Source organism: Kocuria dechangensis, assembly GCF_014636775.1.
Lineage (GTDB): Bacteria > Actinomycetota > Actinomycetes > Actinomycetales > Micrococcaceae > Kocuria > Kocuria dechangensis.
The window spans coordinates 57,672-173,014 of the sequence record NZ_BMEQ01000001.1 but is presented as its reverse complement, the minus strand read 5'-3'; the positions used below and the strand labels follow the sequence as shown (position 1 = coordinate 173,014).

Below are 115,343 nucleotides of genomic sequence, written 5' to 3'. Positions count from 1 at the left end.
CATGTACGGGTTGGGGTCCACCACGGTGACGACCCCGCCGGAGTCCTTGATCCGCTTCTGCAGTTCCTGCGCCACGGTGAATCCGACGTAACCGCCGCCCACGATCAGGAGGCGCGGCCGGTCCTTAGCCAGTTGATTGAAAGACATGCCCCCGAGTCTACTCAGAAAGCTGACGACGGCAGGACCCGAGGACGGGCCCGGGAACAGCGTGTTGCGGCGGGCCTCAGGGGGTCCGGCCGGCCTGATCCCGGACGATGTGGCGGATGTGCACCGCCGCCCCGGCGGTGAGTCCGAGCACGAGCAGGCCGAAGCCCGTGAGCACCACCACGGGGAGGAGCCCGGTGCTGTCGATGGGCGCCACGGGCTCGGGCGGCGCGATCTCCGCCTCGACCTCCTCCGTGACGGGGACGGCGCTCGCCGTGGCGGCCGGCGCGGGGCTCGCGGAGGCGCTCCGGCGGTGCACGCGCACCCACTCCCGCACGCTGCCCAGGGGGTTCGCCCCGACCTCCGGGACGTCGTCCGTGAGCGCGGCCTCGACGTCGAGCACCCCGTACCCGTAGAGGGGGTCCTTGCCCGGCTCGCCGGTGTCCCGCGCCGTCGAGACGAGGCGGTTGGCGACCTGGGCGGAGCTCATCTCCGGCCACTTGGCCTTGATCAGGGCCGCGGCGCCCGCGACGACGGGCGCGCTCGCCGAGGTCCCCGCCCAGGTGGCGTAGCGGTCGCCCGGGACGGCGCCGACCATGTCCTCGGACGGGCCGGCCACGGCGATGGAGATGCCCTGCGAGGAGGACTCCCAGCTGGCCTCGCCGCTGCGCCCGACGCCGCCGACCGTGAGGACGCCCGGAATGGTCGCGGGCGCGCCCACCTGCACGAGCCCCGACCCGCGGTTGCCGGCCGAGGCGACGACGAGCACGTCCTTCTCCTCGGCGTAGACGAAGGCCTCGTCCCAGCTCTCCGGCCAGGACGTGGAACTGGAGCCCACCGACATGTTGATGATGTCGGCGCCGTTGTCCACGGCCCACCGGACGGCGTCGGGGATCTGCTCGTCGACGCTGCGGACCTCCGGGGTCTCGTTGCCCAGCCAGGTGGACACCGCGAGGATCTCGGCGTCGGGGGCCACGCCCACGATGCCGGCGGGCCCGCCCGGGGCGTCGTCGTCCTTCCCGCCCTCGGGGACGTGGCCGCGGCCGGCGGCCACGGACGCCACGAGGGTGCCGTGCTCGGGCTCCGCCCCGAGGCCCTGCTGCCCGTCGGCGGCGCCGCCGCCGGAGACGTCGGTGCCGCCGACCACGGCGCCCGCCAGGTCCTGGTGGGCGCCGTCCACGCCGGTGTCGATGACGGCGATCCGCACGCCCTTGCCGGTTGACTGCTTCCAGGCGTCCCGGATCCGGTACTCGTCGAGCCAGTACTGCTGGGCGCGGATCCCGTCCGCCCCGATGCGGGAGGTGTCCGGGGCGGGGGTGGCCCCGTCCGGGGGCGTCGGGGCCACGGTGACGGGGTCGTCGACGGGGACGCTCGGCGCGGGGACCGGCGCCGCGGGGCGGGCCTCGGCGGGCTCCGCCGCAGGCAGGACCAGGGCGCCGCCGACCAGGACCGAGGCCGCGCCGAGCGCGCCCCACCGCCGCGGGGCGGCCGGGCGGGGGCGGGGACGGCGTGCGGCGGTGGAGGTCATGGGTCCTTCCGGGTGGGGGTGCCGGCCCGCGGAGCGGTCAGCAGAGCTGGGACAGCGCGATGCCGTCCAAAATATCGTGTTCGCTGGTGATCGCCGAGTGCACGCGTCCGCCGGTGGCCGCGCCCACGCGCTCGACGATCCGCCGCCACACCAGGGCGCCGCCGCCGATGACGTCCACGCGGCCCTCGTGCATGTAGGGCAGCGCGGCCCGCTCCGCGCGGGTCATGGCCGTGAGCTCCCGGCACGCCCGGTCGATCCGCTCGGCGGGCAGCTCCGTGCCGTTGATCACCTCCGGGTCGTAGCGGGGCAGGCCCAGGGCGTGCGCCGTGACCGTGGTGATGGTGCCGGCTACGCCCACGAGGCGGGTGGTCTCGGCCAGGGGCACGGTCTGCAGGACGGTGTCCACGGCGTGGTCGACGTCGCGGAGCACGGCCGCCTGCTGCTGCTCGGTGGGCGGGTTGGACCCGAGGTGGCGCTCGGTCAGGCGGACGCAGCCGATGTCCACGCTGCGCTCGGCGCACACGCCCTCGGCGGTGCCGAGCACGAACTCCGTGGAGCCGCCGCCGAGGTCGACCACGAGCAGGCGGTCCTCGGGCGAGCTCCCGCGCACGGCGGCGGAGGCCCCGAGGAAGGACAGGTCCGCCTCCTCGTCGCCGCTGATCACCTCGGGGGTCACGTCGAGCCGGCTCCGGATCCCCTCCAGGAAGACGTGCCGGTTGCCGGCGTCGCGGGTGGCGCTGGTGGCCGCGAAGCGCAGCTTCTTCACCTTGTGCTTCTTCAGCAGCCGGGCGTACTCCTCGGCGGCGGTGAAGGTGCGCTCGAGGGCGGCCTCCGCGAGCCAGCCGGTGGCGTCCACGCCCTGGCCGAGACGGACCACGCGCATCTCGCGCACGACGTCGTCGAGCGCCGTGCGCCCGTCCTCCTCACGGGTGTCGGCGATGAGCAGTCGGATGGAGTTGGTGCCGCAGTCGATGGCGCCTACGCGCATGGCAAGTCCTCGGGGAGACGGGATGGGGGGCAGGGGTCAGGCGTCGCGCCAGGCGGGGTCGCACGAGCAGGCGCCGGGCGTCCACCACTCGGCGATCGCGTCGAGCGTCTCGTCCCCGAGCGGGTTCACGCCGCGGCCGGCCGCGAGGGCGTGCCCGGCCAGCACGTGCAGGCACTTGACGCGCACGGGCATGCCGCCGGCGGAGATGCCCTCGATCTCGGGGACGAGGCCGGTGCCGGCCTTCGCGCCGATCCGGGCGCGCTCGGCGAGGTAGTCCTCGTGGGCGGCGCGGTACGCGGCCGCGAGGTCCTCGTCCGCGGCGAGCCGGTCGGTCATCTCGTACATCAGCCCGCCGGCCTCCAGCCGGGACACGGCGGAGGTGATGACGGGGTGGGCCAGGTAGAAGACCGTGGGGAACGGCGTGCCGCCGGCCAGCCGGGGCGCCGTGGCGGCGACGAGGGGGTTGCCGCACGTGCACCGGGCGGGGATCTCGACGACGTCGCGGACAGGGCGCCCGAGCTGGCGGGAGAGCACCTGCAGGTCCAGGGGGGTCGCCTCGACCGTCGCCGCCGTCACGCCGAGGCCCCGCGGGCCGCCGCCGTGCTCGTGCTCCTGCTGCTCGTGCTCCTGCTGCTCGTGTCCGTGCTGATCGTTCACGCCGTTCCTCACTCCGCGGCCGTGCCGCTGGTCTCCGTCGCCGCGTCCTGCGGCGCCTCGCCGGGGGTCTCGCTCCCCGTGCCGTTCCCGGTCTCCTCGGGCGCGCCAGTGCCGGCGGCGTCCTCGGGCCGGGGTGTGTCCTGGGGCTCCGTGCCGGTCTCCGGGACCGCGGTCTCCCCCGTGCCCGCGGCGCCGTCCGCGGGCTCCGCGTCCTGGTCGCCGGCCGCGCCGTCCGTGGCGCCGTCGGCCTCCCCCGGCTCCGCGTAGGCGGAGGCCACGACGGAGCCCCACAGGGCGTCGACCCACGCGGGCTTCTCGGCCTCGGCCTGGGCCGCCGAGGAGTCCACCACGGCGCCCTCCATCTCCTCCGCGCCCACCACGAGGTAGGACCGCTCCCCCGGCATGACGTACAGGAGCCGGTCGCGGGCCTGCTGCTTCACGTAGGTCTCGTCCGACCACTGCTCCACCTGGCGCTCCAGGGAGTCCTGCTCCGCCTGCATGTCCGCGATGGAGGACTCGAGCGCGGCGATCTCGGCTCGCTGCTCGAGGAAGATCTTGGTGGTGGGCGCCGCGAGGAACACGATGAGCACGGCCACCAGCGTCAGGGCCAGGAACCGGCCGCTGAAGGTCCGGGCCGGGGTGGGCTCGCCCGCTGCGGTGGACCCGCCGCCCCGGCGCAGGGCACGGTCCTCGCGGCTCCGCGCGTCGTCCCGGCCGCGCAGCAGGCGCGTGGTGCGGGGGCGGGGAGCGGGCATGGGGACCTCACGGCGCGGGAACGGGGACGGGCACCAGTGTAGCCCCAGCCCCCGGCCGGACCGGTCGCGGACCGGTCGTCCCGGGGAGGGCTTCGACGACGACGGCGGGGCCGGCGCGGGCCGGCCCCGCCGTGCGGCCCCGCCGTGCGGCCCGCCCCGGGTCACCCCCGGCGGACGGTGTCCTGCTGGATCACGTCGCCGCGGGGCGCCCCGCGCGGGACGCCCCGCAGTGGGTCACTTCGCGACGTAGCGGGGGAACGCGGCAGCCCCGGCGTAGCGGGCGGCGTCGCCGAGCTCCTCCTCGATGCGCAGCAGCTGGTTGTACTTGGCCACGCGCTCGGACCGGGCCGGGGCGCCGGTCTTGATCTGCCCCGCGTTGGTGGCCACCGCGATGTCGGCGATCGTGGTGTCCTCGGTCTCGCCCGAGCGGTGGGAGATCATGCAGAAGAACGTGTTGCGCTGGGCCAGGGAGATGGCGTCGAACGTCTCGGTGAGGGAGCCGATCTGGTTCACCTTCACGAGCAGCGCGTTGCCCGCGCCCTCCTTGATGCCGCGGGCCAGGCGCTCGGGGTTGGTGACGAACAGGTCGTCGCCCACGAGCTGGACCTTGGTGCCCACGGACGCGGTGAGCGCCTGCCAGCCCTCCCAGTCGTTCTCGTCCAGCGGGTCCTCGATGGACACGAGCGGGTAGTCCCGCACGAGCTCCTCGTAGTACGTGGCCATCTCGGCGGCGGTGCGGGAGCGGCCCTCGAACTGGTAGGCGCCGTTCTCGTGGAACTCGGAGGACGCGACGTCCAGGGCGAGCGCGACGTCGGTGCCCACGGCGTAGCCGGCGCGCTCGATGGCCTCGGAGATCAGGTCCAGGGCGGCGCGGTTGGACTCCAGGTTCGGCGCGAAACCGCCCTCGTCGCCCAGGCCGGTGGACAGCCCGCGCTCCTGCAGCACGGCCTTCAGGGAGTGGTAGACCTCCACCCCGGTGCGCAGCGCCTCGGAGAAGGTCGCCGCGCCGATGGGGGCGATCATGAACTCCTGGATGTCCACGTTGGAGTCGGCGTGGGAGCCGCCGTTGAGGATGTTCATCATGGGCACCGGCAGGACGTGGGCGTTGGGGCCGCCCAGGTACTTGTAGAGCTCCAGGTCGGAGGCGTTCGCGGCGGCGCGGGCCACGGCCAGGGACACCCCGAGGATCGCGTTGGCGCCCAGGTTGCCCTTGTTCTCCGTGCCGTCGAGGTCGAGCATCGTCTGGTCGACCAGGCGCTGGTCGGTCGCGTCCAGGCCGATCACGGCCTCGGCGATCTCCTCGTCGACGGCCTTCACGGCGTCGAGCACGCCCTTGCCGAGGTACACCTTCTTGTCGCCGTCGCGGCGCTCGACGGCCTCGAACTCACCGGTCGACGCGCCGGACGGGACGGCGGCCCGTCCGTAGCTGCCGTCCTCCAGCAGCACCTCGACCTCCACGGTCGGGTTGCCCCGGGAGTCGAGGATCTGGCGGGCGTGCACTGCGGTGATCATGGCCATGAATTGCTCCTGACGTGAGTGGTGGTGCGATCGGTGGAACACAGGGGTGGGCGCGTCACGGGTGCCGGGCCCACGGGATCCGGGGGACCCGGCCCGCCGCGACGGGGCCGGATGCGCCCGGCCGCTCCCAGCCTAGCGACTCGGCGGGCCGTTGCCGCGGTGGACGTCCGCCCGTGACGGGGTCAGGCCCCGTCGTGCTCGCGGACGTAGGCGCGGACGGCGCCCCGCAGCGCCCGCTCGGCGTCGAGCCCGCGGGCCGAACCGGCGCGCACGAGGGCGAACAGGGCCTCGCCCAGCTCCTCCTCGGTGCGGGGACCGCCGGGCGCGGCGGGCTCGGGCGCGGCGGGCTCGAGCCCGTTCTTCCGGGCCCGGGCCAGCGTCTTCTCCGCGAGCGCGAGGCCCGGCAGGTGGGGCGGGATGCCGTCGAACGGACCGGTGCGCTCGGGCTTCTCCGCCTGCTTGAGGTCCTCCCAGCGGGAGTGCAGCTGGTCGAGGGTCTGCTCCCCCGCCACGTCGCCGGAGGCGCCGGGGCCGAAGACCTGCGGGTGCCGCCGCACGAGCTTGGCGGTGATCGCCTCCAGCACGTCGGCGACGTCGAAGCCGCCCTCCTCCCGGGGGCGCTCCTGCGCCACCCGGGCGTGGAAGACGACCTGCAGCAGGACGTCCCCGAGCTCCTCGACCAGCAGGCCGGCGTGGGCGGCGGGCCCGCCGTCGGCCTCGACGGCCTCGACCACCTCGTAGGCCTCCTCCACGAGGTAGCGCACGAGCGACTCGTGGGTCTGCCGGGCGTCCCAGGCGCAGCCTCCCGGGGAGCGCAGGCGGTCCATGACGGCCACGAGCTCGGCGAACCGCTGCCCGGTGCGCTCCGGGACGCCGAGCGCGACCGGTCCGTCGTCGGTGCCGTGTCCCTGGCTCATGCGTACAGCCCCTCGAAGCCCTCGGTGATCAGCCCGTCGAGGGCGCTGCGGTCCTCGAGCGGCAGGAACGCGGCCTCGGCGGCGTTGCGCTGCAGCCGCTCCAGGTCCTCGAGGCCGTAGCCGAAGTGCACCACGAGCAGCGCGAGCTCGTCCGTGACCGTGGTTCCGCTCATCAGCCGGTTGTCCGGGGAGATCGTGACCGTGAAGCCGGTGCGGTAGAGCATGTCCACAGGGTGCTGGTCCGGGCGGTCGCCGAACGCGGCCACCGCCCCGGTCTGCAGGTTGGAGGTGGGGCACACCTCGAGGGCGATCCCCCGGTCGCGCACCCACTGGGCGGTGCGGCCGAGGTCGACGACGGCGACGTCGCCCGCGAGGTCGATGTCGATGTCCTCCGCGATCCGCACACCGTGGCCCAGCCGCAGGGCGCGGCCGGTGGCCAGCGCGTCCCGGATCGAGGCGACGCCCGCGGCCTCCCCCGCGTGCAGGGTGACGGGGATCAGCTCGTCCGCGAGCAGCTCCAGGGCGGCCCGGTGGCGGCTCGGCGGGAAGCCGTCCTCGGGGCCGGCGAGGTCGAAGGCCACCACGCCGCGGTCGCGGTTGTCCACGACCAGGCGGGCCACCTCGAGGGAGCGGTCCCCCTGGCGCATGGCGCACAGGATCTGGGTGACGGACACGATGTGCCCGGCGTCCTCCGCGGCGAGCACGCCCTCGGAGAGGCCGAGCCGCACGGCCTCGACGGCCTCGGCCATGGACAGGCCGCCGGCGGTGTGCTGCTCGGGCGCCCAGCGCACCTCGGCGTGCACCACGCCGTCGGCGACCAGGTCCTCGACGTACTCCCGGGCGCAGCGCACGAGGGCCTCCGGGGTCTGCATCACCGCGACGGTGTGCTCGAACGTCTCGAGGTAGCGCTCGAGCGAGCCGGAGCCGGCGCTCGTGCGCATCCACCGGCCCAGGGCCCCGGGCTCGTCCACGGGCAGGCGGTGCCCCGCGGCGGCAGCGAGCTCCACCACGGTGGCCGGGCGCAGGGCGCCGTCGAGGTGGTCGTGCAGGCACACCTTGGGCAGGTCGCGCAGCAGCCCGCGCGGGAGGCGGGCGGGCAGCTGCTCGGCGGGGGACAGCATCACGGCGTCGGCCTCTCCCGGCTCAGTAGTTCCAGTCCTGCAGGGCCTCGTTCATGTGCTGCGGGATGTTGGCGCCCGTGCGGGGGTACATCCGCAGCTCCTCGAGGTAGTTCTGGGCGGGCAGCCGCTCCTCGTAGCGCACGAAGGCCTCCTCGTCCGCGTAGTCGAAGGACACCTCCGGGGGGATGCCCGGGCGGAAGCGGAACATCATGGCGAGCGGGGCGCCTGCGCCCTCCACGTAGGACTCGTCCTTGAACTCCTGGACGTGCAGCAGCTCCTCGGGCACGAGGTCGAAGGTCCGGCGCTGGTCCCAGAAGCCGTTCTTGCGCACGTGCGTGAGGGCGTCGTAGTAGGTGCCGAGCGCGCGCACGCGCACCAGGACGGTGGAGACGTCCATCGCGGTGCCCTCCTGCCCGAACAGCCGCCGCTGGGCGTCCGCGAGCCGGCGCAGGACGTCGGCCTCCTTCAGCACGAGGTTGCCGTCGGCCAGCTTGTCCTGCGAGGGACGGTCGGCGAGCCCGGCGGGGGCGCGGTAGGAGGGCGACACGTCGGTGGACACCGCGGTCTCGGGGGCGGAGGAGTCGTGGTCGTCGCCCCCGGTGGTGCCGGCCGCGACCGCGGCGGCGGTCGCGGCGGCCGCGCCCGTGGGGGCGGGCGGCTCGACGTCCTCGTGCCACTCCTCGTGGTCGACGTGGTCGGGGACGCGCTGGCCCTCGGGCCCTGCGGTCTCCCGCTCACCGCGCGCCGGCTCAGCGGTCTCCGGGGCGGCGGGGACCTCGTCGGGCGCGGGGCCGGTCCCCGGGGCCGGGGTCGCCGCCCCGGCGGCCAGCGCCGAGGAGCCGTGCCCGCCGAAGCCCTGCCCCGCCCTGTCCTGCACCGGGGCGCCCTGCTCCGGGGCGCCCTGCTCGGGGGCGCCCTGCCCGGGAAGACCGTGCTCGTGCTCGGTCCGGCCGGCGGCGGCCTGCCCGGGGGTCCCCTCGACGCCGGTGAGCACCGGCGTCGAGGACGTCACGGTCCCGGGCCCCTCGCCGGCGGCGCGGTCCGGGAGCTCCTCCCCGGCGGTGTCGTGGGCGGTGTCGTGGGCGGTGTCCTGGGTGGTGTCGCGGGCGGGGCCGTGGGCCCCCGCGGCGGAGCCGGGGCGGCCCGACCGCCAGGTCTCCACGGCCTCCGTGCCGTCGGCGTAGCCGAAGGTCGTCACGACGGGACGGGCCCCGTCGTGCTCCGGGCCCACCTCGAGGCGCGCGGTGTGCCAGGCGCCCCGGGGGGACGTCATGGCCTGGCTGTAGAGGTCGGCCACCGGGTCGAAGAGCGGGGAGTCCTGGTCCACGGTGCCGGACTCGACGGCCGGGGCGGCGTCGCCCGAGGACTGCTCCGTCTGGTGGCTCATGGTGTTGCCGCGCTGCACGAGCGTGAGCACCGCCCGGTCGGCCCCCCGGGCGGTCAGGCGGTCCACGAGCGCGGCCAGCGGGCCCTCCGCCGGCAGCGGCCGGGGCTCTCCTGCCCCCTGCTCCGCGGAGCCGGCCGGCTGCTGCCCGGCCCGCCCCTCGACGTGCTGCCCGGCGGGCGGACCGGCCTGGTGCTCCGGCTCGCGCCCCGCTGCCTCCTCGGCCGTGTTCTTCCGGAAAAAGCCTCGCAGACCCACGTGGACCCACCCTTCTGAGCGCGTGCGATCGCCCTCGGTCGTCGTATCGGTTGATGCTTCCCGCAGTATAGGCGCGGCCCCGCGAGGGGCCGCCGCCGGTCAGCGGACGGTCTCCAGGACCACGCCGCGCCCTCCGGACGCCGGCTCCGGCCGGCCGCCGTGCTCCCGGGCGACGACGACGGCGCCCTCGAGCGCCTCGCGCGCCCGGGCGAAGCGCTCCGGGGTGTCGGTGAGCAGCGTGAGCAGCGGCGCGCCCGCGCGGACGCGGTCCCCCGGCTTGGCGTGCAGGACGACGCCGGCGCCCGCCTGGACGGGGTCCTCCTTGCGGGCGCGGCCCGCGCCGAGCCGCCACGACGCCAGGCCGACCCTGTAGGCGTCGAGCTCCGCGAGCACGCCGTCGGCCCCGGCCACGACGGTCTCGGACTCGCGGGCCCGCGGCAGCGGGGCGTCGGGGTCGCCGCCCTGGGCGGCGATCATGGCCCGCCACACGTCCATGGCCCGGCCGTCGCGCAGCGCGTCGGCGGGGTCGACGCCGGTGATCCCGGAGGCCTCGAGCATCTCCGCGGCCAGCGCGACCGTGAGCTCCACGACGTCGGCCGGACCGCCGCCGGCGAGGACGTCCACGGACTCCTGCACCTCGACCGCGTTGCCGACCGTGAGGCCCAGGGGCGTGGACATGTCCGTGAGCAGCGCGCTGGTGCGCACCCCGGCGTCCGCGCCGAGGTCGACCATGGTGCGGGCGAGCTCGCGGGCGGAGGCGAGGTCCTTCATGAACGCCCCCGAGCCCACCTTGACGTCCAGCACGAGGGACTGGGTGCCCTCGGCGATCTTCTTGGACATGATCGAGGACGCGATGAGCGGGATCGACTCCACCGTGCCGGTGACGTCCCGCAGCGCGTAGAGCTTCCGGTCCGCCGGTGCCAGGCCGGAGCCGGCCGCGCAGATCACCGCGCCCACGTCCCGCAGCTGGGCCAGCATCTCCTCGTTGGACAGCGCCGCGCGCCACCCGGGGATGGACTCGAGCTTGTCCAGGGTGCCCCCGGTGTGCCCCAGGCCGCGGCCGGACAGCTGCGGGACGGCCACGCCGTGGGCCGCCACGAGGGGGGCCAGCGGCAGGGTGATCTTGTCCCCCACGCCGCCGGTGGAGTGCTTGTCCGCGGTGGCCGAGCGCGCCCCGGAGCCGACGAGGGAGGAGAAGTCCATCCGCTCGCCCGAGGCGATCATGGCGTCCGTCCAGCGGGCGATCTCCTCGCGGCCCATGCCGCGCAGGAAGACCGCCATGGCCAGCGCGCTCATCTGCTCCTCCGCCACCGCCCCGCGGGTGTAGGCGTCCACGACCCACGCGATCTGCGCGGGCGAGAGCTCCCCGCCGTCGCGCTTGGTCCGGATGACGTCGACGGCGTCGAACTGCTCGGTCATGGGAGTCCTTTCGAGGGGCGGGGCGAGGAGGCGGGTCGGGTGGCCGGGTCGGGTGGCCGGGTCGGGTGGCCGGGGTGCCGCTGCCGGGCGTGGCTGCGACGCCGGAGGTTGTGGGCGGCGCTAGAGGTTGTGGGGGCCGAAGGCGTCGGGCAGCACCTCGGCCATGGTGCGCACCCCGGAGACCGTCAGCAGCCGCATGCCCGGGGCCCGGTGCTCGTGCAGCAGCTGGCGGCAGCGGCCGCAGGGCATGAGCACGTCCCCCTGGCCGTCCACGCACACGAACGCGACGAGCCGGCCCCCGCCGGACATGTGCAGGGTGGAGACGAGCGAGCACTCCGCGCACAGGGTCACGCCGTAGGAGGCGTTCTCCACGTTGCACCCGGAGACCACCCGGCCGTCCTCGGTCAGCGCCGCGGCGCCCACCGGGAAGCGGGAGTAGGGGGCGTAGGCGTGCTCCCGGGCGGCCACGGCCGCCTCCCGCAGCCGGTCCCAGTCGACGTCGCCGGGGGCAGGGGTCGGTGCTGCGCTCATGCGGGGCTCACTCCTTGGTGTAGGGCTGGCCGGAGGCCGCCGGGCCGCGGGAGGAGCCCACGAGGCCGGCGACGGCCAGGATGGTGACGACGTAGGGGAGCATGGCCAGGAACTGGCTGGGCACCGGGGTGCCAAGGAAGGACAGGATCGACTGCAGGTTGGACGCGAAGCCGAACAGCAGGGACGCGAGCAGCGCCCCGATCGGGTTCCACCGGCCGAAGATCAGGGCCGCGAGGGCGATGTAGCCCGCGCCGGAGGTCATGTCCCGGGTGAACGCGGAGACGGAGACCAGGGTGTAGAAGGCCCCGCCGAGGCCGGCGACGACGCCGCCGAGCAGCACGTTGCGGAAGCGCAGGGCGTTGACCTTCACCCCCAGGGTGTCGGCGGCCTTCGGGTGCTCCCCCACGGCGCGCGTGCGCAGGCCCCACCGGGTCCGGTAGAGGGCGAACCACACGAGCGCCACCACGGCGTACATGAGGTAGCCGATCACGGACTGGTCGAAGAGGATCGGGCCGAGCACCGGGATCTCCGAGAGCACCGGCACCGCGAAGCGGGGCAGCCGCGGCGGGGCGTTGAAGACGCTCGCGTTGGGCTCCAGGACGGTGGCGAAGAGGAACCCGGTCAGGCCGGAGACGAGCACGTTGAGCACCACGCCGACGATCACCTGGTTGACCTTGTAGGTGATCGAGAAGACCGCCAGCACGAGGGAGACCAGGGCGGCACCGACGACGGCGGCCAGCAGCCCCACCCAGGCGCTGCCGGAGAGGGAGCCCGCGACCGCGGCGGAGAACGCGCCGAACAGCAGCTGGCCCTCGATCGCGATGTTGACCACCCCGGAGCGCTCGCACAGCAGGCCGCCGAGCGAGCCGAAGATCAGCGGGATGGCCAGGGCCACGGACCCGGCCAGCAGCCCGGACAGGGACACGTCGGGGGTCCGGGAGCTGCCCACCACCCACACGAGGAAGCCCGAGACGAAGAAGAAGCCGAAGAGCAGCACCGCCCACCGGGGCAGGTGCGCGCCGGCCCGGGCGCGCAGGAGGGCGAGCGCCGTGACCGCCACGAGCACGGCGACGGTGAGCCAGCCCCAGACCACGCCGTGGACGGCGAGGTCGGGCACGCGGAAGAGGTCGCCCGCCTCCGAGACGCGGAAGCCCACCCTGTTGTCCGGGGCGTTGAACCCGAACAGGGCCAGGGCCACGAGGCTCAGCAGCGCGAGGACCACCGGGGTGCGCCAGCTGCGCACCCCCACCACCTCGTTGGCCGCGGCCGTGGAGAGCTCGTTCTCGAACGGCGGGGGCGCGACCCCGGCCGCTGTGCTGCCGGAGGCCCAGGGCGCCTGGTCGTGGCGCGGTGTCGGATGCTTCGAGCTCATGCCCGGACCCCCTCGGTGGCGGCGGAGCCCCGGCCGCGGCGGGAGCGGGCGCGGTCCCGCCCGGTCCTCAGCAGCGGCGGCAGGGCGATGAACAGGACGATGAGGGACTGCACAACCAGCACGATGTCGATGTTGGTGCCGGTCATGGACTGCATCGTGACGCCCCCGGCGCGGAACGCGCCATAGAGAAGACCCGCGAAGAACGTCCCCCACGGCTTGGAGCGGCCCAGCAGGGCCACGGTGATGGCGTCGAAGCCGAAGGACGCGGCGACGCCGGCGGTCAGCGCCCGCTCGGTGCCGGCGACCTGGGCCACGCCGGCGAGGCCGGCCAGGGCGCCCGCGAGGACCATGACCACGACGAAGCCGCGGGTCACCGAGATGCCGGCGGTCCGGGCGGCGCGGGGGTTGGCGCCGACGGCGCGCAGCTCGAAGCCCACGGTCGAGCGCTGGAGCAGCCACGCCACGAACACCGTGGCGAGCACCGCCAGGGCGAAGCCCCAGTGCAGCCGGAACTGCTCGCCCAGCAGCTTGGGGAACATCGCGGTCTCGGCGAGCTGGGGGCTGACGGGGTTCGAGGAGCCCGGCCGCAGGAACGCCGGGCGGGTCAGCAGGTAGGCGACGAGGTTCAGCGCGATGTAGTTGAGCATGATCGTCAGGATCACCTCGTGCGCGCCGGTGCGGGCCTTCAACAGGCCCACGACCGCTCCCCACAGCGCGCCGCCGAGGGCGCCCGCCACGATCACGGCGAGCAGGTGCACGCCCACGGGCAGCTCCCACGCGAAGCCGACGTACGCCGCCAGGGCGGCGCCGATGAGCAGCTGGCCCTGGGCGCCGATGTTGAACAGTCCCGCCTGGAAGGCCACGGCCACGCCGAGGCCGGCCAGGATCAGGGGGGTGGCCACCGTGAGGGTCTCCGTGAGCGGGTAGACCCGCTGCCCGAGCGTGTTGCCGTTCGGGTTGTACACGGCCCCGTAGAACATGGCCTCGTAGGCGGAGGAGGCGGCGGCCCACATGGCGGAGACCATGTCCCCGGGCCGGGCGAAGAAGTAGCCCGCGGTCTCGACGACGCGGTCGTCGGTCAGCGCGATGAGCAGCCCGCCGAGCACGAGCGCGGCGACGATCGCGAGCACGGACTGGAGCGCCGAGCCCGTCCAGGTGCGCCGGGCGGCGCCGGGCGTGGTGGCCGTGGGCGGCGGTGCCGCCTGCCGGCCGGGGGCCGCGGGGGCGGCGTCGGTGGCGCTCATGCCTGCTCCTTCGTGTCCTGCGGGTTCGGGTCCTGCGGGTTCGGGTCCTGCGGGTCGGTGGCGCCGTGGCCGGTCCCGTGGGGGTGCCCGTGCCGCTGGGCCCCTCCGAGCACCTCCTCGGCGGTGGCGCCGGCCATCATCTGGCCGAGCACGTCGCGCGGGGTGCCGGGGCCCACGACCCCCATGATGCGGCCGTGGAAGAACACCGCGATGCGGTCGGCGAGCGCGTAGACCTCGTCGAGCTCGGTGGAGACGATGAGGACCGGCACGCCCTTGTCCCGCTCGGCCACGATCTGCTCGTGGATGAACTCGATGGAGCCCACGTCCACTCCGCGGGTCGGCTGGGAGGCGACCAGCAGCTCCAGGGGGCGGGACAGCTCGCGGGCGATGACGACCTTCTGCTGGTTGCCGCCGGAGAGGGTCTGCACCGGGGCGTCGATCGACGGGGTGCGGACGTCGAACTGCTCCACGGCGCGGCGGGCGTTGGCCGCGATCTCGCCCCGCCGCAGGGACGGCCCGCGGGAGAAGCGGTCGTCGCCGTAGAGGTCCAGGACGAGGTTCTCGGACACGGTGAAGGGGCCGACGAGCCCGTCCGTGGAACGGTCCTCGGGGACGAAGCCGACCCCGGCGTCCAGCACCTGGCGCACGGACCGGCCGAGCAGCTCCTTCCCGGCGAGGCGCACCGAGCCGGTGGCCCGCTCCCGCAGGCCGAGGATCGCCTCGGCGAGCTCCGTCTGGCCGTTGCCCTGCACCCCGGCGACGGCGAGGATCTCGCCGCGGGCCACCTGGAAGGACACGTCGTCGAGCAGCTTCACGCCGTTGTCCCCGACCACGGTCAGCCCGGAGACGTCCAGGGCGCACTCCCCCGGCTCCGCCTCGTCCTTGGCGACCGTGAGGGACACGTCGCGCCCGACCATGAGGGCCGCGAGCTCGGAGGTCGACGCCTCCGGCGAGGTCTGCCCCACCACGCGGCCGCGGCGGATCACCGTGATGACGTCGGAGACCTCCTTGACCTCGCGCAGCTTGTGGGAGATGAAGAGGATGGACTTCCCGGACTCCCGCAGCTCGCGCATGATGCGCAGCAGCTCGTCGGTCTCCTTGGGGGTGAGCACCGCCGTGGGCTCGTCGAGGATGAGCACCTCCGCCTCCCGCACGAGGGCCTTGATGATCTCGACGCGCTGCTGGACGCCCACGGGCAGGTCCTCGACGACCGCGTCCGGGTCCACGTGGAAGCCGTAGCGGTGGGAGATCTCGCGGATCCGGCGCCGGGTGGTCTCGAGGTCCAGGGCGCCGCCGCGGGTGCTCTCCGCGCCGAGGGCCACGTTCTCCGCGACCGTGAACACGGGCACCAGCATGAAGTGCTGGTGGACCATGCCGATCCCGGCGGCCATGGCGTCCCCGGGGCCCTTGAAGGACACCTCGGAGCCGTCGACCAGGATGCGCCCCTCGGTGGGCCGGTAGAGCCCGTACAGGACGTTCATCAGGGTCGACTTGCCGGCCCCGTTCTCACCGAGCAGGCAGTGGATCTGCCCGGGCTCCACGACGAGGTCGATGTCCTCGTTGGCCGTGAAGGAGCCGAATCGCTTCGTGATGGACTGCAGTTCCAGTCTCATGGTCGGTGGGTCCTCCTCCTGGGCCGTGCGCCGGCTCCGGGCGGGCACGCCACCGCCGCCAGCGGCGGCCGGGGTCGTCGCTGGCGGCGGTGGGTGCGGTGGTCGCGGGCGTCCGGGATCAGGCCTGCGGCGAGTTCTCGGACTCGACGACGACCGTGCCGTCGATGATCTCCTGCCGGAGCTGCTCGACCTCTCCGGCGAGCTCCTCCCCCACGGCCTCCTCCTGGTCGTGGAACGGGGCGATGCCGACGCCGTCGTTCTCGAGGGTGCCGACGTACGGGGTGCTGTCGAACTCGCCCGCGGCGGCCGTCTCGACGACGTCCTGCACGGAGGTGCTCATCTGCTTGAGCACCGACGTCAGCTGGTACTCCTTGCCCTGGTCCAGGGTCTCGTAGCCGTCGGCGTCGACCCACACGAAGCGCACCTCGTTGCCGCCGTCGTTGGCGGCGACCACGGCGTCCAGGGTGCCGAGGGCGGCCTGGCCGGCGACCGGCATGACGATGTCCGCGCCCTCGTTGATGAAGTTCTGGGTGGTGGTCTTCGCGGCCGAGGTGTCGGTGAAGCTGTTGACGAAGGTGCCGTCCTGCGAGTCCTTGTTCCACCCGAGCAGCTCGACGTTCGCGCCCTTGACCTGGTTGTAGTGGTCGATGCCGTCGGCGAAGCCGTCCATGAACACGGTGACGGTGGGGATGTCCATGCCGCCGTAGGTGGCGACCTTCCCGGTCTCGGTGGCGCCGGCGGCCACGTAGCCGGCCAGGAACGCGGCCTCGGCCGTGTTGTAGACGAGCGGCTTGACGTTGTCGAGCTCGATGGAGGAGTCGTCGACGATGGCGAACCTGGCCTCCGGGTTGGCCTCGGCCACGGTCTTGGTGGCGTCGGCGAGCAGGAAGCCCACGGAGATGGTGAGGTCGCAGCCGGACTGGACCATGGAGTTGAGGTTGGGCTCGAAGTCCGTCTCGGCCTGGGACTCGGCCTGCTTGACCTCGATGCCGGTGCTCTCGGCGGCGGCCTGGAGGCCCTCGTAGGAGTTCTGGTTGAAGGACCGGTCCTGGAACCCGCCCGAGTCGGAGACGATGCACCCGGCGAAGTCGGTGGCCTCGGCGGTGGCTTCGCCGCCCTCCTCGGGGGCGGCGCCGCAGCCGGCGAGGACGAGGGTCGAGGCGCCGAGCAGCGCGGCGGCGGAGAGGGCGCGGGATCCGCGGGACGTCCGGGGTGCAAAGGTCATGGTTCCTCCAGTGACAGGCGTGACCCGGCGGCGGGCAACGGGTCCCGTCCACGCGGGGGCGTGCGACGTTGAGTCATTCTACCCACGGGTAGTCCGCGCGCCGGGGAACATCGGCGTCAATTCGCGCTCACGTCGGGGGCGTCCGTGGCGCTGGTCTCGCGGGCGTGCAGCCGGATGGCGCGCAGCGCCGTGGAGGCCATGACCTGCACGCCGCAGCCGATGGCCGCCTCGTCGGCGATGTAGTCCGACTGGTGCAGGTCGTAGGTGTGCCCCCCGCGGGTCCGCGTGCCCAGGCGCATCATGGCGCCCGGGACCTCCTGCAGGAACCACGCGAAGTCCTCCCCGCCCATCGACTGGTGGACCAGGACCACGGCGTCCTCGCCGAGCTCGGCGCGCGCGGCGTTCTCGATCAGGGTGGTCTCGACCTCGCCGTTGACCACCGGCGGCACGCCCCGGATGTGCTCGAGGGTCACGTCCACGTTGTAGGGCGCCGCGACCTGCTCCACGACCTCGTCGAGCAGCCGGCCCGAGCGGTGCCAGGCGTCGGCGTCGAGGCAGCGCATGGTCCCGGACATGTACCCGGTGGCGGGGATGGCGTTGGGGGCCACCCCGGCGTGCATCTGGCCCCAGACGACGGCCACGCCGGAGCGGACGTCGATCCGGCGGGAGAGCACGGCGGGGACGTTCACGGCGATCTGGGCCATGGCGTACACGAGGTCCTCGGTGAGGTGCGGGCGGGAGGTGTGCCCGCCGCGGCCGGCGAGCTCGATCCGCACGGTGTCCGAGGCCGAGGTGATGGCCCCGATGCGGGTGCCCACCTGCCCCACGTCCACCTTGGGCTCGCAGTGCAGGGCGAACATCCGCGGCACGCCCTCCAGCACGCCCTGGCGCAGCACCGTGAGGGCGCCGCCGGGCAGCTGCTCCTCGGCGGGCTGGAACACGATCCGCACCGTGCCCGCGATGTGGGCGGTGCGGTGCAGGTCGGCGAGCACCTTGGCGACGCCGACCATCACGGTGGTGTGGATGTCGTGGCCGCAGGCGTGCGCCACGCCGTCGTTGACGGAGGAGTAGTCCAGGCCGGTGTCCTCCTGGATGGGCAGGGCGTCGATGTCCGCCCGCAGGCCCACCGCGATCGGCCCGTGCCCGATGTCCACGTAGCACCCGGTGTCGGTGAGCCGCTTGGGGCTCAGGCCCATGTTCTCCAGCGCCGACACGATCCGGTCCGTGGTCCGGAACTCCTGGTAGGACAGCTCCGGGTGGCGGTGCAGGTCCCGGCGGAAGGAGACGAGATCCGGGAGGAACCGCTTGAGCAGGGGGCCGATGGCCGGCGGGAGACCCGCCTCCAGGGAGGCGGTGGCGGAGGGGGCGTCAGACATCTGCCCAGGATACTCCGGGGCCGGGGAGGCCCCGGACCGTCACAGGACGTCCGTGTCGCCGCTCAGCTTGAGGGAGTTCACGGCGTCCTTGACGCGCTGGGCGTGCTCGCGGGTCGTCACCAGCAGGGCGTCCGGGGTGTCGACGACGACGATGTCCTGCACGCCGATGAGGGCGATCAGCCGGCCCGTGTCGGACACGACGATGCCGGTGGAGCTGTCGGCGAGGACGCGGCTGTTCCGGCCCAGCACCGCGACGTCGGAGTCGCTCTCCGGGTCGACGCGGTTGAGCCGGCTGATCGCCGCGAAGTCCCCGACGTCGTCCCACGTGAAGGTCGCGGGCACCATGGCGACGTCCCCCGCCGCCGCGGCGGGCTCCGCCACCGCGTAGTCGATCGCCGTCTTGGGCAGGCCGGGCCAGACCCGGTCCACGACCTCGTCCTGGGCGAGGGTGCCCCAGGCCTCCACGATCTCGGTGAGGCCGGCGTACAGCTCCGGCTCGCTCGCGGCGAGGTGGCGCAGCATCAGGGACGCGGGGGCCACGAACATGCCGGCGTTCCACGTGTAGTCGCCGCCGGCCACGTAGGCGCGCGCGGTCTCCTCGTCGGGCTTCTCCACGAACTCCTCGACCTGCACCGCGTGCGGGGCGTCCGGGAGGCCCAGGGCGGCGCCGGCGCGGATGTAGCCGAAGCCGGTCGCCGGGGAGGTCGGGGGGATGCCGATGGTCACGATCCGGCCGGTCGCCGCCGCGGCGACCGCCTCCCGGACGACCTCCTGGAAGGCGCCGGCGGGCTCGATGACGTGGTCCGCGGCGAAGGAGCCGATGATCGCCTCGGGGTCCCGGCGCTGGATGAGCATGCATGCGAGCCCAATCGCGGCGGCGGAGTCCTTGGGCGAGGGCTCGAGCACCAGGTCCCGCCCGGAGAGCTCCGGCAGCTGGGCGCACACGGCGGCCGCGTGGGTCCGGCCGGTGACGACCATCACACCGGCGGCGCTGAGCCCGGCCAGCCGGTCGTAGGTCGCCCGCAGCAGGGAGGAGCCGGAGCCCGTGAGGTCCAGCAGGAACTTCGGGGCGTCGGCGCGGGACAGCGGCCACAGGCGGGAGCCGACCCCGCCGGCGGGGATGAAGGGGTGGAAGTGCTCGAGTGCGGAAGTCACAGGACTCCACAATACGGCCTCGGCCCCCGAGGGGCCCGGACCGCGTCCCCGGGGGCCGGAGGGAGGGGCTCCGCCCACGGCGGACATGCCGTTCCCCCCGGGGACAGCCTGTCAGCAAACTGCCCCCGCGCTGGTATCGTGGAAGCGAACTCGCGCATTATCCGACACAGAGCCATCAGGGCTCCGCTCCCGTCGTGCGCAGTGCGAATTCCGGGTTTTTCTGAAGCGCACGACGACGAGCGACTCAGGGAGGTTTTTCAGTGGCGAAGACATCCAAGGGCACCTTGTACCGCGGTCAGGCACACGGCCAATGGTCGTGGGTCGCCCACCGCATCACCGGTGTGGCCATCTTCTTCTTTCTTCTGGTCCACGTCCTGGACACCGCGCTCGTGCGGGTCTCGCCCGAGGCCTACAACGCGGTCATGGAGACCTACAAGAACCCGATCATGGGGCTCGGCGAGGCCGGCCTGGTGGCCGCCATCGTCTACCACGCCTTCAACGGCCTGCGCATCATCCTGGTCGACTTCTGGAAGCAGGGCACCCGGTACCAGAAGCAGCTGCTGTGGGGCGCGCTCGCCCTCTGGCTCGTGGTCATGATCCCGTTCCTCATCCGTCACCTCTCCAACGTTTTCGGGGGTTAATCAATGAGCACTCCGCTTAAGGCACGCATCTCGGTCCCCCGGAGCAAGGACCTGGAGGTCAACGGCGTCAAGTACAACCGCTCCTCCTCCCGCCGCAACAACTTCGAGATGTTCGCGTGGCTGTTCATGCGCCTGTCCGGCGTCGTCCTGCTCGTGCTGGTCTTCGTGCACCTCTACGTCAACCTCCTCGTCGAGGAGGGCGGCGTCCACGCCATCGACTTCGGCTTCGTGGGCGGCAAGTGGGCGAACCCGTTCTGGCAGGTCTGGGACCTGCTGCTGCTGTGGCTGGCGATGCTGCACGGCACCAACGGCCTGCGCGTGATCATCGACGACTACGCGGAGAAGGATCGGACCCGCTTCTGGCTGAAGGTCTTCCTCTTCGTCACGTCCGCCTTCGTGATCCTGCTGGGCACGCTGGTGATCTTCACCTTCGAGCCCTGCCCGGTCGGCGCGGACCCCGCCCTGCTGGCGTCCTTCTGCACCGCGGGCTGAGGCCCGGACCGAGGCGGCCCGTCACGCGGCGGGCCGCCCTCTGCCGTCCGGTCGACGACGACCGGGGCACCGAGAACTTCTCCTGAACAACGAACAGAAAGAACAACCGGTATGCAGGTTCACAAGTACGACGTGGTCATCATGGGTGCCGGTGGCGCCGGGATGCGCGCCGCCATCGAGGCCGGCCAGCGCTCCCGCACCGCCGTCCTGACCAAGCTGTACCCCACCCGCTCCCACACCGGCGCGGCGCAGGGCGGAATGTGCGCGGCGCTGGCCAATGTCGAAGAGGACAACTGGGAGTGGCACACGTTCGACACCATCAAGGGCGGTGACTACCTGGTCGACCAGGACGCCGCCGAGGTGATGGCCAAGGAGGCCATCGACGCCGTCCTCGACCTCGAGAAGATGGGCCTGCCCTTCAACCGCACCCCCGAGGGCAAGATCGACCAGCGCCGCTTCGGCGGCCACACCCGCGACCACGGCAAGGCCCCGGTCCGCCGGGCCTGCTACGCCGCGGACCGCACGGGCCACATGATCCTCCAGACCCTGTACCAGACGTGCATCAAGCACAACGTGGAGTTCTTCAACGAGTTCTACGTCCTGGACCTCATCATGACGGAGGTCGACGGCCAGCGGCGCGTGGCCGGCGTGGTCTCCTACGACCTCGCCACCGGCGAGCTGCACGTCTTCCAGGCCAAGTCCGTGATCTTCGCCTCCGGCGGGGCCGGCAAGGTCTTCAAGACCACCTCCAACGCCCACACCCTCACCGGTGACGGCATGGCGATCGCGTTCCGCAACGGCCTGCCCCTGGAGGACATGGAGTTCATCCAGTTCCACCCGACCGGCCTGGCCGGCCTGGGCATCCTCGTCTCCGAGGCGGCCCGCGGCGAGGGCGGGATCCTGCGCAACGCCGACGGCGAGCGCTTCATGGAGCGCTACGCCCCCACCATCAAGGACCTCGCCCCCCGCGACATCGTGGCCCGCTCCATGGCCAACGAGGTGCGCGAGGGCCGCGGCGCCGGGCCGAACAAGGACTACGTCCTGCTCGACCTCACGCACCTGGAGCCGGCGCACATCGACGCCAAGCTGCCGGACATCACCGAGTTCGCCCGCACCTACCTCGGCGTGGAGCCCTACACGGAGCCCGTCCCGGTGTTCCCGACCTGCCACTACGCCATGGGCGGGATCCCGACCAACATCAAGGCCGAGGTCCTCCAGGACAACGACACCGTGGTGCCGGGCCTGTACGCCGCCGGCGAGGTGGCGTGCGTGTCCGTGCACGGCTCGAACCGCCTCGGCACCAACTCGCTGCTGGACATCAACGTGTTCGGCAAGCGCGCCGGCATCTACGCGGCCGAGTACGCCCAGCGCGCCGAGTTCGTGCCCGTCCCGGACTCCGCCCTGGACAGCACCGTGGCGCTGCTGGACAACGCCCGCAACGGCACCGGCACCGAGAAGGTGGCCGCCATCCGCAAGGACCTGCAGGACACCATGGACCTCAACGTCCAGGTGTTCCGCACCGCCGAGACCCTGCAGACGGCGCTGGACGACATCGCCGCCCTCGAGGCCCGGTACGCGAACATCTCGATCCAGGACAAGGGCAAGCGCTTCAACCTGGACCTGCTGGAGGCCGTGGAGCTCGGCTTCCTGCTGCAGCTGGCCAAGGTCATGACCGTCGCGGCCCTGCACCGCGAGGAGTCGCGCGGCGGGCACTTCCGGGAGGACTTCCCGGACCGCGACGACGCCAACTTCATGAAGCACTCGATGGTCTACCTCGACCCGTCGTCCCCCACCGCGGGGATCCGGCAGGAGACGAAGCCCGTCATCTTCACCCGCTACGAGCCCATGGAGCGTAAGTACTGATGTCCACCGCACACACCCCCGACCGGCCGGAGAACGGCCGCAACGACGACCCGCAGGACCGTGCCCCCGAGCACGGCCACGCTCCGGGGCAGGGCCAGGACGAGCGCGCCGGCTATAAGACCGACGCCGACTCCCCGGCCGTCGACGCCCGGGACACCGCCTCGGGCGCCCAGGACCCGGCGGCCGCCAACGCGGAGGCCGAGGCCCCCTCGCGGGTGGAGCTGCCCGAGAAGCAGGGCAGCGCCGGCGCGATCCCGCAGTTCGACGTCACCCTGCAGATCCGCCGGTACAACCCGGAGGTCTCGGACGAGGTCCGCTGGGACGAGTACAAGCTGACCATGTACGGCACGGACCGCGTGCTCGACGCCCTGCACAAGGTCAAGTGGGAGATCGACGGCTCGCTGTCCTTCCGCCGCTCCTGCGCCCACGGCGTGTGCGGCTCGGACGCCATGCGGATCAACGGCCAGAACCGGCTCGCCTGCAAGGTGCTGCTCAAGGACCTGGACCTGGACAAGCCGATCACGGTCGAGCCCATCAAGGGCCTGCCGTGCGAGAAGGACCTGATCGTGGACATGGAGCCGTTCTTCCAGTCCTACCGCGAGATCATGCCCTTCCTGGTGGCCGGCGGCAACGAGCCGACCATGGAGCGCTACCAGTCCCCCGAGGACCGGGCCCGCTTCGACGACACCACCAAGTGCATCCTGTGCGCCGCGTGCACGTCGTCCTGCCCCGTGTTCTGGACCGACGGCCAGTACTTCGGCCCGGCCGCCATCGTCAACGCGCACCGCTTCATCTTCGACTCGCGCGACGACGCCGGGGACCTGCGCCTGGAGATCCTCAACGACAAGGAGGGCGTGTGGCGCTGCCGCACGACCTTCAACTGCACCGAGGCCTGCCCCCGCGGCATCCAGGTCACCAAGGCCATCGCCGAGGTCAAGAACGCGATCCTGAGCCGCTCCATGTGAGCGTCCTCCCGACGACGACGGCGGCCCGCCCCCAGCGCTGGGGGCGGGCCGCCGTCGTCGTCGGGAGGTCCGCCGGCGGCCCCCTCGGCAACGGTCCCCGGCGGTCCTCAGCGGTCCTCGGGGCGGAGGGGCAGGGAGGACGCCGGGACCACGGTGATCGCCACGGCCTCTCCTGCCGGGTGCACCTGTCCGTTGTGCTGGTCGGCCTGCACGACGGCCCCCAGGGCGGCGGAGAAGAGCAGGACCTGGCTGAACAGGTAGAACCAGACGAGCACGCCGACGATGATGGCCGCGGAGAGCAGGTAGGGGTTGGCGGTGGCGCCGGCGATGACCGTGCCGCCCACGTACCGGAGCAGGAAGTTGCCGGCGGCCGCGGCCAGGACCGTGACCGCCAGGGCCCGGCGCGTCAGGCGCAGACCGGCCACCCCGCGCACCAGCTCGAGCGCGAACAGGGCGTCCAGCACCACCACGAGCAGCGTGGACAGCGCCCAGGTGAGGCCCTCCCCCAGCCACGCCGGCCCGCCGCCCCACCCGGCGTCGGCGGCGAGGCCGAAGAGGAAGCCCAGCAGGCCGGAGGCGGCGCTGTTGGCGACCACGGACAGGGCCAGCAGCACGCCCAGCGTGCCCAGGGCCAGGAGGTCGCGCGGCACAGCCGCGATGGGCATGCCCCGCGCCGGCGGCACCTCGAAGAGCCGGCGGAAGGCCAGGCGGATGCCGGCCACCCACCGCCAGCCCGTGAGGACCAGCACGCCGGAGCCGATGGCGGTGGCCAGCGTGAACGGGCGGGTGTCCTCGAGCAGCTCGAGGGGCACCACTCCCCCGGCGCCGGTGTCCAGCAGGCCGGGCACGCGGGCGGTCACGGCTGCCACCACGGCGTCCCGGACGACGGGGTCGTTGCCGAGGAACACGCCGATCAGGGAGAAGCCCACCACGAGCAGCGCGGTGGAGGCGAAGATCAGGACGAAGGACAGCCCGGCCGCCATGAGCGGACCGCCGTGGAAGAGGTAGTGGTTGACCACGCGCACCGGCAGGCGGCGGAAGAGCTCGGACAGCGCCACCATCAGCAGCGATCCGGCGACGGCCGCCGGCCCCGCCCCCTCGTCGCGCCGCTGCCGCAGCAGCGCCCGCTGGCGCAGCGCCTCCCGGCGCAGCCCGTGCCGGTCCACCGCCCGCGGCGGCATCTCCGGGGCGGGCCCGGTGCGGGGGCGGGCGCTGGTGCTCATGGGGAGCGGCTCAGTTCCGCCCGCGGCCGCCCCCTTCGAAGGGGAACTCCTCGCGGATCTGCCACACGCCGTTGCCGTCGAGCTCGTACAGCCCGATCCGGTCGACGAGGAAGCCCGCCCGGTAGGTGCGCAGGAGGCTCTGCGCGCGGTCGAGGTCCTCCTCCGCCACCGACTGGGCGATGGTGACGTGGGGGTGGAAGTCGAAGGGGGACGCGGAGACGAGCCGCTCCTGGTGCAGGGCCTCGTGCAGGGCCCGGCACTGCTCCTCGCCCTGCTCGATCCGCAGGTACACCACGGGTGTGACGGGGCGGAAGGTGCCGGTGCCGTTGATCTCGAGCCGGAAGGGGGTCCAGTCGCGCGCCACCGAGCGGACGCGCTCCACGACCTCCGCCCAGCTCGCCTGCTGGGGGGCGATCATGAGGGTGATGTGCGCGGGGACGACGTAGGAGGCAGGGTCCCCGAAGGACGCGCGCCAGTCCTGCAGCTCCCGGCCCACGGGCTCGGGCAGCTCGATGACCACCCCTGCGTAGACCCGCCCGGGGCGGATGGTGGGGGACTGCTGGGTTCTGCTCACGTCGACTCCTCGTGGAACGGCCTCCAGCCTAGCCCAGCCCCCCGGCACGGCCCAGGAGCGGGAGGAAGCCCATGCGGTCGTAGACCGCGGCGAGGGTGCGGCGGGTGATCTCCCGCCCCTTCTCGGCGCCGCGGGCGAGGATGCGGTCGAGTTCCGCGGGATCGTCCAGCAGCTCCTGGGCGCGCTCCTGGATGGGGTCGAGCGTCTCGGTGACGACCTCGGCCAGGCCCACCTTGAGGTGCCCGTACATCTTCCCCTCGTACTCCGCCACGATGTCGTCGACCGTGCGGCCGGTGAGCGCGGAGTAGATGGTCAGCAGGTTGGAGATCCCGGGCTTGGCCTCCCGGTCGAAGCGGATCTCGGTGCCGTCGTCGGTGACGGCCGACTTGATCTTCTTCGCGTTCTTCCTGGCGGGGTCCAGCAGCCGGATCAGCCCGTTCTCTGAGGCCGAGGACTTGGACATCTTGGCCGTGGGCTGCTGCAGGTCGTAGACCTTGGCGGACTCCGCCAGGATCTTCGCGTCGGGGACCACGAAGGTGTCCCCGAAGCGGGCGTTGAAGCGCTGGGCCAGGTTGCGGGTCAGCTCGAGGTGCTGCCGCTGGTCCTCCCCCACCGGCACCTGGTGGGCCTGGTAGACCAGGATGTCCGCGGCCATCAGCACGGGATAGGTGAACAGTCCCACCGTGGCGTTCTCGGCGCCCTGCCGGGCGGACTTGTCCTTGAACTGGGTCATCCGCGAGGCCTCGCCGTAGCCCGTGATGCAGTTGAGCACCCACGCCAGCTGGGCGTGCTCCGGGACGTGGGACTGCACCAGCAGCGTGGAGCGCTCCGGGTCGATGCCCGCCGCGATGTACTGGGCCACGGTGGTCCGCGTCCGCTCCGCCAGCCGGGCGGGGTCCTGCTCGGCCGTGATGGCGTGCAGGTCGGCCACGAAGAACACGCACTCGTTGTCGTCCTGCAGGTCCACCCAGTTGCGCACCGCGCCCACGTAGTTGCCGAGGTGCAGGGAGTCCGCCGAGGGCTGCACGCCGGAGACCACCCGGGGCCTGCCGGAGGAGGTGGGGACGTCGAACGGTGCGGGGTCGGAAGTCACGGTCTCTGGGATCCTTCGGTCGGTCGTGCGCTCGGGACGGGCGGGTCAGAACTGGTAGTCGACCACCACGGGGGCGTGGTCGGAGAAGCGGGTGTCGTAGGTGGCGGCGCGGTCCACGACAGCGGTGAGCGCCCGCCCGGCCAGCCCGGGGGTGGCCATGTGGTAGTCGATGCGCCACCCGGCGTCGGTGTCGAAGGCCTTGCCACGGTAGGACCACCACGTGTAGGGGCCCGGCACCGGCCCGGCGAGCTCGCGGGCCACGTCCTTGTAGCCGTGCTCGCCGAAGAACCGGTCGAAGTACACCCGTTCCTCGGGGAGGAACCCGGCGTTCTTGACGTTGCCCTTCCAGTTCTTGATGTCGAGCTCGGTGTGGCCCACGTTGAGGTCGCCCACCACGAGCACGTGCTCGCTCGTCCGGGCGAGCTCGGGCAGCCGCTGCTCCATGACGCCGAGGAACCGGTACTTGTCGTCCTGGCGGGCCGTGCCGACCTCGCCGGAGTGCACGTACGCGGAGACGACGGTGAGGGAGCTGCCGTCGGGCAGGGCGTGGTCGGTCTCGGCCCACCGTCCGGAGGTGGTGAAGTGGTCGTGGCCGATGGAGTCGCGCCGGGCGACGGGCAGCAGGGCGCCGCCGTGGGCGTCGCGGCGGGTCGCCACGGCGACCCCCGCCCGGCCCTTGTCGGCGGCCTCGGCGTGGTGGACGTCCCACACCTGCTCGTCGAGCAGCCCGCGGACGACCGCGTCCGGGGCGCGCACCTCCTGCAGGCAGAGGATGTCGATGTCGCGCTGCGCGAGCCAGTCGGCCATGCCGCGCTTGTAGGCGGCGCGGATGCCGTTGACGTTGACGGTGGCGACGCGCAGGCAGTTCTGGGGGCGGGTCATGCGGGGGGCACCTTGTTCCGGGGAGGGGCGTACGGGGGACGTGCGGGGGCCTGCTCAGTCGACGACGGTGCCGCTGAGCGGCTCCTCGCGCAGCATGCTCATGCCGTTGCCCGCGGTGATGTCGATCGTGTCCAGGGCCCGGTCGATCGCCTCCCGGTCCACGCCGTCGGCGGGCAGGCCGGCGAGCTCCTGCTTGAGCACCCTGGACTGGACCAGCACGATCTGGAAGCTGTGGGAGAGCTTCTCGTCCCGCATCGAGCCGGCGGGCCCGCCCTGGGCGGCGGCGGGGGCGCGGCCGGCGCGCCGCTGGACCTCCTCGACCTGGCTGCGGCCGAAGCGGGCGGCCTTGCGCACCATGAGCACGACCCACACGGCGAGCATGAGCCAGCCCAGGGCGATGCCCGCGAGCACCCAGCCCAGCAGAGAGTTCGCGTTGGCGGCCTGCAGGAGGGCCACCACGAAGATGACCACGAGCACGGCCATGCCGATCACCGTGCCCCACAGGGGCGTGCGGCTGCCGGTCCCGGCGGCGGGGCGGGCTGAGGAGGTCGAGGATCCGATGGAGCGCATGGGGTCCATTGTCTCAAATCCGCGGCCGGGCCACGAACCGGCCCGGCCGCCGCCTCACCGCTGCACCTGCTCCACGGCGTCCCGCGCGCCGCTGCCCGCGTAGCCGCCCCACGGGTGCGGCTCCGTGGCGTCCGTGACGAACACGTGGTCCACGGCCCGGTGCGCCGCCGCGGCCGTCACCGTCCGCAGCTCCTCGGCGGTGCAGCTGTGCACCAGGTGCCAGCTGCCGCGCGTCCCGGACAGCGCCCGCTCCTCCCGCAGGTAGTCGCGACCGGTGCCCTCGAACTCGCACGTGACGTCCAGCGCCCGGGCGAGCTCGGGCACGGGGACGACCCCGGGGTTGCCCGCCACGGGACCGGAGCCCTCGGCGCGCAGTGCGGCGACCGCCCGCAGCGCGGCGGCCGCCGCGCCCCCGGGCTCGCGCCCCGAGGGGAAGCGGTCCAGCATCACGGCGTGGATCCCGTAGCGGCGCCGCCAGTGCGAGGCGTCCCGGAGCACGGCGGCCAGGTCCCGGCGGCCGTAGTCGAGGTCGACGTAGCCCAGCAGCAGCAGCCCGGGCGCGGCCGCCCGCAGGCGGGCCAGGGCCGGGCCGTAGTAGGGGTCGTCCTCGTCGCCCGGGCCGTCGTGGACGTTGACCACCACGAAGCCGTCGTCGATCCCGTCCGCCCCCGCGAGGTCCGCGGCCAGGCGCTCCCAGGCGGCCGGGTGCTCGGCCGGGTGGGCGTACCACGGGATGCCGGGCCGCGGCCGGGCGGGTCCGCTCACGAGAAGACCCGGGCGTCGGAGAACTGGTGGATGAGCAGGGCCAGGCCGGCGAGGCACGCCAGAGCGCTGATCAGGAGGATCGCCCCTCCGGCCAGGGAGGCGAACGCCAGCATCACGGCGAGGGCGAGGACCGCGGGGAACAGCCCCTCGGACTGGGCGCCGAAGGCGGTGAGCACGGAGGAGAGCGTGGCCAGCACGGAGAACACCACGGTGCCGACCAGGGTGGTGGTCAGCTGCTCCAGCTCCGCCCCCGTCACCTCCACGATGACGATCACCAGCGCGGCGGCCAGCATCGCGACCATCAGCACCGCCAGGGAGGCCATGCTCCAGGCGAAGCGGCGCGACCACAGCAGGGACGTGGAGCGGTGGGCGAACCACGACAGCCGGCCCCGGAGGGCCACGATCCCGGGATCGGTGCAGGCGACCACCAGGACGGCGGTGGCTACGAAGGCCGTGCCGTGGCTGTCGGGGACCGCGGAGAGGGCGACCACCAGCGCGGCCGCCAGGAGCACCGACTGCGCGACGGGGACGAAGACCCCCCGGAGGTCGGCCAGGTCCGGGCTGCCCGTCTCCTCGTGCGCCAGGACGCTGCGGACGGTGTAGACGGTGACCACGGTCACGGCGGCCAGCGCCGGCAGCACCGAGAGCCAGCCGGGGGCCGCGCCGGCCTGCGGCGCGATCAGCCAGGTGGTGAGCTGCAGGGCGACGGCGACCACCATCACGGTCAGCGGCACGGCGACCCGGTCCATCACGGTCAGCAGGGACACCGCGAGCGCGTAGGCGACCCAGCCGAGGATCAGGCCGACGCCGGCCGCCCCCAGCGCACCGGTGAGCAGGAGGGCTCCCACGCCCACGACGGCCGCTCCGGCGCAGACGAGGGCGACCACGCCGCCGTAGCGCGCGGCCCGTTCCTTCGCGTCGAAGCGCAGCCGGTACCAGGTGATGCCGGCGACGGCCTGGCCGAGGATCCAGCCCGAGCAGCCGGCGGCGATCATCTCGAAGGAGCCGGCGCCGAGCTGGGCCTGGACCAGGGCGGCGAGCACGGCGCCCATCACGAGCAGCGCCGCACGCAGCCACGCCTTGGTCAGGGAGTACGCGACCGGTGTCGCGACGACCTCGGCGCGGTGCCGGGGGCCGCTGGTGACGACGTCCCCGGCGAGGTCGAAGACCGAGTCGTAGCCGTACTTGCGGTGCACGGACCGGTCGCTGTAGCCGCGGGACTCGATCCGGGCGGCGGCGTCGAAGAGGTCGACGACCTGCCCCCCGTCGAGGTCGAACTCGCCCGGCACGGTGCGGGCCGCGAAGGGCCCGTCCTCCGGCCGGGGCAGCCTGCTGGTTTCCATCGTTGACTCCGTTCCTAGCCGACCCGGTCGAGGGCGCCGAGCTCGTCGGCCTCGAGGACCGGGGCGGTGGCCGCGGGCACCGCGGCCGGCTCGTCGACGTCGGTGAGCCCGCCGTCGGTGATCTGGGCGTCGAGGGCGGCGACGTCGACGGCCGGGACGTGCGCGGCCGGGACACCGGCGAACGCACCCTCGGCCGCGGACGCGACGACCCTCGTGTACTGGTTGCGGTAGTTGTCCAGGCAGACCTGCAGGTCGAACTTGGCCAGGCTGTGCTGCCGGGCGAGCCGGCCGGTGCGGCGGCGGAGCAGGTCGTCCGTGAGGAGCTCGACGCAGGCGTCGGCGAAGGCCCGGGGGTCCCGGGCGGGCACGAGGCGGCCGGTTCGCTGCTCCTCGTCGAGGCACTCCGAGACCCCGCCGACGTCGGTGTTCACCGTGGCGCGGCCGCACATCATCGCCTCGACGACGGTGAAGGGCAGGCCCTCCGAGATGCTGGACAGCGCCACGATGCTGCCCGCCTCGATGGCGGGGCGGCTGCCGGCGGACGGGCCCTCCCACGTGAGGCTGTCGCCGAGGCGGAGCTCGTCGGCGACCGCCTGCAGGTGCTGCTGGTAGGGGAGGTTGGACCGCTGCACCGGGCCGAAGAGCCGCAGCCGGGCCCCGGGCACCTCCTCCCGGACCAGGGCGAAGGCCCGGATCAGGGTCTCGAGGTCCTTGAGGGGGTCGATCCGGCCCACGAAGGAGATGGTGGGCACCGCCGGCTCGGACTCGACGGCCGTGAAGGTCGCGGGGTCCACCCCGTTGACGACGGTCTCGATCTGCGCCTCGGTGGCCCCGAGCAGCCTCTCCCAGCGGGCGTTGAAGCGGTTGACGGGCAGGATCCTGGGGTACTGCCGGTAGGCGAGCCGGCACAGGGCGGAGGTGAAGGCCATCACGGCCCGCCGCACGGCCCACGGCAGCGAGGACTTGCTCATGGCCAGGTAGCGCTCCCGCAGGTAGACGCCGTGCTCGGTGAGGACGCCCGGGGTGCCGGTGCGCCACATGTGGGCCAGGCCCACGAGGGCGGAGGGGCCGTTGCCGGTGGCGTGGACGACGTCCACGTCCCCGAGCCGCACGTCGAGCAGGGCCAGCATCCGGTCCACGAGGCCGCAGGCCAGCACGGCCTCGCCCACGTGCAGCGGACGGGCGCCGTCCGGCACCTGCTGCGCGGCCCACGCGGCCAGCAGCGCCGGGATCGAGCCCCTGGTGGCCAGCAGCCGGCCGATCGGCACGGTCGCGGAGATCTCGGCCAGGCCGCGGAGCGCCTCACCGAAGCGCTCGTGGTTCTCGGGGACGTCCTGTCCCAGCGCGGCGTCCCACATCGTGCCGAGCAGCCCCTCGGCCTTCCTGCGGCCCGCCGTGCGCAGCCGGAGCGGCTTCGGCCAGTCGGCCCACATCGGGACCCGGCGCACCGCCCGGAGGTTCGCAGGGGCGGTCCACACGACCGGCTCCCGGCCCGCGGCCACGATCGCCGTGACCTCGAACTCGTGCTCGTCCATGCCCGTCACGAGCTGGTCGCACCATGTGCTCACGCCCCCGGTGGTCACCGGATACGTGCCTTCCGTCACCATTGCAATCCGCATCTTCTGCTCCCCCTTAGCAGTGCGACCCCCCGCCCCCTCGGCGGTGGCCATGGGCGGTGGTGGTCGGCGCGCCCCCCAGCGCGCCGGCCACCACCGCGTGCCCGCGACTCCTAGCCCGCGGCGACGGCCGCCTCCTCGGGGGCGACCACCGGCTCCGGAGCGATCTCCGTGGTGGCCGGCCCGGTCGGGACGCTCGTGCCGCTGAAGGTGTTCGGAGCCGCGACCGTGGTGGCCGAGGTCGCGCCCCAGCCGAGCGTGCCCACGGAGTAGGTCACGGAGCCGCCGGCGGGCACGGTGACCCGGTCGGTGTCCTTGCCGGCGTAGGTCGCCGGCAGCGCCGCGCCGTTCTTGGTGGCGCCGTCCGGCAGCGACACCGGCACGGACGCGCCGTTGCCCGTGGCGGCGACCCGCACCTGGCCCTTCCAGTAGAACGCCGTGGCGTCCTGCTCGTTGCGCCAGGTGCTCTGCTCCAGCAGCTCGGAGCCGGCCTGGGTCATGGTCGGGTTGAGCACCGGGGTGCTGGCCGCGAAGGTGTTCCGGTACTGCGTCAGGATGTTCTGCAGCACCGGGTAGATGATCCGGTCCTGGGTCTGGTTGGACTGGTGCACGAAGTGCGGCCGCGGGTCGTTGCCCACCACGTGGCTGAGCGCGATCCGGGTCTCGATCGGCACGATGTAGTTCTGGAACCCGGTGGTCGTGGACAGCGGCGTGATGCAGGTGGTGGTCCCCGGGTTGTCCTCGCAGATGCCCGACCCGCCGTTGGCGCGGGACGTGTAGATCCAGTTGTACTCGTCGACCGCTTGCACCCGGGTGGCGGTGTTGTAGTAGATGTTCATCGGGTAGCGCGGCACGGTCAGCGCCGAGCCCACGGCCCGCTGCTCCTTCTCCCGCGAGGCGTCCGAGGCCGTCCACTTCACCGCCGTGGCGGAGAGGGCCGGGGCCAGGTTCGGGTTGTCCGTGGTGACCTGCGGGAGGGCCTTCAGGCCCGAGTGCTCGCCGGTGACCAGGGCGTTGGGCTCGTACTTCAGCCCGTGGGTGTTGCCGAAGGTCTTGTTGGTGGCGATCTCGTCGGTGATGGCCGCCTGGGAGACCCACTTGGGCGACCCGTCCGGGTTGGTGGCGCAGGTCCACGTCCCGAGGGAGCCGTAGACCTTCTCGCAGCCGAGGTTCAGGTGGGTGTAGGTGTGGTTGATCCAGCGGAAGGCGCTCGCGTTCTGCTTGTACGCGTTGAGCAGCGGGTCGGAGGTGGTGTTCTTCTCCTCCAGGTACTGGGCGGTGCCGGCGCCGTTGTAGGTGTTGTCGATCTTGAAGGCCCAGTTCTGCTCCCAGTTCCGCTGGTAGGTCACGTCACTGGGCACCATGCGGGCCGTGGTGCCCGGGGCGTCGGACGGGTACACGGTCTCGTCGCAGTCGTCGCCGTAGGTGCAGTTGCCCCCCGTGTTCCACAGGGCGTCGGCCATGAGGACGTCGTCGGAGTGGACCGAGAACCAGTTGGCGTACTCGCCCAGGCGCACCCCGCGGGTCAGCCACTCGATCTGGCCGTGGCTGAGCACCTGGAAGTGCTGCTGGTACTGGTTGGAGGCGTAGGTGTTGAACAGCTCCTCGCGGGAGCCGTCGTTGAAGACGCCGCTGAGCACGCCCTGGGTCGAGGTGCCCGGCGCGGTCGCCGTGACGAGCGGCGTGACGGTCACGCCCGGTGTGCTCGCCGGGGTGCCCAGGTAGCCGTAGGACTCGTCCACGTTCGGGTCGATGTTGTCGAGCTTCACCGTCCCCTTGAGGTAGCCGTGGCCGTTCTCCTTGGTCTTCGCGGCCGCGGTCACGGTCGCGCTCAGGCCGTCGACCTTGCCGGAGTAGGTGGGCGCGTTCATGCCGTGCTGGGCGCCGGGGTACACGTACGCGCTGATCTGCCGGACCCCGAACCGCGCCTGGTACTCGTGCAGCGCGGTGAGCTCGGCCGGGGTCATGCCCGCCGGAGCGGAGTTCGGCATGATCACGCCCTGGAACCTGGCGTGCGGCGCCTCGGCGTCGACCGTGGTCAGGTAGGCGTCGTTCACCGCGGGCCGGCCGGACTGCCTGAGGTCGAGCACCTGGAAGGGGATCCCCTCCCGGGTCAGGCGGTCCTGGTAGGCGGTGATCATCTCGGAGCCGTCGGAGACGACGAGCACGCGCAGGTCGATCTTCGGGTTCACCGCCTTGGCGACCGCGGCGTCCGCGGGCGCGGTCATCGTCTGCGCCACCGGCCCCGCGAGGAGCAGGGCGGCCGCGAGCGCGGTGACCCGCACCCACTTCCGGCTCTCCGCCGGAGAGCGGTGCGCGGTGGACCCTGCGCTGGACAGAATGCTGTGGTTCATGAAGTTCCCCCCGATTCGACGGCCTGCCCCCGCAGGCCCCCCGTGGTGCGATCACGGTGCCCGGAGTACGGGACCGCCGGTCGCACGGATCTCCTGCAGGATATGCAAAAGGGAACGCGGCCGACAATGCGCGTTTTCAGGGTTTTTCCCGCCAGGGGCGTTTCCAAGGGCAAACGTCCCCCCAAGAGACCACAGCCCGCGGGAGGTTTTGCACAAGATGACGGCGCGAGGCCGCGCGGGCCGCGGGAGCGGCCGGTTCAGCGCAGGAACAGGGCCCGCAGCCGTGCCGTGGTGACGGCGACCCCCACGGCCACCAGGACGGCGTAGTAGGCGGCGTGGCCGGCGGTCGCCGCACCCGGGGTGCCCGCCGCCAGGTCCCGCAGCAGCTCGACCCCGTGCCACAGGGGCAGCGCCTGCACCGCCCACCGGACGGGCTCGGGGTAGACGTCCAGCGGGTAGAACGTTCCCGAGAACAGGAACAGGGGCAGTGAGAGGAACGTGACCCAGTCCATCTGCTGGATCGTGCGCATCCAGCTCGTCACGGCCATCCCGAACGCCGCGAAGCCGAAGGCCACCAGCACCGCGCCGGGGACCATGAGCAGAGCCCACCAGGAACGGACGAGCCCCATGGCCGCCATGACCCCGGTGAAGCCCGTGGCGTAGACCCCGCCGCGCACCAGGGCGACGCCGATCTCGCCGAGGGCCACGTCCAGGGGGCCGAGGGACGTGTTGAGCATGCCCTCGTAGAGGCGGGCGTAGCGGAGCTTGAAGAACACGTTCCACGTCGAGTCGTACACGGCGCCGTTCATGGCCGAGACCGCGAGCAGCGCGGGGGCGATCCAGGCGGCGTAGGCGACCGGGGCGCCGTCGGGCCCGGCCACCTCCCCCACGACCGACCCGAGGCCCACGCCCAGGGCGAGCAGGTAGCCCACCGGCTCCACGAAGCCGGAGAGCATGACCGCCCAGTTGGTCCGCCACTGGGCGCGCATGCTCCGGGCGAAGACCGCGCGCGCGTTGCCGCTGTACAGGGCCCCGGGCCGCGGGACGCGCAGGAGGCCCTGGCCGTCGGGCAGGGGCCGGTCGGGGCTCACGCGTCCAGCCTCCTCGCGTAGGCGCGGCGCGCGAGCAGCCAGCCGGTGACGGCGAGCGCCGCCAGGCAGGCCACGTGGAGGACCGTGAGCCACGCCGGCTCGGCGAGGCCGTAGGCGAGCACCCGGCCCAGCTGGGTCGCGTGCCACAGGGGCGAGACCCACCCGAGCCACTGCAGGGCCGCCGGCAGGGCGGAGAGCGGGAAGAACGTCCCGGAGAACAGGAACAGCGGGACCACCACGAGGCGCTGGAGCAGGGCGAACTCGCCGCGGTCCTCCGTCAGCCGGGCCGCGAACGCCATGACCGGCAGGCCGAACGCGTTGCCGGCGAGCACGCCGAGAGGCACCAGCAGCCACCCCGTCGCAGGCTGCGGGACCGCCCCGAACAGCAGGAGCACCCCGTAGTACACGCCGGAGGTCAGGAGGTAGCGCGCGCTGGCGGCGAGGGTGTGGCCCGCGGCCAGCTGCCCGGCGGACAGCGGGGTGGCGCGGGCCGCCAGGTAGAGGCGCTGCCACTTGAAGCCGGCCATCACGGTGTAGCTGTTCTCCTCCGCGCCGGCCATCATGGCGGCGGAGACGAGCAGGGCGGGGGCCACGAAGTGCAGGTACGGCACGCCGAGGCCGGGCCCGGCGGCGTCGTCGACCAGCCCGGCCAGTCCGATGCCCATGGCGAGCAGGTACAGCACCGGCGTGCCCACGCCCACCCCGAGGACGGTGCCGGCGTAGGAGCGCAGCCTCCGCAGCTGGTGCTCCGCGAAGTACAGGGCGCCGCGGGCCTCCGCCCGCCGGGCGGCCTCCTCCGGGCCGAACGGTGGCCGCAGGGCGGATAGGTCGACGGCGCCTCCCCGGCCTCCGTGCGCGGGGGCGGCGGGCCGCTCAGTCAACGAGGGACCTCCCCGTGAGCCGGAGGAAGACGTCCTCCAGGGAGGAGCGGCGCACGAGCGACGTCACCGGGCGCAGACCGCGCCGGGAGATCTCCTCGAGGTCACGCTCCCCGTCGTCGGAGTAGACGAGGACGCGGTCGGGCAGGACCTCGAGCCGGGAGCCGATCCCGCCGAGCCGCTCCGCGGCGGCCGCGTTGCGGCCGGAGCCGAAGCGCAGCTCCAGCACCTCGCGGGTGGACCACCGGCGGATCAGCTCCGCCGGCGAGCCCTCGGCCATGATCCGCCCGTGGTCGACGACGACGAGCCGGTCGCACAGCTGCTCCGCCTCGTCCATGTAGTGGGTGGTCAGCACCAGGGTCACCCCCTGCTCCTTGAGCCGGAACAGCCGGTCCCACAGGGCGTGGCGCGCCTGCGGGTCCAGCCCGGTCGTGGGCTCGTCGAGCAGGAGGATGCGCGGGTCGGAGACGAGGGAGCGGGCGATCGTGAGCCGCCGCTTCATGCCGCCGGAGAGCTCCGAGACCAGGGCGCTCGCCTTCTCCGTCAGCTGCGCGAACTCGAGCAGCTGGTCGGCCTTGGGCCGCAGGTAGCTGTGCGGGAGCCCGAAGTACCGGCCGTAGACCACCAGGTTCTCCCGGACCGGCAGCTCCTCGTCCAGGTTGTCCTGCTGCGGGACCACGCCCAGGTGGGCGCGCACGCGGGGCCCCTGCTCGTCGGGGTCGAGACCGAGGATCTCGAGCCGGCCCCCGCTGCGGCGGGAGACGCCGCCGAGCATCCGCATGGTGGTGGACTTGCCGGCGCCGTTGGGCCCGAGCAGGCCGAAGGACTCCCCGCGGGAGACCTCGAAGCTGAGGCCGTCGACCGCGCGGACGCCGCCGTAGGACTTGACCAGGTCTGTGGCACGGATCACGGGCTCGGACACCCGGCCAGTGTAGTGGCGCCGGGAACGATCGCTCGTTCCCGGCGCCCCGCGGCGCAGGTCCTCGGCGGGCCCGGGGTGGGCTCGCGGCGGACCCGCGGTGGTGCCGGTCCGGGACCGGCGCGGCCTCAGCGCAGGCCGGCGTGCCGCTCCGCGGACTCGACGACGTTGAGCAGCAGCATGGCCCGGGTCATGGGACCCACTCCCCCGGGGTTCGGCGAGATCCAGGACGCCTTCTGCGCCGCGGCGGGGTCGATGTCCCCGGTGAGCCTCTTCTTCCCGGTCTCGGGGTCCTCCACGCGGGAGACGCCGACGTCGAGCAGCACGACCCCCTCCTTCAGGGACTCGGCCCCGATCATGTGCGGGCGGCCGGCGGCGGCCACGACGACGTCGGCCTGGGCCAGCAGCGCGTCGAGGTTCCGGGTGCCGGTGTGGGCGAGGGTCACCGTGGCGTTGATCTCCCGGCGGGTGAGCAGCAGCCCGATGGGCCGGCCGACCGTCACGCCGCGGCCGACGACCAGCACGTGCCGGCCGGCGAGGTCCACGCCGTTCCGGCGCAGCAGCTCCACGACGCCGTTGGGCGTGCACGGCAGGGGGGAGCTCATGGGCTCGGAGACGTTGAGCACCAGCCGGCCGAGGTTCGTGGGGTGCAGCCCGTCCGCGTCCTTGTCCGGGTCGATCCGCTCGAGGATGGCGTTGGTGTCGATGTGGCCGGGCAGCGGCAGCTGGACGATGTAGCCCGTGCACGCCGGATCCGCGTTGAGCTCGTCGATGGTCCGCTCGAGCTCCGCCTGCGAGACGTCGGCGGGGAGGTTGCGGCGGATGGAGGCGATGCCGACCTCGGCGCAGTCCTTGTGCTTGCCGCCCACGTAGGAGTGGGAGGCCGGGTCGTCGCCGACCAGGACCGTGCCGAGCCCGGGGACGACGCCCCGCTCGGCGAGGACGGCGACGCGCTCGGCGAGCTCGGCCTTGATGGCGGCGGACGCCGCCCGGCCGTCGAGGATCCGGGCGCTCACGCGCACCACTCCTCGAGGCCCTCGTAGAGCGGGAAGTCCGCGGCCAGCTTGTCCACGCGGGCGCGCAGGGCGGCGACGTCGGCCCCGGGCTTGAGCGCGGTCGCGATGACGTCGGCGACCTCCTCGAACTCCGTGGCGCCGAAGCCGCGGGTGGCCAGCGCCGGCGTGCCGATGCGCAGGCCGGAGGTGACCATCGGCGGGCGGGGGTCCCACGGGACGGCGTTGCGGTTGACCGTGATCCCGGCCTCGTGCAGGAGGTCCTCGGCCTGCTTGCCGTCCAGCTGGGAGTTGCGCAGGTCCACCAGGACCAGGTGCACGTCGGTCCCGCCGGTGAGCACGGAGACCCCGGCCTCGGTGACGTCCGGCGCGGAGAGCCGCTCGGCGAGGATGCGCGCCCCCTCGAGGGTGCGCTCCTGGCGGTCGCGGAACTCCTGGGAGGCCGCGATCTTGAAGGCCACGGCCTTGCCGGCGATGGCGTGCATGAGCGGGCCGCCCTGCTGGCCGGGGAAGACGGCGGAGTCGATCTTCTTCTTGAACTCCCCCGTGCTGAGGATCACGCCGGAGCGGGGGCCCGCCAGGGTCTTGTGCACGGTCGAGGTGACCACGTGGGAGTGCGGCACGGGGTTGGCGTGCAGGCCCGCGGCGACCAGGCCGGCGAAGTGGGCCATGTCGACCCACAGCTTGGCGTCGACCTCGTCGGCGATCGAGCGGAAGGCCTCGAAGTCCAGCTCGCGCGGGTACGCGGACCAGCCGGCCACGATCACCTGGGGCCGCTCGGCGAGGGCCTGCTCGCGGACCCGGTCCATGTCCACGGTGTAGCTCTCGGGGTCCACCTCGTAGGCGGCGATCTCGTAGAGCTTGCCGGAGACGTTGAGCTTCATCCCGTGGGTGAGGTGGCCTCCGTGGGCGAGGGACAGGCCCATCATCTTGTCCCCGGGCGTCATCAGCGCGGCCATCACGGCGGTGTTGGCCTGGGCGCCGGAGTGGGGCTGGACGTTGGCGTGCTCGGCGCCGAACAGCGCCGTGGCGCGGTCGCGGGCGAGGTTCTCGACGACGTCGACGAACTCGCAGCCGCCGTAGTAGCGGCGGCCGGGGTAGCCCTCGGCGTACTTGTTGGTCAGCACCGAGCCCTGCGCCTCGAGGACCGCGCGCGGGGCGAAGTTCTCCGAGGCGATCATCTCGAGGGTGCCGCGCTGGCGACCGAGCTCGTCGGCGATGGCCGCCGCGATCTCCGGGTCGACCTCGGCGAGGGGCTGGTTGGTGACGGACTGGCTCGTGGACATGCCGCTCCTCAGGTGGGGACCAGGGTGTTTCCCGTCCGAGTTTAGGCGATGCGCGGGGACTCCTCCGCCGGGCCGGGTCCCCGCCGCTTGCCCCCGTGGCATCCGGGCCGTTTAATGAAGCAGGTCAGGAACCTGACGACACGGACGGCCGCGCGCCGCTCCGGCGCCGTCCCGCAATGCCGCGCCCGGGGTCCGCAGCATGCCGTGTGCTGGTTTCTCCGTGCGGCTCCGGCGGGGCCCGGACGCCGCTCGCCACCCCGGAGGAACCCTCGTGAACGCAATCCCCACCGCACCGTTCACCGCGTCCTTGCCGCGCATCCGGCCGGCGGACGCTCCTCCGCAGCCCGTGGACCAGCTGCGCACCGACCACGAGGCCGTGATCTTCGACATGGACGGCGTGGTCACGGACACCGCCGCCGTGCACGCCGCGGCGTGGAAGACCCTCTTCGACGCGATCCTCGCCGACGACCGGCTGCAGCCGGCCACCGAGGGCACGACCGTCGACCGGCGTCCCTTCGACGCCGACGCCGACTACCGCCACTACGTGGACGGGCGGCGGCGCGAGGACGGGATCCGCTCCCTGCTCGCAGCGCGCGGGGCCTGCCTGCCCGAGGGCGACGAGACGCCGGGCGCGTGGACCGTCCAGGGCCAGGCCGCGCTGAAGAACACCTACTTCCAGGAGGTGCTGGAGGTCAAGGGCGTGCGCGTGTTCGACCGGACCGTGGACCTCATCGGGCGGCTCCGGACGGCGGGCGTCCCCGTGGGCCTCGTCACGGCGAGCCGCAACAGCGTCCCGGTGCTCGCCGCGGCCGGCCTGCAGGACGCGTTCGACATCATCGTGGACGGCCACTTCGCCGCCGAGCACGGCCTGCCCGGCAAGCCCGCCCCGGACACGTTCCTGACCTGCGCCAGGATGCTCGGGGTGGACCCCGCCCGCTCCGTGGTGGTCGAGGACGCCGTGGCCGGCGTGCAGGCGGCCGCCGCCGGCGGTTTCGGGATGGTCGTGGGCATCCGCCGGCACGGCGAGCGGAAGGACCTCTACGACGCCGGGGCCACCGTCGTGCTCAACGACGTGGGCGAGCTCGACCTCGGGGTCCGCCGCGAGGACCCCTGGAAGCTGGTCTTCGAGGGGTTCGACCCCTCGACCGAGGCCCGCCGCGAGTCCCTGCTGACCCTGGCGAACGGGTACATGGGGGTGCGCGGGTCCGCCTGCGAGTTCCCCGACAACGGCGTGCACTACCCCGGCAACTACCTCGCCGGGGTGTTCAACCGCGTGGTGAGCCACCTCAGCGGGCGCGACGTGGAGCACGAGTCCATGGTCAACGCCCCGAACTGGACGCACCTGGACCTGCGGGTCTCCGGTGGGGACTGGTGGTCCGAGGGCGGGCTGACCCCCTCCCATGAGCGCGTCGAGCTGGACCTGCGCCGCGGCCTGCTGGTCCGTTCCCTCACGCTCACCGACCTCAACGGCGACCTCGGCGACGACGGCTCCCACGCCCGCCTCGACATCGTCCAGCGCCGCCTGGTGTCCCTGCGCCACCGCCACCTGGGGGCGCAGGAGACCACGATCACCGCCCGCGGCTTCTCGGGCCGCCTGCACGTGCGCACGGGCATCGACCCCTCGGTGCGCAACAACGGGGTGGCGGAGTACAAGGACCTCAACGCCCACCACCTGGTGGACCTCGAGTCGACGTCCCTGCCCGACGACCACGAGACCCTGCTCTCCCACGTGCGCACCACCCAGTCAAAGATCGAGATCACCTCCGCGCAGCGCACCACGATCGAGGGCGGCCAGCACGTGCGCGAGCGCCGCGAGATCCGCCCCGGCGGGACCGAGTTCCGCCGCCACCAGCTGCACATCACCGAGGGCCGCTCCGTGATCGTCGACTCGACCACGGCCGTGGTCACCAGCCGCGACGCCGCGATCGGCTCCCCGCGCGAGGGCGCCCTGGCGGAGCTGGACCGCAACCCCAGCGGGGTGCGCGGGCTGCTGCCCTCCCACGAGGTCGAGTGGGCCCTGCTGTGGGACCGCTACGATGTGGACGTCTGCCCCGACCCCGAGCAGCGCAGCGACGAGCTCGCCCTGACGCAGCTGGCCCTGCGCGTGCACCTCTTCCACGTGGCGCAGACCCTGGCCCCCCACCTGTCCCTGCGGGACGCCGGCGTGCCGGCCCGCGGCCTGCACGGCGAGGGCTACCGGGGCCACATCTTCTGGGACGAGCTCTACATCCTGCCCGTCGTCAATCTGCGCCAGCCGCGCGTGACGCGCTCGCTGCTGTCCTACCGGTGGCGGCGCCTGGCCATGGCCAAGCACCGGGCCATGGAGTTCGGCCTGGAGGGCACGGCCTTCCCGTGGCAGTCCGGCTCGGACGGCCGGGAGGAGACCCCGCCGGAGCTGTTCAACCACCACTCCAACCGGTGGCTGCCGGACAACTCGTGGCGGCAGTTCCACGTGGGCCTCGCCATCGCGTACAACGCCTGGATCTACTACGAGGCCACCGGGGACATCGACTGGCTGGCGGGGCAGGGCTCCGAGCTGATCATCGGGATCACCCGCCTGTTCGCCTCCCTCACGGACTACGACCCCGCCGACGGCCGGTTCCACATCGCCGGCGTGATGGGGCCGGACGAGTACCACGACGGCCCCCGCGGCCAGCACGGCGGCGGGCTCAAGGACAACGCCTACACCAACGTCCTGGCCGCGTGGCTGTTCCGGCACAGCGCCCACATCTTCTCGGACATGGTGGAGCACCAGCGCCAGGAGCTCGCCGCCCGCTTCGGCCTCTCGGCCGAGGAGGTCGGGACGTGGCAGCGGATGTCCGAGCGGATGTTCGTGCCGTTCAACCGGGACGGGACGATCAGCCAGTTCGACGGCTACGACGACCTCGACGAGCTGGACTGGGAGTACTACCGGGCCAAGTACCGCAACATCGGCCGCCTCGACCTCCTGCTGGAGAACGAGGGCGACATGACCAACAACTACAAGCTCTCCAAGCAGGCGGACACCATCATGCTGGTCTACCTGCTCGGCCCGGAGGGCCTGGTCGAGGAGCTCGGCCGGATGGGCTACGAGGTCGACCACTCCGCGGTGGAGCGCACCGTGGACCACTACATCGCCCGCTCCTCGCACGGGTCCTCGCTCTCCCGCGTGGTCAACGCCTCGGTGCTCGCGTGGCTGCACCCGGACCGGTCGTGGTCCGCGTTCCAGGACGCGCTGCTCGTCGACCTCGACGACACGCAGGGCGGGACCACGGGCGAGGGCATCCACCTGGGCGCCATGGCCGGCTCCGTCGAGGTCGTGACCCGCGCCTACGCGGGCCTGCGCGTGCGCGGGGACTGGCTGGAGTTCGACCCTGCCCTGCCGTCCCAGCTGGACAAGGTGTCCTTCACCGTCCTGTACCGCGGCCAGGTGATCCGGGTGTGCATCGACCATCACGTCCTGGAGCTGGAGGGCTCCTCCCGCCGCGCCGAGAGCGTCACGATCCACGTGCACGGCGCGGAGTACGTGCTCAAGGGCGGCCAGAAGATCCGCGTGGCCATCCAGCAGCGCCACCCCCTGCCGGCGGCACGCCACGCGCAGGTCTGACCGGGGGCCGTGCCGTGCCGTCCGCGGCGGCCGGGTCGCCCCGTGCGGGCCCGGTGCCCGCCGCTAGGCTGGGCGGCATGGAACACAGAGCGGCCTCCGGCCTGGTCCTCCCGTACGCGGGGCGCACGCCCCGGATCCACCCCTCGGCGTTCGTCGCGCCGACCGCAACGGTGGTCGGCGACGTGGAGCTGGGGCCGAGCTCCGGGGTGTTCTACGGCGCGACGGTCCGCGGGGACCGCTCGCCCCTCCGGCTCGGCGAGGGCTCCAACCTGCAGGACAACGTCGTCGTCCACTCCGACCTCGAGCACCCCTGCACGATCGGGGCGGGCGTCAGCGTGGGCCACGGGGCGGTCCTGCACGGCTGCACCGTGGAGGACGACGTCCTCGTCGGGATGAACGCGACCGTCCTCAACGGCGCGGTGGTCGGCACCGGCTCGCTGGTGGCCGCGGGCGCGGTCGTGCTGGAAGGCACGGTCGTCCCGCCCCGCTCCCTCATCGCCGGGGTCCCCGCGAAGGTGCGCCGGGAGCTCACCGCGGAGGAGCAGGAGAAGGTCCGCGCCAACGCCCGGACCTACCTGCGGCTCTCCGCCGAGCACCGGGAGCTCAACGCCTGAGCCGCCCCGCCCCGGAGGGTCCTCCCGGGGGCGTCACTGCGCCACGAGCGTGCGGGCGTAGTCCAGGTAGGCGTCGTGGTCGAAGCCGGGCAGCAGGCAGGACTGGACCACGTAGCCCTGCAGCACGGACAGGATCGCCTGGGCGAACATCCCGATCCACTCCTGCGCCGGTCCTGCCCCGAGCCCCAGCTCCTCGACCGCCCAGCGGCCGTAGAGCTCCTCGATCCGGGCGCGCACCCGTTCCAAGTGCTCGCCGGCGAGCGCGCGCAGCCGGGGGTCCGTGGCCGCCTCGCCCCACGTGATGAGCAGCAGGCGGGTGGTGGCGGGATCCGCCGCCAGCCGCTCGAGCAGACCGGCCAGCCACTCGCCGGGGTCGAAGCCGGGCCCGGCGTCGGCGCCGGGGCCCTCCCCCGCCAGGACCCGATCCAGGGCCGCGCGCGCGCAGGCCGCCACCAGGTCCTGCTTGCTCGGGAAGTGGTTGTAGAGCGCTCCGGCGGACAGCCCCGTGGCGGCGATGATGCGGTGCATGGACGCCCCCGCGAAGCCGTGCTCCAGGAAGCACCCGCCGGCGGCCGCGACGATCTCACGGCGGCGCTCGTCCTTGTACTGCTGGCTGACCCGGGGCACGCACGCCAGTCTAGGCCACCGCGCCGAAGGCGAACGGTCCTTCGATCGCGGAAGAGCGCCCCAGGAGGGGGCTGAACGGCCGGGGCGGCCGCGCGGCCGAGCCCGCCCCCACGGGGACCGGACCCGGGCTCGGACCCCGGCCCCGGCTCGGGCCCCGTGGGAGGATGGTCGGGTGCAGCCAGAGACCCTTTCCCCCGCACCGTTCGCCCTCGCCGCCGTCGACGCCGCCCATCTCGACGACCCGCTGAGCCCCACGGGCCGCCCCCTCGGCTGGGGGGTGGTGGGCACGGGGCGCATCGCCGAGAAGGTGGTGCCGGACATCGCCGCGCTGCCGGACGCACGGCTGGTGGCGGTCTGCTCCCGGACCGCGGCCCGCGCCGAGGACTTCGCCCGCCGGCACGGCGTGGCGCGCGCCTACGGGGACGCCACGGGCACGACGGGCCTGGAGCGGCTCGCGGCCGACCCCGAGGTGGAGGTGGTCTACGTGGCCACGCCGCACGGCTACCACCACCGGGACGTGTCCGTGCTGCTGCGGGCCGGCAAGCACGTGGTCTGCGAGAAGGCCCTCGCCATGACCGCCGCGGAGGTCCGGGACCTCACGGCCCTGGCCCGCGAGCACGGCGTCTTCCTCATGGAGGGCGTGTGGACCCGGATGACCCCGGGCTTCCGCACCGCGGTGCGGTGGCTGCGCGACGGCCGGATCGGCCGGGTGCGCGCGGTTGACGCCGCCATCGGGATGCACGTCCCCGTGGACCCGGCCCACCGCCTCTTCCGCAACGAGGACGGCGGCGGCGTGCTCCTGGACATGATGGTCTACCCCCTCACCTGGACGTCGGCGGTCCTGGGCGCCCCGCACGACTGGAGGGTCCGCGCCGAGATCGGCCCCACCGCCGTCGACGTCGACCTGGCCCTCACCCTCGACTTCGGGCACGCCCGGGCCCACGTCACGGGCACCCTCGCGGGCGTCGTCCCCCACCACGTGACGATCAGCGGCACCGAGGGCTGGCTGCGGGTCGACGGGCGGATCAACTGCCCGTCCGCGCTGGTGCTGCAGACCGCCGAGCGGATCCGGCAGGGCGCCGACCCGCTCGTGGAGCAGGTCCCCGTCCTGGGCGCGGGCTTCGTCTACGAGATGCGCGAGGCCACCCGGTGCGTCCAGGAGGGGCTGCTGGAGTCGCCGCTCGTGCCCTGGGCGGACTCGCTGGAGCTCGTGGAGCTCTTCGACCGCGTGCGGGGGCAGATCGGCGTCGCCTACCCCAACGACCGGCGCTGAGCCGTCGTCCGCCCTCGGCGACACATACCGCAAGGTGTTGATCGTCACAGGAGCACGGGACTATCCTGTTCCACAGTTGAGTTCATCCGACTCAACTAAATGATGGACACACTGCTCATCTTGTCGAGGAGAGATTCGCCATGGCTACGATGTTCACCCCGTTCAACGACTTCGACCGTCTCGCCGCCTCCCTGCTCACCCGGTCCGGGCTGCGGGAGATGCCCATGGACCTCTACCGGGACGGCGACCGGTACATCCTGCGCGCCGACCTGCCCGGCATCGACCCCGACAGCGTGGACGTCGACGTCGACGGCCAGCTGCTCACCATCCGTGCCGAGCGCAAGCTGCCCGACGTGCAGAACGTCCAGTGGATCACCCGCGAGCGGCAGAACACCTCGTTCGTCCGCCAGCTGAACCTGGGCCAGGGCATCGACATCCAGAACATCACCGCGAGCTACGACAACGGCGTGCTCGACGTGACCATCCCGGTGTCGGCGCAGGCCAAGCCCCGGAAGATCCAGGTCGTCGCCGGCCAGGGCTCCCAGCAGGCCATCGGCGAGGGCCAGGGCGCCGGTGAGGGCAGGGACACCGGCGAGGACCGCGTGATCGGCGAGGGAGAGCTGGTCAACGGCGAGAAGTCGACCCAGCCCACCGAGGGCTGATCCGCCGCGTCGCGCCCCGCGCGGGCGGTCACGGCCACGGGCCCGCTCCCTCCGGGGAGCGGGCCCGCCGTCGTCCCCGGCCCGGCGCCCCGGGACGGGCCCTGCGAGCGGCAGGACGGGCGGGCGGACAGCGGGCGGGGCCCGGCCTCGGGTATCTTGGCACCAGGAAGCACAACCCCCGTCCGACGACATCCATGGGAGACTGCCCGCACATGGCAAAGATCATCTACACCCGCACCGACGAGGCGCCGCTGCTCGCCACCTACTCGCTCAAGCCGATCGTCGAGGCCTTCGCCTCGACCGCCGGCGTCGAGGTGGAGACCCGCGACATCTCGCTGGCCGGCCGCATCGTCGCGGCCTTCTCCGACCGCCTGCCCGAGGCGCAGCGGGTCGACGACGCCCTGGCCGAGCTGGGTGAGCTGGCCAAGAAGCCCGAGGCCAACATCATCAAGCTCCCCAACATCTCCGCCTCCAACCCGCAGCTGAAGGCCGCGGTCAAGGAGCTCCAGGAGCAGGGCTTCGACCTCCCCGACTACCCGGACGAGCCGGAGACGGAGGAGGAGAAGGAGATCCGCGCCCGCTACGACAAGATCAAGGGCTCCGCGGTCAACCCGGTGCTGCGCGAGGGCAACTCCGACCGCCGCGCCCCCGCGTCGGTGAAGAACTACGCCCGCAAGAACCCCCACCGCATGGGCGCGTGGACGGCGGAGTCGAAGACCAACGTCGCCACCATGGACCGCGACGACTTCCGGTCCAACGAGAAGTCCGTGGTGCTGGAGCAGGACGACACCGTCACGATCCAGCACGTGGGCGAGGACGGCACGACCACCGTGCTCAAGGAGGCCTTCCCCGTGCTCGCCGGCGAGGTCGTCGACGCCACGGTGATGCGCGCCGCCGCCCTGGACGCCTTCCTGGCCGAGCAGGTGCGGCGCGCCGAGCAGGAGGGCGTGCTCTTCTCCGTCCACCTCAAGGCCACCATGATGAAGGTCTCCGACCCGATCATCTTCGGCCACGTCATCAAGGCCTTCTTCCCCGAGGTCTTCGCGACCTACGGCACCCAGCTGGAGGAGGCCGGGCTGTCCCCGAACAACGGCCTCGCCGCGATCCTCAACGGCCTCGACGCACTGCCCGCCGACGTCCGCGACGCCGTCAGGGCCGCGATCGACAAGGGCATCGCCGAGGGCCCGGAGCTCGCCATGGTGAACTCCGACAAGGGCATCACGAACCTGCACGTGCCCTCCGACATCATCGTCGACGCCTCGATGCCCGCCATGATCCGCCAGTCCGGGCACATGTGGGGCCCCGACGGCCAGGAGGCCGACACCCTGGCGGTGCTGCCGGACAGCTCCTACGCCGGGATCTACCAGGTCGTCATCGACGACTGCCGCGCCCACGGCGCCTTCGACCCGCGCACCATGGGCTCCGTCCCCAACGTGGGACTCATGGCGATGAAGGCCGAGGAGTACGGCTCCCACGACAAGACCTTCGAGATCCCCTTCGCCGGGACCGTCCAGGTCGTCGACGGCTCCGGGACCGTCCTCATGGAGCACGAGGTGCAGCCGGGCGACATCTGGCGCGCCTGCCAGACCAAGGACGTCGCCATCCGCGACTGGGTCAAGCTCGCCGTGACCCGCGCCCGCGCCTCCGCGACCCCGGCCGTCTTCTGGCTCGACCGCACCCGCGCGCACGACACCAACCTGATCGCCAAGGTGGAGGAGTACCTGCAGGAGCACGACACCGAGGGCCTGCAGCTCGAGATCATGTCCCCCGAGGAGGCGACCGCGTTCTCCATCGAGCGGATCCGCCGCGGTGAGGACACCATCTCGGTCACCGGCAACGTGCTGCGCGACTACCTCACGGACCTGTTCCCGATCCTGGAGCTCGGCACGTCCGCCAAGATGCTCTCCGTGGTCCCCCTGATCAACGGCGGCGGCCTCTTCGAGACCGGCGCCGGAGGGTCCGCCCCGAAGCACGTCCAGCAGCTGCTCGAGGAGAACCACCTGCGCTGGGACAGCCTGGGCGAGTTCCTCGCCCTGGCCGCCAGCCTCGACCACCTCGGGTCCACGGCCGGCAACGACCGCGCCCGCATCCTGGGCGAGACCCTGGACCGCGCCACCGGGACCTTCCTCGACGAGAACAGGTCCCCGAGCCGGAAGGTCGGCGAGATCGACAACCGCGGCAGCCACTTCTACCTCGCCCTGTACTGGGCGCAGGAGCTGGCCCGCCAGGACGAGGACGCCGCGCTGGCGGCGGCCTTCGGCGACATCGCCCAGCGGCTCGCGGACAACGAGGAGACCATCAGCGCGGAGCTCCTCGCCGTGCAGGGCCACTCGGTGGACATCGGCGGCTACTACCGGCCCGACGACGCCCGGACCACCGAGGTGATGCGCCCCTCGCGCACCTTCAACGAGGTGCTCGCGACCCTGGCGAAGTGACCCGGGGGCGGCCGCACGGAGCGCGCCGCCGTCCGAGACCACGAGAGCGGCGCCCCGGGACTCCCCGGGGCGCCGCTCTTCTCCGTGCACAGGGCGCCAGGAGACCCCCGGACGACCGCTGACCCCCCGCCAGGGGCGGGGGGTCAGCGGTCAGGGACCGGCGGATCGGCGCCGGCGGATCCGGGTCAGTGGATCCGGGTCAGTGGAAGAAGTGCCGCGCCCCGGTGAAGTACATGGTCACGCCGGCGGCCTCGGCCGCGGCGACGACCTCCTCGTCGCGGATCGACCCGCCCGGCTGGACGACCGCGCGCACGCCCGCGTCCAGCAGCACCTGGAGGCCGTCCGCGAACGGGAAGAACGCGTCCGACGCCGCGACCGCGCCCCGGGCGCGCTCGGCGCCCTCCTCGCCCAGCGTGTTCGCCCGCTCGACGGAGAGCCGGCACGAGTCCACGCGGTTGACCTGGCCCATGCCGATGCCCACGGAGGCGCCGCCGTCGGCGAGCAGGATCGCGTTGGACTTCACCGGCCGCAGGGCCTTCCACGCGAAGGCGAGGTCGGCGAGCGTCTGCTCGTCCGCCGGGGCGCCCGCGGCCAGGGTCCAGGTGGCGGGGTCGTCCCCGGCGGCGTCGAGCCGGTCCGAGACCTGGAAGAGGGCCCCGCCGGAGATCTGGCGGTACTCCAGGGCGTCGCGGGCGAAGCCCTCCGGGAGCTCCAGCAGCCGGATGTTCTTCTTCGCCCGAAGGATCTCGAGGGCCTCGGGCTCGAAGCCGGGGGCCACTACGACTTCGGTGAAGATGTCCTGCACGGTCTCCGCCATGGCCCGGGTGATCGGGCGGTTGGCGGCGATCACGCCGCCGTAGGCCGAGAGCGGGTCGCACGCGTGGGCCTTGCGGTGGGCGTCGGCGATCGGGTCGGCGGCGCCGGGGGTGGCCACGGCGAGCCCGCAGGGGTTGTTGTGCTTGACGACGGCCACGGCCGGCTCGTCGAAGTCGTAGGCGGCGCGCAGGGCGGCGTCGGCGTCCACGTAGTTGTTGTAGGACATCTCCTTGCCGTGCAGCTGGTCCGCCTGGGCGATGCCGGGGGCCGCGGCCTCGTCGACGTACAGGGCGCCCTTCTGGTGCGGGTTCTCGCCGTAGCGCAGGGAGGCCGAGCGCTGGAAGGCGAGACCGGCGTAGGGCGGCCAGAAGTTCGCGTCCTCGTCCTGCTCGAACTGCTGCATGGTCCAGGTGGCCACCGCGGTGTCGTAGGCGGCGGTGTGGGCGAAGGCGGCGGCGGCCAGCCGGCGGCGGGCCCGGAGGTCGAAGCCCCCGGAGGACGCGGCCTCGACGACCTCGCCGTAGGCCGCGGGGTCCACGACGACCGAGACCGCGGCGTGGTTCTTCGCGGCGGCGCGGACCATGGACGGGCCGCCGATGTCGATCTGCTCGACGACCTCGTCCTGGGCGGCGCCCGAGCGGACGGTCTCCACGAACGGGTAGAGGTTGACCACGACGAGGTCGAACGGCTCGATGTCCAGCTCCGCGAGCTGGTCCATGTGGTCCTGCTTCCGCCGGTCCGCGAGGATGCCTGCGTGCACCCGCGGGTGGAGGGTCTTGACGCGGCCCTCCAGGCACTCCTGGAAGCCGGTCACCTCGGAGACCTCCGTGACCGGGACCCCGGCCTCGGCGATGCGGCGCGCCGTCGAACCGGTGGAGACGAGGGCCACGCCGGCCTCGTGCAGGCCGCGGGCCAGCTCCTCCAGCCCCGTCTTGTCGTAGACGGACACGAGGGCTCGTCGGATGGGCACGCGGTCGAGCTGGATGAGGCTCACGGGTTCTCCAAGCGTTCGGGGTGGTGGATGTCGGGCGGGAGTCCGCCGGGGACCATTTTACGGACCCCTCGGACCTCCCGGACCGCTCCGGCCCCGTTCAGCGGGCGTCGCGGAGAGCACCCTCCCGGGCCAGTGCCCCGAGCGTGTCCACGAGCAGGGCCCGCTCGGCGGTCTTGATCCGCTCGTGCAGCTCCTCCTCGGTGTCCCCGGGGAGGACCGGGACGGCGGCCTGGGCGAGGATCGGGCCCGCGTCGACGTCGGCGACGACCTCGTGGACGGTCACGCCGGTGACCTTCACGCCGTGCGCCAGGGCGTCCCGGACGGCGTGCGCGCCCGGGAAGGACGGCAGCAGCGAGGGGTGGGTGTTGATGATCCGCCCGCTGAACGCCTCGACGAACGCGGCGTCCACGATGCGCATGAACCCCGCGAACAGGACGCGGTCCGGCGCGTGCGCCGCCACGGCCCGCTCCAGTGCGCGGTTCCACCGCGCCCGGTCGGGGTGCTCGCGCGGCGCGACGACGAACGTCTCGATCCCGGCAGCCTCCGCCCGCTCGAGGCCCCGGCAGGGCTTGTCCGCCCCCACGGCCGCGATCTCGACGTCGATCCGGCCCTCCCGGACGGCGTCGAGGACCGCCTGGAGATTGGTGCCGGACCCGGAGACCATGACCACGATGCGCATGCCCGCCAGTCTATCGGGGCACCGGGGGCGTCCGGGCGGGTGCCCTAGAGTGAGGGGCATGACCCCTCCCCCACCGGCCCCCGACGACCCTGCGCGCAGCGCCCGGCGCACCACCGCGATCCGCACCGCCGGCGCGGGCCTGGTCTGCGGGGCGGTGGCCACGGTGCTCGTGGGGTCCGGGCTGTGGCTCACCGTGGCGGGGGCCGTGGCGGCCGCCGCGGCGGTCGGGCTGGGCATCACCGCGCTCGTCCGCTCGGGCGGGCTGTCCCCCCGCCGGAGCCTGGTCGCGGCGGGGAGCGCCGCACTGGTCCTGGGTGCCTTCGGCCTCGTGACCGGCGGGACCAGGCTCGCGCTGTGGCCGGTGGCCGAGGCCTACGAGCAGTGCGTGTCCAGCACGCTCACGCTCTCCGGCGGCGCCCAGTGCCGGGAGCAGCTGGAGGACGGGATCTGGTCCTACCTCGGGGGCTCCGGGAGCCCGTCGGCGGAGGACTCCGCCGGCGCCTCCGCGCCCGGCGCCCCCTCGGCGGCCACGGCCGCCCCCTGAGCCGCCGTGCGCGGCGGGGCGAACGCGGGCTCGTGCTCGAGCCACGGCCCCGCCGCGCAGCCGATGACGGCGCCCACCGCGACCTCGGCGCCGAACCACAGCAGCACCTGCAGCCCGTCGGGGCCGATGTCGACGAGCCGGCCGAGCCCGAGCGAGCCGTGGGCCAGCAGGCCCAGCAGCATGCCGAGCGCGCCGGCGACCGCGCCGATGAGGACGCCCGTGAGCAGCGTCGAGAGCGGGAGCGTGATCCACCGCGCGGGCAGGCGGATCGCCATCCAGTCGTCGAGGTGGTTCTCGCCCTCCCGCAGGAACCACCACCCGGCCAGCACCCCGGCCAGCAGGGGCAGCACCACGACGCCGAGGGCCCAGGGCGGGAGCTCCGCCGGGGGCAGCGCGGCGAGCGCGGGCAGCAGCGGGACCGGGCCGGGATCGGTGCCGAGGGGCGAGGTGTGGACCCCGCTCCCGACGTCGAACCCGGCGCCGGTGGCCCAGGCGAGGGCGTAGACCACGAGGTTGGGGAGGTAGCCGAGCTGCAGCGCGGTGAGGGCGGTGTCCCCCGGCGCGCCGGTGCCCAGCCGCTGGTAGACCGCGATGACGTCGTTCCAGTTCCAGATCAGGGCGGCGGCGAGCAGGGCCGCGCCCGCGCCCACCCCGGCGACGACGGCGACGAACCCGGCGCGCAGGACCGCCCACAGGTAGGAGCCGGTCCAGCGCGAGTACTGGCTGGTGCGCTCCACCCACGCGGCGGCGTTGACCCCGATCAGCCCCGGCAGGGAGCGGGAGGTCCGGTACGCGCCCACGAGGGCGCCGAGGGCCACGGGCACCAGCGGGAAGACCGCGGCCGCGAGCGGGCCGGCCGAGACCTCGTCCGTGCCGAACAGCAGCGCGGCCAGGGCGCCCAGCCCGGCGTAGGCGGCGAGGCCGCTGAGGTAGGGCTGCCAGAACTGCCCCTCCCAGCACGCGCGGGCCAGGCGGCGCCCGGCGATCCACGCGAGGCCGAAGGGGAGCAGGGTGAGCCCGAGCGGCACCAGGTTCAGCGTCCCGGTCGTGGCGGGCAGCCCCGCGCCGGGATCCAGCGCCACCTCGAGGGGCGTCAGGTGGGCGAGCAGCCACACCTGCCCGGAGAGCGCGAACCCGCCGGTCAGGCCGAGGTCGTCGAACCCGTCCGCGAGCCACACCATGAGCACGGTGAACAGGATCAGCAGGTAGGAGCCGAGGGCCACGGAGCCGAGCTCCACCGGGCCCTGCAGCCACAGGGGCATCGGCACACCGCGGCGGTCGGGGGAAGGAGAGCCGTTGGTGATCATCACCGCCCATCCTCCCATGCCCGCCCGCCGGCCACCGCAGCCGGAGCCGCCCGCGGGCGGTCCCGGGCGCACGGATGTTCACGGCCCCTTCACCGGTGGGCCACGCGGGAACGACCGCCCCGTCGCCTGCCGTGGCGAGGCTCGGGAGCGTGAGAGTCGCCGTGGTCGCCGAACAGTTCCTCCCCCACATGAACGGTGTCACCCACTCGGTCCTGCGAGTGGTCGAGCACCTGCGCACCCGCGGGCACGACGTCGTCGTCGTGGCCCCCTCCTACGCCCCCGCCCCCCGTGGCGGCGGCGTCGAGGACGTCGTCGAGGACCTCGACGGCGTGCCCGTGCACCGTCTGCCCTCCGTCCCCCTGACCGGCTACCCCGACGTGCGCGTGGCCGGCGGGACCGTCGCCCGCGTGCGCCGGCTGCTGGAGCGGTTCCGGCCCGACGTCGTGCACGCCGCCTCCCCGTTCGTCCTGGGGCGCCGCGCCGTCGTGGCCGCCCACCAGCTGGGCGTGCCGTGCGTGGCCGTCTACCAGACGGACGTGCCGGGCTACGCGGCGAAGTACGGGGCACCGTTCCTCGAGCCGTTCCTCTGGGCGCGCGTGCGCGCGATGCACAACCTGGCGACCCTCACCCTCGCCCCGTCCTCCGCGTCCGTCCGGCAGCTGACCAACCACGGGGTGCGGGACGTGCACGTGTGGCGGCGGGGCGTGGACACCGCCCGGTTCTCCCCCGCCCACCGGGACGAGCAGTGGCGCCGGGCAGTGGCCCCCGGCCGGCGGATCATCGGCTACGTGGGCCGGATCGCCCCGGAGAAGCAGGTCGAGGACCTCGCCGCGCTCGCCGGGCTGCCCGGCACCCGGCTCGTCGTCGTGGGCTCCGGTCCCGACGAGGCCGCCCTGCGGCGGCGGCTGCCGGACGCGCACTTCGCCGGCTTCCGGACGGGGTCCGACCTCGCCCGGCTCGTGGCGTCCTTCGACGTCTTCGTGCACCCGGGCGAGTTCGAGACCTTCTGCCAGACCATCCAGGAGGCCATGGCCTCCGGGGTGCCCGTGGTCGCGACGGGCCGGGGCGGGCCCCTCGACCTCGTCGACCAGTCGCGCACCGGGTGGCTGTACCCCCCGGGGGACCTGGCCGCGATGCGCGGGCACGTCGCGGACCTCGTGGGCGACGACGCCAAGCGGGCGGCGTTCGGGGCCGCCGCGCACGCGTCGGTGCAGGACCGCACCTGGGAGGCGCTGGGCAACCAGCTGCTGGAGCACTACGACCGGGCCGGGGAGCTGGCCCTCCGGACCCGCGGCCCGAGCCACCGCCGCACCGCCTGAGGGGCGTCCGGGCGGGTCACACCGACAGGACGGGCACCTCGATGCCGGCGTACCGGTGCGCCTCGGCGCTGAGCACGGTCAGCCCGTGCGCCAGGGCGGTCGCCGCCGTCAGCTCCGCGACCGGGTCCTTCGAGGGGGCGCCGAGCGCGCCCCAGACCCGGGCGACGGCCGCGTCCACGGGGAGCACCCGCTCGGGGAAGCGCAGCTCGAGCTGCTCCACCCACAGCTCCTCGGCCGGGCGGCCGGCCAGCAGCTCGCCCAGGACGGGGGCGGGCACGAACAGCCGCCGGTGCCCGTGCCGGCGCAGGGCGTCGGCGAGGCCCGGGCTGCGTCCGGGGGCGCGGATCCCCAGCAGCACGGAACGGTCCAGGAGCAGGTCCACGGCGGTCGAGGCGGCGGCGTCGGGCGGCTCAGGCCGCGACGGCGAGCCGGTCGCGGGCGGGGGCCAGCAGGAAGTCGACGAACGCCGTGCGGGACTGCACCACGCGCGCGTAGTCGTCGACGCTCATCGCGGTCGAGGCGAGCGAGCCGGCGGGGACGGTGCAGGGCACGGCGGCGGGATCGGGGATGTCGGGCATGACAGGGGTCCTTCTCGATGCTCTTGCTCGCACCGGGTGCCGCCGTGGCGGCGATGCGAGCCGCTTCCTCATCCGAACCACCCGTGAACATGGGGTTGGTGCCCGGTCAAGTCGGAGCTTGCCGACCGGGTCTCTTGAAGCTCCTCCCATTGAACCACACGCCCCGGGGGCCCCGCATGCTCTCGGGCGGGCGCGCGGAGGACGCCCCCGAACCGTCCCCGGACCGTCACCGCCCCGACACGTCCGTGACACATCGTCCGTGTTCACTGGTGGCACGACGACGCAGGAACGCAGGCGGGAGGCCGCGAGGAGGTTGCCGAGCATTACGCTCCCGGTGACACAAATCACGGTCGACTTGGTCCGGTGTCGGAGGAGCGCGGTAGCCTGGACGTGCTTCTCGAGATGTAGCTTCCACGGGCTCGAACGGGACGGACCGTCCCGCAGAGGGGCCGTGGAAAGGCTCCGACCAGCTGCGCGCCAACCCGCAGTTCACGGGTGGTTCGGATGACGAAGCGGCGGGCAACGGCATCGGATGCCCGCAAGAACGTCAGGAGAGAAAAAACATGACCATGTCCTATGAGAGAACTGCCACCACCGACCAGCGGGAGGAGTGGGTCGACGTCACCGTCACCGCTCTCCCCCATCTGCACCTCGTCCGGCTGACCGCCTCCGACGGCGACGTCCAGGAGTATCTGACCCCGGAGGCCGACGACCTCGCCGCCGCGGCGGAGCACACCGCGGGCACGGCGCAATGGTGCGCCAAGTACCGCCAGCTGCTTGTTCCCGGCGCCACGGCCGCCACCGGCCGCCACCCGTTCTTCAAGCTGCACCCGTCCTCCCTCCCGCTGTCGGCGTAGACGAGCGGAGAGGACACGACGAAGGCCGCGGCCCCCTCGGGGGTCGCGGCCTTCGTCGTGCCGGAGCAGTGGTGGTGGGTCGGCGGCGGCCGGAACCGCGGTGCCGGAGCCGTGGCGCCGGAACCGGGGTGCCGGAGCCGCGGCGCCGCGGCCACGACGGGCGCTCCGTCCGGGCCTTCGTCGCCGGCAGGGCCCGTGCTCGGGAAGCGCTCCCGGGAACGGCAGAACCGCCGCCGGGCGGGTGCCTGGCGACGGTTCTGCGGACGGGTCGGGCCCGGGGGCCCTGGGACCGGTCCTTAGGAGATGACGGTGATGTTCGCGGCCTGGGGGCCCTTGGGGCCGTCCTGGGTCTCGAACTCGACGCGGTCGTTCTCGTTCAGCGAGCGGAAGCCGCCGGAGTTGATCGCGGAGAAGTGGGCGAAGACGTCCTTGGAGCCGTCCTCGGGGGTGATGAAGCCGAAGCCCTTGTCAGCGTTGAACCACTTGACGATACCGGTAGTCATGGGGATACCTGATCTTTCGGAGATGAACGTTTCCCGGCCTTCGAGAAACAAGAGTTGTGATGCGTGGGAAACGTCTTCTCAGAAAAACTGCTGCACCCGAGCGGGCCGAACTGCTTGAAATACAAAAACGACAACCTCAACAACTTCGGAACACTGTACACGGATTTCCTCCTGCCGCACAGCCCGCCGCACAGCCCGGCGGCGGGCTGTGCGGCAGGAGAGCGCCTCAGCTCATGAGCTTGGCGAGCAGCACCTCGGCGAACTCCGGCGAGATGTCCCCGTAGTTGAGCGAGAAGTCCTCGTCCACCTTGGAGGGGAGCAGGCCGGAGCACAGGACCGCGGCGCGGGCGTAGAGCCCGGACAGCTCCGCCCCGATCGGCACGGACAGCAGCTGGAGGTCCGGGTCGTAGGACATGATCGGCACCCCCGCCTGCCGGGCCGCGAAGTGCTTGCCGATCCCGGAGGCCACGAGCCGGGCGTGGCCGGACTCGACGTCGGCCGGGGTGCGGAAGGCGTACCGGGTGCGGTGGTGGTGGTTGATCCGGTAGAGCCCCGGCCGCTCCCGGTCCTCGGTGGCCTCCCACGTCGCGTCCTCGGGCACGAAGCGCTCGGCCACGCCGTTGTACTGCATCTCGGAGCGCCGCAGGTGCTCCTCGACCTCGGACAGCGGGGGCAGGGTGTCCAGCATCACGGGCCCGGCCTCGAAGACGACGTCGCAGAGGCCCTCGGGCAGCGCGGCCTGCAGCTTCTCCAGGTCCACGTCCTGCAGCAGCGTGGTGGCGTGGTCCTCCGGGGACAGCACCACCACGGAGGCGTCCTGGGCCGCGGCGGCCTCGGCCACCACCGACTCCTTCTCGGGGGTCCACCCGCCGGTGAGCAGCACGGACCCGTCCACGAGCTGGGTCAGGGACGGGCCGCAGACCTGCCAGCGGCGCACCGTCCAGTGCTCGTCGCGCACGACCTCAAGGAAGCCGAGGGCCTGCAGATGGCCCACGAACCACTCCTCGAAGCGCTCCGAGTCCTCCAGCTGGCGGGCCACGATGGACAGGCTGGAACGCTTGCCCCCGCCCAGGAACGTGAGGGTGTCGCGGAACGGCAGCCAGGAGGACGGGTACTCCCCCTCGTCCGGGCCGATGAACCGCAGGGCCTCGACGGTCCCCGCCTGGGTGATCGCCGAGGGCTTGGTCAGCCGGCCGGGGTAGCGCTTCTGCAGCCCGCACTGGGCGCACTCCCCGAAGATCCACGGCGCCCTGGCCTTGGGCTCCATGGCCGGCAGCACGATCCGGTGCCGGCCGGTGGCCAGGCAGGACCGGCCCTCCGGCTCCGGGAGCAGGTTGGTGCGCTCGAGCAGCAGCTGCCCCTCGGACGAGTGCCAGCCCGGGGCGCCGGGGACCTCGTGCGTCACCGGGACCTCGCGGGAGGGCAGGTTGTCGAAGGAGCCCTGCACGTACTCGTCGGGCAGCTCGGCCACGGTCGACGCGGTGACCGGCCAGAGGGGCTCGTCCGCCACGTGCACCATCTCCCCCTCGTAGCCGAGGGAGCGCTGGGTCAGGTAGAACGACGAGTCCCGCAGCTTGAACTCGCGGCGCTGCCGGACCGTCCGGCCCGCTTTGAGGACCAGGGCGTAGTCGTTGGGCTTGAGGGTCCCGTCCGGGCGCCCCAGCGGCGTGCCGCCCAGCGAGATCTGGAACGGCGGGACACGGTTCTCGGCGAGCTTCGTCTTCTCCAGCCGGAAGGAGTGCGGGTTGCGCCACTCGCACTCCACCGTCAGCGGCACGTCGGTGTCCGAGGTGACGGTCACCTGCGGCGGGCGCAGGGCGGACCAGCGCACCACGTCGCCGGGGATCCGCAGGCCGCCGGAGAGGGTCACCGCGGGGACCAGGCGGGGCACCAGGCCCGAGAAGTTGTCGTTGGCCGTCAGCTCCGGGTTGCCGGCCCGCAGCACCTGGACGTCGTCGAACATCACCCAGCCCTCGGCGAGGCCCTGGGTCCCGGCGGGGACGAAGCGGTAGTCCGGGGAGGCGGAGTCGTCGAGGATCCGCTTGATCTGGGCGATCCACTCCGGCTCGTCCCGGACCATGATGCGGCACGGCCAGGCGACCGGGATGTGGTCCACGGAGATGAACGTGTCCGAGAACCCGTCCTTCGCGAAGACGACGACGGGGCGCGGGTTGCGCTCGAAGCGCACCTCACCCGCGCTCACCTGCAGCGACCCGCCGAGCAGGGTGCCGGGCTCGATCCGGGCCGTGTAGGCCGAGACCCCCAGGAAGGCGTCCCCGATGTAGGACAGGAAGACGGTGCGGGGCCCGGCCGTGGTCTCCAGCTCGACCTCGCGGCCGGACAGGAACCGCTTGGGGACCACGAAGCCGAGCTCGAACACGGGGTTGCCCACGTAGTCGGTGCTGTCCGTGAGGGACAGGGAGCAGGACTTCACCGCGCTGCGGCCCGGCCGGCTGCCGGCCCGCACCTCGGCCCGGGCCTGCTCGCTGGACTTCTCCCACACCGCGAGCTCCGCGAGGGCGATCTCCAGGCCGGGCTCGCGGGTGAGCGGGTTGGCCCAGACCTGCTTCATGGCCTTGGACGCCCGGGTGTCGGCGACGTCCAGCCAGTAGTCGAGGTAGACGCCGAGCTCCGCGGCGGAGAGCCCCTGCGCGGTGGTCATGCCGAGGTCCTCGAACATGCGGTGCAGCTGGCGCCGCTCGGCCTCGCCGAACAGCGTCTGGGAGAGGGCCAGGCCCACGGGTCGCTGGTTGACGGCGTAGGCCGTGGGCAGGCCGATCTCGCCGTCGCGCAGCTCCAGCCAGTAGCGCAGGGCGTCCCAGTACGCCTCGGTGTCCTTCTTGAAGGACGCCTCGAGCTGCTTCGCGTTCTCCGGGCCCGCCTGCAGGAGCACGGCCAGCGGCAGGTAGAACGTGGAGACGGACTTGTTGCCCGTCCGCGCGGCCAGGGTGGACATGTGCCGGCCCGCGAGCGCGAACAGGGCCAGGAGGGCGACCACGGGGGGCGGCGGGATCTCGGCCAGGGAGTCCAGGCTGCGCCGCGTGGCCCGGTACCACGTGGCGTTGAGACGGGTGAACGTCTCGAAGACGGAGCGCCGCCCGTCCCCGGTCGTGAGCAGCGGCGTCACGGAGTCCGCGAGCGCGCGCAGGGTCGCGGGCCCGTCGAGGCCGCGCTCCTCCCCGATCGCGGCGAGCGTCCGCTCGTCCAGGTCGAGGTAGACGAGCTCCCCCGACCGGTGCGGGCCGAAGAAGGCGGCGCACACGGCGTCGTTCCACCGAAGGTAGGCGACCTCCTCGGCACTGTCGGCAATGGCATGGTCTCCGAGCCGGAGCCCAGCAGCGTCGGGCACGAGTCCTCCGTCCGCGGCCACGTGGGGCCGCTGTCGTCGTTCGAGGGGTCGCCATGATTATAGAGAGCCCCGGGAGCCCCGTGCGTCGGCGGAGGCCGCGACGGGCGGATACGGTGGAGGGATGCACTCCCCTCCCGGTCCCTTCGTGGACTCCTCGCGGCTCGTGGCCGCGGCAGGACCCGCGGTCTACCAGCGCGGCCAGGAGTACAACCGGTCCGGCCGGGTCCGCTCCGTGCAGTGGTCCCCGGGCGCCGACGGGACGGGCCGGCTGACCGCCGAGGTCGAGGGCTCGGGCGCCGTGTACTCGGTCTCCGTGCGCCTCGGCGCCGGCGGCGTGCCCGGGCCGGCATGGTGCAGCTGCCCGGCCGGCGGGTTCTGCAAGCACGCCGTGGCCGCGGTGCTGCGCAACAACTTCGAGACGGCCGTCCTGGCCCACCGCGCGGGCGGCTCCGCCGCCCCCGCCCTCCGGCCGGGCCAGGACCGGGAGGCCCCCGGGGCCCCGGACTGGAAGGACGCCCTCTCCCGGATCCTGGGCGGGGCGCCCGGACCGGGGCTGCCGGAGGCCGAGGAGACCGGCGGCGCGGGCCTGGAGTTCGACCTGCGCCGGGAGCCGTTCCGCCACGTGCACGGCCGGCCCGGCAGCGGGCGCCCCGCGGCGCCGTGGCACGTGTACGTGCGGCCGGTGCGCCGGGGGCGGCGCGGGCAGTGGATCAAGGGCGGCCTGGACTGGGAGCGGGTCACCGGCGACGCCTCCGCCTCCCTCACCCCCGCGCAGGTGGACTGGTTCGACGAGCTGCGCGCCCTGAGCGCCACCCGCTCCCCCTACGTGGTCCACGACCGGCACTGGATCCGGCTGGACTCCTACGCCTCGCCCCTCCTGTGGGGCATCCTGGCCCGGGCGGAGGACGCCGGGATCTCCCTGGTGGGCCGGGAGCACGGGCTGCCCGTGACGGTCGACGAGCCCGGCCGGTTCTCCGTGGACGTCGTCCGCGGCGCGGGCGAGGCCCTCCAGCTGCGGCCGACCGTGGACAGCGGCGGGCGCCGCGTCGCGCTCGCCACCGCCCGGATCATCGGCGACCCCGGCCACGGGCTGTTCCACCCGGACGGCGACCCCCAGGCCGTCGCGGACACCGAGGACCTCAACGTCTTCCCGCTGCGCCTGGTGCCGCTGGCCACCCGGCTGACCCGCGAGCAGCGGCGCTTCCTCGACACCGCGGGCGGCCTGACGATCCCCGAGAACGAGGTCGACGAGTTCTTCGACCGCTACTTCCCGCGCCTGCGGCGCAGCATGGACATCGGCAACGGGGACGGGTCCATCGAGCTGCCGCAGGTGGCGGACCCCGAGCTGGTGCTGGTCCTGGAGCACCAGGACCTGACGATCCGCGTCCGCTGGGAGTGGGAGTACCAGCGGGGCCGGGACCGCGTCCGGCTGCCGTTCCGGCCGCTGGACCCCCTGGCCGACGAGCCCGTGGACCGGGAGAGCTCCTGGGAGACGGCCGTCGCCGCGGCCGTGCAGCACCGGGCGCCGGGGATCGACCTCCGCCGCTCGACCTACGTGGCCGGGGACGCCCTGGTGCTGGTGCGCGAGTGGCTGCCCGAGCTCGAGAAGGTCCAGGACCTCCGGATCGAGCACACGGGGACCCGTCCGGCGTACCGGGAGATCTCCGCCCCGCCCACCATCACCGTGAGCACCGCCGCCACGGAGCGCCGCGACTGGTTCGACCTGGGGGTCACGGTCAAGGTGGGCGAGTTCTACATCCCCTTCGCCGACGTCTTCCGCGCCCTGGACCTGGGCCAGGACGTCATGCTCACCCCCGACGGGTCCTGGTTCGCCCTGGACCGCCCCGAGTTCGACCGGCTGCGCGAGCTCATCGCCGAGGCCCGCTCCCTCCAGGACGGCCCCGAGGGGCCCCTGCGGATCCACCGGCACCAGGCCGGGCTGTGGCAGGACCTCGAGGACCTCGCCACCGACACCGACCAGGCCGAGGCCTGGCGGACAGGGGTGCGCGCGCTGCTCGACCTCGCCGCTCCGGGACGCGGCGGCACAGGGGACGCGGCAGGGGACGCCGGGGGGACCTCCGGGGACGCCCCCGTGGCGGCGGCCGCGGTGCCCGCCACCCTGCACGCCGAGCTGCGCCCGTACCAGCGGGACGGCTACTCGTGGCTGGCGTTCCTGTGGGACCACGGGCTGGGCGGGATCCTCGCCGACGACATGGGCCTGGGCAAGACGGTCCAGGCCATCGCCCTGATCTGCCACGCCCTCGAGCGGGACCCGGGGCTGCCGCCCTTCCTGGTGGTCGCCCCCACGTCCGTGGTGCCCAACTGGGTCACCGAGATCCACCGCTTCGCGCCGTCCCTCGTCGTCGCCGGCGTCACGGACACCCAGGCGAAGGCCGGCACGGAGCTCGCGCGGACGGCCGCCGGCGCGCACGTGGTCGTGACGTCGTACACCCTCCTGCGCCTGGACGAGGCCGCCTACCGGGGCACGACGTGGGCGGGCGTGCTGCTCGACGAGGCGCAGTTCGTGAAGAACCCCCGCACCAAGGCCCACCGGGCCGTCAAGGAGATCGACGCGCCCTTCAAGCTGGCGATCACCGGCACCCCCCTCGAGAACAGCCTCACCGAGCTGTGGGCCCTGCTCACCCTCACCGCCCCGGGACTGTTCCCGTCGCGGCGGAAGTTCTCGGAGAGCTACCAGCGGCCGATCGAGCGGGGCGAGGACGCCGAGGCGCTCGCCCGCCTGCGCCGGCGCGTGAAGCCCCTCATGCTGCGCCGCACCAAGGAGTCCGTGGACCTCGACCTGCCGCCGAAGCTGGAGCAGACCATCGAGGTGGAGCTCTCCCCGGCCCACCGCCGGATCTACGACACGCGCCTCCAGAGGGAGCGGCAGAAGGTCCTGGGGCTGCTGCGGGACCTCGACCGCAACCGGTTCACGATCTTCCAGTCCCTGACCACCCTGCGGCTGCTCAGCCTCGACGCCTCCCTCGTGGATCCCGAGGCCGACGTCTCCTCGAGCAAGCTCGACCTCCTGTTCGAGCACCTGCCCGAGATCGTCGCCGAGGGCCACCGGCCCCTCGTGTTCAGCCAGTTCACGAGCTTCCTCAAGAAGGCCGCCGCCCGCCTCGACGAGCTGCGGATCCCCTACGCCTACCTCGACGGCTCGACGACGGACCGCGCCCGCGTGCTGGAGCGGTTCACCTCCGGGGAGGTGCCGGTGTTCCTGGTCAGCCTCAAGGCCGGCGGCTTCGGGCTGAACCTGACGCAGGCCGACTACTGCTTCCTGCTCGACCCGTGGTGGAACCCGGCCACGGAGGAGCAGGCGGTGGACCGCACGCACCGGATCGGCCAGCAGAAGAAGGTCATGGTCTACCGGCTGGTGGCCAAGGACACCATCGAGGAGAAGGTCATGGAGCTCAAGGAGCGCAAGGCCAGGCTGTTCGCGGCGGTCCTGGACGACGACCGAATGTTCTCCGGCGCCCTGACGGCCGAGGACATCCGGGGCCTGCTGGAACCGTAGGCCAGGCGCAACCCCCCCGCTCACCAGCAGGTCAACAGTCGGTCATAATCCGCGGGGGCCGCAGGACGCGGACGGCGAGCGGCTAGCATCGACAGCACGACCGACGGCTCGGTCCTTCGGCGCGACCACGGTTCGTGCTCCCCGCGCCGCAGCCCACCACCACGACATCTCGACCGGAGGATCCCACCATGCCCTACGCCGTGGCGGGTCTGACAGGCTTCGTGCAGCGCTACGGGCCGCTCATCTCGGCGATGGCCGAGCGGGGCCTCACCCGGGGCCAGGTGCGGTTCCGCTTCCTGCTCCTGTTCCCCGAGGAGTCCCCCGCCCTGCTCGACGAGGCGATCTCCCACCTGAACCAGCGGTTCTCCCTGGAGACGGCCGCCCCGCAGATCAGCGACGCCGCGATGCGGGCGGGGATCTGGCTGGCCCTCGCGCAGCACCTGGGCCTGGACCCGGACCCGGACCACGCCGCCGTGCACCTGAGCACGGAGACCGTCCGCGACGTGACGGGGCTCCTCGCGGCGACCGACGCCGACGGGTCCGTGACCCGCCGGACCCTGTCCCTGATCGGCGCGGCGATGAAGCACTGTGCCGAGGACCCCACGACGACGTTCAGCGCCCACGACTACGAGCGCGCGCGCCTGGGCCTGTGCACGGACGCCCGGTTCCTGTGCTCGCTGGCGCACTACTGGCCGGCCCCCGAGCGCACCGTCTCCCAGCGCCTGGGCGACGGACGGTGGCTGGTGGCCACGGACGGGATGGGGTTCTCCGCGGAGGAGGGGGAGCCGGGGCACCGGGCGTTCACCGAGGAGGAGTACGCCGCGGCCGTGACGGCGTTCCTCTCCCACTGCCGCACCACCGGGCGCAGGCCCACCACGGCACGCTACGGGCGGTGGGCCGTCTCCGAGGGCGCCGGCCGGACGCCCCGCCCGTATTTCGACGGGGTGCGGCGGTTCTTCGGCTCCTGGGAGGAGGCCATGCGCTTCGCCTCGTCCCGGCAGCCCGCCGACGAGCACACGGGCGAGGGCTTCGGCGACACGAGGACGTGGTCCGACCTGGCGACGCCCGAGGCGCAGGAGATGCTGGGCCGGCAGGGCATCGGGGTGGTCTCCGCCGCGGGCGGCCGCTCCCAGGCCGCCGACGAGGGCGTGTGGGAGGACCTGCGCACCCTGATCGCCACGGTGCTGGCCCGGCTGCCGTGGAACGACTTCCTCGTCGTCGAGTACGAGCTCCGCACGCACGGGCCGGAGGCCCCTGCCGCCTGGGCGGGCGTCGGACCCCACGGCGTCGAGTGCGCCGTGGTCTCGGGCGGCCAGCTGAGCCGCGCGGAGTGGCCCGTCGACGACACCTTCTTCCACGAGGACGAGTGGCACGAGCCCTCGGCGTGGGACCAGCCGTGGACCACGGCCCCGCACGGCTTCGCCGAGGCCGCGCAGAAGCTGGTGGACGGCCTGCGCTTCGGCTGGGGCTGCTCCGACCCCTACCGCTTCCACTGGGGGGTCGGGTCCTTCCCCGCCGAGCCGGTGGGCGGGAGCGGGGCCGCCGTGCTCGCGCCGGACCAGCGGCGCTGGCACGCCGACCCCGCCGGCACGGACGCCGCCCCCACCGCCGCCCCCACGGACACGGGGGCCACGGACGCGGGCGCCGACGACCTCTGAGCGGGACGCGCTCCCGGTGCGGGCACTCATACGCTGACGCGACGCAATCATGCGGGACCCATATTTCCGCTCGTGTGAGATGCGCCATAGGCTGACCCGGTGTCCCGTCCGCCCTCTCAGGAGCAGCCCATGAGCTCACCCGCCCCGACCACCCCCCGGACGAGCGGGCGGCCCCGCCGCAGCCTCCGCCACGACTGGTCCGCGTCCGCGGCCCTGGCCGGCCTGATCGCGGTGGTCGTCTCCTACTCCGGACCCGTCCTGGTGGTCCTGGAGGCGGCGCGGGCCGGAGGGCTCAGCCCCGAGCTGACATCCTCCTGGGTGTGGGCCATCTCGGTGGGCTCCGGCCTCACCTGCGCCGTCATGAGCCTGTGGACCCGCCAGCCCGTCATGGTGGCGTGGTCCATCCCCGGAGCGGCGCTGCTGATCACCTCGCTCGGCAACTACTCCTTCTCGGACGCCGTGGGCGCCTATGTCGTCACCGCCGTCCTCGGCCTCCTCCTGGGCGTGACCGGGCTGTTCGGGAAGATCCTGGCCGCCGTGCCCAAGCCCATCACCGCGGCCGTCCTCGCGGGCGTGCTGTTCCCGTTCTCCATCAAGGTGGCCGCGGCCGTCGTCGAGAACCCGTGGGTGGCGGGCGCCCTGGTCCTCGGCTACCTCCTGGGCCGGCGCTTCTTCCCCCGCTACGCGGTCTTCGGGGCCCTGGCCCTGGGCGTGCTCATGGCCGTGGTCCGGGGGCGGATCGAGCCCGTCGCCCTGGACCTCGGCCTCACGGCGCCGGTGCTGACGCTGCCGACGTTCTCCTGGGAGGCGATCGCCGGCATCAGCATCCCGCTGCTGATCGTCACGGCGGCCGGGCAGAACGCCCCGGGCCTGGCCATGATGCACACGGCCGGCTACGAGGCCCGGGACCGCCTCCTGCTGGGGGCCTCGGGCGTCGCGTCGATCGCCTTCGCCCCCTTCGGCAGCCACGCCCTCAACCTCGCGGCCGTGACCGCCGGCATCGCGACGAGCCCCGAGTCCCACCCGAACATCGACCGGCGCTACGTGGCTGGCATCTCGTGCGGGTTCTTCTACGTCCTCTTCGGGCTGTTCGCCGACACCATCGTCGCCGCGTTCTCGGCGATCCCGCCGGGCATGATCACAGCCCTCGCCGGGGTGGCGCTGCTCGGCGCGCTCCAGGGCTCGTTCTTCGACAGCATGCACCCGGGCCGGCACCAGCCGGCGGTCATCGAGGCGGCCCTGATCACCCTGGTGGTGACGGTCTCCGGGATCCAGCCGTTCGGCATCGTCTCGCCGTTCTGGGGCATGCTCGTGGGCATCGCGGCGTACGCCATCCTCCGCCGCCCCAGCGCCTCCCGCGGGCGCTGACGCCCCGGGCGGCGCCCGCCGCCGGAACCGCACGCACCGTCACGAAAGCGAACGGTGAGCGTCCCCTCTTGCGGGGACAGACACCGAGACGCGTGCGGCTCCCGGGCCGGACGGTCGCGGCGACGCCGCGGATCGCCCCCGGATTTCCGCCGTTCTCCGGCTCCGCCGCGCTCCGCGCCGTTCCCCCGGTCGTCCCCCGGTCGTCCCCCGGAGGGGCGTCACGAGGGGCGGCGGCGATCTCGGCGGGAGAAGCAGGTGCCGTTCCGCCACGGGTCCGATAAAGTGACGCTCGTGGTGAAAGCCACAGCAATGGGGGAAATTGCACGGGTCGGACCGATTCGGACGCACTGGGGGGTGCACCGTCTCCGGCGCCCGTGTTCTGAAAGCCGCTCAGCCCACGGCTCTCCTCTGTTGAGGCGTTCAACGCCTGCCGATGGCCGCGGGTCCTCCACCGGAGGCGCATCTCTCCCCGCGCCGGGCGGACTCCTACTGCCCGTTCCCGCGGCCATCGGTCCTCAACGGACCTGCGCGGCACCGACCGGACGTGCTCGCTGCCCGCCCCCCGCGCCGTGGAGCGATCACCCGCCGGCGGACCGGGCACCCCGGCGTACGGACCACCGGTGCGGCCCCATTAGGATCGTAGGGCCGCGCCCGGCGTCGTCGACCCCTGGCGCGCGGCACCGCCCGCTGCCGCCCGCCGAGGAGCCCTCCCATGCCCGACCAGGTCCCGGGGACCGTCGAACACGTCCTGACCGTCCACTGCCCGGAGGCCCACGGACTCGTCAGCGCCATCACCTCCAACCTCACGGAGCAGGCCTGCGACATCTTCGACGTCAAGCACTTCTCCGACCGGTTCACGGACGAGTTCTTCATCCGCTGCCACACCGTCAGCGAGGAGGGCAGCGCGACCGTCGAGTCCCTCACCGAGGGCTTCGCCCCGGTGGCCGCCCGGCACGGCATGCGCTTCCGGCTCGTCTCCGTGGAGCGCCGGACCCGGGTCCTCGTCATGGTCTCCCGGTTCTCCCACTGCCTCACCGACCTGCTGCACCGCACCCGGATCGGCGAGCTGCCCATCGAGATCGTGGCCGTGGTCTCCAACCACCTGGACCACAAGAGCCTCGTCGAGTGGCACGGCGTCCCGTTCCACCACGTGCCCGTCACCGCCGCGACCAAGGAGCACGCCGAGGGGCGGCTGCTGGAGCTCGTGGACCGCTACGACGCCGAGCTCGTCGTCCTCGCCCGCTACATGCAGATCCTCTCGGACGAGCTGACCCGCGAGCTGTCGGGGCGGTGCATCAACATCCACCACTCGTTCCTGCCGTCCTTCAAGGGCGCCAAGCCCTACCACCAGGCCTACGCGCGCGGGGTGAAGATGGTGGGTGCCACCGCGCACTACGTGACCGGCGACCTCGACGAGGGCCCGATCATCGCGCAGCGCGTCATCCCGGTGGACCACGCCCACACCCCCGACGACCTGGTGGCTGTGGGCCGTGACGCCGAGATGCAGGCCCTCTCGCGGGCCGTGAAGTGGCACGCGGAGGGGCGCGTGGTGCTCTCCGGCAACCGGACCATCGTCCTGGTCTGAGGGACCCGTCCGGCTCAGCCGGCCGGCGCCGGCGCCAGCGGCGCCACCCGGACCGCGACGCCGCGCTCGAGCGACTCCTGGGCGGCGTCGGCCACGCGCGAGGCGGCCACGGCGTCCCGGGCCGTGCAGGGCGGGTCGAGCTCGCCCCGGACCACCTCGACGAAGGCCGCCATCTCGCGGCGGTAGGCCACGGCGAAGCGCTCGTGGAACGTGGTCCAGGGCGGTCCCGGCGGGAAGCCGGTCCCCGGCTCGGCCGACCGGAGGGCGGTGTGCCGGTCCAGGCCCACCGCGATCGAGTCCAGGGACCCCTGCAGCTCGAGCCGCACGTCGTGGCCGGCCCCGTTGTAGCGGGTGGCGGAGACCGTGGCGAGGGTCCCGTCGTCGAGGGTCAGCACGGCCAGGGCGGTGTCCACGTCGCCCACCGCCCCGATCTCCGGGTCCCCGGTGTTGGACCCGCGGGCGTAGACCTCGACGACCTCGCGGCCGGTGATCCAGCGCAGGACGTCGAAGTCGTGCACGGAGCAGTCGCGGAAGAGCCCGCCGGAGGTCGCGAGGAACTCGAGGGGCGGCGGGACCATGTCCCCGGTCACGGCCCGGACGCTGTGCAGCCGGCCGAGCTCGCCCGAGTCGAACGCCTGCTTGGCGCGCACGTACCCGGGGTCGAGCCGGCGCTGGTGGCCGATGTGCACCGGGGCCCCCGTCCGCTCGATCTGCTCCACGAGGGGCAGGGCCTCCTCGACGGTGAGGCCCACCGGCTTCTCGCAGAAGACGACGACCCCGGCCGCGAGGCCCTGGCGGATCAGGCCGACGTGGGTCGCCGTTCCGGTGGCGACGACGAGGCCGTCCACGCCGTCGTCGAGCGCGGCCTCGACGGAGGGGCTGGTGCCGGCGCCGAGGGGCCCGGCCACGGAGGCCGCCTGCGCGGCGACGGCGTCCACGACGGTCAGCCGCACAGCGGGTCCCCCGTCGGGGGCGCGCAGGGCGGCGAGATGGGCGGCGTGCATGGCGCCGATGCGGCCGGCGCCGACGAGCGCGATGCGCACGGGCGCGGTGGTCACGGGGTCGGTGGTCACGGGCTGGGTGTTCACAGGTGCTCCTTCGGCGGGCCCCAGGGGCCGGGCGTGGACCGGCCCCTGGGGCCCGGCGTCGTGGCCGGTTCCCGGGGGCCGGGGCTTGTCAGGCGCGGGGGCGGGAGAGGGACTCCGCCATGTCCGCCTGGACCTGCTTCATCTGGCTGGTGTGCCCGCCGAGCTGCTCGAGCTCGTGGGTGAGCTCCTCCAGCTCCGCGCCGCCGGCCATCTGGGCGGTGAGGTCGCCCAGCAGGATGTCCTTCTTCTCGTAGTAGCCGATGGACTTCCCGCGCTTGAGCAGCAGGAACCGGTCCCCCACGGGGTAGGCGTGGTGCGGGTTGTGGGTGATGAACACGACGCCCAGCCCGCGCTCCTTGGCCTGCAGGATGTAGCGCAGCACCACCCCGGACTGCTTCACGCCCAGGGCGGCGGTGGGCTCGTCGAGGATGAGGACCTTCGCCCCGAAGTGCACGGCCCGGGCGATGGCCACGCACTGGCGCTCACCGCCGGAGAGGGTGCCGATGGGCTGGTCGACGTCGCGCAGGTCGATGCCCATGTCCGAGAGCTCCCGCTTGGTGATCTCCTTCATCTTCGCGACCTCCAGCCGCTTGAAGGGACCGAACCCGGTGGTGAGCTCCGAGCCCAGGAAGAAGTTGCGCCACACCGGCATCAGCGGCACCACGGCGAGGTCCTGGTAGACGGTGGCGATGCCGGCGTCCAGGGCCTCCCGCGGCGAGGTGAAGGTGGTCTCGGCGCCGTTGACCCGCAGGATCCCGTCGGTGTGCTGGTGCAGCCCGGCGATGATCTTGATCAGGGTGGACTTGCCGGCCCCGTTGTCGCCCAGCACGCAGGTGACCTTCCCGGCCTCGACGGCCATGGTGACGTCGCGCAGCGCGATGATGTTGCCGTAGCGCTTGCCCACGTTCTCGAGCTCGACCAGGGGCGCGACGGTGTCGGTGGTGGTGCCGGCGGTGGTGCCGGTGGGGGTGTTCTGCGTCGACACGGTGTTCACCTATTTCCTCTCGATGCGCTTGCGCACGTACATGTTGACGATGGTGGCCAGCAGCAGCATCAGGCCCAGGAAGAACTTGAACCAGTCCGGGTTCCACTCGGCGTAGACGATGCCGCGCGAGGCGATGCCGAAGATCAGCGCACCCAGGGCCCCGCCGATCGCGGAGCCGAAGCCGCCGGTGAGCAGGCAGCCGCCGATCACCGCGCCGATGATGTAGAGGAACTCGTTGCCCACGCCCTCCCCGGACTGCACGGAGTCGAAGGCGAAGAGGTTGTGCATGCCCAGCAGCCAGCCGCACAGGCCCACGCCCATGAACAGCCCGATCTTGGTGCGCGCCACCGGCACGCCCACGGCCCGGGCGGCGTTCTCGTCCCCGCCCACGGCGAAGATCCAGTTGCCGATCTTCGTCTTGAGCAGGATGAACGAGGCGATGGCCACGAGGGCGATCCAGTAGAAGACCGTGATCCGCACCTCCACCCCGCCGATGCTCACCGAGGAGGCGAAGATCGCCTTGGCCGCGGCGAAGCCGTCCATGGTGCTGATCGAGGGCGAGGAGACCGAGCCGCCGATCAGGCGGGTCAGGGCCAGGTTCAGACCGGTGAGCATCAAGAAGGTGGCCAGGGTGACGATGAAGGAGGGGAGCTTGGTGCGCATCAGCAACCAGCCGTTGACGAAGCCGATGAGCAGGGACACGGCCAGGGCCACGCCCACCCCCACCCAGACGTTGAGGGCGAAGTACCAGCTGAACATCGAGGCGGTCAGGGCGGAGGTGATCACCGCCACGCCGGTCGAGAGGTCGAACTCCCCGCCGATCATCAGCAGGGACACCCCGACCACCATGATCCCGATCGTCGAGGCCCCGTAGAGGACCGTCGAGATCGACTGCGGGGCGGTGATCGACGGGGCGGCGACGGCGAAGAACACCGCGACCACCAGCGCGCCCACCAGGGCACCGATCTCGGGGCGGGCCAGGAACGCACCCAGCGGACCTCGGGTCTGGACCCGCTCGTCGGCCGGGGCGGCTGCGGTGGGCGTGGGCGGGGCTCCGGAGGAGCTGCGGTCCGGCGCGGGTGCGGCGGCCGGGGTGCGGGTGGAGGACATGGCTTCCTTCTCCTGGTTTTCGGGCCCGCTCAGCGGACGCCTTCCTGTGCGTACTGGAGGACCTGCTCAGCGTTGGTGGAGTCCACCACGGCGGGTCCGGTGAGCGTGGGCTGGCCGCCGCCGATCTTGAAGGCGCCCCGGTGGTTCTGCCACAGGGAGTCCACGGACAGGTAGCCCTGCAGCCACGGCTGCTGGTCGATGGTGAACAGCACGTCGCCGTCGACGATCGCCTGCGCGAGGTCGCCGTTCATGTCGAACGAGGCCACGGTCACGTCGCTGCCGGCCGACTCCTTCGCCTCGAGCAGCGTCATGGTGATGGGGGCGCCGAGCCCGATGATCGCGTCGGCCTCCGCCGAGGTCTGCAGCTTGGCCGTGGCCGTGGAGGACACCTGGGTCATGTCGGTGCCCTGCACGTAGAGGATCTCCGTCTCGGGCAGCGCCTCCTTGACACCGGCGCACCGGGCCTCGAGGCCCACGTGGCCCTGCTCCTGGATCACACAGATCGGGTGCTGCAGTCCTTCCTCCTTGAGCCGTTCCCCGGCGGTCTCACCGGCCAGCTGCTCGTCGGACCCGAAGTGTGCGAAGGCGCCGAGATCCTCGAACTCCCCTTCCCCCGCGTTGAGCGAGACCACCGGGATCCCGGCCTCCTCGGCCTTGCCCAGCACGTCCCGCAGGGCGTCGGGCTTGGCCAGGGTCACGGCGATGCCGTCGACGCCCTGGTCGATGTACTGCTGCACGAGCTGGGCCTGGCGCCCGCCCTCGGGGTCGGAGCCGTAGAGGAACTCCACGTTGTCCTTGGCCGAGGCCTCCTCGGCGCCCTTGCGGATGGTGTCCCAGAAGGTGTCACCGGGGGCTGCGTGGGTGACCATCGCGATTTTCATCGGCTCGGTCTGGGCCACCTGGCCGCCGCCCTCCCCGGTGTCCGCGGCGGGCCGGCGGCCGCCCTCCGAGGAGCAGCCCGCCAGCGCCACGGCGGGGAGGAGCAGCGCGGCAGCAGCCGCGCGGCGCCGTCGCACCCCCGTCCGCCGGCCCTCGGGGGAAACACGTCGTGCAGTCATGGAAGTTCTCCTCATGTCGCTGCGGGGCCTCGCGCCTCGATGCGCCCACCTCGGCCGTCCGCTTGGGGATCATCCTGAGTGAGCCGGATCACATGTGTCAATAGAATGTATGGACATTCTCACAAGAGGGCGTCCACAATTGGGGTGGGGACCCTCCCCCGGCGCAGTCTCGGTCCGCGAGGCTCCGCCGACAGCTACTCTCCGAACAGGCCCCGGTGCGGACCGGCCGCTGTCGAGGACGACACGGCCGGCCCGCACCGCGCGACCGCCAGCCCGCCCACGACGGGGCGGTGCCGCCGACGACCCGGCGGCGCCGCCCCTCGCCAGACCCCTTGGAGGCCCCCATGTCCGGCCCACTCCGTCTCACGGTCGACAAGACCTCTCCCGTCCCCCTCTACCACCAGGTGGCCCAGGGCCTCGAGGACGCGATCCGCAGCGGCGAGCTCCCTCCGGGGACCAAGCTGGACAACGAGATCGACCTGGCCAACCGCCTCAACCTGTCCCGCCCCACCATGCGCAAGGCCATGGACCAGCTGGTCCAGGCCGGGCTGGTGGTGCGCAAGCGCGGTGTGGGGACACAGGTGGTGGGCTCCCAGATCCGCCGCTCCCTGGAGCTGAGCAGCCTGCACGACGACCTGCAGCGCAGCGGGGGCGCGCCCAGCACGAAGGTGCTGGACTTCGCCGTGGTCCCCGCCGAGAACGACATCGCCGAGCTGCTCGGCCTCGCGCCGGGCGCGGAGGTCTACCACCTGGTGCGCCTGCGCAGCACGGACGGCGAGCCGCTGGCCCTGATGGAGAACTGGATCCCCGCCGCACGGTGCGAGCTCACGCGCGAGCGGCTCGAGCAGGAGGGCCTCTACGCGGTCCTGCGGGGGCAGGGCGTCAACTTCCAGCTCGCCCACCAGCGCGTGGGGGCCGTGAACGCGGACGAGTTCCAGGCCGGACAGCTCGGCGTGGAGCCCGGGGCGGCCCTCGTGGCGATGAGCCGCACGGCCATGGACGACGTCGGGCGCCCCGTGGAGACGGGACGGCACGTCTACCGGGCCGACAAGTACAGCTTCGAGCTCACCCTCGTCCAGCGCTGAGCGGCCGCGCCCGCGGCAGCACGGCACAGGAGCACACGGCACGCCGCAGCGGCGGACACAGCAGACGACACGGCAGACCACACAGCTGACGACACAGCAGACGACACAGGAGGAACACATGACCGCCGCCCCCGCCCGCCCCGAATGGGTCTACCCCAAGGGCTCCGCCGCCCAGGACGGCTGGTTCGTCTCCCTCGGCGGCCACGACTCCGCCACCGAGGTCCCCGGCTGGGCCCACACCGGCCTGCGCGTGGCCGACCTGGCACCCGGCGAGGGCCTCGCCCTCGACGCCGTGGACGAGGAGCGGATCGTGGTCCCCCTGTCCGGGGCCTTCCGCGCCGACGCCGGGGGGAGGACCTACGACCTCATGGGCCGTCCCTCCGTGTTCTCCGGCCCCACCGACGTCCTCTACACCGGCGTCCGCACCGACCTGACCCTCATCTGCGAGGAGGGCGGCCGCGTCGCCGTGGCCTCCGCGCCGGCCCGCGAGGAGTACCCGGCGCGGCACGTGCTCCGCGAGGAGGTCCCCGTGGAGCTGCGCGGGGCGGGCAACTGCTCCCGGCAGGTGCACAACTTCGGCACCCCCGCGGCCCTGGAGGCGGACCGCTTCATCGTCTGCGAGGTGCTGACCCCCGCCGGCAACTGGTCCTCCTACCCCCCGCACAAGCACGACGAGGAGAAGGAGGGCGAGACCGCCCTCGAGGAGATCTACTACTTCGAGACGCAGCTCGCCGCGGGCATGCCCCCCCCCACCGCGGAGGAGGGCGGCGCGGACGCCCTCGGCTACCAGCGCGTCTATGCCTCCGACGACCGGCCCATCGACGTCAACGCCGAGGTGCGCTCGGGCGACGTCGTCCTCGTCCCCTACGGCTGGCACGGCCCCGCCATGGCGGCGCCGGGCTACGACATGTACTACCTCAACGTGATGGCCGGGCCGGGCCGGGTCCGGGAGTGGATGATCAGCGACGACCCGCACCACGGCTGGATCCGCCGCACCTGGGACGGGTCGGCGGTCGACCCGCGGCTGCCGTTCGGCCGCTGAGCGGGGTGGGGCGCCCCGCACGGCCGGCCCGCGGCGCCCCGGCCCCCGGCCGCGGCGCCGCGGGCCGGGGTCCCTCCGCAGACCCCGCCGCTCCGCCGTGGAACCGCCGGCTCGCCCTGCTGGTGGCCACGGTGATGTTCATGGAGCACCTGGACGGCACGATCCTCGTCACCGCGGCCCCGGCGATCGCCGCGGACCTCGGCGTGTCCAGCGCGGAGGTGGGCATCGCGGCCACCGCCTACCTGGTCACCGTGGCGACCTTCATCCCCGTGGGCGGATGGCTCGCACGGCGGTTCGGCCCCCGGCGCGTCTTCTGCGGCTCCATCGCGGTCTTCACGCTGGCGTCCGTGCTCTGCGCCGCCAGCGGAAGCCTCCCGGCGCTCGCGCTCGGCAGGGTGCTGCAGGGACTCGGCGGCGCCCTGATGGTCCCCGTGGGCCAGCTGATCGTGCTGCGGGCCACGGACAAGCGCCGGTTGCTGCAGGCCATCGCCTGGATCACCTGGCCGGCCCTGCTGGCGCCGCTGATCGGCGGGCTCCTGACCACCTGGGCGGGCTGGCCGTGGATCTTCCTGGTCAACGTGCCGGTGGGCCTGCTCGCCCTGGTGGTGGCCCTGCGGACCGTGCCGGACTCCGGCGCCGCCCCGGGCCGGCTCGACCGGTGGGGGCTGCTGTGGTGCTCCGTCGCCCTGTTCAGCCTGGTCACCGGCATGGAGCTGGTCTCCGGCACGGACCGCGCCGGAACGGGGATCCTGCTGCTGTGCGCCGCCGGGGCCGGCGCCGCGCTCGCCGTCCGGTGGATGCTGCGCACGGACGAGCCGCTGCTGGACCTGCGGCTCTACCGGATCACCACCTACCGGACCGCCAACTCCGGAGGCTTCGTCTACCGGCTGGTGATCAGCGCGGTGCCATTCCTGCTACCCCTGCTGTTCCAGGACGGGTTCGGGGGCTCGCCCGCGCAGGCCGGGCTCCTGGTCACCGCGGTCTTCCTCGGCAACATCGGCGTCAAGCCGATGACCACGCCCCTGCTGCGTCGGTTCGGCTTCCGCACCGTGCTGATCGCCGCCGTGGCGGGCGGAGCCGCGTGCCTCGCGGCGTTCACGCTGCTGACCGAGCGGACGCCGCTGCCGGCGGTCGTGACCCTGCTGCTGCTCAGCGGCGCCCTGCGGTCCGTGGGCTTCACCGCCTACAACTCGCTCCAGTTCGCCGATGTGGAGGCCGAGCGGATGCCCTCCGCCAACACGCTCTCCGCCACCAGCGCCCAGCTGGCCACGGGTCTCGGCGTGGCCGTGGGCGCACTGGTCCTGCAGTCCTCCACCGCGCTGGGGCCGGACACCGCCGGCGAGCTCTTCCCCTACCGGGCCGCCTTCACCGTGCTGGCGCTGCTCCTGCTGGTGCCCCTGGTGGGGACTGTGAGGCTCCCCGGCACGGCGGCGGCCCACCTCACCGGGCGCCCCGGCCCCCTCCCCCCGCCGGAGCGCGCCGGCCCGCGGAGCACCTCGGACGACGGGGCCGCATCGGGAACGCCCCGGGCGCCCGGGATGTGACCCGGACCTCCCTCAGGTCTTCCTAAATGTCCTGACATATGGTCAAATTCACATTGACGCCGGCCTCTCGCGCTCCCGCCCCACGCACCGGGCCCGGCGCCTGCACCGCGTCGCCTCCACTCCGCCTTCTCCACCCTGTCTCCTCCGAAAGGCCCCGCCATGCCCCTCGTGCGCATCGACGTCATCGAGAACCGCCGCACCCCGGCCCAGCTGCACGAGCTCGCCGACGTCGTCCAGGACGTCATGCTCGACACCTTCGCCGCACCCGCCCGCGACCGCTACCAGATCATCACGGAGCACCGGCCCGGCCAGATCATCGCCGAGGACACCGGGCTGGGCTTCACCCGCACCGACGACCTCGTGGTCGTCCAGGTCTTCCAGCAGGGCCGCACGGAAGACCAGAAGAGAGCCATGTACCGGGCCCTGGCCGAGCGGCTCCAGCAGCGCACGGGGCTGGACCCGCACGACCTCATCATCTCGGTCACCGAGAACACCCGCGCCGACTGGTCCTTCGGCGAGGGCGTCGCCCAGTTCCTCGAGGGCCACCTCTGAACGTCCCACCCCTGCACCACCGCCCCAGCAGCGCCGTCACGATAGGTTCACCGTCTTGCCCTCTTCCCACATGTTCTCCGGCACCTCCTCCCGCGTCCTCGTGATCGGGGGTGGCTACGTCGGCCTGTACGTCGCCATGAAGCTGCAGCAGAAGGTCGCCGCCCAGGGCGGGGTGGTCACCGTGGTCGACCCCCGCCCGTACATGACCTACCAGCCCCTGCTGCCGGAGGTGGCGTCCGGGGCCGTCGAGGCCCGCCACGTGGAGGAGGCCCTCCAGCTGCGCAACTCCGTCCTGGAACGCATCGAGCACGCCTCCCTGCTCCCGGAGGGCAGCCCGGAGCGGGCGCGGGCGCTGACCGTCGTCGGCGTCGGCGGCGGCTTCGCCGGGATCGAGGCGATCACCGAGCTGGAGGACATGGCACGCCAGGCCGTGGCGGCCAACCCGCGGGTCGGAGCCCACGAGCTGCGCTTCGTGCTGGTGGAGGCCATGGGCAGGGTCATGCCCGAGGTCACCGCCGAGCAGGCCGAGTGGGTGGTGGAGCACCTGCGCTCCCGCGGCATCGAGGTGCTGCTCGACACCTCCCTGGCCTCGGCCGTGGACGGGGTGCTGGAGCTGGTCGCCATGCCCGACCGGGCCCCTGCCCGGACCCTCGAGGCGGACACGCTGCTGTGGACCGCCGGGGTGCAGCCGGCCCCCGCCGCCCGCCACTACGGCTTCCCCCTGGACGCCCGGGGGCGGGTCACCGCCGACGCCACCCTGCGCGTCCTCGACGAGGCCGGCCGCCCGGTCCCGGGGGCCTGGACCGCCGGGGACGTCGCCGCCGTCCCCGACCTCACCGGCGGCGGCGTGGGCGGGTACTGCGTGCCCAACGCCCAGCACGCCGTGCGCCAGGCCAAGCACCTGGCCCGCAACCTGCTCGCCGTCCGGTCCGGCGACGGCCGCCTCACCGAGTACAGGCACCACAACCTCGGGGCCGTGGCCGGATTCGGCAGGCACCAGGGCGTGGGCCGCATTCTCGGAGTGAAGCTCACGGGCGCCCCGGCCTGGCTGGCCCACCGCGGCTACCACGGGGCGGCCGTGCCCACCTGGGAGCGCAAGCTCCGGGTGCTCACCGACTGGACGCTGGCCGCAGCGCTCGGACGGGACACCACCGACACCAGCGACGTGGCCACCCCCTACCGTGCATTCCAGGACGCGGCCTCCCCCCCCGGCCCGCCGTGGCCGCGACCACCGGCGCCTGAGACCCACCGGGCCGCGGGCAGCACCCTCCCGCCCGCCGGGTCCGCTGCCCGCGAGGTCCCCGGCAGCAGGCCCGGCACGGTGCGGTCGGCCCCGGGGCCGACCGCACCGCTGCCTCCCCATCCCCGTCCCGCCGACCGACCTCCTGGATGCCATGCCCCTCCCCACCCCGCTCCTCCCCTCTTCCCTCCGGCCCTCGCGCGATCCTCGCCCAGGTGCGCCCCGTGCACTCCGGCAGCCGGACCGCCCCTCGGCCGCCCTCCCCGCGGGCGACGCGTGCCCGGAGCCCTGCCACTTCTGCACCGGACCCGAGACGGACTGACGGCGCCGGGCCCCGCCGATGCCGTCAGTCCGCTCGGGCGCGGCGGAGAGCTGCCGGCGGAGCCGGTGCTGCTCGAGATCGCCCGCGCCCACGGAGCCGGCGTGGGGCAGGTCGTGCTGCGCCGGCACGTCCAGCACGGGGTCGTCCCGATCCCCTCCTCGGCCGCCCCGGACCGGCAGCCGCGGGCCGCTCGCCGCTGCACCGCCGTCCGGACAGCGCGAAGGGCGCCTCCCCGGCCGGGGAGGCGCCCTTCGCGCGCACCGGGCGCGATCAGCGCGGCACGGGGACCGCTGCGGCCGCGTCCTTGAGCACGCAGGCGGCGACCTCGAGACCTTCGATCCGGCCCAGGGAGACGTCCTCGTGCTCGATGTTGACCGCCATGTCCGGGTCGACCTCCTGCAGCGCGGTGAGGAACTCGGTCCAGAAGGCGGTGTCATGGCCGCGGCCCAGGGCCACGAAGTCCCACGCGGAGTCCTTGGGCCACTCGTTGGCCCATTCATCCCCGCCGAGGTTGGTGCGGTTCTCCTCGGGCGAGAGGCGGCGGAAGCTGTTGTCCAGGACACCGTAGAGCGCGGCGTTCTCCTTGTTGATGCGGACGTCCTTGGCGGCCGCGTGGAAGATCAGCGGGCCGAGTTCGCGGACGACGGCGACCGGATCCATCTGCTGCCAGAACAGGTGCGACGCGTCGAGCTCGACGCCCACGTGGGTGGCACCGGTCAGCTCGATGAGCTTCCGGACATCGGCCGTGTTGAACACGACGTTCTGCGGGTGCAGCTCCAGGGCCACCTTCACGCCGTGGTCGGCCGCGAGGCGGTCGGTCTCCTTCCAGAAATCGGCGACGACGCCCCACTGGTAGTCCAGGACGTCCAGGGCCGCCGAGTTCCAGGCGTTGACGATCCAGTTCGGCACGGTGGCCCCGGGCTCCCCGCCGGGCAGCCCGGACATGGTCACCACCCGGTCCTGGCCCAGGCGGTGTGCGAGCCGGATGGAGCGGCGGATGTCCTCGGCGTGCTTCTCGCCGATCTCCCGCTTGGGGTGCAGCGGGTTGCCGTTGCAGTTGAGGCCTGCGATCGAGACGCCGGTCCCCTCGAAGATCGCCAGGTAGTCGTCGCGGGCGGCGTCGCTCTCGAGGATCCGGTCCATGTCGGGGACGTGGACGGCCGGCAGGAATCCTCCGGTGTTGATCTCGATGCCGGTCAGGCCCAGGTCCGCGATGACCTTCAGTGCTTCGGGGAGCGGCCTGTCGTGCAGGATCGCGTTGTAGACGCCGAGCTTCACAGGACGACCTTCTTTCCGTGGTGGGTGGCCGACTCCACGGCCGCCTCGAGGATCTCCATGTTGTGCACTCCCTCGTCGAAGGAGGCGTTGCGGGGCAGGGACGAGGCCTCGTCCAGTCCGGCGACCTCCTCGAGGAACGCCCGTGCCTGGTAGCCGAAGGCGTCGTTCTGCCCGAAGCCGACGCCGGGGGCGTCCATGGCCAGCCCCTGGGACAGGTACGGGTGGCCCGGGCCCAGGTTGATGGTGCGGTAGCCGTTGGTGGCCTCGGGACCGTCGGTGAGGAACAGCTCGATCTCGGCCGGGCGCAGCTGGTTGAACCGGGCCGCGCCCTTCTCGCAGAAGACCTCGAACGTCAGCGTGTTGGGGTGCCCGGCGGCCACCCGGGAGACCTCGAGGCTGCCGGCGCCCTGGGCGAACTCGGCGGAGAAGGCGGCGTAGTCGTCGTTCTCGACCGGCTCGTGCTCGTCGCCGACCTCCACCAGGTGGTGTCCGGTCACCGCCCCCAGCGGCAGGGGGCGCTCGGTGATCGTCGTGGCCAGCCGGCCCCCGCTGACGGAGCGGACGTCCCCGCAGAGGAACTCCGCGACGTAGGACAGGTGGCTGCCCACGTCGGCCAGCGCCCCGGAACCGGGCCCGCCCTTGTAGCGCCAGCTCATCGGGGCCTTCGGGTTGAACCCGTAGTCGGTCCAGTAGCGGCCGCTGAAGTGCAGGACCTTGCCGAGGGTGCCGTCCAGGATGAGTTCCCGGACGGCGGCGATGCCGGGGGTGCGGCGGAAGGTGAAGCCCACCCGGCCGATGGAGTCCGCCGCGGCCGCGGCGCGGGCCATGGAGCGGGCGTCCTCGAGCGTGTCGCTCAGCGGCTTCTCGCACAGGACGTGCTTGCCGGCCTCCAGCAGGCCCTCCACCACCTGGCGGTGGAACCTGTTGGCGATCACGACGCTGACCACATCCACCGCGGGGTCCTCGGCGATCGCCTCCCAGGAGGCCACGGCGTTCTCGTAGCCGTAGCGGCGGGCGACGTGGCCGCCGAGCTGCTCGTTGACGTCGCCGATGGCGACGTAGCGCAGCGGCGGGAGGACGGGGTCGTAGAGCGTGGGGGCGACGCGGTAGGCGGCGGCGTGGGCCTGCCCGGCCATGCCGGCGCCGATGACGGCGATGCCGATGCTGTCAGTCATGGTCCCTCCTGGGAACGGGGATGGGAGACGGGGTGAGGAGTGCGGCGGGAGCGGTGCGGCAGTGTGACGCACCTCTCTTTGGAGCGCTCCATCACAGCGTAGAATCAGTCACAGGACACGTCAAGGGATATGTCAGGACATGATTGCCGAGGAGTGCGCAGTGACCGGAACCGAGGCCCGCCGCCGGCCCACCATCTACGACGTCGCCGAGGCCGCCGGGGTGTCTAAGTCCCTGGTGTCCCTGGTGCTGCGCGGGTCGCCCAGCGTGTCGGAGGCGCGGCGCACGGCCGTGCTCGACGCCATGGCCCGCCTGGACTACCGGCCCAGCCAGGCGGCCGCGGCGCTGGCCGGCGCGACCACCCGCACCATCGGGGTCGTCATCGACGACTACCGGAACCTCTGGTTCGTGGAGCTGCTGCGCGGCCTGCAGGAGGGCCTCGCCCCGCACGGGCTGCGGATCGCGGTCGCGGACCACACGCTCAACGCCCACGTGGAGGCGCACCCGCTGGACGGTTTCCTGTCGATGCGCGTCGACGGGCTGGTGATCGCCACCGAGCCGACCGGGGCCATGCGCGTGCCCGAGGGGCTGCCCGTCGTGGTGGCCGGCCACCGGGAGGGCGTGGTGCCGGGCGCCGACGTCGTCGCGAACGACGACCGGCTCGGCGCCCGCCTGGCGACGGAGCACCTGGTCGGGCTCGGCCACCGCGGGATCGGCCATCTCACGGGCGGCGGCGGAGCGGCCCGGCTGCGGGCGGAGGGCTTCGCGGAGGCGATGGCCGCGGCCGGTCTCGAGCCGCGGACCGTCGCGGGGGACGGCGCCACCACGGAGGAGGACGGCTACGTCGCCGCGGTGCGCCTGCTCGACACCGCGCCGGAGACCACGGCGGTCTTCGCCGCCAACGACACCATGGCCATGGGGGCGCTCGCCGCGGCCGGCGAGCGCGGGCGGCGCGTGCCGCAGGACCTCTCCGTGGTCGGCTACGACGACTCCCCCATCGCCTCCACCCACCTCCTGCAGCTGACCACCGTCGACAGCCGCAACGCGGAGATCGGCGCGGTGGCCGCCGAGCGGCTGGTGGCACGGATCGGGGGGAGCCCCGCCCCGGAGACGGCGGTCCTGCTCGACCCGCAGCTGGTCGTCCGGGGGTCCACCGCGGCGCCCCGCTCGACCGCGTGACGGAGGAGCGCGCCGTCGCCCCGCCGGGGGGACGCGTCAGGGCGCGGCGGGGCCGCCGCCCCGCCGCGCCCTGACGCAGGCCCGCCGCTGCCGCTCAGGCGCGGGCGGGAACCTGTGCCGTGCCGTAGAGCTCCGGCTTGGGCTGCATCTGCACGGGCACGATCTCCCCGCTCGCCTGCGCCCGGACGCCGGCCTCGCAGCACGCCGCCGTGGCGTAGCCGTCCCAGGCCGAGGGCCCGCCGATCTGCCCGCGCGCCGCCGCGTCGACCCACGCCTGGATCTCGCGGTCGTAGGCCTCGACGAAGCGCTCCTCGAAACCGGGGGTCACCTGGCCGCCCCAGGTCCCGGCGGTGCGGACGTAGGGCTCCTGGTCGCCGCCGATCCCGACGATGCCGGTCTCGAAGGACGCCTGCGTGGCGACCTGGTAGCCGAACTGGGCGTTGACGTAGGCCTCGACCTGGGCGAGGATCCCGGACTCGGTCTCCATGAGGACCAGCTGGGGGTCGCGCTGGCCCGCCGGGGCGTTGCGGGTGGAGCGCCCGATCCGGACCTGGACCGAGGTGATCTCCTCGCCGGTGAAGAAGCGCACGGCGTCGAACTCGTGCACCACGGAGTCGTTGATGATCATCTCGTTGGTGAAGCCCGCGGGGGTGGTGGGGTTGCGGTGCTGGTGGTGCAGGGTCAGCAGCTCCCCGTAGGTCTTCTCCTCGATCATCCGGCGCAGCGCGAGGTAGCCCGCGTCGAAGCGGCGCATGAAGCCGACCTGGACCAGCTGCCGGCCGGCGGCGGCCTCCGCCTCGACCACCCGCCAGGAGGACTCCGCGTCCGGGGTCAGCGGCTTCTCGCACAGCGTGGGCAGCCCGTGCTCGATCGCGGACAGCAGCACCTGCTCGTGCAGGAACCCGGGCGTGGCGATCAGGGCGGCGTCGACGTCGTCCCGGTCGAGCACCTCCTGGAAGTCCGTGTGGGCGACCGCGCCGGGGATGTGGGCGATGGCGGCCTCGGCCCGGGACCTGTCGATGTCGACGACGGCGGCGATCTCGGCGCCGTTGATCCGGCGGTGGATGCGCTCGATGTGGTCGGCGCCCATGCGGCCGGCTCCGACGACGGCTACGCGCAACGGGTTGTTCATGGTGGTCTCCTTCCTCTGCCCCTGCGGGGCGGGGTGTGCGGGGCGCTCCCGCCGGTCCGGGACCGGCGGGAGCAGGGGTGGCGCCTGGGTCAGTGGTCGGACGAGGACGGGAACGCGAAGGACGCCCCGGACGCGTGGTGCGGCTCGGGCCACCGCTCGGTGACCGCCTTGCCGCGGGTGTAGAAGCGCACCCCGTCGGGACCGTAGATGTGGTGGTCGCCGAACAGGGAGGCCTTCCAGCCGCCGAAGGAGTGCCACGCCACGGGCACGGGGATCGGGACGTTGACCCCGATCATGCCCACGGACACGCGGCGCTTGAACTGCCGGGCGTAGGCGCCCGAGGAGGTGAAGATCGCGGTGCCGTTGCCGTAGGGGTTGGCGTTGATGACCTCGATGGCCGCCTCGAGGCTGTCCACGCGCAGCACCACCAGCACGGGGCCGAAGATCTCCTCCTCGTAGGCCTGCATGTCCTGGCGCACCCGGTCGAGGACGGTGGGGCCGACGAAGAAGCCGTCCTCGTGGTCGGCGACGATCAGGTCGCGCCCGTCCACGACGATCGCCGCGCCGTCCTCCTCGGCGGCGGTGACGATCTTCTGGATGCGGTCCTTGGAGGCCGGGGTGATGACCGGGCCCATGTCCGAGGCCTCGTGCATGCCGTTGCCCACGGTGATCTCCCGGGCGCGCTCGGCGAGCTTGTCCACGAGCTGGTCCGCGGCCTCGCCCACGGCCACGGCCACGGAGATGGCCATGCAGCGCTCCCCGGCCGAGCCGAAGGCCGCGGCGTTGATGTTGTCCGCGGCGACGTCCATGTCCGCGTCCGGGAGGACGACGGCGTGGTTCTTCGCCCCGCCCAGGGCCTGGACGCGCTTGCCGTGCTTGGTGGCGGTCTCGTGGACATAGCGGGCGATCGGGGTGGAGCCCACGAAGGAGATGCCGTCGACGTCCGGGTGGGTCAGCAGCCCGTCCACGGCCTCCTTGCCGCCGTGCAGGACCTGGAACACGCCGTCCGGCAGGCCCGCCTGCTTCCACAGCTCGGCGATCAGCAGGGACGGGGAGGGGTCCCGCTCGGAGGGCTTGAGAATGAACGCGTTGCCCGTGGCGATCGCGACGGGCGCCATCCACAGCGGCACCATCACCGGGAAGTTGAAGGGCGTGATGCCCGCCACCACGCCCAGGGGCTGGCGGAAGGAGTACACGTCGATGCCGGTGGAGAACTGGTCCGAGAACTCGCCCTTCAGGTGCTCGGTGATCCCGCACGCGAACTCGACGACCTCCAGGCCGCGGCCGACCTCGCCCTTGGCGTCGGAGAGCACCTTGCCGTGCTCGGCCGTGATCAGCCGGGCGAGGTCGTCGGTGTGGGCGGCCACCAGCTCGCGGAACGTGAACAGCACGGCCATCCGGCGGGACAGGGACACGTCGCCCCAGGAGTCGGCGGCGGCCCGCGCCGCGGCCACCGTCCGCTGCAGGTCCTCGTCGGAGGCCAGGTGCAGGATGCCGGAGACCTCGCCGGTGGCGGGGTTGTAGACCTCCTGGGTCCTGTCCCCGGAGCCGGCGCTGCGGGCCCCGGCGATGAAGTGCTCGATGTGCTGGACCTGCTGCTGGGTCTTGTCGATCTGCTGGGTCATGGGGTTCCTCCTTCAGTTCCCGAGCAGCGGACGCTGCCGGGCCTTGTGCTGCTGGTAGACCTCGTGGGCCTCGTTCGTGGAGCCGAGGGTGGCGGTGGCCGTCACGGGGACGTCCCACCACGACTCGGAGCTGGGCGCGTCGATCAGCGGGTCCGACTCGACGTGCACGAGCACGGGCCCGGAGCCCTCGGGGGCGGCCTTGGCCTCGGCCACGCACCGCCGGAGGCGGTCGATCACCCCGTCCCCGGGCTCGACCCGCAGCACCCGCACGCCGAGGGACTCGGCGTTGGTGGCCAGGTCGATGGGCAGGGTGGAGCCCTCGTCGAAGCTGTGCCGCTGCCCGTCCAGGTAGCGGTACTTCGTGCCGAAGCGCTGGGAGCCCAGCTGCTCGGACAGCGCCCCGATCGAGGCGTAGCCGTGGTTCTGGATGAGCACGACCACGAGCTTGAGGCCCTCGGCGACGGCCGTGACGAGCTCGGTGTGCATCATCAGGTACGAGCCGTCCCCGACCATCACGACGACGTCGCGCGGCTCGGCGCCGGTGCGCTCCGCCTCGGCCAGGGCGGCCCGCTTGACCCCCAGGCCGCCGGCGATCTCGTAGCCCATGCAGGAGAACGCGTACTCGACGTGGTAGCCCCAGGGGTCCTTGACCCGCCACATCTTGTGCAGGTCGCCCGGCAGGGAGCCGGCCGCGCACACCACGACGTCGCGGTCGTCCATGGCCTCATTGACCGCGCCGATGATCTCGTTCTGGCTGGGCAGGGGTAGGTGGCGCTCCGCGAACACGGCGTCGACGGTCTCGTCCCAGCGCTGCTTCTCGGCCTCGACGGTCCGGGTGAGGTCGGCCCCGACCCGGTGGCCGCCGAGGGCCGCCGTGAGGGCCACGAGCGTCTTGCGGGCGTCGGCGACGACCGGCACGGACGTCCCGTGCTTGTAGGCGTCGAAGGCGGCCACGTTGATGTTCACGAAGCGCACGTCCGGGTGCTGGAAGGCGGTGCGGGAGGCCGTGGTGAAGTCCTCGTAGCGGGTGCCGATGCCGATCACGAGGTCCGCGTCGGCCACCACGGCGTTGGCGGCGGTGGAGCCGGTGGAGCCGACCGCGCCCAGGCACAGGGGGTGGTCCCAGTCCATGACGCCCACCCCGGCCTGGGTGTACGTGACGGGGATGCCGGTGGCCTCGGCGAACTCGCGCAGCTGCTCGGTGGCGAAGGCGTAGTGCACCCCGCCGCCGGCGATGACCACGGGGCGCTCGGCGGCGCGGATGGCCGCGACGGCCGCACGGACGTCCTCCTCCTCCGGGGCGGGGCGGCGGATCCGCCACTCGCGGGGGGCGAGGAACTCCTCGGGCACCTGCAGCGTCTCCGCCTGCACGTCCTGCGGCAGGGCGATGGTCACCGCGCCGGTCTCGGCCGGGTCGGTGAGCACGCGCATGCCGTTGAGCAGGGCGGAGTACAGCTGCTCGGGCCGCCACACCCGGTCGAAGAAGCGGGAGACGGGGCGGAAGACGTCGTTGACCGTCAGGTCCCCGGCGTCGGGGCGCTCGAGCTGCTGCAGGACGGGGTCCGGCGCGCGGGAGGCGAACTGGTCCGAGGGCAGCAGCAGGACGGGCAGCCGGTTGGTCGTGGCCAGCGCCGCGCCGGTGACCATGTTGGTGGCGCCCGGGCCGATCGAGGTGCTCACCGCGAACGTGGCCCGGCGCCGGGTGTGGCGGGCGTAGCCGACGGACTGGTGGACCTGGGCCTGCTCGTTGCGGCCCTGGTAGTAGGGCATCAGCCGCGGGTCCTGCTGCTGGCACTGCTTCAGCGCCTGGCCCACCCCGGCCACGTTGCCGTGGCCGAAGATGCCGAACATGCCGGGGAACGTCCGCTCGCGGTACTCCTCGCCGCCCACGCGGTCGACGGTCCACTGGTTGGCCAGGAACTCCACCAGCGCCTGGGAGACGGACAGGGTGCGCGCGCTCATCGGACCGCTCCGCCCCGGGCCGGGAGGCCCTCCAGCAGGGACGCGGCGGTGGCCACGGCCCCGGCGACGTCCCCGTCCTCGGGGTACAGCAGGGTGCGCCCGACGGTCAGGCCCTGCACGCCCGGCAGGGCGAGCGCGGCCTCCCAGGTGGCGAACACCTCGTCCGGTGACCCGCTCGGGTCCCCGCCCAGCAGCACGGTGGGCAGGGTCGTGGCGGCCATGACGCGCTCCATCTCCTCGACCACGGGCAGCTTCATCCAGGTGTGGGCGGAGGACCCGCCCAGGCCCTGGGCGATGGCCACGGACTGGATCACGGCGTCGGCCGAGAGGTCGTTGACGATGCCCCGGTCGGTGATCCGGGAGATGAACGGCTCGACCATGGCGATGAGCTCCAGGGCCGCGAGGGAGTCCACGGCGCGGGCCGTGCTCTCCAGCACCGCGGTGGTGTGCGGATCCTCGAAGCAGATGCGGGTGAGCATCTTGCCGCCGTCGGCGCCGATCCGGTTCAGCGCCTCGGCGGTGTGGCCGGTGAACCGGTCGTCGATCTCGTTGACCAGCCCGGGCAGCCCGCCGCGGTTCATCGAGCCGAACACGAGCTTGCCCTCCAGCGCGCCGAGCAGCAGCAGGTCGTCGAGCACGTCCGGGGAGGCCAGCACGCCGTCGACCCGCGGGTTGGCCAGGGCGATCTGCAGGCGGTCGAGCAGGTCCCGCCGGTCGGCCATGGCCCGGGGGTCGCTGCGGACCTTCAGCGCGCCGCGGGCCGGGTGGTCGGCGGCCACCACGAAGTTCTGCTGCCCGTACACCAGGCCGGGGTGGCGGCGCCGGGAGTCGGCGGCCCGCTGGACGGCCCGGGGGTCCTCGAGCCGGATCCGGCTCAGGTGCTCGTAGCGGCGCGGGTCGGCGTCGGTGCCGATCTCGATCTGTTCGGTGCTCATCGGGTGGCTCCTTGGGGAACGGCGCGGCCGCGCTCGCGCAGCAGCTGGAAGACCTCGTCGGGGGTGGGCATGGCGTCGGAGCAGGAGATGCGGGAGGCGACGATCGCGCCGGCGGCGTTGGCGTAGTCCAGCACCTGCTCCAGCGGCCAGCCCTGGTTGATGCCGTGGCAGAAGGCGCCGCCGAAGGAGTCGCCCGCGCCGAGGCCGTTGACGGTCTCGACCGGGACGGGCGCGGAGACCACCCGCTCGTCGCGGGTCTTCGCCATGACGCCCTCGGGGCCGAGCTTCACCACGGCGATCCGCACGCCGGCCGCGAGCAGCCGGTCCGCCTGCTCGTCGGGGGTGCCCTCCCCCACGGCCACGGCGCACTCCTTGTCGTTGCCGATGGCGATGCTCACGTGCTGGAGCAGCTCGTGGACCTGCGCGCGGGCCTCGTCCTCGGAGGCCCAGAACATGGGCCGGTAGTCGAGGTCGAGGATCGTGTGCTGGCCCGCGCGCAGCTGCTCGCGGGGACGGGCCGCGTGCGCGGCCAGGTGGGCCGAGCGGCTGGGCTCCTGGCACAGCCCCGTGACCGTGGACCAGAGGATGCGGGTCTCCCGCACGGCCTCCGGATCGATATCCTCCGGCCGGATCTGCAGGTCCGGGGCCGTCGGGAAGCGCCCGTAGAAGTAGAGCGGGAAGTCCTCCGGGGGCCGGATCGCGCAGAACGTGGCGGGGGTCTGCAGGCCCGGCACGGCGGTGACGTACCGGTCGTCGACGCCGTAGCGGGCCAGCTCGCGGTGCAGGTAGACGCCGAACGGGTCGTCGCCGGTGCGGGTGACCACCGCGGCGGACTCGCCGTGGCGGGCGGCGGCGACGGCCACGTTGGACGGGGAGCCGCCCAGGTACTTGCGGAACGTGGTCACGTCCTCCAGGCCGACGCCGATGTCGTCGGGATAGATGTCGACGCTGATGCGCCCGATGGTCAGGACGTCGTAGCTCATGCGTGGGCCTCCGCCTTCTGCGCGGTCTGCTGACGGGTCCGGGCCGCGGCCGTGCGGGCCGCGTCGGCGCGCTCGCGCATCTGCGCGAGCTGGTAGCGGGACACCTCCGGGGCGTTCTCGTCCTCCGCGAACACGGAGGAGACCATGACGGTCTCCTCGCGGTCGAGGAAGCCGTTGGCGGCCAGGCCGCCGAAGAACTCGTCCCAGTCGACGTCGCCGTCGCCGATCTTCAGGTGCTGGTGGACGCGCACGGCGTTGCCGGGCGGGTTGGTGATGTAGCGCAGCCCGTGCGAGCGGTGGTGGTCCATGGTGTCGGCCACGTGCACCATGCGCAGGTTCTCGCCCACCGCGGCCATGATGTCGAGGGGCGCGTCCGCCATGTGGAAGGTGTGGGGCGCCACGTAGACGAAGCCGAGGTTCTTCGAGTTCGCCCCGCGGATCACCCGCCACGCGGCCAGGCCCTGCTCCACGAAGTCGTCGGGGTGCGGGTCGATGGCCACGTGCACGCCCTCGGCCTCGATGATCGGCAGCAGCTCCTCCATGGACCGGTAGAACGCCCGCTCGGACTCCTCGGGCAGCTCCGGCCGGCCCTGGAACTCGGTGTTCATCTGCTCCACGCCGAGGTCCACCGTCATCCGGATGGCGCGCTTCCAGTAGCGCACCGCCGCCTCGCGGGCGTCGGGGTCCGGGGAGGACCAGCGCAGCACCGGCAGCACCGAGGCGATCTGCACGCCGGCGTCACGGCACTCCCTGCGGAGCGCCGCGACGAGGTCGTCGTCGGCCTTGGGGTGGTTGAAGAAGGGCAGGAAGTCGGCGTGCGGGGTGAGCTGGAGCCAGTCGTAGCCCAGCTCGCGGGCGAGCGCCGGGAACTCCAGCAGGGAGTGGGTGTGGTGGAACGGGGTGGGGTCGAGAGCGATCTTCATGGACGGGTTCTCCAGGTCGGTGGTGCTCGGACGGGTCAGCGGACGCGGGTGCGGGAGCCGCAGCCCATGAGGTAGGACCGGGTGCGGGTGGCGATCGGCAGCGGGACGTCGAAGGAGGAGACGGGGTACATGTCCTGCTCGACGATGCCGAAGATCGGCCGCTCCAGCTTCTCGACCTCGGCGATCACCTGCGCGAGGTCCGGGAGACCGGCCGGCGGCTCGACCATGACCCCGGCCAGGTTGGCGGCGGCCCACGTCAGGTTCTCGCGGCGCACGCGCTCCAGCACCACCGGGTCGATCTGCTTGAGGTGGAGGTAGCCGATGCGCTCGGGGTACTTGCGGATGAGGTCGACCGAGGAGGCGCCACCGTACTCGGCGTGGCCGGTGTCCAGGCACAGGGTCACGAGCTCGGGGTCGGTGCGCTGGAGGAAGGTCTCGATGTCCGGCTGGCCGCACACGTGGGAGTCCGCGTGGGAGTGGAACTGCTGCTGCAGGCCGTACTCCTCGCGCAGCACCCTGCCGAGCCGGTCGTGCCCCGCGCACAGGACGTTCCACTGCTCCGCGCTCAGGCGCTCGTCCTCGAGCGCCTCCCCCGTGACGTCGTCGCGCCACATGGCCGGGATGACCACGATGTGCTCGCCGCCCATGGCGGCCGTCAGCTCGGCGACCTTCCGGGCGGGCTCCCAGGCCTCCTGCCACTGCTCGGCGCCGCGGTGGAACGCGGTGAACACCGTGCCGGCGGAGACCTTCAGGTTCCGCTGGGCCAGCTCGTCGGCGAGCCGTGCGGGGTCGGTGGGGAGGTAGCCGTAGGGGCCGAGCTCGATCCAGGAGTAGCCGGCCTCGGCGACCTCGTCGAGGAAGCGCTCCCAGGGGGTCTGCTTCGGGTCGTCGGCGAACCACACGCCCCAGGAGTCCGGAGCGGTGCCGATGAGCACGGGGTTCTTCTCCTGCTGCGCCGACTCGGCGGCGGTGGTGGTCGCGTTCTGCTGCGCCATGGTGACCTGCTTCCTGGTGCTGGTGCTGGGCCGGCGCCACGGAGCGGATGCGGGGCGCCCGGTCGCTCAGTGGTCCGGATCACATCCAGAATACGTACTCAGGTCAGTTTGTAAAGACATACCGTCTAAGTCGTCGGATTCGTGTCGGCCCGGGCGCGGCACGGCAGACCGGACGGGACGGACCCCGGGGCGAGCGCCGCCGGGCCCGGGCCGTGCGAGCCGCCGGCGCCCCGCCGCCTACGCGAGGGGCGACGGGCGCCGCGGGCCCCACCGCAGGGGCGCGTCGAGCATGGCGAGCCGGGCGATCTCCGCCGCGCCGAGCACCACCGACCGGCCGCCGAGCCGGCTGCCCTCCACCGGGCGGTGCCAGATGGCCGCGGGCACCTGCGCCGGCTCCTCGCCCGATCCCGCTCGCTCCAGCCACGGGGCGAGGGGGACGAGGTTGCCGGTCAGGACGATCTGCTCGGGGCAGAGGATGGGGCCGATCTGCGCCATGGCCCGCTCCAGGTACCGGCGGGCGCGGGCGAGGGCCCCGAGGGTGCGCTCGTCGCCGGCCCGGGCGCGCCGGGCCAGCTCCGCGGCGACGTCCTCCAGGCTCGCGCCGGGCCCGGGGTCCAGCTCCGCCGCGCGCGCGATCGCGGCGACGGCCGCGTAGCGCTCGAGGCAGCCCCGCTGGCCGCAGAAGCACTGCTCCCCGCCGGGCTCGACGATCGTGTGCCCGAACGCGCCGGCCGCCCCGCCGAATCCGCTGACGAGGGCGCCGTGGTCGAAGGCGCCGCCGCCGATGCCGTCGCTGCCGAGGAAGATCGCCAGGGTGGACCGGTGCCGGCGGCCCCCGAGCCGCACCTCGGCGGTGACCGCCGCGGCCCCGTCGTTGACGGCGCGCACCGCCCGGGCGTCGAAGGGCAGGTGCTCCCACAGGAGGGCCTCGGGCTCACGCCGCCAGTCGCGGCTGGTCACGGTGACGAGCCCCCCGGACACGAGGCCGGGCAGGGCCACCACGAGCGAGACCGGCCGGTCGAGGGCGCCGCAGTCGGCCAGGGCCTCGCGGACCAGGCGGTGCATGCGGGCAGCGGCCTGGCGGACCGGCGTGCCGGGGCCGAGCTCGGTGTCGCGGGCGACCAGGTGCTCCCCCGAGGGCGTGACGACCCGCACGTGGATCGCCTCGCTGGTGATGTCCACCCCGACGGCGGCCGCCCAGTCCCCGCCGAGCCGGACCGCCGTGGCGGGCCGGCCCCGGGAGCCGGTCGGGGCGATCCCCACCTCCTGGAGCATCCCCTTCTCCACCAGCTGGGCGCGCAGCTTGCTGATGCTGCTCTGCACCAGCCCGGTCGACCCGATCAGCTCCGCGGTGGAGGCCACCCCGAGGTCGTCGACGCAACGGAGGACCACCGCCAGGTTGCGCTCCCGCACGTCGCCGATGCGGACGGACTCCCCGGAGGACGCGACAGTGGTCATCCTCGGATCCTAGTCAGCTCGCGCCGCACGCGTCCCCACCGCTTTTGTCGCTATGTCTTGACATAATTTCATTCCGGTGTGATCTTATGAGCGTACTTGTGATGCGGAGCACACGCCACGGCGTCTCCGCCGACCGAGGGAGGGCGGCCCACCGAGCCGGTGCCGGCTCGACCGCCCTGCCTCCCCCGCCGCCGATCGCCCCGCGACGGCCCGGCGACCACCTGCCAGGCGCTGACGACGATCACGCCGGCGACCCGAACGAAAGGAACCGACGTGTCCCACGGCGCTCCCATCACCCACGCGGTCGACCTCCAGCTCCCACCCGTGGGAGCCTGCCCGCACAACCGCCGGCTGGGCCTGGTGGCCGTCATGGCCACCTTCGGCGGGCTGCTCTTCGGCTACGACACCGGCGTGCTCAACGGCGCCCTGTCCTTCATGACCGACTACTTCGGCATCACCCCCACCCAGGAGGGGCTGATCACCTTCGTCCTGCTCATCGGGGCGGGCATCGGGGCCCTGGCCGGAGGCCGCATCTCGGACCGGATCGGCCGGCGCCAGAACATCATCATCCTGGCCGTGCTGTTCTTCATCGGGGCGCTGGGCTGCGCGCTGGCCCCCACGTTCCTGAGCCTGCTCGCCTTCCGGCTCGTCCTCGGGCTCGCGGTCGGCGGGGCCTCCGTCACCGTGCCCGTCTACCTGGCCGAGGTCGCCCCCTTCGAGAACCGCGGCAGCATCGTCTCCCGCAACGAGCTCATGATCGTCTCCGGCCAGTTCCTGGCCTTCGCCATCAATGCGGTGATCGGCAACGTCTGGGGCGAGAACGAGAACGTCTGGCGCTACATGCTCATCATCGCGGTGCTCCCCGCCGTGGTGCTGTTCTTCGGGATGCTGCGCATGCCGGAGTCCCCGCGCTGGCTGATCGCCCACGGCCGTGAGGACGAGGCGCTGGAGGTGCTGCGCCAGGTCCGCTCCGAGGAGCGCGCCCAGGCCGAGATGGCCGAGGTCCGCGCGCTGGCCGAGATGGAGAAGCAGGAGCAGCTCGGCGGGTGGGCCGACATCAAGTCCCTGCCCTGGGTCCGCCGCCTGCTGTTCATCGGCCTGGGCCTGGCCGCCTACCAGCAGCTCACCGGCATCAACTCGATGATGTACTACGGCACCCAGGTGCTCGAGGAGGCGGGGTTCTCCCGCAACGCCGCGCTGAGCTTCAACGTCCTCAACGGCGTGATGTCCGTGGGCGCGATGCTCGTGGCCCTGGCCATCATCAACAGGTTCAACCGCCGCACCCTGCTGATCTTCGGCTTCACCGGCACCACGATCGCCCACCTGCTCGTCGGGTTCGTCGGCCTGGGCCTGCCCGAGGGCAACGCGCTGCGGCCCTGGCTGCTGATGCTCTGCATCCTCGCGTTCATCGGGATCATGCAGGGCACCATCGGGCCCCTGGTGTGGCTGATGATCGCCGAGATCTACCCGCTGAAGTTCCGCGGCGTGATGATCGGCGTGACGGTCCTGGCCCTGTGGACTACCAACGCCATCGTGTCCCTGGTCTTCCCCCCGCTGGTGGCCGCCCTGGGCTTCGGGACCTTCCTGCTCTTCGCCTTCGTCGGCTTCCTGGCCCTGCTCTTCGTCGCCACCTCGGTCCCCGAGACCCGGGGCAAGACCCTCGAGGACCTCGAGGCGGAGTTCGAGGCCAACTACAACACCGTCTGAGCGGCTCGCCCACGACGGGCCCCGCCGGCATCGGCCGGCGGGGCCCGTCCGCGTCCCGGCTCAGCGCCGCGGGAGGAGCTCCTTGCTGAAGACGGTGTCCCCGTGGCCGTCGCGCAGGCTCACGGTCAGGACGTCGTCCTCGGCCAGCTCCACGTGGCCGAAGAACTGGAAGCGGCCGTCCCGCGGGGAGCCGCCGGCCGGTCCCGCCTTGGCGAAGACCTGCTCGGGGCCGAAGGTGCCGTCCAGCCCGTTCGGGCCGAAGCTGCCGGCGTTGATCGGCCCGGCCACGAACTCCCAGAACTCGTCGAAGTCCGTGAACGCCGCGCGCTCCGGCGAGTAGTGGTGGGCGGCGCAGTAGTGCACATCCGCGGTCACCCACACCACGTTCCGCGCCCCGGCGTCCTTGAACGCCTTGAGCACGCGGGCCAGCTCGAGCTCCCGGCCCAGCGGCGCCCCGTCGTCGGCGTTGGCGATGGGCTCCTGCGCCCGCCCGTCGGGCACGACCACCCCCAGCGGGAGGTCCGCGGCGATCACCTTCCAGGTGGCGCGCGACGACGTGACCCCGTCGATCAGCCACTGCACCTGCTCCTCCCCGAGCAGGGGCGTGGCGTGCGGCTCCCTGCCGGCGGTGTTCTCCCCCTTGAAGGTGCGCATGCCGAGGCAGAAGACGTCCAGCTGCGGGCCGCGCTCGATCCGGCGGTGGATCCGCTGGTCCTCGAAGCCGGTGGTGCCGGGGCGCAGGGCGCGGGCGTCGCCGATCGGCTGGTACTCCTGCCAGGCCCGGCGGCCCCGGGCTGCGAGGGTGTCGACGTCGCGCACCGTGTAGCGGTCGTCCTCCAGGACCTCCCCGGCCCACCAGTTGTTGGTGGTCTCGTGGTCGTCCCACTGGGCGAGCACCGGGACGTCGGCGTACATGGCCCGGACGTTGTGGTCCATCAGGTTGTACCGGTGCCTGGCCCGGAACTCCTCCTGCGTCTCGGCGACCTTCACGACGCCCTCGGTGACCACGTTGCGCCACACGCTGCCGTCCGGCTCCACGACCTCGGCCTGGATGGGCCCGTCGGCGTAGACGGTGTCCCCGGCGTGGATGAAGAAGTCCGGGTCGAGGTCGTGCATCGCCCGGTAGCAGTACATCCCGCCCAGGCCCGGGTTGATGCCCCAGCCCTGGCCGGCCGTGTCCCCCGTCCACACGAAGGACTGGCCGCGGGCGTCGTCGCGCCCCCTCCCCCGGGCCCCGCCCGGCGCGGTGCGGAACGCGCCGCGGGCGACGTCGGAGAGCACGCCGTCCTCGTCCTCGAACCGGACCTCCAGCGCGAAGCGGGTGCCGGGCGGCAGGTCGGTCGCACCGATCTTGGCGGTGTGGTCGGTCGCGTCCGTGACCCACCCCGAGGTGAGGGTCCGGTCGAAGGACCCGGCGCCGCGCAGCGGCGTGCCCTCGTCGTCGACGGCGCGCAGCCGCGCGACCATCCGGCCGGTGCCGTCCGTGCGGGACCACAGGACCGCGGAGCGGGAGGTCACGTCGCCCGTGGCGATGCCGCTGGGCAGGTGCAGGCGCCGGCGCACGAGCCCGGGGGTGGAGGGGCGGACCGGGCGGAGGGGACCGGCGGCAGCGGTGCCGGCGGGCAGGACGGTTAGGGCGGAGGCGGCGAGGGTGCCCTGGAGCAGCCCGCGGCGGGAGAGGGTGGCCATGCCGCCCATGCTCGGGCCCGTCGTCGACCGGGCGTTGACCCCGGGGTGAACGACGGCCGACGTCCGCGGGACGGTCCCGTGCGCGGACGGGGACGGGGACGTGGAAGGGCCCCGCCCACGACGTGCGTGGACGGGGCCCTTCCGGGGCGGATCAGCGGGCCGGGGCCCGGCGGATCACTTGCCCTCGAAGATCCCGCGCATCAGCTGGGCGGTCTCGGACGGGGTCTTGCCGACCTTCACGCCCACGGCCTCGAGGGCCTCCTTCTTGGCCTGCGCGGTACCCGAGGAGCCGGAGACGATGGCGCCGGCGTGGCCCATGGTCTTGCCCTCGGGGGCGGTGAAGCCCGCGACGTAGCCGACGACCGGCTTGGTCACGTTCGCCTTGATGAAGTCGGCGGCGCGCTCCTCGGCGTCGCCGCCGATCTCACCGATCATCACGATGGCCTCGGTCTCGGGGTCCGCCTCGAACGCCTCCAGGGCGTCGATGTGGGTGGTGCCGATGACCGGGTCGCCGCCGATGCCGATGGCGGAAGAGAACCCGATGTCCCGCAGCTCGTACATCATCTGGTAGGTCAGGGTGCCGGACTTGGAGACCAGGCCGATCTTGCCCTTTCCGGTGATGTTCGCCGGGGTGATGCCCACGAGGGACTCGCCCGGGGTGATGATGCCGGGGCAGTTCGGCCCGATGATCCGGGTGGTCTGCTTGCCGTCCGCGCCGGTCTTCGACTTCGCGTAGGCCCAGAACTCGGCGGAGTCCTGCACCGGGATGCCCTCGGTGATGACCACGACGAGCGGGACCTCGGCGTCGATCGCCTCGACCACCGCGTCCTTGGTGAAGGCCGGCGGCACGAAGACGATCGACACGTCCGCGCCGGTCTTCTCCACGGCCTCGGCGACGGTGCCGAAGACCGGGAGCTCGACGTCGTTGCCGTCCTTGTCCTGGTGGGAGACCGTGGTGCCGGCCTTGCGGGCGTTCACGCCGCCGACGACCTGGGTGCCCGCGGCGAGCATGCGACCGGTGTGCTTGGTGCCCTCGCCGCCGGTGATGCCCTGAACGATGACCTTGGAGTCCTTGTTCAAAAAGATAGACATTGCTGTTCGTTCCTTAGAGAGTTCGTCTGGCTCGGCGGGTTACTTGGCGGCGTGGGCCAGCTCGGCGGCCTTGTCCGCGCCTTCGTCCATGGTCTCCGCGAGGGTGACCAGCGGGTGGTTGGCGGCGGCGAGGATGCGGCGGCCCTCCTCGACGTTGTTGCCGTCCAGACGGACCACGAGCGGCTTGTCCTCCTCGTCGCCCAGGATCTCCAGGGCCTTCACGATGCCGTTGGCCACGGCGTCGCACGCGGTGATGCCGCCGAAGACGTTGACGAACACGGACTTGACCTGCGGGTCGTTGAGGATGACGTCCAGGCCGGCGGCCATGATCTCGGCCGAGGCCCCGCCGCCGATGTCCAGGAAGTTGGCGGGCTTGACGTTGCCGTGCTTCTCGCCGGCGTAGGCCACGACGTCCAGGGTCGACATGACCAGGCCCGCGCCGTTGCCGATGATGCCGACCTCGCCGTCGAGCTTGACGTAGTTGAGGTCGTGCTCCTTGGCCTTCTCCTCCAGCGGGTCGGCGCTGGACTTGTCCGCGAGCTCGGCGTGCTCCGGGTGGCGGAACTCCGCGTTCTCGTCGAGGGAGACCTTGCCGTCCAGGGCGACGATGTCACCGGCGCCGGTCTTGACCAGCGGGTTGACCTCGACGAGGGTCGCGTCCTCCTTCTTGAAGACGTCCCACAGCTTCACGAGGACGGGGACGACCTTGGCGGCGGTCTCGTCGTCGAAGCGGGCTTCCTTGACGATCTCCTGGGCCTTGGCCTCGGTGATGCCCTCGGTGGGGACGACCTCGACACGGGCCAGGGCCTCGGGCCGCTCGACGGCGAGCTGCTCGATCTCCATGCCGCCCTCGACGGAGCACATGGCCAGGTAGGAGCGGTTGGCGCGGTCCAGCAGCACGGAGAAGTAGTACTCCTCGGCGATGTCGGCGCCCTGGGCGATCATCACGCGGTGGACGGTGTGGCCCTTGATGTCCATGCCGAGGATCTGCTGCGCGTACTCGTAGGCCTCGTCGGGGGTCTTGGCGACCTTCACGCCACCGGCCTTGCCGCGGCCGCCGACCTTGACCTGCGCCTTGACGACGGTGACGCCGCCGATCTTCTCGGCGGCGGCCTTTGCTTCTTCGGGGGTGGTCGCGACGATGCCCTGGAGCACGGGCACGCCGTGCTTCTCGAACAGGTCGCGCGCCTGGTATTCGAACAGGTCCACGGGTGATGTCCTTCTGCGTCGAAGTCGTGCGTCGGCGTCGGCCCGGGCTGGACCCGGGTCGCACGCCGACCTGGTGGTGAACACGGAGCGCCGCGCCTCCTCGGGGCCGAGACCCGTCGGAGGCGTCCGGGGCGTCGTGCCGAGCCGTTCCGGGCACAGGACGCTCCGGTGCGCTCCCTGTACCAGACTGTAGTCCATGCCTCATCGGCCGCCCCAACCAGGCCCGCGTGCTTCCCGTCCCGGTTTTCTTGATTGACTGGGCCCATGAGCACTCTCGACCCGCCCGAGAACCGGGCGTTCGCCCCGGCCGATCCCGGCTTCCTGGTCTCCATCGGGGCCCTGGCGTTCCTGGCCCTGGGGCTCGAGGCCGTGGCGGACGGGACGGTGCTCATGGTCACCGGGGAGATCCCCGCCGTGTACCCCCTGGGCTGGCAGGTCCTCGTGTGGCTGTGCCTCGCCGCCCTGTGGCTCGGCGTCCAGCGCGGCCTGGTCGCGTGGATGCGCCACCGCGCGGCGGACCCCGCTCTCGGGGAGACCGCCGTGCCGGAATCTGCGGCGCCGGAGACCGCCGTGCCGGGGGCGTCCGACCCGGCCGCCGACCACCGCACGACCACCACGGCCTTCGTGATGTTCGTCGCAGCCGTGCTCCTGGGCGTGATCCTGCCCGTGTTCCTCGTGGGGCAGTGGCGGGTGCCGCCGATCCAGCGCTACCTGGACCTGTACGCCGTCTACGGCGGAACCGCGTGGCTCGGCATGGTCGGCTACGCCGCCTACCACATGGGCCGCTCCCTGCTCCTGGCCCTGGTGCTCGTCGTGGCCCAGCGCGCGGCCCAGCTGAGGTGGCCCTCCTCGCGCCTGGTCCGCGCCGCCCCCGTGGGCGGGCTCGTGCTCGGCGCACTGCTCGCCCTGCCCGGTCTGCTGCTGGGCGGGGCGCCGTCCGCGCTCACGGCGCTCGTATGCTGCACCCTGCTCGGCGGGGTGCACAACCTCACCGGCAGGTCGCTGCGCTGGACGGCGCCGGCGACGGTGGCGGTGCTCCTGTTCGTCTGATCCGGCGTCCCGCCCGGCCCCGCGTCCCGCCCGGCCCCGCGTCCGCGTGCCCTCGCGGCGGGCGGAGAGCAGGAGGGGCTCAGCCCACGCGGGTGAGCGGCGCGTAGCGCAGCAGCAGCCGCTTCTCGTCCCCGCCGAAGCGGACCTTGGCCACGGTCTTGTCCCCGGAGCCCTCCAGGGACACCACGGTGCCCTTGCCGAACGCCTTGTGGTCCACGGTGTCCCCCACGGACAGGGAGGGGATCTCCTTGTTGGGCTGCACCCGCCCGGCCGCGGTGGCCCGGGAGGGACCGGCGCCCATGCGCTCGAACGCCGCGTTCGAGGACGCCGCGGCGCCCCAGTACGAGCCGCCCAGGGGGTCCCGGCGCCCGGGGCTCCCGCCGTGCAGGGAGGATCCCCAGGAGGGTGCGGCCGCGGAGCCCTCCCGCTTCCACTGGACGAGCTCGGCCGGGATCTCGTCCAGGAACGGGCTGGCGGGGTTGTACTGGGACTGGCCCCACATGGAGCGGAACTCGGAGCGGGTCAGGTACAGCCGCTCGCGGGCGCGGGTCAGCCCCACGTAGGCGAGCCGCCGCTCCTCCTCCATCTCCTTCTCGTCGGTCAGGGAGCGCTGGTGCGGGAACAGCCCGTGCTCCATGCCGGTGAGGAACACCACCGGGAACTCGAGGCCCTTGGCGGTGTGCAGGGTCATCAGGGTGACCACGCCGTGGGCGCGGGCCTCGGCGACCTCCGCGGCGATCTGCTCGGCGCTCGGCCCGCCCTCCGACTCGCCCGCGCGGGGCTTGCTGGGGATCTGGTCGGAGTCCGCCACCAGGGAGACGTGCTCCAGGAACTCGGGCAGCCCGGCGTCCGGGTTGTCCCGCTCGAACTCCCGGACCACGGCCACGAGCTCGGCGAGGTTCTCCACCCGCGACTCGTCCTGCGGGTCCTGCGAGCCCCGCAGCGCGGCGAGGTAGCCGGACTGCTCGAGGACGGCCTCGAGCACGGTGGCCGCTCCTGCGGACTCGGCCACCGAGGCGAGGTCGTCCATGAGCTGGACGAACGCCCTGACCGCGTTCACCGAGCGGGTGGCCATCCCGGGGGCCTGGTCGGCGCGGCGCAGGGCGTCCATGAAGGAGATCCGCTCCCGCTCCGCGAGGGCCGCGGCGGCGCCCTCGGCGCGGTCGCCGATCCCCCGCTTGGGCTCGTTGACGATGCGGCGGACGTTGATGTCGTCGGCCGGGTTCACGATGGCGCGCAGGTAGGACAGGGCGTCCTTGATCTCCTTGCGCTCGTAGAAACGGGTCCCGCCGACCACCTTGTAGGGCAGGCCCACGCGCATGAGGATCTCCTCGAGCGACCGCGACTGGGCGTTGGTGCGGTAGAAGACGGCGACGTCGCCGGGGCGGTAGCCCTCGTCGTCCTGGAGGCGGTCGATCTCCTCGGCGATGAAGCGGGCCTCCTCGTGCTCGTTCTCCGCGGCGTAGCCGATGATCTTCTCGCCGCTGCCCGAGGCGGTCCACAGCCGCTTGTCCCGGCGGCCCTTGTTCTTGGCGATCACGGCGTTGGCAGCGGTGAGGATGTTCTGGGTGGAGCGGTAGTTCTGCTCCAGCAGGATGGTGCGCGCCTCCGGGTAGTCCTGCTCGAAGTCCACGATGTTGCGGATGTCCGCACCGCGGAACGCGTAGATGGACTGGTCGGAGTCCCCCACGACGGTCAGCTCGGCGGGCGGCACGGGGTTCGCGCCCGGCCCGATGTCCTCGGCCGCGTGGGCCGCCGTGCCGACGAGCTCCCGCACCAGCGCGTACTGGGCGTGGTTGGTGTCCTGGTACTCGTCGATGAGCACGTGCCGGAACCGGCGCCGGTAGTACTCGGCGACCTGCGGGAACGCCCGGAACATGTGGACCGTCTGGGCGATGAGGTCGTCGAAGTCCATCGCGTTGGCGGCCCGCAGCCGCTCGGTGTAGCCGCGGTAGACCTGGGCGACCGCGCTCTCGAACGGGTCGGTCTCGGAGACCCGGGACAGGTGGGTCTCGTCGTCGACGAGCTCGTTCTTCAGCGCGGAGATCCGGTGCTGGATGCTCTTGGGCGCGAAGCGCTTGGGGTCGAGGTCGTGCTGCTTGGCGACCAGGGTGATCAGCCGCAGGGAGTCTGCGGAGTCGTAGATGGAGAACGTGGACTTCAGCCCCACGCTGGCGGCCTCACGGCGCAGCACCCGCACGCAGAAGGAGTGGAAGGTGGAGATCCACATGGACCTCGCGGACTCCCCCACCAGCTCGACCACCCGCTCCCGCATCTCCGCGGCGGCCTTGTTGGTGAACGTGATGGCGAGGATCTCGCCCTGGTGGGCCCGGCCCGTGGCCAGGAGGTGGGCGATGCGGTGGGTCAGCACCCGGGTCTTGCCCGAGCCGGCGCCCGCGACGATCAGCAGGGGCGAGCCGGAGTGCTCGACGGCGGCCCGCTGGGGTTCATTGAGACCCTCCACGAGGGCGTCCACGGGCACCGCGGTGCGGCGGGGAGCGCCGTGCTCGGCGGGGCGGGCCGGGGGCGTCGAGGGCAGGAGCGGGTTGTCGAAGAGGTAGTCCATCGTGCCGTCCAGTCTACCGAGGGTCGGGGACACCGGCGGGGCCCCGCGGACGGGCCGGGACCGGGGCTCAGACGAAGTGCAGCTCCAGGCGGTGCCGGCCGTTGTCGTCCTCGACCCACAGCTCGGAGTCGGCCACCGTGACCCGCACCGGCCGCTTGAGCCGGATGTCGTCGTCGAACTCCACCGCGTCGGCGTCGTGGCCGCCGTAGACGGTCTCCAGCTCCCGGCTGCCGGGATCGAGGTGGCGGATGGCGTCGTTGCCGGTGTCCGCGATCACGATGGAGCCGTCGTAGAGGATCTGCAGGTCCTCGGGGTGGTCGAGCTGCGCGACGTCGGCCGGACCGTCCGCGAAGCCCGCGCCCCGGCGGCCCACGACGGTGCACACCTGCGGGCCGCCGTCCGGCTTGTCGGTGTCGATCTCGATGCAGCGCAGGGAGGACGAGTCGCGGTCGATGAGCCACAGGGTCCCGTTGCCGTCCTCGGTGATGGAGACGGTGGCGGCGAACTTCGCCTGGGCCGCCTTCCCGTCCCGCCGCCCGGACTCGCCCGTCCCCGCGAACTCGTACAGCACGTCGGTGTACGGGTCCCAGCGGTACAGCTTGTGGAGCGAGGGCACCGCGGCGATCACGGCCGAGAGCTTGTGCGACCACACCAGGTCCACGATCGGGGCGCCGCCGAGCACGGAGCAGTCCACGGTCCGGCGGACCGTCTCATGGTCCTTCTCGAACAGCGTGAGCACGTTGCCCTCGGTCAGCCGCATGAGCAGGCCGTCCGGGAGTCCGATGGACAGTTCCATGACGGGCACCTCCGTGTCGTCCTCGGCGAGTCACGGTCGTCCTCGACCGTGCCGTGACCTGGAGCCGGTCCGCGGACCGCCCCGGGTTCGTCCCAGCGTACTCCGTGGTCCGGATGTTCGGCGGGGACCCACAGCCGGATAATGGGGGCATGGGACTGACACCGGCACAGAAGGCCAGGAAGCACGGCGGCGCGGCGTCCGCCCCGCCCCGGGCGACGCACCTGCACGACGCACGGCCCGGGCAGCTGCGCCCCGAGCCGACCCGCTCCAGCTCGGCGCTGGTCGTGGGCGTGGCCATGACCGTCGCGGCGCTGCTGTGGCTCTACGTCAACGCCTGGATCCTCCCCCGGTTCGGCGCGGACGCCGCCGGCGAGCTGGCCCTGCCGGAGTGGATGCCCCTCGGCTTCGACCAGGACCACGCCCGCGGGCTCTCCGCCGCTCTCGGGGAGGAGGGCCGCGCCCAGTACGAGGGGATCCACCGGACCTCGGGGCTGCTGGCGCCCCTGCTCGTGGGCCTGGCCTGGCTGCTCTTCGTCGCGGTCAACACGACGACCCGCGCCCGGCGCTGGCTCCGCTCGACGGTGGTGCTGGGCTTCGCGGTCGTCTCGCTCACCGCCAGCACGGCGTTCGACGCCGCGCTCGCCGCCCCCGACGACGCGGCGGCCGTGACCACCGCGTCCGTCCTGGCGGTCGCCCGCTGGGTGCTGCTCGCGCTGCTGCTGGTCCTGACCGCGCGCGTGGCGGTCGAGGCCCTCCGGCGCCGGGAGCCCGGAGAGGACCCGCACCGCGGCTGAGGCCGGGAGGGAGCAGGGAGCCGACCGGACGACGGACGCCCCGGACCGTGCGGTCCGGGGCGTCCGTGCGCTCGTGCCCCCGATTGGATTCGAACCAACGACACCGGCTTTAGGAGAGCCGTGCTCTATCCCCTGAGCTACGAGGGCGACGCGATCAGTCTAGGGGCTCTCCGGGAGCCCCGCGAACCGGCGCGTCTAGGATCGGTCGCATGCCCGTCTACATCGATCCCCCGCTGTGGCCCGCCCACGGCACGCAGTTCTCGCACCTCGTCTCCGACACCTCCTACGCCGAGCTCCACGCGTTCGCCGACCGCCTCGGGGTGCCCCGCCGGGCGTTCGACGAGGACCACTACGACGTGCGCGCGAGCCTGTACGACGACGCCGTGGCCGCCGGCGCGGTGCCGGTGGACGGGCGGGAGCTGACGCGGGTGCTGCTGCGCAGCGGGCTGCGCGTCCCGGCCCGCTCCCGGCCGGAGAAGCTCGCGGGCGCCCTGCGGCGGCGGTGGGACGCGCGCTTCCCGGCGCACGCGGAGCTGGGGGAGGAGCTGGTGGAGCGCTGGGGCGAGGCGCACCGGCACTACCACGGGCTCTCCCACCTGCTCGCGGTCCTGGAGGCCCTCGACCGTCTGGCCCCCGAGACCGGGCTCCCCCACGGGGCGCCCGACGAGCCGGTGCTCGCGGCGTGGTTCCACGACGCGGTGCACCGCGGCGTCCCCGGGGAGGACGAGCACGCGTCGGCGGCGCTGGCCCGCGAACGGCTCGGCGCGGCGGGGTTCCCCGCGGCCGTCGTGGACGAGGTCGAGCGCCTGGTGCTGCTGACCGTCGACCACGCCGTCGCCGCGGAGGACCGGGCGGGCGCCCTGCTCGTCGACGCCGACCTGTCGGTGCTCGGTGCGGACCCGGCGCGGTACGCCTCCTACACCGCCGGCGTGCGCCGGGAGTACGCCCACGTCCCGGACGAGCAGTTCGCCGCGGGACGGCTGCGCGTGCTCGAGGGGCTGTGGCAGCACCAGCCGCTGTTCCGCACCCCCGCCGCCCAGCGGCTGTGGGGTGCCCGGGCCGCCAGGAACCTCCAGGACGAGATCGGGCGGCTGCGGGCGGCGCCGGCCGGCGTCCCGCGGGACGTGGAGGTCCTCGTGATCACCGCCGTGTGCCTGTGCGACGACGACGGAGCCGTGCTGACGGTGCGCAAGCGCGGCACCGGGAGCTTCATGCTGGTGGGCGGCAAGCTGGACCCCGGCGAGACGCCGCGGGAGGCCGCCGTGCGGGAGACCGCGGAGGAGGTGGGGCTGCGGGTGGGCCCGGAGCAGCTGGCGCTGCTGGGCGAGTTCGTCGCCCCGGCGGCGAACGAGGCGGCCACCTGGGTGCGCTGCACGGTGTTCACCGCGCCGCTGACCGGAGAGCCCGCCCCGCTCGCGGAGATCGAGGAGCTGCGCTGGCAGCCCCTCGAGGACTGCGGGCGCTCCGTGCTGCCGGATGATCTGGCCCCGCTGCTGCGGGACCACGTCATTCCGGCGCTGCGCCGGGCTCCCGCGGCTCGGCGGGCGCCTCGCGGGAGCGGCGCGCCCGGTGGAGCAGGATGCCGGTGATCAGCCCCAGCACGATGCCGATGCCGCCGAAGACGGACAGCCACATGGCGGCGTGCCCGACGAACGCCGCGACGACGAAGCCGACCACGATCCCCGGGACGGCTCCGCCGAGCATCCCGTAGGCCATGTAGGCGTACTCGCGGTCGAGGCTCGTCCGGGCGGTGCGGCTGTAGTCGGTGGGCATGGCCCCAGTCTATCGGGGCCCGTGCGGTGCCGGTCCCGCAGGCGGAACGCATGCCGGGTGCGCGGAACCCGTCTGGTCGAACAGGTTCCGCGCACCCGGAGTCTGTGGTGCCCGTTCGGGCTCAGGCCACGCGGACGTAGACGGGGCCGGAGCCCACGTTGACGCTCGCGATGGTCGTCTGGTTGCCGTTCCAGCCGCCGTGCACGGCCTTGCCGCCGCCGATGTAGATCGCGATGTGGGCGAAGCCGGAGCCGCCGTTGGCGTAGTAGACGATGTCGCCGGGCTGGGCCTGCGCCGCGGAGACGCGGGTGCCGAGGCCGAGGTAGGAGGCCGGCCAGCCGTGGTGGTTGATGCCGGCGGCGCGCAGGGCGTTGGTGACCAGGGCGGTGCAGTCCTGGCTGACGCCGAGCTGGCCCTGGGCCGCGGACGCGATGGTGGCGCCCTTGCCGGAGGAGGAGGACTGGGGGGTGACCGTGGTGGCGGGGGCCGCGGCGGGCTTCGGCGCCTGGACCACGGGAGCAGCCACGGGCTTCGGCGCCGCGGCGGGCTTCGGCGCCTGGACCGCGGGAGCAGCCACGGGCTTCGGCGCCGCGGCGGGCTTCGGGGCCTGGACCACGGGAGCAGCCACGGGCTTGGGTGCCTCCACCGCAGGGGCGGCCGGCTTCGGCGCCTGGACGGCGGGAGCAGCCACGGGTTTGGGGGCTTCCACCGCAGGGGCGGCCGGCTTCGGCGCCTGGACGGCGGGAGCAGCCACCGGCTTCGGGGCCTCCACCACGGGGGCGGCCACGGGAGCCGGGGCCTCCACCGCGGGGGCGGCAGCCGGGGCGGGAGCCGGCGCCTGCTCGGCCGCGGGGACCTTCTTCTCCTCGGCCTTCTCATCGGCGGACTTCGCGGCCCGCTCGGGCTCGTCGGCCTTCTCGGCCTTCGTCACGTGGGCCACCGGCTCGAGGGAGACGGCCGGGGCGGCGGCCGGCGTGGCGGCCGCGACGGCGGAGAGCGGGGCGTCGGCTGCGGTCCCGTCCTGGCCGGGGGTGGCCTGGACGGACACGGTGGTGGCGAGGGCCAGGCCGGAGAAGGCGGCGACGGCGGCGACGGTGCGGGCCTTGCCGGAGAAGAGGGAGCCGATGCCGTTCGAGGAGCTCAGGTCACGAGTCATGAGAGTGGGAGAAGACTTTCTGGAGGGCCGGGCGGGGACGCCGCGGACACAGCAGGAACCACCCCGGGCGGAGGCACGGGGTGGTCCGGTGTCCGGCGGGGCGAGGTTCCCGGATCAGGAACGAGGGCCGCGGCAGGCGAGCGGAGCAGGAGTGAAAGGGCGTCCGAACGGACGGCGCCGCTCCCGTGGGAGCGGGCGGAGAGGGGACCGCCGGGCGGTCCGGAGACCGCCCGCGGACGACGGTGGTCGTCCGCGAGCGGAGTGGCCGGATCAGCGGGTACGGCTCAGAAGGTGTAGTAGCCGTCCACGGGCATCACGCTGACGTCGTGGACCTGCGTGCCCTGCGAGGGGTTCAGCGCGGAGATCATCTTGCCGCCGCCGAGGTAGATGCCCACGTGGTTGCCGCCGTTCTGGGACACCAGGTCACCGGGCTGCGGGGTCGAGGTGGGGGTGCCGGCCGCGAACTGGGACCAGGTGGTGCGGGGCAGGTCGATGCCGTTCTGGGCGAAGACCCACTGGGTGAAGCCGGAGCAGTCCCACGCGCCGAAGGCGGTGCCGCCCCAGACGTAGCCGCCGCCGACGCCCTGCATGGCGGTGCCGACGATTCCGCCGGAGGACACCGAGGCGGTGGAGACCGACTGGGTGGAGACGCTCGAGGTCGAGGCGGTCTGCGCGGCCGGGGCCTGCTGGACGGCCGGAGCCTGCTCGACGGCCGGGGCCTGCTCGACGGCCGGGGCCTGGAAGGACTGCGTCGCGGCGGCCGGCTGGGCCACGGGGGCCTCGTAGGTGTACGAGGTGTAGGACGCAACCGCGGAGGCGGCCGGAGCGGAGTAGGAGGCGCCGGAGAGGACGGGGGCCTCGGCGTACGCCTGGGCCGGAGCCACGGAGCCGATCACGGCGGCGCCGGCAGCGGCAGCCGCGATGGTGGTGTTGCGCACGGCGTGGGACTGGACAGCGGCGCGGTGGCGGGCAGAGTTCTGCTTGGTGAAAACCATGGGTGTGTGTTCCTCCCTTTGCCTACGAGGTGAGCTGTCGGATTCGGGTGGGAGACACCCGGCCGCAGAGCGCACGCGCTCTGACGACTTAACCCCAAGGCCCTGGATGCCAGGGCCGGATGTGGTTCCCCCGCTTCTGCCAAGCAGTTTCTGTGTTTCGGACCCCGAGCACCGGCAGAATTCGGCGATGTGCGCGAGGGAGCCGATCCGACCAGTGATCAGCACGCGTTGAACAGTACATGATCGATTACGGAAGTGTCACGTTTTGATCACGGCCGATCACGGATCGGAAACGCTCCACTACCGGATCTGTCCCTTCCAGGGGTGACGCGCGTCTCAAACCGCCAGCTCCGCGAGCCTGTGGAGAGAGGCTGTTCCGCCCGGGATCCCGGGCCCGACCTGCTGTTTCACCCGGAGCCGGACGCGGCGCAGCCCGGGCTGTGCGCATGGAACCTGTGAACATCCACACATGGGGGGACAACCCCCGTCAGGGGTGTCCGGGTGGCCGGGCGGCCGCCCGGGCGGTCAGTCGGCCAGGACCCGCACGGCGGCCGCCGCGGCCGGGTCGAGCTCGGCGGAACGACCGGTGGACACGACCTCGACGCGCACCACGGACCCGTCCACGCGCGCCCGGACCTCCGCGCCGGTGAGCACGCCCACGTCGCTCAGCACCCCGAGCAGGGCCGTGTCCGCCTGGACCAGCTCGGGCAGCAGGGCGACGACGTGCACGGCCTCCGGGTCCGTGCGAGCGGCCTCGAGCAGCGTGCGGTGCCGCGCGGCGGGCTCCGGCCCGGTCACGCCGAGGGCCTCCAGGCCCGGGATGGGCGTGCCGTACGGGGAGTACCGCGGGCTGTGCAGCAGGTCGACCAGCCGGCGCTCCACCTGCTCGCTCATCACGTGCTCCCAGCGGCACGCCTCGTCGTGCACCTGGGCGAGGTCGAGGCCGATGACGTCGGCGAGCAGCCGCTCGGCGAGGCGGTGCTTGCGCATCACCTGGACGGCCCGCTCGCGGCCGGCCGCGGTGAGGACCAGGGACCGGTCCGACCCCACCGTCAGCAGGCCGTCGCGCTCCATCCGGGACACCGTCTGGGAGACCGTGGGACCGGAGTGCTCGAGGCGCTCGACGATGCGCGCCCGCATGGGCGTGATCCCCTCCTCCTCGAGCTCGAGGACGGTCCGCAGGTACATCTCGGTGGTGTCGATCAGCTCGCTCATGCGTCGGTCATCCTTCGTCCGGGGCCTCCGGCCCCGGGGGTCCTGCCCGGTCCGGTCTTCCCGCACGAGCTTAGTGGGCCGGTGCGCGTGGCGCCCGGAGCGCGGGTCCCACCGCACGGCACGACCGACCGGCGGGCGGGAGCGGCGGGCCGGAGCGGCGGGCAGGAGAGCGGCGCGGACGGGTGGGGCAGAATGGTGGCGGTGGCCACGCCGGCGCGACCGCCGTGCCCTGCGCCCGGACCGCCACCCCGTCCCAGCCGCACGTCCTGTCCGAGGGAGCGTCCTTTGCCCGCACACGTCACCGTCCCCCAGCACCTGCTCCCCGCCGACGGGCGGTTCGGCGCGGGGCCCTCGAAGGTCCGCCCGGAGCAGGTCCAGGCCGTCGCCCGCGCGGGGTCGGCCCTGCTGGGCACCTCCCACCGCCAGGCCCCGGTCAAGGACCTCGTGGGGTCGGTGCGGGAGGGCCTCGCGCAGTTCTTCGGCCTGCCCGAGGGCTACGAGGTGCTCCTGGGGCTGGGCGGGGCGACCGCGTTCTGGGACGCCGCCGCCTTCGGGCTCGTGGAGCGGAAGGCCCAGCACCTGACCTTCGGGGAGTTCGGCGCGAAGTTCGCCCAGGCCACCGACCGGGCCCCGTTCCTGGAGCGGTCCTCGGTGGTCGACGCCGCCCCGGGCACCCGGCCGGAGCCCCGCGCGGAGGAGGGCGTGGACGTCTACGCCTGGCCCCAGAACGAGACCTCCACCGGCGTGGCCGCGCCCGTGCGGCGCCCCGAGGGCATCGGCGGCGACGCCCTCGTGCTGGTCGACGCCACCTCGGCGGCGGGAGGCATGGCCGCGGACCTGGCCGAGACGGACGTCTACTACTTCTCCCCGCAGAAGAACTTCGGCTCCGACGGCGGGCTGTGGCTGGGCGCCTTCTCCCCCGCCGCCGTCGAGCGGATCGAGCGGATCGGGGCCTCCGGGAGGTGGATCCCGGACTTCCTGCAGCTTTCCACGGCCCTGGAGAACTCCCGGAAGAACCAGACCTACAACACCCCGGCGCTGGCCACCCTCGTGATGCTGGACGAGCAGGTCCGCTGGCTCAACGAGCAGGGCGGGATGGCCTGGGCTGCGGCCCGCACCAGGGAGTCCTCCGACCTGGTCTACGCCTGGGCCGAGGCCTCGCCCTTCGCGACGCCCTTCGTGGCCCGCCCCGAGGACCGCTCCACGGTGATCACCACGGTCGACTTCGACGGGTCCGTGGACGCCGCGGCCGTCGCGGCCGTGCTGCGCGCGCACGGGGTCGTCGACGTGGAGCCCTACCGCAAGCTGGGCCGCAACCAGCTGCGGATCGCGACCTTCGTCTCCATCGACCCCGACGACGTGGCCCGGCTGCTGCGCTGCGTCGACCACGTCGTCGGGCAGCTGCGGCCCGGCGGGCAGGGCTAGGCGGCCGGCGCCTCGCCGGGGACCGCGCGGTCGGCACGCAGGCGCCACCAGAAGACCAGTCCCACGACGGCACCCGCCAGCCCTGCCGCGACCGCGACCCCCATGCCCCAGCGGGCGCCCAGGGCGTCGGTGATCCACCCCACCACCGGCGCCCCCACGGGGGTGCCGCCCATGAAGATCGCCATGTAGAGGCTCATCACGCGCCCGCGCATCACCGGTGAGGTGGTCGACTGCACGTAGGCGTTGGCCGTGGTCATGATCGTCAGCGAGGACAGCCCGCACGGCACCAGCCACAGCGCGAAGAGGGGCAGACTGGGCGCCGTGGCGGCGCCCAGGCAGCTGAGCGCGAACACCGCGCTGCCCCCGTAGACGTAGCGCAGCCGGGCGCTGCGCCGCCGCGCCGACAGCAGCGCGCCGGCCACGGTGCCGACGGCCAGCACCGAGTTGAGCAGCCCGAAGACCTCCGAGCCGCGGCCGAACACGGGGCCCGCCATCGCGGCGAGGAAGACGGCGAAGTTCAGCCCGAACGTCCCGATGAGGAAGATGGTCACCAGCACCGCCACGATGTCGGGGCGGCCGGCGACGTAGGCGATCCCCTCCCGGATCTGGCCCCGGCCCCGGCCGCTGCGCGGCATCCGCCGCAGCTCGCTCCCCCGGATGGCCAGCACCGCCGCGAGCATCGCGCCGAAGGTCAGCGTGTTGAGCAGGAACACCCACCCCGAGCCGACGGAGGCCACCAGCACGCCGGCGGCCGCCGGCCCGATCATCCGGGCCGAGTTGAACGACGTCGAGTTCAGGGCCACGGCGTTGGACAGGTAGTCGTCGTCGACCATCTCGGAGACGAACGTCTGGCGCACCGGGGCGTCCAGCGTGGCGACGACGCCGAGGGCCAGCGCGAAGGCGTAGACGGACCAGAGGGTGGCGGCTCCGGAGATCACGAGCAGCCCCAGCCCCGCGGCGAGCACGGCCATGGCCGACTGCGTCCACAGCAGCAGCCGCCGCCGGTCCACGCGGTCCGCGAGCACCCCCGCCCACGGCGCCAGGAACAGCTGGGGCAGGAACTGCAGGGCGGTCACCACGCCCATGGCGGTGGCGTCGTGGTCCGTCAGCTCGTCGAAGACCAGCCAGGACTGGGCCGTGCGCTGCATCCACGTCCCGATGTTGGACACGAGGGCGCCCGCGAACCACACCCGGTAGTTCCGGAACCGGAAGGAGCGGAACATCCCGCCCGGGGGCAGGGAGGCACCGTCCGTCCCCGCCCGGGTCGGCGCGGGGCTCAGGAGCGCTCGCCCTCCGGGCCGCCGGCGGGCTCCTCCTGCTCGGGCTCCTCCTGCCGGGACTCCTCCTGGGCGGTGGCGTCCTGGGCGGTGGCGTCCTGGGCGGCGAGCGGCTCCGCGCCGGGCTGGTCGGCGTCCCGCTGGTCGGCCTCCTGCTCGTCGGCGCCGGGCTGGTCGGTGTCCTGCTCGTCGGCGTCCTCCCGGTCCTGCTCCTCCTGGGCCTTCTCCTCGGCGCTCACCCGGTCCGACCACGGCACCCACTCGGGCGCCAGCAGGGCGTCCTCGCCCGGCAGGAGCCCGACCTCGCACACCGTCACCGTCTTGCTGCGGGGGGCCCGGGCGAGGCTGGCGAACCAGTTCCAGCCGCGGTAGCCGGGCAGGGTGCACTCGAAGAGGTGGATGACCAGCCGGTCCTCCTCCACCTCCACACGGTGGCCCTCCCCGATGTGGCCGGGCTGTGCGATCTCCTCCACGGCGGTGCGGGCGGTGGCGACGTCCGCCACGAGGAGCGGGTCCTGCTTGGGGGCGCGGCGGCGCCGGACCGCCCGGGCGGGCAGGGAGCGGTCCTGCTCCTGCGGCTCGGTCTCGGCGGGCGCGTCCTGCTCGGTCTCCTGGGTCACTGCTCGTCTCCCTCGGGGTGGTGCGTGAAGCGGGTGGTGGTGCCGTGGGCGCTCAGACGTCCAGGTTGTCGGCGACGGTGCGGAGGATCGCGGCGATCTTCCTCCCGTGCGCGGAGTCGGGGTACCGGCCGCGGTGCAGGTCGTTGGACATGCCGTCGAGCAGCTTGATGAGATCCTCGGTGATCACCGCCATCTCCTCGGCCGGCTTGCGGACGTTCTTGGCGATGGACGGGGCCTTCTCCAGGATCCTCGCGGACAGCGCCTGGGCCCCGCGGCGTCCCTCGGCCACGCCGAACTCCATGCGCGTGCCGGGCTTCACCGTGGTGACGCCGGAGGGCAGCGCGGAGGAGGGCAGGAAGACCTCCTGCCCGTCGTCGGTCGCCACGAACCCGAAGCCCTTCTTGGAATCGAACCACTTGACCTTGCCGGTGGGCACGCTGTCTCCCTCGTTCTCGTGTGCATGGACGTACGTCCTCGTGTGCGTCACGGGGCGCGTCGTCGCACCCCGTGGAAGGGCGGCCCGCGCTCTCGCCGCCGGGCCACCGATGGAACCTCCCATTCTATCCCGTCCGCCCGCCCGGCCCGTCCCGCCCGGGGCCCGTGGCCGCGGTCCAGGTGCGCGCCCGTCCGTCCCGCTTGGTACTTTGGAGGCATGCCTGCACTCGACGACCGACCCGCCGTGCCGGGGGACCGCCCCGCCCCCCGTTCCGGGATCGACCTCCTGAGCGCCGCCGCAGTCGTGCTCGGCCTGGTCTGCGCGCTCTCCCTGGTGCTGCTGCTGGTGCTGAAGTGGGCGGGGGTCGACCCGTGGGACGGCTTCACGGTCATCCCCTGGTTCGCGCTGCCGGTCTCGTTCCTGCTCTTCGGCGCGTACCTCGTCCGTTCCGTGCTGCGCCGCCGCCGGGTCTGACCCGTGGTCCCGGACGGACTGCTCCGGGATCTCGCGTCCCGCTCCCCCGCCGAGCTGGCGGCGCTGCTCTCCGCCCGGTCCGACGCCGTGCGTCCCGGCACCGCGTCCTTCGCCGACCTCGCCGAGGGCCTGGTCTCCCGCAGCGGCCTGCGCCGCGCGCTGGACGAGCTGACCCGCCCCGAGCTGGACGCCGTGGAGCGCGCCGTGGTGCTGGGGATGCCGGACGTCCCCGCCGCGGCCCTGCTGGCCGGTCCTCCGTGGGACCGGCTGCACCGGCTGGCCCTCGTGCACCGGGACGACGACGGCCTGCGCCTCGTCCCGGGGCTCGCCGAGGCCCTCGGCCGCTACCCCGCCGGGCTCGGCCGCCCGCACGCGGTCCTGGCCGCGCAGGCCGCCCGCCTGCGCCGCGGGGCGACGATCCCCGGTCAGGGACCCTCCGTGCCGGCCGGCGCACCGGGCTACCGCGCCCCGGCGGACGTGGCGGCGTGGCCCGCCCCGGTCCTCCCGGTGCTCGAGCGCTTCCGCTCCTGGCCCGTGGGCGTCCTGCCGGACGCCCTGCGCCGTGGGGACCCGGACGCCGACCCCGCCGCGCGCCCCGTCGACTGGCTGCTGGCCCGAGGGGCCCTGCTCCCGGTCGACTCCCGCCACGTGGAGCTGCCCCGGGAGGTCGGCCTCGCCCTGCGCGGCGGCGACCCGTGGGCGGCGGGCTCCGCGGAACCCCCGGCGCCGCGGCCGGCGAGGGTGCCCGAGCGGCTGCGGGACAACGCCGCGGCGGCCGCGGTCGAGCAGCTCCTGCGCCGGATCGCCGCGCTCCGCGCCGAGCTGCGGGAGCGACCGCTGACCACGCTGCGCGCCGGCGGGATCGGGGTGCGGGAGCTGCGCCGGCTGCGCGCCGCCCTGGAGCTCGAGCCCGCGGAGCTCGCCCGCCTGCTGGGCCTCTGCGAGCTCGCCGGTCTCGTGCTGCTGGACCCGGACACGTCCGAGTGGCACCCGGCGCCGGCTCCCTTCGAGGACGCCGAGCGCCCGCGCCAGTGGCTGCACGTGCTGCGCTCGTGGAGGGCCTCGGACGTCGTCCCCTCCGCGGCGGGCGTGCCCCTGGCCGACGGGTCGGTGGTCGGGGTCCTCACCCGTGGCACCCGCGTGCCCGAGGCGGCGCCCGTGCGGCGGGCCCTGCTGGGCTCGCACGCCGCGCTGGCCGCCCGCGCGCCGGGAGGCCACCGGGCCGAGGACGTCCTGGCGCTCGCCCGGTGGCGCCGCCCGCGCCTGGCCCGGTCCCTCGACCGGTGGGGCCCCGGACTGCTCGAGGAGGCCGCGGAGCTCGGGCTGCTGGGCGTGGACGCGCTGACGGCCCCCGGGCTGGCCGTTGCCGAGGGGCGGCTCGAGGACGCCGCGCGGGACGTGGCGCAGTGGCTGCCCGCCCCGGTCCGGGCCGTGCTGCTGCAGGGGGACCTCACCGCCACGGCCCCCGGCTACCTGGCCCCGGACGTGGCCCGGGCGCTGGGGCAGCTGGCCGATGCGGAGGGCCACGGCCCGGCGCCCCGCCACCGCTTCACGGAGGCCTCCCTGCACCGCGCCCTGGACGCGGGCTGGACCGCTGCGGGGATCCTCGCCTGGCTCGCCGAGCACGGCACCGGGCCCGTGCCGCAGCCCCTGGCGTACCTGGTCGAGGAGACGGGCCGCGGCCACGGGCGGCTGCGGATCACCCGGGCGGACTGGGTGGTCACCGGCGAGGAGGACCTCCTCGAGGCCCTGGCCCGCTCGCCGGAGCTGGCCGGGCGTCCCCTGCGCCGGCCCGCCCCGGGGGTCCTGGTGGTGCCCGCCGGGCCGGAGGGGACGGACCGCCGCCGTCCTCCCGCCGCCCGCGACGGCGGCCTGGAGGAGCTCGTGGCCGCGGCCCGGGCCACCGGCACCGAGCCGGCCCTGGACGCCGGACCGCCGGCCCCGCCCGTCCCGGAGGCCGCCGACCCCCTCCTGCTGCTCGAGGTCCCCGCCCCGCGCCAGCCGGAGCCCGCCGCGGAGGACGTCGATGACCTCCTCGCCCGGCTCACCGGCGGCGACGCCCCCGACGACCTTCCCGACACCCCCGGTCTCGCAGAGACCACCGACCACGGAGGAGCCCGCGCATGACCGGAGGACCGCTCATCGTGCAGAGCGACCGGACCGTCCTGCTCGAGCTGGACCACGAGCAGGCGGACGACGCCCGCCGGGAGCTCGCCGCGTTCGCGGAGCTGGAGCGCGCCCCCGAGCACGTGCACACCTACCGCATCACCCCCCTGGGGCTGTGGAACGCCCGCGCCGCGGGCCTCGACGCCGAGAAGGTGCTCGACGTGCTGCTCACCCGTTCCCGCTACCCCGTCCCGCACGGGCTGCTCGTGGACATCGACGAGACGATGTCCCGCTGGGGCCGGCTGGTGCTGGAGAAGGACCCCGTGCACGGGCTCGTGCTGCGGTCCCGGGACGCCCCCGTCCTCGAGGAGATCGCGCGGCACCGCAGGATCGCACCCCTGCTCGGGCCCAGGATCGACGGGGCCACCACCGTGGTGCACGCGAGCGCCCGCGGGGAGCTCAAGCAGCTGCTGCTGGCCGTGGGCTGGCCCGCCGAGGACCGCGCCGGGTACGTCGACGGCACGCCCCACCCCATCTCGCTGACGGAGCAGGACCCCGCCACGGGAGACCCCTGGGCGCTGCGCCCGTACCAGCGGCACGCGGTGGAGAACTTCTGGGCGGGCGGCAGCGGCGTCGTCGTCCTCCCGTGCGGGGCGGGCAAGACCCTCGTGGGCGCCGGCGTCATGGCGGCGAGCTCGACGACGACGCTGGTGCTGGTCACCAGCACGCTCTCGGCGCGGCAGTGGAAGGCCGAGCTGCTGCGCCGCACCACCCTCACCGAGGACGAGATCGGCGAGTACTCCGGGGCGGTCAAGGAGGTCCGGCCCGTGACGATCGCGACCTACCAGGTCCTCACGGCGCGCCGCGGCGGCCTGCACCCGCACCTGGAGCTGCTCGACGACCACGACTGGGGCCTGATCGTCTACGACGAGGTGCACCTGCTGCCCGCGCCCGTGTTCCGGATGACCGCTCAGCTGCAGGCCCGGCGGCGGCTCGGGCTGACCGCGACCCTGGTGCGGGAGGACGGCCGGGAGGGCGAGGTGTTCTCCCTCATCGGCCCGAAGCGCTACGACGCGCCGTGGAAGGAGATCGAGGCGCAGGGCCACATCGCCCCCGCCGACTGCGTCGAGGTGCGGGTCGAGCTGCCGACCGGCGACCGGATGGCCTACGCGTCCGCGGGGGACGCGGACCGGCACCGCCTCGCGGCGTCCTCCGCGCACAAGCTCGACGTCGTGGCCCGGATCGTGGCCCGCCACCCCGGGGAGCCGGTGCTGGTGATCGGGCAGTTCCTCGACCAGCTCGACGAGCTGGGCGCCCTGCTGGACGCCCCCGTCCTCAAGGGCTCCACCGGCACCGCCCGGCGGGAGAAGCTCTTCGCCGCGTTCCGCGCCGGGGAGCTGCCGGTGCTCGTGGTCTCCAAGGTCGCCAACTTCTCGATCGACCTGCCGGAGGCCTCCGTGGCGGTGCAGGTCTCGGGGGCGTTCGGCTCCCGGCAGGAGGAGGCGCAGCGGCTCGGCCGGCTGCTGCGGCCCAAGCGCGACGGCCGCCCGGCGACGTTCTACACCGTGGTGGCCCGGGACACCGTGGACGCCACCTACGCAGCGCGGCGCCGGAGCTTCCTCGCCGAGCAGGGCTACGCCTACCGGATCGTGGACGCCGGGGACCTCTGATCCCCGGACGGTTTTCGGCGTCCGCCCGAACACCGCTCAGCCCGCTCTCAGGCTGCTCGGAGAAACTGGAGGGGTGAAGAACGACAACCCCGAAGCGAAACTGCTCGTCGTCGACGACGAGCCCAACATCCTCGAGCTGCTGGCCACGTCGTTGCGCTTCGCCGGCTTCGAGGTGGTCACCGCCGCCAACGGCCGTGACGCCCTCGCCAAGGCGGAGTCCGAGGACCCGGACCTCGCGGTGCTCGACGTCATGCTGCCGGACATGGACGGCTTCTCCGTCACCCGCAAGCTGCGCGCGTCCGGCCGGCACTTCCCCATCCTCTTCCTCACGGCGAAGGACGAGACGGAGGATAAGGTCACGGGCCTGACCGTGGGCGGCGACGACTACGTCACCAAGCCGTTCAGCCTCGACGAGGTCGTGGCCCGGATCCGCGCCGTGCTGCGCCGCACCCAGCCCGCCGAGGAGGACGACTCCCGGCTGCGCGTGGACGACCTCGTCCTCGACGACGACGCCCACGAGGTGTTCCGCGGCGACCGGGAGATCGACCTCTCCCCCACCGAGTTCAAGCTGCTGCGCTAC

96 protein-coding genes, 1 tRNA gene, 1 pseudogene and 3 riboswitches (2 of these 101 cut by a window edge) are annotated in these 115,343 nt (G+C 73.3%); of the genes and pseudogenes, 32 read left to right on the top strand and 66 right to left on the bottom strand.

All coding sequences use genetic code 11. The annotated features are described in order from the left end of the window. The 17 genes from IEW07_RS00730 to IEW07_RS00650 form a co-directional block, all read right to left on the bottom strand. Positions 1-147: the start of an NAD(P)/FAD-dependent oxidoreductase gene (locus IEW07_RS00730; protein ID WP_188533917.1), read on the bottom strand. It extends 1,263 nt beyond the left edge of the window; the window shows 147 of its 1,410 coding nt (coding positions 1-147); its start codon is at positions 145-147; the stop codon falls past the left edge of the window. 76 nt (positions 148-223) lie between these two features. Further along, on the bottom strand, positions 224-1,672 hold the full coding sequence (locus tag IEW07_RS00725; RefSeq protein ID WP_188533916.1) for a S8 family serine peptidase: 1,449 nt from the start codon (positions 1,670-1,672) through the stop codon (positions 224-226). Between the two features lie 37 nt (positions 1,673-1,709). Continuing rightward, positions 1,710-2,660: a Ppx/GppA phosphatase family protein gene (locus IEW07_RS00720; RefSeq protein WP_188533915.1), complete on the bottom strand. Its 951-nt coding sequence runs from the start codon at positions 2,658-2,660 to the stop codon at positions 1,710-1,712. 36 nt (positions 2,661-2,696) lie between these two features. Then, positions 2,697-3,236, bottom strand: a complete 540-nt coding sequence (locus IEW07_RS00715) for a DUF501 domain-containing protein (RefSeq protein WP_188534175.1) — start codon at positions 3,234-3,236, stop codon at positions 2,697-2,699. Positions 3,237-3,325: 89 nt separating this feature from the next. Then, a complete protein-coding gene (locus tag IEW07_RS00710; protein WP_188533914.1) occupies positions 3,326-4,072 on the bottom strand; it encodes a septum formation initiator family protein in 747 nt (248 codons plus the stop codon). Positions 4,073-4,306: 234 nt separating this feature from the next. Then, a complete protein-coding gene (gene eno, locus IEW07_RS00705; protein WP_188533913.1) occupies positions 4,307-5,590 on the bottom strand; it encodes a phosphopyruvate hydratase in 1,284 nt (427 codons plus the stop codon). 182 nt (positions 5,591-5,772) lie between these two features. Beyond that, positions 5,773-6,507 carry a nucleoside triphosphate pyrophosphohydrolase gene (locus IEW07_RS00700; RefSeq protein WP_188533912.1) on the bottom strand — a complete coding sequence of 245 codons (735 nt, stop codon included), beginning with the start codon at positions 6,505-6,507 and terminating at the stop codon, positions 5,773-5,775. Next, positions 6,504-7,628 carry an adenosine deaminase gene (locus IEW07_RS00695; protein ID WP_188534174.1) on the bottom strand — a complete coding sequence of 375 codons (1,125 nt, stop codon included), beginning with the start codon at positions 7,626-7,628 and terminating at the stop codon, positions 6,504-6,506. The genes IEW07_RS00700 and IEW07_RS00695 overlap by 4 nt, the downstream gene beginning before the upstream one ends. Positions 7,629-7,650: 22 nt before the next feature. Beyond that, complete coding sequence (locus IEW07_RS00690; protein ID WP_188533911.1) at positions 7,651-9,270, bottom strand: hypothetical protein; 1,620 nt, start codon at positions 9,268-9,270, stop codon at positions 7,651-7,653. A gap of 99 nt (positions 9,271-9,369) precedes the next feature. Further along, a complete protein-coding gene (locus IEW07_RS00685; protein ID WP_188533910.1) occupies positions 9,370-10,689 on the bottom strand; it encodes a thymidine phosphorylase in 1,320 nt (439 codons plus the stop codon). Positions 10,690-10,809: 120 nt separating this feature from the next. Continuing rightward, positions 10,810-11,220 (bottom strand): cytidine deaminase, encoded by a 411-nt coding sequence (locus IEW07_RS00680; RefSeq protein WP_188533909.1) that lies wholly within the window; start codon positions 11,218-11,220, stop codon positions 10,810-10,812. Between the two features lie 7 nt (positions 11,221-11,227). Further along, entirely contained in the window at positions 11,228-12,592 is a 1,365-nt protein-coding gene (locus IEW07_RS00675) for an ABC transporter permease (RefSeq protein ID WP_188533908.1), read from the bottom strand. Next, positions 12,589-13,836 carry an ABC transporter permease gene (locus IEW07_RS00670; RefSeq protein WP_188533907.1) on the bottom strand — a complete coding sequence of 416 codons (1,248 nt, stop codon included), beginning with the start codon at positions 13,834-13,836 and terminating at the stop codon, positions 12,589-12,591. Before IEW07_RS00670 ends, IEW07_RS00675 begins: the two co-directional genes overlap by 4 nt. Then, positions 13,833-15,449, bottom strand: a complete 1,617-nt coding sequence (locus IEW07_RS00665) for an ABC transporter ATP-binding protein (protein WP_188533906.1) — start codon at positions 15,447-15,449, stop codon at positions 13,833-13,835. Before IEW07_RS00665 ends, IEW07_RS00670 begins: the two co-directional genes overlap by 4 nt. 118 nt (positions 15,450-15,567) lie before the next feature. Continuing rightward, a complete protein-coding gene (locus tag IEW07_RS00660) occupies positions 15,568-16,674 on the bottom strand; it encodes a BMP family lipoprotein (protein ID WP_188533905.1) in 1,107 nt (368 codons plus the stop codon). Between the two features lie 116 nt (positions 16,675-16,790). Further along, complete coding sequence (locus tag IEW07_RS00655; protein WP_188533904.1) at positions 16,791-18,050, bottom strand: amidohydrolase; 1,260 nt, start codon at positions 18,048-18,050, stop codon at positions 16,791-16,793. A gap of 39 nt (positions 18,051-18,089) precedes the next feature. Continuing rightward, positions 18,090-19,205 (bottom strand): mannose-1-phosphate guanylyltransferase, encoded by a 1,116-nt coding sequence (locus tag IEW07_RS00650; RefSeq protein ID WP_229741466.1) that lies wholly within the window; start codon positions 19,203-19,205, stop codon positions 18,090-18,092. Between the two features lie 260 nt (positions 19,206-19,465). On the opposite strand from IEW07_RS00650, the gene sdhC reads away from it, so the two are divergent. From sdhC to IEW07_RS00630, 4 genes are all read left to right on the top strand, one after another. Continuing rightward, positions 19,466-19,846, top strand: coding sequence for a succinate dehydrogenase, cytochrome b556 subunit (gene sdhC / locus IEW07_RS00645; RefSeq protein ID WP_188533902.1), 381 nt, complete (start codon positions 19,466-19,468; stop codon positions 19,844-19,846). Between the two features lie 3 nt (positions 19,847-19,849). Further along, positions 19,850-20,338: a succinate dehydrogenase/fumarate reductase transmembrane subunit gene (locus IEW07_RS00640; protein WP_188533901.1), complete on the top strand. Its 489-nt coding sequence runs from the start codon at positions 19,850-19,852 to the stop codon at positions 20,336-20,338. A gap of 111 nt (positions 20,339-20,449) precedes the next feature. Then, positions 20,450-22,201 (top strand): succinate dehydrogenase flavoprotein subunit, encoded by a 1,752-nt coding sequence (sdhA, locus tag IEW07_RS00635; protein ID WP_188533900.1) that lies wholly within the window; start codon positions 20,450-20,452, stop codon positions 22,199-22,201. After that, positions 22,201-23,166: a succinate dehydrogenase iron-sulfur subunit gene (locus IEW07_RS00630; protein WP_229741465.1), complete on the top strand. Its 966-nt coding sequence runs from the start codon at positions 22,201-22,203 to the stop codon at positions 23,164-23,166. Before sdhA ends, IEW07_RS00630 begins: the two co-directional genes overlap by 1 nt. Before the next feature lie 107 nt (positions 23,167-23,273). Here IEW07_RS00630 and IEW07_RS00625 read toward each other — a convergent pair whose 3' ends face one another. The 14 genes from IEW07_RS00625 to glyA all read right to left on the bottom strand — a co-directional run bounded on the left by IEW07_RS00625 (position 23,274) and on the right by glyA (position 38,773). Continuing rightward, positions 23,274-24,389, bottom strand: a complete 1,116-nt coding sequence (locus tag IEW07_RS00625) for a YihY/virulence factor BrkB family protein (protein ID WP_188533899.1) — start codon at positions 24,387-24,389, stop codon at positions 23,274-23,276. Positions 24,390-24,399: 10 nt separating this feature from the next. Next, a complete protein-coding gene (locus tag IEW07_RS00620; RefSeq protein ID WP_188533898.1) occupies positions 24,400-24,963 on the bottom strand; it encodes a 2'-5' RNA ligase family protein in 564 nt (187 codons plus the stop codon). A gap of 28 nt (positions 24,964-24,991) precedes the next feature. Further along, a complete protein-coding gene (trpS, locus tag IEW07_RS00615; RefSeq protein ID WP_188533897.1) occupies positions 24,992-26,056 on the bottom strand; it encodes a tryptophan--tRNA ligase in 1,065 nt (354 codons plus the stop codon). A gap of 45 nt (positions 26,057-26,101) precedes the next feature. Further along, on the bottom strand, positions 26,102-26,938 hold the full coding sequence (locus IEW07_RS00610) for an exodeoxyribonuclease III (RefSeq protein ID WP_188533896.1): 837 nt from the start codon (positions 26,936-26,938) through the stop codon (positions 26,102-26,104). A gap of 54 nt (positions 26,939-26,992) precedes the next feature. Then, the gene (locus IEW07_RS00605; protein ID WP_229741464.1) at positions 26,993-27,508 is read right to left on the bottom strand and encodes a hypothetical protein; all 516 of its coding nucleotides are present in this window, start codon (positions 27,506-27,508) and stop codon (positions 26,993-26,995) included. A gap of 54 nt (positions 27,509-27,562) precedes the next feature. Beyond that, the gene (locus tag IEW07_RS00600) at positions 27,563-28,273 is read right to left on the bottom strand and encodes a spherulation-specific family 4 protein (protein ID WP_188533894.1); all 711 of its coding nucleotides are present in this window, start codon (positions 28,271-28,273) and stop codon (positions 27,563-27,565) included. Next, positions 28,270-29,616: a hypothetical protein gene (locus tag IEW07_RS00595; RefSeq protein WP_188533893.1), complete on the bottom strand. Its 1,347-nt coding sequence runs from the start codon at positions 29,614-29,616 to the stop codon at positions 28,270-28,272. The genes IEW07_RS00600 and IEW07_RS00595 overlap by 4 nt, the downstream gene beginning before the upstream one ends. Positions 29,617-29,630: 14 nt before the next feature. After that, complete coding sequence (pelF, locus tag IEW07_RS00590) at positions 29,631-31,223, bottom strand: GT4 family glycosyltransferase PelF (RefSeq protein ID WP_268235513.1); 1,593 nt, start codon at positions 31,221-31,223, stop codon at positions 29,631-29,633. Positions 31,224-31,345: 122 nt separating this feature from the next. After that, a complete protein-coding gene (locus IEW07_RS00585; RefSeq protein ID WP_188533891.1) occupies positions 31,346-33,586 on the bottom strand; it encodes an Agd3-related carbohydrate-binding protein in 2,241 nt (746 codons plus the stop codon). 257 nt (positions 33,587-33,843) lie between these two features. Then, a complete protein-coding gene (locus IEW07_RS00580) occupies positions 33,844-34,677 on the bottom strand; it encodes an ABC transporter permease (RefSeq protein ID WP_229741462.1) in 834 nt (277 codons plus the stop codon). Beyond that, positions 34,674-35,558 carry an ABC transporter permease gene (locus IEW07_RS00575; protein WP_229741461.1) on the bottom strand — a complete coding sequence of 295 codons (885 nt, stop codon included), beginning with the start codon at positions 35,556-35,558 and terminating at the stop codon, positions 34,674-34,676. The genes IEW07_RS00580 and IEW07_RS00575 overlap by 4 nt, the downstream gene beginning before the upstream one ends. Next, a complete protein-coding gene (locus IEW07_RS00570; RefSeq protein ID WP_188533890.1) occupies positions 35,551-36,477 on the bottom strand; it encodes an ABC transporter ATP-binding protein in 927 nt (308 codons plus the stop codon). Before IEW07_RS00570 ends, IEW07_RS00575 begins: the two co-directional genes overlap by 8 nt. Positions 36,478-36,602: 125 nt before the next feature. Further along, a complete protein-coding gene (locus IEW07_RS00565) occupies positions 36,603-37,490 on the bottom strand; it encodes a bifunctional methylenetetrahydrofolate dehydrogenase/methenyltetrahydrofolate cyclohydrolase (protein WP_188533889.1) in 888 nt (295 codons plus the stop codon). Next, on the bottom strand, positions 37,487-38,773 hold the full coding sequence (glyA, locus tag IEW07_RS00560; protein WP_188533888.1) for a serine hydroxymethyltransferase: 1,287 nt from the start codon (positions 38,771-38,773) through the stop codon (positions 37,487-37,489). Before glyA ends, IEW07_RS00565 begins: the two co-directional genes overlap by 4 nt. A gap of 271 nt (positions 38,774-39,044) precedes the next feature. Here glyA and IEW07_RS00555 point away from each other — a divergent pair, with 271 nt between their 5' ends. Then, complete coding sequence (locus tag IEW07_RS00555) at positions 39,045-42,359, top strand: beta-phosphoglucomutase family hydrolase (RefSeq protein WP_188533887.1); 3,315 nt, start codon at positions 39,045-39,047, stop codon at positions 42,357-42,359. Positions 42,360-42,436: 77 nt separating this feature from the next. Further along, complete coding sequence (locus IEW07_RS00550; protein WP_188533886.1) at positions 42,437-42,973, top strand: gamma carbonic anhydrase family protein; 537 nt, start codon at positions 42,437-42,439, stop codon at positions 42,971-42,973. Positions 42,974-43,006: 33 nt separating this feature from the next. On the opposite strand, the gene IEW07_RS00545 is transcribed toward IEW07_RS00550, so the two are convergent. Then, the gene (locus IEW07_RS00545; RefSeq protein WP_188533885.1) at positions 43,007-43,600 is read right to left on the bottom strand and encodes a TetR/AcrR family transcriptional regulator; all 594 of its coding nucleotides are present in this window, start codon (positions 43,598-43,600) and stop codon (positions 43,007-43,009) included. 172 nt (positions 43,601-43,772) lie between these two features. Between IEW07_RS00545 and IEW07_RS00540 the strand changes: the two genes are divergently transcribed. The 3 genes from IEW07_RS00540 (at position 43,773) to IEW07_RS00530 (ending at position 47,970) form a co-directional block, all read left to right on the top strand. Then, entirely contained in the window at positions 43,773-44,873 is a 1,101-nt protein-coding gene (locus IEW07_RS00540) for a Gfo/Idh/MocA family protein (protein WP_229741460.1), read from the top strand. Between the two features lie 140 nt (positions 44,874-45,013). After that, complete coding sequence (locus IEW07_RS00535; protein ID WP_188533883.1) at positions 45,014-45,535, top strand: Hsp20/alpha crystallin family protein; 522 nt, start codon at positions 45,014-45,016, stop codon at positions 45,533-45,535. Positions 45,536-45,747: 212 nt separating this feature from the next. Next, a complete protein-coding gene (locus IEW07_RS00530; RefSeq protein WP_188533882.1) occupies positions 45,748-47,970 on the top strand; it encodes an NADP-dependent isocitrate dehydrogenase in 2,223 nt (740 codons plus the stop codon). A gap of 199 nt (positions 47,971-48,169) precedes the next feature. On the opposite strand, the gene purH is transcribed toward IEW07_RS00530, so the two are convergent. Both purH and purN read right to left on the bottom strand, forming a co-directional pair. Then, entirely contained in the window at positions 48,170-49,780 is a 1,611-nt protein-coding gene (gene purH, locus IEW07_RS00525) for a bifunctional phosphoribosylaminoimidazolecarboxamide formyltransferase/IMP cyclohydrolase (RefSeq protein ID WP_188533881.1), read from the bottom strand. 97 nt (positions 49,781-49,877) lie between these two features. Next, the gene (gene purN, locus IEW07_RS00520) at positions 49,878-50,459 is read right to left on the bottom strand and encodes a phosphoribosylglycinamide formyltransferase (protein ID WP_188533880.1); all 582 of its coding nucleotides are present in this window, start codon (positions 50,457-50,459) and stop codon (positions 49,878-49,880) included. Between the two features lie 58 nt (positions 50,460-50,517). Between purN and IEW07_RS00515 the strand changes: the two genes are divergently transcribed. Continuing rightward, a complete protein-coding gene (locus tag IEW07_RS00515) occupies positions 50,518-51,003 on the top strand; it encodes a hypothetical protein (RefSeq protein ID WP_188533879.1) in 486 nt (161 codons plus the stop codon). Here IEW07_RS00515 and IEW07_RS00510 read toward each other — a convergent pair. After that, complete coding sequence (locus IEW07_RS00510) at positions 50,913-52,310, bottom strand: cell division protein PerM (protein WP_229741497.1); 1,398 nt, start codon at positions 52,308-52,310, stop codon at positions 50,913-50,915. The genes IEW07_RS00515 and IEW07_RS00510 overlap by 91 nt on opposite strands. 149 nt (positions 52,311-52,459) lie before the next feature. On the opposite strand from IEW07_RS00510, the gene IEW07_RS00505 reads away from it, so the two are divergent. Further along, a complete protein-coding gene (locus IEW07_RS00505; protein ID WP_229741459.1) occupies positions 52,460-53,629 on the top strand; it encodes a glycosyltransferase family 4 protein in 1,170 nt (389 codons plus the stop codon). A 16-nt stretch (positions 53,630-53,645) separates the two neighbouring features. On the opposite strand, the gene IEW07_RS00500 is transcribed toward IEW07_RS00505, so the two are convergent. Then, positions 53,646-54,011: a PIN domain-containing protein gene (locus IEW07_RS00500; protein WP_188533876.1), complete on the bottom strand. Its 366-nt coding sequence runs from the start codon at positions 54,009-54,011 to the stop codon at positions 53,646-53,648. 28 nt (positions 54,012-54,039) lie between these two features. Further along, the gene (locus tag IEW07_RS00495; protein ID WP_188533875.1) at positions 54,040-54,207 is read right to left on the bottom strand and encodes a hypothetical protein; all 168 of its coding nucleotides are present in this window, start codon (positions 54,205-54,207) and stop codon (positions 54,040-54,042) included. A gap of 14 nt (positions 54,208-54,221) precedes the next feature. Further along, positions 54,222-54,347, bottom strand: a riboswitch (SAM riboswitch). A 294-nt stretch (positions 54,348-54,641) separates the two neighbouring features. Next, a riboswitch (SAM riboswitch) is annotated at positions 54,642-54,758 on the top strand. Positions 54,759-54,770: 12 nt separating this feature from the next. On the opposite strand from IEW07_RS00495, the gene IEW07_RS00490 reads away from it, so the two are divergent. After that, on the top strand, positions 54,771-55,064 hold the full coding sequence (locus IEW07_RS00490) for a hypothetical protein (RefSeq protein WP_188533874.1): 294 nt from the start codon (positions 54,771-54,773) through the stop codon (positions 55,062-55,064). A 296-nt stretch (positions 55,065-55,360) separates the two neighbouring features. On the opposite strand, the gene cspE is transcribed toward IEW07_RS00490, so the two are convergent. Then, entirely contained in the window at positions 55,361-55,567 is a 207-nt protein-coding gene (gene cspE / locus IEW07_RS00485) for a transcription antiterminator/RNA stability regulator CspE (RefSeq protein WP_047804984.1), read from the bottom strand. A 63-nt stretch (positions 55,568-55,630) separates the two neighbouring features. On the opposite strand from cspE, the gene IEW07_RS00480 reads away from it, so the two are divergent. Continuing rightward, a complete protein-coding gene (locus IEW07_RS00480) occupies positions 55,631-55,804 on the top strand; it encodes a hypothetical protein (RefSeq protein WP_188533873.1) in 174 nt (57 codons plus the stop codon). Here IEW07_RS00480 and IEW07_RS00475 read toward each other — a convergent pair. Further along, positions 55,794-58,916, bottom strand: a complete 3,123-nt coding sequence (locus tag IEW07_RS00475) for a hypothetical protein (protein WP_188533872.1) — start codon at positions 58,914-58,916, stop codon at positions 55,794-55,796. The two genes, IEW07_RS00480 and IEW07_RS00475, sit on opposite strands and share 11 nt — an antisense overlap. Before the next feature lie 121 nt (positions 58,917-59,037). On the opposite strand from IEW07_RS00475, the gene IEW07_RS00470 reads away from it, so the two are divergent. From IEW07_RS00470 to purU, 4 genes are all read left to right on the top strand, one after another. Further along, positions 59,038-62,433: a DEAD/DEAH box helicase gene (locus IEW07_RS00470; RefSeq protein ID WP_188533871.1), complete on the top strand. Its 3,396-nt coding sequence runs from the start codon at positions 59,038-59,040 to the stop codon at positions 62,431-62,433. Between the two features lie 188 nt (positions 62,434-62,621). Further along, positions 62,622-64,091 (top strand): TY-Chap domain-containing protein, encoded by a 1,470-nt coding sequence (locus IEW07_RS00465; protein WP_188533870.1) that lies wholly within the window; start codon positions 62,622-62,624, stop codon positions 64,089-64,091. A gap of 129 nt (positions 64,092-64,220) precedes the next feature. Further along, positions 64,221-65,459 carry a benzoate/H(+) symporter BenE family transporter gene (locus tag IEW07_RS00460; RefSeq protein ID WP_188533869.1) on the top strand — a complete coding sequence of 413 codons (1,239 nt, stop codon included), beginning with the start codon at positions 64,221-64,223 and terminating at the stop codon, positions 65,457-65,459. Between the two features lie 712 nt (positions 65,460-66,171). Continuing rightward, positions 66,172-67,044: a formyltetrahydrofolate deformylase gene (purU, locus tag IEW07_RS00455; protein WP_188533868.1), complete on the top strand. Its 873-nt coding sequence runs from the start codon at positions 66,172-66,174 to the stop codon at positions 67,042-67,044. Between the two features lie 14 nt (positions 67,045-67,058). On the opposite strand, the gene IEW07_RS00450 is transcribed toward purU, so the two are convergent. The 4 genes from IEW07_RS00450 to IEW07_RS00435 form a co-directional block, all read right to left on the bottom strand. Then, positions 67,059-68,132 (bottom strand): Gfo/Idh/MocA family protein, encoded by a 1,074-nt coding sequence (locus tag IEW07_RS00450; protein ID WP_268235508.1) that lies wholly within the window; start codon positions 68,130-68,132, stop codon positions 67,059-67,061. A gap of 88 nt (positions 68,133-68,220) precedes the next feature. After that, complete coding sequence (locus IEW07_RS00445) at positions 68,221-69,054, bottom strand: ATP-binding cassette domain-containing protein (protein ID WP_229741496.1); 834 nt, start codon at positions 69,052-69,054, stop codon at positions 68,221-68,223. A 72-nt stretch (positions 69,055-69,126) separates the two neighbouring features. Beyond that, positions 69,127-70,227: an ABC transporter permease gene (locus tag IEW07_RS00440; RefSeq protein WP_188533866.1), complete on the bottom strand. Its 1,101-nt coding sequence runs from the start codon at positions 70,225-70,227 to the stop codon at positions 69,127-69,129. A 29-nt stretch (positions 70,228-70,256) separates the two neighbouring features. Beyond that, positions 70,257-71,285, bottom strand: a complete 1,029-nt coding sequence (locus IEW07_RS00435; RefSeq protein WP_229741458.1) for a substrate-binding domain-containing protein — start codon at positions 71,283-71,285, stop codon at positions 70,257-70,259. A 344-nt stretch (positions 71,286-71,629) separates the two neighbouring features. Here IEW07_RS00435 and IEW07_RS00430 point away from each other — a divergent pair, with 344 nt between their 5' ends. The 5 genes and pseudogenes from IEW07_RS00430 to IEW07_RS20805 form a co-directional block, all read left to right on the top strand. After that, positions 71,630-72,370, top strand: a complete 741-nt coding sequence (locus tag IEW07_RS00430; protein WP_188533865.1) for a GntR family transcriptional regulator — start codon at positions 71,630-71,632, stop codon at positions 72,368-72,370. Positions 72,371-72,488: 118 nt separating this feature from the next. Next, positions 72,489-73,412, top strand: coding sequence for a 5-deoxy-glucuronate isomerase (iolB, locus tag IEW07_RS00425; RefSeq protein ID WP_188533864.1), 924 nt, complete (start codon positions 72,489-72,491; stop codon positions 73,410-73,412). Between the two features lie 5 nt (positions 73,413-73,417). Further along, positions 73,418-74,956 (top strand): MFS transporter, encoded by a 1,539-nt coding sequence (locus IEW07_RS00420; protein ID WP_229741457.1) that lies wholly within the window; start codon positions 73,418-73,420, stop codon positions 74,954-74,956. 159 nt (positions 74,957-75,115) lie between these two features. Further along, positions 75,116-75,508 (top strand): tautomerase family protein, encoded by a 393-nt coding sequence (locus tag IEW07_RS00415; RefSeq protein ID WP_188533863.1) that lies wholly within the window; start codon positions 75,116-75,118, stop codon positions 75,506-75,508. 70 nt (positions 75,509-75,578) lie between these two features. After that, positions 75,579-76,799 (top strand): annotated as a pseudogene (locus tag IEW07_RS20805) (NAD(P)/FAD-dependent oxidoreductase); the annotation flags it as partial. Between the two features lie 541 nt (positions 76,800-77,340). On the opposite strand, the gene IEW07_RS00405 reads toward IEW07_RS20805, so the two are convergent. Beyond that, positions 77,341-78,348, bottom strand: coding sequence for a sugar phosphate isomerase/epimerase family protein (locus IEW07_RS00405; protein WP_188533862.1), 1,008 nt, complete (start codon positions 78,346-78,348; stop codon positions 77,341-77,343). Next, complete coding sequence (locus tag IEW07_RS00400) at positions 78,345-79,523, bottom strand: Gfo/Idh/MocA family protein (RefSeq protein ID WP_188533861.1); 1,179 nt, start codon at positions 79,521-79,523, stop codon at positions 78,345-78,347. The genes IEW07_RS00405 and IEW07_RS00400 overlap by 4 nt, the downstream gene beginning before the upstream one ends. 139 nt (positions 79,524-79,662) lie before the next feature. Between IEW07_RS00400 and IEW07_RS00395 the strand changes: the two genes are divergently transcribed. Beyond that, positions 79,663-80,700, top strand: a complete 1,038-nt coding sequence (locus IEW07_RS00395) for a LacI family DNA-binding transcriptional regulator (protein ID WP_188533860.1) — start codon at positions 79,663-79,665, stop codon at positions 80,698-80,700. Between the two features lie 94 nt (positions 80,701-80,794). Here IEW07_RS00395 and IEW07_RS00390 read toward each other — a convergent pair whose 3' ends face one another. From IEW07_RS00390 to IEW07_RS00355, 8 genes are all read right to left on the bottom strand, one after another. Further along, the gene (locus IEW07_RS00390; protein ID WP_188533859.1) at positions 80,795-81,832 is read right to left on the bottom strand and encodes a Gfo/Idh/MocA family protein; all 1,038 of its coding nucleotides are present in this window, start codon (positions 81,830-81,832) and stop codon (positions 80,795-80,797) included. Positions 81,833-81,921: 89 nt separating this feature from the next. Next, a complete protein-coding gene (locus tag IEW07_RS00385; RefSeq protein WP_188533858.1) occupies positions 81,922-83,457 on the bottom strand; it encodes a CoA-acylating methylmalonate-semialdehyde dehydrogenase in 1,536 nt (511 codons plus the stop codon). 12 nt (positions 83,458-83,469) lie between these two features. Next, entirely contained in the window at positions 83,470-85,419 is a 1,950-nt protein-coding gene (gene iolD / locus IEW07_RS00380) for a 3D-(3,5/4)-trihydroxycyclohexane-1,2-dione acylhydrolase (decyclizing) (RefSeq protein WP_188533857.1), read from the bottom strand. After that, positions 85,416-86,354, bottom strand: coding sequence for a Cgl0159 family (beta/alpha)8-fold protein (locus IEW07_RS00375; RefSeq protein ID WP_188533856.1), 939 nt, complete (start codon positions 86,352-86,354; stop codon positions 85,416-85,418). The genes iolD and IEW07_RS00375 overlap by 4 nt, the downstream gene beginning before the upstream one ends. Then, on the bottom strand, positions 86,351-87,337 hold the full coding sequence (gene iolC, locus IEW07_RS00370) for a 5-dehydro-2-deoxygluconokinase (protein ID WP_188533855.1): 987 nt from the start codon (positions 87,335-87,337) through the stop codon (positions 86,351-86,353). The genes IEW07_RS00375 and iolC overlap by 4 nt, the downstream gene beginning before the upstream one ends. Further along, on the bottom strand, positions 87,334-88,260 hold the full coding sequence (locus tag IEW07_RS00365; protein WP_188533854.1) for a sugar phosphate isomerase/epimerase family protein: 927 nt from the start codon (positions 88,258-88,260) through the stop codon (positions 87,334-87,336). The genes iolC and IEW07_RS00365 overlap by 4 nt, the downstream gene beginning before the upstream one ends. 35 nt (positions 88,261-88,295) lie before the next feature. After that, positions 88,296-89,255 (bottom strand): sugar phosphate isomerase/epimerase family protein, encoded by a 960-nt coding sequence (locus IEW07_RS00360; protein WP_188533853.1) that lies wholly within the window; start codon positions 89,253-89,255, stop codon positions 88,296-88,298. Between the two features lie 237 nt (positions 89,256-89,492). Further along, complete coding sequence (locus tag IEW07_RS00355; protein ID WP_188533852.1) at positions 89,493-90,713, bottom strand: ROK family protein; 1,221 nt, start codon at positions 90,711-90,713, stop codon at positions 89,493-89,495. Positions 90,714-90,986: 273 nt separating this feature from the next. Between IEW07_RS00355 and IEW07_RS00350 the strand changes: the two genes are divergently transcribed. Further along, complete coding sequence (locus tag IEW07_RS00350) at positions 90,987-92,420, top strand: sugar porter family MFS transporter (RefSeq protein ID WP_188533851.1); 1,434 nt, start codon at positions 90,987-90,989, stop codon at positions 92,418-92,420. 60 nt (positions 92,421-92,480) lie between these two features. Here the strand turns inward: IEW07_RS00350 and IEW07_RS00345 are convergent, their stop codons facing one another. The 3 genes from IEW07_RS00345 to sucC all read right to left on the bottom strand — a co-directional run bounded on the left by IEW07_RS00345 (position 92,481) and on the right by sucC (position 96,410). Continuing rightward, the gene (locus tag IEW07_RS00345; RefSeq protein WP_188533850.1) at positions 92,481-94,109 is read right to left on the bottom strand and encodes an alkaline phosphatase D family protein; all 1,629 of its coding nucleotides are present in this window, start codon (positions 94,107-94,109) and stop codon (positions 92,481-92,483) included. A 174-nt stretch (positions 94,110-94,283) separates the two neighbouring features. After that, positions 94,284-95,201 carry a succinate--CoA ligase subunit alpha gene (gene sucD, locus IEW07_RS00340; RefSeq protein WP_188533849.1) on the bottom strand — a complete coding sequence of 306 codons (918 nt, stop codon included), beginning with the start codon at positions 95,199-95,201 and terminating at the stop codon, positions 94,284-94,286. Positions 95,202-95,240: 39 nt separating this feature from the next. Then, positions 95,241-96,410 (bottom strand): ADP-forming succinate--CoA ligase subunit beta, encoded by a 1,170-nt coding sequence (sucC, locus tag IEW07_RS00335; RefSeq protein ID WP_188533848.1) that lies wholly within the window; start codon positions 96,408-96,410, stop codon positions 95,241-95,243. 264 nt (positions 96,411-96,674) lie between these two features. On the opposite strand from sucC, the gene IEW07_RS00330 reads away from it, so the two are divergent. Next, positions 96,675-97,460 (top strand): hypothetical protein, encoded by a 786-nt coding sequence (locus IEW07_RS00330; RefSeq protein WP_188533847.1) that lies wholly within the window; start codon positions 96,675-96,677, stop codon positions 97,458-97,460. Positions 97,461-97,539: 79 nt separating this feature from the next. On the opposite strand, the gene pcrA is transcribed toward IEW07_RS00330, so the two are convergent. Further along, positions 97,540-100,026, bottom strand: coding sequence for a DNA helicase PcrA (gene pcrA, locus IEW07_RS00325; RefSeq protein ID WP_188533846.1), 2,487 nt, complete (start codon positions 100,024-100,026; stop codon positions 97,540-97,542). Positions 100,027-100,093: 67 nt separating this feature from the next. Next, the gene (locus IEW07_RS00320) at positions 100,094-100,822 is read right to left on the bottom strand and encodes an NHL repeat-containing protein (protein WP_229741456.1); all 729 of its coding nucleotides are present in this window, start codon (positions 100,820-100,822) and stop codon (positions 100,094-100,096) included. A gap of 149 nt (positions 100,823-100,971) precedes the next feature. Between IEW07_RS00320 and IEW07_RS00315 the strand changes: the two genes are divergently transcribed. Continuing rightward, a complete protein-coding gene (locus IEW07_RS00315) occupies positions 100,972-101,616 on the top strand; it encodes a hypothetical protein (RefSeq protein ID WP_229741455.1) in 645 nt (214 codons plus the stop codon). Between the two features lie 74 nt (positions 101,617-101,690). Here IEW07_RS00315 and IEW07_RS00310 read toward each other — a convergent pair. Further along, positions 101,691-101,763: transfer RNA gene (locus tag IEW07_RS00310), tRNA-Arg, on the bottom strand. A 62-nt stretch (positions 101,764-101,825) separates the two neighbouring features. On the opposite strand from IEW07_RS00310, the gene IEW07_RS21585 reads away from it, so the two are divergent. Beyond that, positions 101,826-103,205, top strand: coding sequence for a DUF4031 domain-containing protein (locus IEW07_RS21585; RefSeq protein ID WP_188533844.1), 1,380 nt, complete (start codon positions 101,826-101,828; stop codon positions 103,203-103,205). On the opposite strand, the gene IEW07_RS00300 is transcribed toward IEW07_RS21585, so the two are convergent. The 4 genes from IEW07_RS00300 to IEW07_RS00285 all read right to left on the bottom strand — a co-directional run bounded on the left by IEW07_RS00300 (position 103,123) and on the right by IEW07_RS00285 (position 106,755). Then, positions 103,123-103,389 carry a hypothetical protein gene (locus IEW07_RS00300; protein ID WP_188533843.1) on the bottom strand — a complete coding sequence of 89 codons (267 nt, stop codon included), beginning with the start codon at positions 103,387-103,389 and terminating at the stop codon, positions 103,123-103,125. The genes IEW07_RS21585 and IEW07_RS00300 overlap by 83 nt on opposite strands. Positions 103,390-103,510: 121 nt before the next feature. After that, on the bottom strand, positions 103,511-104,545 hold the full coding sequence (locus tag IEW07_RS00295; protein WP_188533842.1) for a C40 family peptidase: 1,035 nt from the start codon (positions 104,543-104,545) through the stop codon (positions 103,511-103,513). Between the two features lie 284 nt (positions 104,546-104,829). Further along, positions 104,830-105,540, bottom strand: a complete 711-nt coding sequence (locus tag IEW07_RS00290; protein WP_188533841.1) for a C40 family peptidase — start codon at positions 105,538-105,540, stop codon at positions 104,830-104,832. Between the two features lie 7 nt (positions 105,541-105,547). After that, positions 105,548-105,696, bottom strand: a riboswitch (cyclic di-AMP (ydaO/yuaA leader). Between the two features lie 369 nt (positions 105,697-106,065). Continuing rightward, entirely contained in the window at positions 106,066-106,755 is a 690-nt protein-coding gene (locus IEW07_RS00285) for a metal-dependent transcriptional regulator (protein ID WP_188533840.1), read from the bottom strand. A 285-nt stretch (positions 106,756-107,040) separates the two neighbouring features. Here IEW07_RS00285 and serC point away from each other — a divergent pair, with 285 nt between their 5' ends. Beyond that, the gene (serC, locus tag IEW07_RS00280) at positions 107,041-108,180 is read left to right on the top strand and encodes a phosphoserine transaminase (RefSeq protein ID WP_229741454.1); all 1,140 of its coding nucleotides are present in this window, start codon (positions 107,041-107,043) and stop codon (positions 108,178-108,180) included. On the opposite strand, the gene IEW07_RS00275 is transcribed toward serC, so the two are convergent. From IEW07_RS00275 to IEW07_RS00265, 3 genes are read right to left on the bottom strand one after another with little or no spacing between them, the layout of a single operon-like run. Further along, positions 108,177-109,403, bottom strand: coding sequence for an MFS transporter (locus tag IEW07_RS00275; RefSeq protein WP_188533839.1), 1,227 nt, complete (start codon positions 109,401-109,403; stop codon positions 108,177-108,179). The genes serC and IEW07_RS00275 overlap by 4 nt on opposite strands. A 53-nt stretch (positions 109,404-109,456) precedes the next feature. Then, positions 109,457-110,077: a DUF3027 domain-containing protein gene (locus tag IEW07_RS00270; protein ID WP_188533838.1), complete on the bottom strand. Its 621-nt coding sequence runs from the start codon at positions 110,075-110,077 to the stop codon at positions 109,457-109,459. A 52-nt stretch (positions 110,078-110,129) separates the two neighbouring features. Next, positions 110,130-110,513, bottom strand: coding sequence for a cold-shock protein (locus IEW07_RS00265; RefSeq protein WP_188533837.1), 384 nt, complete (start codon positions 110,511-110,513; stop codon positions 110,130-110,132). Positions 110,514-110,729: 216 nt separating this feature from the next. On the opposite strand from IEW07_RS00265, the gene IEW07_RS00260 reads away from it, so the two are divergent. From IEW07_RS00260 to IEW07_RS00245, 4 genes are all read left to right on the top strand, one after another. Further along, positions 110,730-110,987 (top strand): hypothetical protein, encoded by a 258-nt coding sequence (locus tag IEW07_RS00260; RefSeq protein ID WP_188533836.1) that lies wholly within the window; start codon positions 110,730-110,732, stop codon positions 110,985-110,987. A gap of 3 nt (positions 110,988-110,990) precedes the next feature. Beyond that, positions 110,991-113,114 (top strand): helicase-associated domain-containing protein, encoded by a 2,124-nt coding sequence (locus IEW07_RS00255; RefSeq protein ID WP_188533835.1) that lies wholly within the window; start codon positions 110,991-110,993, stop codon positions 113,112-113,114. Then, positions 113,111-114,763 carry a DNA repair helicase XPB gene (locus IEW07_RS00250; protein ID WP_188533834.1) on the top strand — a complete coding sequence of 551 codons (1,653 nt, stop codon included), beginning with the start codon at positions 113,111-113,113 and terminating at the stop codon, positions 114,761-114,763. The genes IEW07_RS00255 and IEW07_RS00250 overlap by 4 nt, the downstream gene beginning before the upstream one ends. A gap of 73 nt (positions 114,764-114,836) precedes the next feature. Continuing rightward, positions 114,837-115,343: the 5' portion of a response regulator transcription factor gene (locus tag IEW07_RS00245; RefSeq protein WP_188533833.1), read on the top strand. 207 nt of this gene lie beyond the right edge of the window; the window shows 507 of its 714 coding nt (coding positions 1-507); the start codon lies at positions 114,837-114,839; the stop codon falls past the right edge of the window.

Excerpts from the sequence above, each read along its gene's own strand:
- IEW07_RS00360 (WP_188533853.1), bottom strand. The coding sequence starts at position 89,255 with ATGGCGCAGCAGAACGCGACCACCACCGCCGCCGAGTCGGCGCAGCAG.
- IEW07_RS00720 (WP_188533915.1), bottom strand. The coding sequence starts at position 2,660 with ATGCGCGTAGGCGCCATCGACTGCGGCACCAACTCCATCCGACTGCTC.
- IEW07_RS00295 (WP_188533842.1), bottom strand. The coding sequence starts at position 104,545 with ATGACTCGTGACCTGAGCTCCTCGAACGGCATCGGCTCCCTCTTCTCC.
- IEW07_RS00400 (WP_188533861.1), bottom strand. The coding sequence starts at position 79,523 with ATGACTGACAGCATCGGCATCGCCGTCATCGGCGCCGGCATGGCCGGG.
- IEW07_RS00415 (WP_188533863.1), top strand. The coding sequence starts at position 75,116 with ATGCCCCTCGTGCGCATCGACGTCATCGAGAACCGCCGCACCCCGGCC.
- IEW07_RS00535 (WP_188533883.1), top strand. The coding sequence starts at position 45,014 with ATGGCTACGATGTTCACCCCGTTCAACGACTTCGACCGTCTCGCCGCC.
- IEW07_RS00610 (WP_188533896.1), bottom strand. The coding sequence starts at position 26,938 with ATGACCCGCCCCCAGAACTGCCTGCGCGTCGCCACCGTCAACGTCAAC.
- IEW07_RS00655 (WP_188533904.1), bottom strand. The coding sequence starts at position 18,050 with ATGTCTGACGCCCCCTCCGCCACCGCCTCCCTGGAGGCGGGTCTCCCG.
- IEW07_RS00630 (WP_229741465.1), top strand. The coding sequence starts at position 22,201 with ATGTCCACCGCACACACCCCCGACCGGCCGGAGAACGGCCGCAACGAC.
- IEW07_RS00695 (WP_188534174.1), bottom strand. The coding sequence starts at position 7,628 with ATGCTGTCCCCCGCCGAGCAGCTGCCCGCCCGCCTCCCGCGCGGGCTG.
- pelF (WP_268235513.1), bottom strand. The coding sequence starts at position 31,223 with ATGGTGACGGAAGGCACGTATCCGGTGACCACCGGGGGCGTGAGCACA.
- IEW07_RS00250 (WP_188533834.1), top strand. The coding sequence starts at position 113,111 with ATGACCGGAGGACCGCTCATCGTGCAGAGCGACCGGACCGTCCTGCTC.
- IEW07_RS00320 (WP_229741456.1), bottom strand. The coding sequence starts at position 100,822 with ATGGAACTGTCCATCGGACTCCCGGACGGCCTGCTCATGCGGCTGACC.
- IEW07_RS21585 (WP_188533844.1), top strand. The coding sequence starts at position 101,826 with ATGCCCGTCTACATCGATCCCCCGCTGTGGCCCGCCCACGGCACGCAG.
- IEW07_RS00680 (WP_188533909.1), bottom strand. The coding sequence starts at position 11,220 with ATGAGCGCAGCACCGACCCCTGCCCCCGGCGACGTCGACTGGGACCGG.
- IEW07_RS00605 (WP_229741464.1), bottom strand. The coding sequence starts at position 27,508 with ATGCGCTCCATCGGATCCTCGACCTCCTCAGCCCGCCCCGCCGCCGGG.
- IEW07_RS00275 (WP_188533839.1), bottom strand. The coding sequence starts at position 109,403 with ATGTTCCGCTCCTTCCGGTTCCGGAACTACCGGGTGTGGTTCGCGGGC.
- IEW07_RS00385 (WP_188533858.1), bottom strand. The coding sequence starts at position 83,457 with ATGACCCAGCAGATCGACAAGACCCAGCAGCAGGTCCAGCACATCGAG.
- IEW07_RS00390 (WP_188533859.1), bottom strand. The coding sequence starts at position 81,832 with ATGAACAACCCGTTGCGCGTAGCCGTCGTCGGAGCCGGCCGCATGGGC.
- IEW07_RS00495 (WP_188533875.1), bottom strand. The coding sequence starts at position 54,207 with ATGCCCGACATCCCCGATCCCGCCGCCGTGCCCTGCACCGTCCCCGCC.
- sucD (WP_188533849.1), bottom strand. The coding sequence starts at position 95,201 with ATGTCTATCTTTTTGAACAAGGACTCCAAGGTCATCGTTCAGGGCATC.
- IEW07_RS00550 (WP_188533886.1), top strand. The coding sequence starts at position 42,437 with ATGGAACACAGAGCGGCCTCCGGCCTGGTCCTCCCGTACGCGGGGCGC.
- IEW07_RS00470 (WP_188533871.1), top strand. The coding sequence starts at position 59,038 with ATGCACTCCCCTCCCGGTCCCTTCGTGGACTCCTCGCGGCTCGTGGCC.
- IEW07_RS00530 (WP_188533882.1), top strand. The coding sequence starts at position 45,748 with ATGGCAAAGATCATCTACACCCGCACCGACGAGGCGCCGCTGCTCGCC.
- purU (WP_188533868.1), top strand. The coding sequence starts at position 66,172 with ATGCCCGACCAGGTCCCGGGGACCGTCGAACACGTCCTGACCGTCCAC.
- IEW07_RS00585 (WP_188533891.1), bottom strand. The coding sequence starts at position 33,586 with ATGAACCACAGCATTCTGTCCAGCGCAGGGTCCACCGCGCACCGCTCT.
- IEW07_RS00460 (WP_188533869.1), top strand. The coding sequence starts at position 64,221 with ATGAGCTCACCCGCCCCGACCACCCCCCGGACGAGCGGGCGGCCCCGC.
- IEW07_RS00665 (WP_188533906.1), bottom strand. The coding sequence starts at position 15,449 with ATGAGACTGGAACTGCAGTCCATCACGAAGCGATTCGGCTCCTTCACG.
- iolD (WP_188533857.1), bottom strand. The coding sequence starts at position 85,419 with ATGAGCGCGCGCACCCTGTCCGTCTCCCAGGCGCTGGTGGAGTTCCTG.
- IEW07_RS00725 (WP_188533916.1), bottom strand. The coding sequence starts at position 1,672 with ATGACCTCCACCGCCGCACGCCGTCCCCGCCCCCGCCCGGCCGCCCCG.
- IEW07_RS00345 (WP_188533850.1), bottom strand. The coding sequence starts at position 94,109 with ATGGCCACCCTCTCCCGCCGCGGGCTGCTCCAGGGCACCCTCGCCGCC.
- IEW07_RS00625 (WP_188533899.1), bottom strand. The coding sequence starts at position 24,389 with ATGAGCACCAGCGCCCGCCCCCGCACCGGGCCCGCCCCGGAGATGCCG.
- IEW07_RS00640 (WP_188533901.1), top strand. The coding sequence starts at position 19,850 with ATGAGCACTCCGCTTAAGGCACGCATCTCGGTCCCCCGGAGCAAGGAC.
- IEW07_RS00285 (WP_188533840.1), bottom strand. The coding sequence starts at position 106,755 with ATGAGCGAGCTGATCGACACCACCGAGATGTACCTGCGGACCGTCCTC.
- IEW07_RS00515 (WP_188533879.1), top strand. The coding sequence starts at position 50,518 with ATGACCCCTCCCCCACCGGCCCCCGACGACCCTGCGCGCAGCGCCCGG.
- pcrA (WP_188533846.1), bottom strand. The coding sequence starts at position 100,026 with ATGGACTACCTCTTCGACAACCCGCTCCTGCCCTCGACGCCCCCGGCC.
- IEW07_RS00395 (WP_188533860.1), top strand. The coding sequence starts at position 79,663 with ATGATTGCCGAGGAGTGCGCAGTGACCGGAACCGAGGCCCGCCGCCGG.
- cspE (WP_047804984.1), bottom strand. The coding sequence starts at position 55,567 with ATGACTACCGGTATCGTCAAGTGGTTCAACGCTGACAAGGGCTTCGGC.
- IEW07_RS00465 (WP_188533870.1), top strand. The coding sequence starts at position 62,622 with ATGCCCTACGCCGTGGCGGGTCTGACAGGCTTCGTGCAGCGCTACGGG.
- eno (WP_188533913.1), bottom strand. The coding sequence starts at position 5,590 with ATGGCCATGATCACCGCAGTGCACGCCCGCCAGATCCTCGACTCCCGG.
- IEW07_RS00685 (WP_188533910.1), bottom strand. The coding sequence starts at position 10,689 with ATGACCGAGCAGTTCGACGCCGTCGACGTCATCCGGACCAAGCGCGAC.
- sdhA (WP_188533900.1), top strand. The coding sequence starts at position 20,450 with ATGCAGGTTCACAAGTACGACGTGGTCATCATGGGTGCCGGTGGCGCC.
- IEW07_RS00440 (WP_188533866.1), bottom strand. The coding sequence starts at position 70,227 with ATGTCCTCCACCCGCACCCCGGCCGCCGCACCCGCGCCGGACCGCAGC.
- IEW07_RS00365 (WP_188533854.1), bottom strand. The coding sequence starts at position 88,260 with ATGAAGATCGCTCTCGACCCCACCCCGTTCCACCACACCCACTCCCTG.
- IEW07_RS00490 (WP_188533874.1), top strand. The coding sequence starts at position 54,771 with ATGACCATGTCCTATGAGAGAACTGCCACCACCGACCAGCGGGAGGAG.
- IEW07_RS00330 (WP_188533847.1), top strand. The coding sequence starts at position 96,675 with ATGAGCACTCTCGACCCGCCCGAGAACCGGGCGTTCGCCCCGGCCGAT.
- IEW07_RS00300 (WP_188533843.1), bottom strand. The coding sequence starts at position 103,389 with ATGCCCACCGACTACAGCCGCACCGCCCGGACGAGCCTCGACCGCGAG.
- IEW07_RS00355 (WP_188533852.1), bottom strand. The coding sequence starts at position 90,713 with ATGACCACTGTCGCGTCCTCCGGGGAGTCCGTCCGCATCGGCGACGTG.
- IEW07_RS00595 (WP_188533893.1), bottom strand. The coding sequence starts at position 29,616 with ATGGAAACCAGCAGGCTGCCCCGGCCGGAGGACGGGCCCTTCGCGGCC.
- IEW07_RS00675 (WP_188533908.1), bottom strand. The coding sequence starts at position 12,592 with ATGAGCTCGAAGCATCCGACACCGCGCCACGACCAGGCGCCCTGGGCC.
- IEW07_RS00700 (WP_188533912.1), bottom strand. The coding sequence starts at position 6,507 with ATGAGCCAGGGACACGGCACCGACGACGGACCGGTCGCGCTCGGCGTC.
- IEW07_RS00290 (WP_188533841.1), bottom strand. The coding sequence starts at position 105,540 with ATGGTTTTCACCAAGCAGAACTCTGCCCGCCACCGCGCCGCTGTCCAG.
- IEW07_RS00430 (WP_188533865.1), top strand. The coding sequence starts at position 71,630 with ATGTCCGGCCCACTCCGTCTCACGGTCGACAAGACCTCTCCCGTCCCC.
- IEW07_RS00670 (WP_188533907.1), bottom strand. The coding sequence starts at position 13,836 with ATGAGCGCCACCGACGCCGCCCCCGCGGCCCCCGGCCGGCAGGCGGCA.
- IEW07_RS00710 (WP_188533914.1), bottom strand. The coding sequence starts at position 4,072 with ATGCCCGCTCCCCGCCCCCGCACCACGCGCCTGCTGCGCGGCCGGGAC.
- glyA (WP_188533888.1), bottom strand. The coding sequence starts at position 38,773 with ATGTCCACGAGCCAGTCCGTCACCAACCAGCCCCTCGCCGAGGTCGAC.
- IEW07_RS00510 (WP_229741497.1), bottom strand. The coding sequence starts at position 52,310 with ATGATCACCAACGGCTCTCCTTCCCCCGACCGCCGCGGTGTGCCGATG.
- IEW07_RS00660 (WP_188533905.1), bottom strand. The coding sequence starts at position 16,674 with ATGACCTTTGCACCCCGGACGTCCCGCGGATCCCGCGCCCTCTCCGCC.
- iolB (WP_188533864.1), top strand. The coding sequence starts at position 72,489 with ATGACCGCCGCCCCCGCCCGCCCCGAATGGGTCTACCCCAAGGGCTCC.
- purN (WP_188533880.1), bottom strand. The coding sequence starts at position 50,459 with ATGCGCATCGTGGTCATGGTCTCCGGGTCCGGCACCAATCTCCAGGCG.
- IEW07_RS00315 (WP_229741455.1), top strand. The coding sequence starts at position 100,972 with ATGGGACTGACACCGGCACAGAAGGCCAGGAAGCACGGCGGCGCGGCG.
- IEW07_RS00375 (WP_188533856.1), bottom strand. The coding sequence starts at position 86,354 with ATGAGCACCGAACAGATCGAGATCGGCACCGACGCCGACCCGCGCCGC.
- IEW07_RS00260 (WP_188533836.1), top strand. The coding sequence starts at position 110,730 with ATGCCTGCACTCGACGACCGACCCGCCGTGCCGGGGGACCGCCCCGCC.
- iolC (WP_188533855.1), bottom strand. The coding sequence starts at position 87,337 with ATGAGCTACGACGTCCTGACCATCGGGCGCATCAGCGTCGACATCTAT.
- IEW07_RS00435 (WP_229741458.1), bottom strand. The coding sequence starts at position 71,285 with ATGACTGCACGACGTGTTTCCCCCGAGGGCCGGCGGACGGGGGTGCGA.